The organism is Enterobacter cloacae complex sp. IR5441, assembly GCF_049238215.1.
GTDB lineage: Bacteria > Pseudomonadota > Gammaproteobacteria > Enterobacterales > Enterobacteriaceae > Enterobacter > Enterobacter hormaechei_C.
Map to the genome: position 1 here is coordinate 1 of NZ_JBMKIA010000012.1, position 115343 is coordinate 115343.

Annotated in this window: 104 protein-coding genes, 7 tRNA genes and 3 pseudogenes (1 of these 114 running past the window's edge); 69 read left to right on the forward strand and 45 right to left on the reverse strand. The window is 57.0% G+C overall.

What is annotated here, in order from left to right; all coding sequences use genetic code 11:
- A partial coding sequence (locus ACOTX5_RS14370; protein WP_223230349.1) for a hypothetical protein occupies positions 1-102 on the forward strand: 102 nt, incomplete at its 5' end.
- A 14-nt stretch (positions 103-116) separates the two neighbouring features.
- On the opposite strand, the pseudogene ACOTX5_RS14375 reads toward ACOTX5_RS14370, so the two are convergent.
- The 3 genes and pseudogenes from ACOTX5_RS14375 to nagE form a co-directional block, all read right to left on the reverse strand.
- Positions 117-680, reverse strand: a pseudogene (locus tag ACOTX5_RS14375) (ChiP family protein); the annotation flags it as partial.
- A gap of 446 nt (positions 681-1126) precedes the next feature.
- Positions 1127-2794, reverse strand: a complete 1668-nt coding sequence (gene glnS, locus ACOTX5_RS14380) for a glutamine--tRNA ligase (protein ID WP_045910643.1) — start codon at positions 2792-2794, stop codon at positions 1127-1129.
- Positions 2795-2964: 170 nt separating this feature from the next.
- Positions 2965-4914, reverse strand: coding sequence for a PTS N-acetyl glucosamine transporter subunit IIABC (gene nagE / locus ACOTX5_RS14385; RefSeq protein WP_126489765.1), 1950 nt, complete (start codon positions 4912-4914; stop codon positions 2965-2967).
- 325 nt (positions 4915-5239) lie between these two features.
- Here nagE and nagB point away from each other — a divergent pair, with 325 nt between their 5' ends.
- The 12 genes from nagB to ACOTX5_RS14445 all read left to right on the forward strand — a co-directional run bounded on the left by nagB (position 5240) and on the right by ACOTX5_RS14445 (position 12106).
- A complete protein-coding gene (nagB, locus tag ACOTX5_RS14390; RefSeq protein WP_003858663.1) occupies positions 5240-6040 on the forward strand; it encodes a glucosamine-6-phosphate deaminase in 801 nt (266 codons plus the stop codon).
- 56 nt (positions 6041-6096) lie between these two features.
- On the forward strand, positions 6097-7245 hold the full coding sequence (gene nagA, locus ACOTX5_RS14395) for an N-acetylglucosamine-6-phosphate deacetylase (protein WP_039271352.1): 1149 nt from the start codon (positions 6097-6099) through the stop codon (positions 7243-7245).
- Between the two features lie 8 nt (positions 7246-7253).
- Positions 7254-8474, forward strand: a complete 1221-nt coding sequence (gene nagC / locus ACOTX5_RS14400; RefSeq protein ID WP_017694286.1) for a DNA-binding transcriptional regulator NagC — start codon at positions 7254-7256, stop codon at positions 8472-8474.
- A gap of 45 nt (positions 8475-8519) precedes the next feature.
- Entirely contained in the window at positions 8520-9272 is a 753-nt protein-coding gene (nagD, locus tag ACOTX5_RS14405; RefSeq protein ID WP_003858667.1) for a ribonucleotide monophosphatase NagD, read from the forward strand.
- 250 nt (positions 9273-9522) lie between these two features.
- The gene (gene asnB / locus ACOTX5_RS14410; RefSeq protein ID WP_045910644.1) at positions 9523-11187 is read left to right on the forward strand and encodes an asparagine synthase B; all 1665 of its coding nucleotides are present in this window, start codon (positions 9523-9525) and stop codon (positions 11185-11187) included.
- Between the two features lie 225 nt (positions 11188-11412).
- Positions 11413-11489 (forward strand) — tRNA-Met (locus tag ACOTX5_RS14415).
- 8 nt (positions 11490-11497) lie between these two features.
- Positions 11498-11582, forward strand: a tRNA-Leu gene (locus ACOTX5_RS14420).
- A gap of 23 nt (positions 11583-11605) precedes the next feature.
- Positions 11606-11680 (forward strand) — tRNA-Gln (locus tag ACOTX5_RS14425).
- 32 nt (positions 11681-11712) lie between these two features.
- Positions 11713-11787 (forward strand) — tRNA-Gln (locus ACOTX5_RS14430).
- Positions 11788-11804: 17 nt separating this feature from the next.
- Positions 11805-11881: transfer RNA gene (locus tag ACOTX5_RS14435), tRNA-Met, on the forward strand.
- Positions 11882-11922: 41 nt separating this feature from the next.
- A tRNA-Gln gene (locus ACOTX5_RS14440) sits at positions 11923-11997 on the forward strand.
- A gap of 34 nt (positions 11998-12031) precedes the next feature.
- Positions 12032-12106, forward strand: a tRNA-Gln gene (locus ACOTX5_RS14445).
- A gap of 96 nt (positions 12107-12202) precedes the next feature.
- Here ACOTX5_RS14445 and ubiF read toward each other — a convergent pair.
- Positions 12203-13378 carry a 3-demethoxyubiquinol 3-hydroxylase gene (gene ubiF, locus ACOTX5_RS14450; protein ID WP_003858670.1) on the reverse strand — a complete coding sequence of 392 codons (1176 nt, stop codon included), beginning with the start codon at positions 13376-13378 and terminating at the stop codon, positions 12203-12205.
- A 135-nt stretch (positions 13379-13513) separates the two neighbouring features.
- Here ubiF and miaB point away from each other — a divergent pair, with 135 nt between their 5' ends.
- The 10 genes from miaB to rihA all read left to right on the forward strand — a co-directional run bounded on the left by miaB (position 13514) and on the right by rihA (position 23762).
- A complete protein-coding gene (gene miaB / locus ACOTX5_RS14455) occupies positions 13514-14938 on the forward strand; it encodes a tRNA (N6-isopentenyl adenosine(37)-C2)-methylthiotransferase MiaB (protein WP_045910645.1) in 1425 nt (474 codons plus the stop codon).
- A gap of 163 nt (positions 14939-15101) precedes the next feature.
- Positions 15102-16148 carry a PhoH family protein gene (locus ACOTX5_RS14460; protein WP_003858674.1) on the forward strand — a complete coding sequence of 349 codons (1047 nt, stop codon included), beginning with the start codon at positions 15102-15104 and terminating at the stop codon, positions 16146-16148.
- Positions 16145-16612 (forward strand): rRNA maturation RNase YbeY, encoded by a 468-nt coding sequence (ybeY, locus tag ACOTX5_RS14465; protein WP_003858677.1) that lies wholly within the window; start codon positions 16145-16147, stop codon positions 16610-16612. Before ACOTX5_RS14460 ends, ybeY begins: the two co-directional genes overlap by 4 nt.
- An 84-nt stretch (positions 16613-16696) precedes the next feature.
- Complete coding sequence (gene corC, locus ACOTX5_RS14470) at positions 16697-17575, forward strand: CNNM family magnesium/cobalt transport protein CorC (RefSeq protein ID WP_003858679.1); 879 nt, start codon at positions 16697-16699, stop codon at positions 17573-17575.
- A 5-nt stretch (positions 17576-17580) separates the two neighbouring features.
- Positions 17581-19119, forward strand: coding sequence for an apolipoprotein N-acyltransferase (lnt, locus tag ACOTX5_RS14475; protein WP_017382463.1), 1539 nt, complete (start codon positions 17581-17583; stop codon positions 19117-19119).
- 380 nt (positions 19120-19499) lie between these two features.
- Positions 19500-20405, forward strand: a complete 906-nt coding sequence (locus tag ACOTX5_RS14480; protein WP_003858681.1) for an amino acid ABC transporter substrate-binding protein — start codon at positions 19500-19502, stop codon at positions 20403-20405.
- Positions 20406-20560: 155 nt separating this feature from the next.
- On the forward strand, positions 20561-21301 hold the full coding sequence (gene gltJ / locus ACOTX5_RS14485) for a glutamate/aspartate ABC transporter permease GltJ (protein ID WP_015571133.1): 741 nt from the start codon (positions 20561-20563) through the stop codon (positions 21299-21301).
- The gene (gltK, locus tag ACOTX5_RS14490; RefSeq protein WP_003858686.1) at positions 21302-21976 is read left to right on the forward strand and encodes a glutamate/aspartate ABC transporter permease GltK; all 675 of its coding nucleotides are present in this window, start codon (positions 21302-21304) and stop codon (positions 21974-21976) included.
- Positions 21976-22701, forward strand: coding sequence for an amino acid ABC transporter ATP-binding protein (locus tag ACOTX5_RS14495; protein WP_045910646.1), 726 nt, complete (start codon positions 21976-21978; stop codon positions 22699-22701). The genes gltK and ACOTX5_RS14495 overlap by 1 nt, the downstream gene beginning before the upstream one ends.
- Positions 22702-22820: 119 nt before the next feature.
- Entirely contained in the window at positions 22821-23762 is a 942-nt protein-coding gene (gene rihA / locus ACOTX5_RS14500) for a pyrimidine-specific ribonucleoside hydrolase RihA (RefSeq protein ID WP_045910647.1), read from the forward strand.
- Positions 23763-23818: 56 nt separating this feature from the next.
- Here the strand turns inward: rihA and ACOTX5_RS14505 are convergent, their stop codons facing one another.
- On the reverse strand, positions 23819-24301 hold the full coding sequence (locus ACOTX5_RS14505) for a zinc ribbon-containing protein (protein ID WP_003858689.1): 483 nt from the start codon (positions 24299-24301) through the stop codon (positions 23819-23821).
- Positions 24302-24515: 214 nt separating this feature from the next.
- Between ACOTX5_RS14505 and leuS the strand changes: the two genes are divergently transcribed.
- From leuS to lipA, 14 genes are all read left to right on the forward strand, one after another.
- Positions 24516-27098, forward strand: coding sequence for a leucine--tRNA ligase (gene leuS, locus ACOTX5_RS14510; protein ID WP_023303296.1), 2583 nt, complete (start codon positions 24516-24518; stop codon positions 27096-27098).
- Positions 27099-27112: 14 nt separating this feature from the next.
- The gene (gene lptE, locus ACOTX5_RS14515; protein ID WP_045615085.1) at positions 27113-27682 is read left to right on the forward strand and encodes an LPS assembly lipoprotein LptE; all 570 of its coding nucleotides are present in this window, start codon (positions 27113-27115) and stop codon (positions 27680-27682) included.
- The gene (gene holA, locus ACOTX5_RS14520) at positions 27682-28713 is read left to right on the forward strand and encodes a DNA polymerase III subunit delta (protein ID WP_032671314.1); all 1032 of its coding nucleotides are present in this window, start codon (positions 27682-27684) and stop codon (positions 28711-28713) included. Before lptE ends, holA begins: the two co-directional genes overlap by 1 nt.
- Entirely contained in the window at positions 28706-29371 is a 666-nt protein-coding gene (nadD, locus tag ACOTX5_RS14525; RefSeq protein WP_045910648.1) for a nicotinate-nucleotide adenylyltransferase, read from the forward strand. The genes holA and nadD overlap by 8 nt, the downstream gene beginning before the upstream one ends.
- Positions 29372-29639: 268 nt before the next feature.
- A complete protein-coding gene (gene rsfS / locus ACOTX5_RS14530) occupies positions 29640-29957 on the forward strand; it encodes a ribosome silencing factor (RefSeq protein ID WP_003858696.1) in 318 nt (105 codons plus the stop codon).
- A gap of 3 nt (positions 29958-29960) precedes the next feature.
- Positions 29961-30428: a 23S rRNA (pseudouridine(1915)-N(3))-methyltransferase RlmH gene (gene rlmH, locus ACOTX5_RS14535; protein WP_003858701.1), complete on the forward strand. Its 468-nt coding sequence runs from the start codon at positions 29961-29963 to the stop codon at positions 30426-30428.
- Between the two features lie 28 nt (positions 30429-30456).
- Positions 30457-32358, forward strand: a complete 1902-nt coding sequence (gene mrdA, locus ACOTX5_RS14540; protein ID WP_015571138.1) for a peptidoglycan DD-transpeptidase MrdA — start codon at positions 30457-30459, stop codon at positions 32356-32358.
- Between the two features lie 2 nt (positions 32359-32360).
- Entirely contained in the window at positions 32361-33473 is a 1113-nt protein-coding gene (gene mrdB / locus ACOTX5_RS14545; RefSeq protein WP_015571139.1) for a peptidoglycan glycosyltransferase MrdB, read from the forward strand.
- Between the two features lie 16 nt (positions 33474-33489).
- Positions 33490-34596 (forward strand): endolytic peptidoglycan transglycosylase RlpA, encoded by a 1107-nt coding sequence (gene rlpA, locus ACOTX5_RS14550; protein ID WP_045910649.1) that lies wholly within the window; start codon positions 33490-33492, stop codon positions 34594-34596.
- Positions 34597-34735: 139 nt separating this feature from the next.
- Positions 34736-35947 (forward strand): D-alanyl-D-alanine carboxypeptidase DacA, encoded by a 1212-nt coding sequence (dacA, locus tag ACOTX5_RS14555; RefSeq protein WP_003858714.1) that lies wholly within the window; start codon positions 34736-34738, stop codon positions 35945-35947.
- Positions 35948-36054: 107 nt separating this feature from the next.
- Positions 36055-36318, forward strand: a complete 264-nt coding sequence (gene ybeD, locus ACOTX5_RS14560; protein ID WP_003858718.1) for a DUF493 family protein YbeD — start codon at positions 36055-36057, stop codon at positions 36316-36318.
- A 94-nt stretch (positions 36319-36412) separates the two neighbouring features.
- Complete coding sequence (lipB, locus tag ACOTX5_RS14565) at positions 36413-37054, forward strand: lipoyl(octanoyl) transferase LipB (protein WP_017382471.1); 642 nt, start codon at positions 36413-36415, stop codon at positions 37052-37054.
- Positions 37055-37345: 291 nt separating this feature from the next.
- Positions 37346-38299: a YbeF family transcriptional regulator gene (locus tag ACOTX5_RS14570; protein WP_032647690.1), complete on the forward strand. Its 954-nt coding sequence runs from the start codon at positions 37346-37348 to the stop codon at positions 38297-38299.
- A gap of 207 nt (positions 38300-38506) precedes the next feature.
- Positions 38507-39472, forward strand: a complete 966-nt coding sequence (gene lipA, locus ACOTX5_RS14575) for a lipoyl synthase (protein WP_006809637.1) — start codon at positions 38507-38509, stop codon at positions 39470-39472.
- Positions 39473-39551: 79 nt separating this feature from the next.
- On the opposite strand, the gene tatE is transcribed toward lipA, so the two are convergent.
- Together tatE and ACOTX5_RS14585 are read right to left on the reverse strand one after the other, a co-directional pair.
- Entirely contained in the window at positions 39552-39755 is a 204-nt protein-coding gene (tatE, locus tag ACOTX5_RS14580; RefSeq protein ID WP_003858723.1) for a twin-arginine translocase subunit TatE, read from the reverse strand.
- Positions 39756-39880: 125 nt separating this feature from the next.
- Positions 39881-40669, reverse strand: a complete 789-nt coding sequence (locus ACOTX5_RS14585) for a deaminated glutathione amidase (protein WP_045910650.1) — start codon at positions 40667-40669, stop codon at positions 39881-39883.
- Between the two features lie 67 nt (positions 40670-40736).
- On the opposite strand from ACOTX5_RS14585, the gene crcB reads away from it, so the two are divergent.
- Complete coding sequence (crcB, locus tag ACOTX5_RS14590) at positions 40737-41120, forward strand: fluoride efflux transporter CrcB (RefSeq protein WP_017382474.1); 384 nt, start codon at positions 40737-40739, stop codon at positions 41118-41120.
- Between the two features lie 219 nt (positions 41121-41339).
- Here the strand turns inward: crcB and cspE are convergent, their stop codons facing one another.
- The 7 genes from cspE to ACOTX5_RS14625 form a co-directional block, all read right to left on the reverse strand.
- Positions 41340-41549 carry a transcription antiterminator/RNA stability regulator CspE gene (gene cspE / locus ACOTX5_RS14595; RefSeq protein WP_002439184.1) on the reverse strand — a complete coding sequence of 70 codons (210 nt, stop codon included), beginning with the start codon at positions 41547-41549 and terminating at the stop codon, positions 41340-41342.
- Positions 41550-41739: 190 nt separating this feature from the next.
- Positions 41740-42315 carry a lipid IV(A) palmitoyltransferase PagP gene (gene pagP / locus ACOTX5_RS14600; RefSeq protein ID WP_032647688.1) on the reverse strand — a complete coding sequence of 192 codons (576 nt, stop codon included), beginning with the start codon at positions 42313-42315 and terminating at the stop codon, positions 41740-41742.
- Positions 42316-42476: 161 nt separating this feature from the next.
- The gene (locus tag ACOTX5_RS14605; RefSeq protein WP_045910651.1) at positions 42477-45593 is read right to left on the reverse strand and encodes an efflux RND transporter permease subunit; all 3117 of its coding nucleotides are present in this window, start codon (positions 45591-45593) and stop codon (positions 42477-42479) included.
- Entirely contained in the window at positions 45590-46789 is a 1200-nt protein-coding gene (locus ACOTX5_RS14610) for an efflux RND transporter periplasmic adaptor subunit (RefSeq protein ID WP_045910652.1), read from the reverse strand. Before ACOTX5_RS14610 ends, ACOTX5_RS14605 begins: the two co-directional genes overlap by 4 nt.
- Positions 46786-48042: a TolC family protein gene (locus tag ACOTX5_RS14615; RefSeq protein ID WP_023303289.1), complete on the reverse strand. Its 1257-nt coding sequence runs from the start codon at positions 48040-48042 to the stop codon at positions 46786-46788. Before ACOTX5_RS14615 ends, ACOTX5_RS14610 begins: the two co-directional genes overlap by 4 nt.
- An 11-nt stretch (positions 48043-48053) precedes the next feature.
- Positions 48054-48347, reverse strand: a complete 294-nt coding sequence (locus ACOTX5_RS14620; RefSeq protein WP_017694319.1) for a copper-binding protein — start codon at positions 48345-48347, stop codon at positions 48054-48056.
- 55 nt (positions 48348-48402) lie between these two features.
- Positions 48403-48804, reverse strand: a complete 402-nt coding sequence (locus ACOTX5_RS14625; RefSeq protein WP_032652952.1) for a hypothetical protein — start codon at positions 48802-48804, stop codon at positions 48403-48405.
- A 340-nt stretch (positions 48805-49144) separates the two neighbouring features.
- On the opposite strand from ACOTX5_RS14625, the gene dcuC reads away from it, so the two are divergent.
- The 7 genes from dcuC to ptsP all read left to right on the forward strand — a co-directional run bounded on the left by dcuC (position 49145) and on the right by ptsP (position 57846).
- Positions 49145-50512 (forward strand): anaerobic C4-dicarboxylate transporter DcuC, encoded by a 1368-nt coding sequence (gene dcuC / locus ACOTX5_RS14630; protein WP_017382481.1) that lies wholly within the window; start codon positions 49145-49147, stop codon positions 50510-50512.
- A 94-nt stretch (positions 50513-50606) separates the two neighbouring features.
- Complete coding sequence (gene rna, locus ACOTX5_RS14635) at positions 50607-51416, forward strand: ribonuclease I (RefSeq protein WP_045910653.1); 810 nt, start codon at positions 50607-50609, stop codon at positions 51414-51416.
- 173 nt (positions 51417-51589) lie between these two features.
- A complete protein-coding gene (locus tag ACOTX5_RS14640; protein WP_017382483.1) occupies positions 51590-51913 on the forward strand; it encodes a PTS fructose transporter subunit IIB in 324 nt (107 codons plus the stop codon).
- A gap of 27 nt (positions 51914-51940) precedes the next feature.
- Positions 51941-53191 (forward strand): PTS fructose transporter subunit IIC, encoded by a 1251-nt coding sequence (locus ACOTX5_RS14645; RefSeq protein ID WP_017382484.1) that lies wholly within the window; start codon positions 51941-51943, stop codon positions 53189-53191.
- An 11-nt stretch (positions 53192-53202) separates the two neighbouring features.
- Positions 53203-54315 carry an aminopeptidase gene (gene ypdF / locus ACOTX5_RS14650; protein WP_023303287.1) on the forward strand — a complete coding sequence of 371 codons (1113 nt, stop codon included), beginning with the start codon at positions 53203-53205 and terminating at the stop codon, positions 54313-54315.
- The gene (gene ypdE, locus ACOTX5_RS14655) at positions 54288-55328 is read left to right on the forward strand and encodes an aminopeptidase (protein ID WP_023303286.1); all 1041 of its coding nucleotides are present in this window, start codon (positions 54288-54290) and stop codon (positions 55326-55328) included. The genes ypdF and ypdE overlap by 28 nt, the downstream gene beginning before the upstream one ends.
- A 22-nt stretch (positions 55329-55350) precedes the next feature.
- Entirely contained in the window at positions 55351-57846 is a 2496-nt protein-coding gene (ptsP, locus tag ACOTX5_RS14660; RefSeq protein WP_045910654.1) for a phosphoenolpyruvate--protein phosphotransferase, read from the forward strand.
- A gap of 3 nt (positions 57847-57849) precedes the next feature.
- Here the strand turns inward: ptsP and ACOTX5_RS14665 are convergent, their stop codons facing one another.
- Positions 57850-58704 (reverse strand): helix-turn-helix domain-containing protein, encoded by an 855-nt coding sequence (locus tag ACOTX5_RS14665; RefSeq protein WP_032671319.1) that lies wholly within the window; start codon positions 58702-58704, stop codon positions 57850-57852.
- Between the two features lies 1 nt (position 58705).
- Positions 58706-59326, reverse strand: a complete 621-nt coding sequence (locus ACOTX5_RS14670; protein WP_003858756.1) for a flavin reductase family protein — start codon at positions 59324-59326, stop codon at positions 58706-58708.
- A gap of 262 nt (positions 59327-59588) precedes the next feature.
- Here ACOTX5_RS14670 and rnk point away from each other — a divergent pair, with 262 nt between their 5' ends.
- Positions 59589-59999: a nucleoside diphosphate kinase regulator gene (gene rnk / locus ACOTX5_RS14675; protein ID WP_006809650.1), complete on the forward strand. Its 411-nt coding sequence runs from the start codon at positions 59589-59591 to the stop codon at positions 59997-59999.
- Between the two features lie 137 nt (positions 60000-60136).
- Positions 60137-60226, forward strand: a complete 90-nt coding sequence (gene yldA / locus ACOTX5_RS14680; RefSeq protein ID WP_015571155.1) for a small membrane protein YldA — start codon at positions 60137-60139, stop codon at positions 60224-60226.
- 10 nt (positions 60227-60236) lie between these two features.
- On the opposite strand, the gene ACOTX5_RS14685 is transcribed toward yldA, so the two are convergent.
- Positions 60237-61475, reverse strand: coding sequence for a zinc-dependent alcohol dehydrogenase (locus ACOTX5_RS14685; protein ID WP_015571156.1), 1239 nt, complete (start codon positions 61473-61475; stop codon positions 60237-60239).
- A gap of 181 nt (positions 61476-61656) precedes the next feature.
- Between ACOTX5_RS14685 and uspG the strand changes: the two genes are divergently transcribed.
- Positions 61657-62085 carry a universal stress protein UspG gene (gene uspG / locus ACOTX5_RS14690; protein ID WP_006809652.1) on the forward strand — a complete coding sequence of 143 codons (429 nt, stop codon included), beginning with the start codon at positions 61657-61659 and terminating at the stop codon, positions 62083-62085.
- Between the two features lie 59 nt (positions 62086-62144).
- On the opposite strand, the gene ahpF is transcribed toward uspG, so the two are convergent.
- Entirely contained in the window at positions 62145-63710 is a 1566-nt protein-coding gene (gene ahpF / locus ACOTX5_RS14695) for an alkyl hydroperoxide reductase subunit F (protein WP_017382489.1), read from the reverse strand.
- A 188-nt stretch (positions 63711-63898) separates the two neighbouring features.
- Positions 63899-64462 (reverse strand): alkyl hydroperoxide reductase subunit C, encoded by a 564-nt coding sequence (ahpC, locus tag ACOTX5_RS14700; protein WP_014882974.1) that lies wholly within the window; start codon positions 64460-64462, stop codon positions 63899-63901.
- Positions 64463-65083: 621 nt separating this feature from the next.
- Between ahpC and citR the strand changes: the two genes are divergently transcribed.
- The 3 genes from citR (at position 65084) to ACOTX5_RS14715 (ending at position 67966) form a co-directional block, all read left to right on the forward strand.
- Positions 65084-66004, forward strand: coding sequence for a DNA-binding transcriptional repressor CitR (gene citR / locus ACOTX5_RS14705; protein WP_032671321.1), 921 nt, complete (start codon positions 65084-65086; stop codon positions 66002-66004).
- Between the two features lie 127 nt (positions 66005-66131).
- Positions 66132-67355: a phosphoadenosine phosphosulfate reductase gene (locus ACOTX5_RS14710; protein WP_032671322.1), complete on the forward strand. Its 1224-nt coding sequence runs from the start codon at positions 66132-66134 to the stop codon at positions 67353-67355.
- Complete coding sequence (locus tag ACOTX5_RS14715) at positions 67340-67966, forward strand: IbrB-like domain-containing protein (protein ID WP_032671323.1); 627 nt, start codon at positions 67340-67342, stop codon at positions 67964-67966. Before ACOTX5_RS14710 ends, ACOTX5_RS14715 begins: the two co-directional genes overlap by 16 nt.
- On the opposite strand, the gene ACOTX5_RS14720 is transcribed toward ACOTX5_RS14715, so the two are convergent.
- Positions 67967-69127: a pyridoxal phosphate-dependent aminotransferase gene (locus tag ACOTX5_RS14720; RefSeq protein WP_045910656.1), complete on the reverse strand. Its 1161-nt coding sequence runs from the start codon at positions 69125-69127 to the stop codon at positions 67967-67969. It lies immediately after the preceding gene.
- A 122-nt stretch (positions 69128-69249) separates the two neighbouring features.
- On the opposite strand from ACOTX5_RS14720, the gene ACOTX5_RS14725 reads away from it, so the two are divergent.
- From ACOTX5_RS14725 to ACOTX5_RS14735, 3 genes are read left to right on the forward strand one after another with little or no spacing between them, the layout of a single operon-like run.
- On the forward strand, positions 69250-69864 hold the full coding sequence (locus tag ACOTX5_RS14725; RefSeq protein ID WP_045910657.1) for a methylthioribulose 1-phosphate dehydratase: 615 nt from the start codon (positions 69250-69252) through the stop codon (positions 69862-69864).
- Positions 69861-70550 (forward strand): acireductone synthase, encoded by a 690-nt coding sequence (gene mtnC, locus ACOTX5_RS14730; protein WP_032647663.1) that lies wholly within the window; start codon positions 69861-69863, stop codon positions 70548-70550. The genes ACOTX5_RS14725 and mtnC overlap by 4 nt, the downstream gene beginning before the upstream one ends.
- Positions 70547-71089 carry a 1,2-dihydroxy-3-keto-5-methylthiopentene dioxygenase gene (locus ACOTX5_RS14735; protein WP_045340908.1) on the forward strand — a complete coding sequence of 181 codons (543 nt, stop codon included), beginning with the start codon at positions 70547-70549 and terminating at the stop codon, positions 71087-71089. Before mtnC ends, ACOTX5_RS14735 begins: the two co-directional genes overlap by 4 nt.
- 85 nt (positions 71090-71174) lie before the next feature.
- Here the strand turns inward: ACOTX5_RS14735 and ACOTX5_RS14740 are convergent, their stop codons facing one another.
- Positions 71175-71399: a helix-turn-helix transcriptional regulator gene (locus ACOTX5_RS14740; RefSeq protein ID WP_032652941.1), complete on the reverse strand. Its 225-nt coding sequence runs from the start codon at positions 71397-71399 to the stop codon at positions 71175-71177.
- A 106-nt stretch (positions 71400-71505) separates the two neighbouring features.
- Here ACOTX5_RS14740 and ACOTX5_RS14745 point away from each other — a divergent pair, with 106 nt between their 5' ends.
- Complete coding sequence (locus ACOTX5_RS14745) at positions 71506-71772, forward strand: helix-turn-helix domain-containing protein (protein WP_032652939.1); 267 nt, start codon at positions 71506-71508, stop codon at positions 71770-71772.
- A gap of 36 nt (positions 71773-71808) precedes the next feature.
- On the opposite strand, the gene mtnA is transcribed toward ACOTX5_RS14745, so the two are convergent.
- Entirely contained in the window at positions 71809-72837 is a 1029-nt protein-coding gene (gene mtnA / locus ACOTX5_RS14750; protein ID WP_045910658.1) for an S-methyl-5-thioribose-1-phosphate isomerase, read from the reverse strand.
- A gap of 102 nt (positions 72838-72939) precedes the next feature.
- Between mtnA and mtnK the strand changes: the two genes are divergently transcribed.
- On the forward strand, positions 72940-74139 hold the full coding sequence (gene mtnK / locus ACOTX5_RS14755) for an S-methyl-5-thioribose kinase (RefSeq protein ID WP_045910659.1): 1200 nt from the start codon (positions 72940-72942) through the stop codon (positions 74137-74139).
- 52 nt (positions 74140-74191) lie between these two features.
- Here the strand turns inward: mtnK and ACOTX5_RS14760 are convergent, their stop codons facing one another.
- The 4 genes from ACOTX5_RS14760 to ACOTX5_RS14775 form a co-directional block, all read right to left on the reverse strand.
- Complete coding sequence (locus tag ACOTX5_RS14760; protein ID WP_072210279.1) at positions 74192-75433, reverse strand: LVIVD repeat-containing protein; 1242 nt, start codon at positions 75431-75433, stop codon at positions 74192-74194.
- A gap of 92 nt (positions 75434-75525) precedes the next feature.
- Positions 75526-76590 (reverse strand): sugar ABC transporter substrate-binding protein, encoded by a 1065-nt coding sequence (locus ACOTX5_RS14765; protein ID WP_045910661.1) that lies wholly within the window; start codon positions 76588-76590, stop codon positions 75526-75528.
- Positions 76591-76609: 19 nt separating this feature from the next.
- A complete protein-coding gene (locus tag ACOTX5_RS14770) occupies positions 76610-77605 on the reverse strand; it encodes an ABC transporter permease (RefSeq protein ID WP_032103096.1) in 996 nt (331 codons plus the stop codon).
- A complete protein-coding gene (locus tag ACOTX5_RS14775; protein WP_045910662.1) occupies positions 77602-79104 on the reverse strand; it encodes a sugar ABC transporter ATP-binding protein in 1503 nt (500 codons plus the stop codon). The genes ACOTX5_RS14770 and ACOTX5_RS14775 overlap by 4 nt, the downstream gene beginning before the upstream one ends.
- Positions 79105-79263: 159 nt before the next feature.
- Here ACOTX5_RS14775 and ACOTX5_RS14780 point away from each other — a divergent pair, with 159 nt between their 5' ends.
- From ACOTX5_RS14780 to ACOTX5_RS14790, 3 genes are all read left to right on the forward strand, one after another.
- Positions 79264-80352 carry an oxidoreductase gene (locus ACOTX5_RS14780; protein ID WP_045910663.1) on the forward strand — a complete coding sequence of 363 codons (1089 nt, stop codon included), beginning with the start codon at positions 79264-79266 and terminating at the stop codon, positions 80350-80352.
- Between the two features lie 357 nt (positions 80353-80709).
- Positions 80710-81012 carry a type II toxin-antitoxin system RelE family toxin gene (locus ACOTX5_RS14785; RefSeq protein ID WP_045910664.1) on the forward strand — a complete coding sequence of 101 codons (303 nt, stop codon included), beginning with the start codon at positions 80710-80712 and terminating at the stop codon, positions 81010-81012.
- On the forward strand, positions 80987-81391 hold the full coding sequence (locus ACOTX5_RS14790) for a helix-turn-helix domain-containing protein (protein WP_032670385.1): 405 nt from the start codon (positions 80987-80989) through the stop codon (positions 81389-81391). Before ACOTX5_RS14785 ends, ACOTX5_RS14790 begins: the two co-directional genes overlap by 26 nt.
- On the opposite strand, the gene ACOTX5_RS14795 is transcribed toward ACOTX5_RS14790, so the two are convergent.
- From ACOTX5_RS14795 to entC, 7 genes and pseudogenes are all read right to left on the reverse strand, one after another.
- A complete protein-coding gene (locus ACOTX5_RS14795; protein ID WP_006809671.1) occupies positions 81388-81585 on the reverse strand; it encodes a YbdD/YjiX family protein in 198 nt (65 codons plus the stop codon). The genes ACOTX5_RS14790 and ACOTX5_RS14795 overlap by 4 nt on opposite strands.
- A gap of 60 nt (positions 81586-81645) precedes the next feature.
- Positions 81646-83751 carry a pyruvate/proton symporter CstA gene (cstA, locus tag ACOTX5_RS14800; RefSeq protein ID WP_015571172.1) on the reverse strand — a complete coding sequence of 702 codons (2106 nt, stop codon included), beginning with the start codon at positions 83749-83751 and terminating at the stop codon, positions 81646-81648.
- 149 nt (positions 83752-83900) lie between these two features.
- Complete coding sequence (gene entH, locus ACOTX5_RS14805; protein ID WP_015571173.1) at positions 83901-84314, reverse strand: proofreading thioesterase EntH; 414 nt, start codon at positions 84312-84314, stop codon at positions 83901-83903.
- A pseudogene (gene entA, locus ACOTX5_RS14810) lies at positions 84314-85065 on the reverse strand (2,3-dihydro-2,3-dihydroxybenzoate dehydrogenase EntA). The gene entH and the pseudogene entA overlap by 1 nt, the downstream one beginning before the upstream one ends.
- Positions 85065-85919: an isochorismatase gene (locus ACOTX5_RS14815; RefSeq protein ID WP_015571175.1), complete on the reverse strand. Its 855-nt coding sequence runs from the start codon at positions 85917-85919 to the stop codon at positions 85065-85067. The pseudogene entA and the gene ACOTX5_RS14815 overlap by 1 nt, the downstream one beginning before the upstream one ends.
- A gap of 10 nt (positions 85920-85929) precedes the next feature.
- The gene (gene entE, locus ACOTX5_RS14820; protein ID WP_045910667.1) at positions 85930-87540 is read right to left on the reverse strand and encodes a (2,3-dihydroxybenzoyl)adenylate synthase EntE; all 1611 of its coding nucleotides are present in this window, start codon (positions 87538-87540) and stop codon (positions 85930-85932) included.
- Between the two features lie 9 nt (positions 87541-87549).
- Entirely contained in the window at positions 87550-88725 is a 1176-nt protein-coding gene (gene entC, locus ACOTX5_RS14825; protein WP_039271372.1) for an isochorismate synthase EntC, read from the reverse strand.
- Between the two features lie 187 nt (positions 88726-88912).
- Between entC and fepB the strand changes: the two genes are divergently transcribed.
- On the forward strand, positions 88913-89872 hold the full coding sequence (fepB, locus tag ACOTX5_RS14830) for a Fe2+-enterobactin ABC transporter substrate-binding protein (protein ID WP_032103091.1): 960 nt from the start codon (positions 88913-88915) through the stop codon (positions 89870-89872).
- 77 nt (positions 89873-89949) lie between these two features.
- On the opposite strand, the gene entS is transcribed toward fepB, so the two are convergent.
- Positions 89950-91176 (reverse strand): enterobactin transporter EntS, encoded by a 1227-nt coding sequence (entS, locus tag ACOTX5_RS14835; RefSeq protein ID WP_017382514.1) that lies wholly within the window; start codon positions 91174-91176, stop codon positions 89950-89952.
- A gap of 109 nt (positions 91177-91285) precedes the next feature.
- Here entS and fepD point away from each other — a divergent pair, with 109 nt between their 5' ends.
- Genes fepD through fepC form a run of 3 tightly spaced genes read left to right on the forward strand, consistent with a single transcriptional unit; the run spans position 91286 to position 94070 of the window.
- Positions 91286-92290 (forward strand): Fe(3+)-siderophore ABC transporter permease, encoded by a 1005-nt coding sequence (gene fepD, locus ACOTX5_RS14840; protein ID WP_017382515.1) that lies wholly within the window; start codon positions 91286-91288, stop codon positions 92288-92290.
- Positions 92290-93279 (forward strand): iron-enterobactin ABC transporter permease, encoded by a 990-nt coding sequence (fepG, locus tag ACOTX5_RS14845; RefSeq protein ID WP_026094382.1) that lies wholly within the window; start codon positions 92290-92292, stop codon positions 93277-93279. The genes fepD and fepG overlap by 1 nt, the downstream gene beginning before the upstream one ends.
- Positions 93276-94070: an iron-enterobactin ABC transporter ATP-binding protein gene (fepC, locus tag ACOTX5_RS14850; RefSeq protein WP_032652926.1), complete on the forward strand. Its 795-nt coding sequence runs from the start codon at positions 93276-93278 to the stop codon at positions 94068-94070. Before fepG ends, fepC begins: the two co-directional genes overlap by 4 nt.
- Positions 94071-94152: 82 nt before the next feature.
- Here the strand turns inward: fepC and entF are convergent, their stop codons facing one another.
- Genes entF through fes form a run of 3 tightly spaced genes read right to left on the reverse strand, consistent with a single transcriptional unit; the run spans position 94153 to position 99429 of the window.
- Positions 94153-98010 (reverse strand): enterobactin non-ribosomal peptide synthetase EntF, encoded by a 3858-nt coding sequence (gene entF / locus ACOTX5_RS14855; RefSeq protein ID WP_063438919.1) that lies wholly within the window; start codon positions 98008-98010, stop codon positions 94153-94155.
- The gene (locus tag ACOTX5_RS14860) at positions 98007-98219 is read right to left on the reverse strand and encodes an MbtH family protein (RefSeq protein ID WP_015571182.1); all 213 of its coding nucleotides are present in this window, start codon (positions 98217-98219) and stop codon (positions 98007-98009) included. Before ACOTX5_RS14860 ends, entF begins: the two co-directional genes overlap by 4 nt.
- Before the next feature lie 10 nt (positions 98220-98229).
- Positions 98230-99429, reverse strand: a complete 1200-nt coding sequence (fes, locus tag ACOTX5_RS14865; RefSeq protein ID WP_063438918.1) for an enterochelin esterase — start codon at positions 99427-99429, stop codon at positions 98230-98232.
- Positions 99430-99575: 146 nt separating this feature from the next.
- On the opposite strand from fes, the gene ACOTX5_RS14870 reads away from it, so the two are divergent.
- Together ACOTX5_RS14870 and entD are read left to right on the forward strand one after the other, a co-directional pair.
- Positions 99576-101825 (forward strand): TonB-dependent siderophore receptor, encoded by a 2250-nt coding sequence (locus ACOTX5_RS14870; RefSeq protein WP_017382520.1) that lies wholly within the window; start codon positions 99576-99578, stop codon positions 101823-101825.
- An 82-nt stretch (positions 101826-101907) separates the two neighbouring features.
- A complete protein-coding gene (gene entD / locus ACOTX5_RS14875) occupies positions 101908-102597 on the forward strand; it encodes an enterobactin synthase subunit EntD (protein ID WP_039271382.1) in 690 nt (229 codons plus the stop codon).
- On the opposite strand, the gene ACOTX5_RS14880 is transcribed toward entD, so the two are convergent.
- The 7 genes and pseudogenes from ACOTX5_RS14880 to betT all read right to left on the reverse strand — a co-directional run bounded on the left by ACOTX5_RS14880 (position 102533) and on the right by betT (position 108984).
- Entirely contained in the window at positions 102533-103372 is an 840-nt protein-coding gene (locus ACOTX5_RS14880) for a metal ABC transporter permease (RefSeq protein WP_045910670.1), read from the reverse strand. The two genes, entD and ACOTX5_RS14880, sit on opposite strands and share 65 nt — an antisense overlap.
- Entirely contained in the window at positions 103366-104217 is an 852-nt protein-coding gene (gene sitC / locus ACOTX5_RS14885) for an iron/manganese ABC transporter permease subunit SitC (RefSeq protein ID WP_015571185.1), read from the reverse strand. Before sitC ends, ACOTX5_RS14880 begins: the two co-directional genes overlap by 7 nt.
- Positions 104214-105020, reverse strand: coding sequence for an iron/manganese ABC transporter ATP-binding protein SitB (sitB, locus tag ACOTX5_RS14890; RefSeq protein WP_017382524.1), 807 nt, complete (start codon positions 105018-105020; stop codon positions 104214-104216). Before sitB ends, sitC begins: the two co-directional genes overlap by 4 nt.
- A gap of 2 nt (positions 105021-105022) precedes the next feature.
- Positions 105023-105934, reverse strand: a complete 912-nt coding sequence (locus ACOTX5_RS14895; RefSeq protein WP_045910671.1) for a metal ABC transporter substrate-binding protein — start codon at positions 105932-105934, stop codon at positions 105023-105025.
- Between the two features lie 203 nt (positions 105935-106137).
- On the reverse strand, positions 106138-106422 hold the full coding sequence (gene nadS / locus ACOTX5_RS14900) for a NadS family protein (RefSeq protein ID WP_032670406.1): 285 nt from the start codon (positions 106420-106422) through the stop codon (positions 106138-106140).
- Between the two features lie 65 nt (positions 106423-106487).
- A pseudogene (locus ACOTX5_RS14905) lies at positions 106488-106811 on the reverse strand (type II toxin-antitoxin system RelE/ParE family toxin); the annotation flags it as partial.
- A 139-nt stretch (positions 106812-106950) separates the two neighbouring features.
- Positions 106951-108984, reverse strand: a complete 2034-nt coding sequence (gene betT, locus ACOTX5_RS14910; protein WP_045344553.1) for a choline BCCT transporter BetT — start codon at positions 108982-108984, stop codon at positions 106951-106953.
- Positions 108985-109112: 128 nt separating this feature from the next.
- Between betT and betI the strand changes: the two genes are divergently transcribed.
- Genes betI through betA form a run of 3 tightly spaced genes read left to right on the forward strand, consistent with a single transcriptional unit; the run spans position 109113 to position 112864 of the window.
- Positions 109113-109700: a transcriptional regulator BetI gene (betI, locus tag ACOTX5_RS14915; protein WP_017382531.1), complete on the forward strand. Its 588-nt coding sequence runs from the start codon at positions 109113-109115 to the stop codon at positions 109698-109700.
- Between the two features lie 13 nt (positions 109701-109713).
- Positions 109714-111186 carry a betaine-aldehyde dehydrogenase gene (gene betB / locus ACOTX5_RS14920; RefSeq protein ID WP_045910672.1) on the forward strand — a complete coding sequence of 491 codons (1473 nt, stop codon included), beginning with the start codon at positions 109714-109716 and terminating at the stop codon, positions 111184-111186.
- Positions 111187-111199: 13 nt separating this feature from the next.
- On the forward strand, positions 111200-112864 hold the full coding sequence (gene betA / locus ACOTX5_RS14925; protein ID WP_023296081.1) for a choline dehydrogenase: 1665 nt from the start codon (positions 111200-111202) through the stop codon (positions 112862-112864).
- A gap of 93 nt (positions 112865-112957) precedes the next feature.
- On the opposite strand, the gene ACOTX5_RS14930 is transcribed toward betA, so the two are convergent.
- The gene (locus ACOTX5_RS14930) at positions 112958-113656 is read right to left on the reverse strand and encodes a GNAT family N-acetyltransferase (RefSeq protein WP_032103078.1); all 699 of its coding nucleotides are present in this window, start codon (positions 113654-113656) and stop codon (positions 112958-112960) included.
- 199 nt (positions 113657-113855) lie between these two features.
- Between ACOTX5_RS14930 and ACOTX5_RS14935 the strand changes: the two genes are divergently transcribed.
- Positions 113856-115343, forward strand: partial view of an ABC transporter substrate-binding protein gene (locus ACOTX5_RS14935; protein ID WP_045910674.1) — the 5' portion only. 81 nt of this gene lie beyond the right edge of the window; the window shows 1488 of its 1569 coding nt (coding positions 1-1488); it begins with the start codon at positions 113856-113858; its stop codon lies off the right edge, out of view.

Sequence of the window (115343 nt, forward strand, 5' to 3'; positions counted from 1 at the left end):
CGGCATTCTGGCTACACAATAACAAGGGAAGACTTACTCGTGGCTGCAACCCTACTAGCTCAAAATTTATTCACACATGGTTACGCTTTGGGGAAATTATGAGGGGATCTCTCAGAGCTCAACGCCCCCGCATCGCCGTAGTCAAAATTAGCACCGGCTTCCGCACCCTGATAGGTACCTGGCATAAAGCTCCAGTGCGGTGCTAACAGCGTCTGACCGGTTGGCTGGATATAACCTCCACGCGCCCAGACCGGACCATATTTGAATTTTGCAGCCGCTTTATACAGGCTGATTCCGCTTTTATCGCCGGACCAGTCTTCGTCGTAGGCTTTATTGCTGGAGGAGAACGCAATTTCGTTCGGATGGCCGCTGTCGCCATTTTCGGCCATTTCAATTGCGGTGAACGCTGCAATATCGATCCCGAACATATCGGCGGCATATCCCGACTGGAAATCAAGGTTGGCGTTCCAGGTCGAGTGAGAAAGGTTGGTTTTGTATTTATCTTCAGTGACGTCTTTACGGTCACGCTCACGCTGCCAGTAATAAATACCGCCCGTGAGGGTGGAATCTTCGATGAAACCTGCTGCTTTTGCCTCTGGCGCAACCACCAGGCCCGACATTGCTGTCACACCGGCGATAGCCAGCGCCAGCGCACTACGTTTGCCACTGAACGTACGCATAGATTATTCCTCTTTGACGAATTAAAACGCCTTAAACGGCGAAAAACAGAAAAGACCAAGTGGTCAGGGGTAGTCAGAAATACCCTCGAATTAACTACCGTCTTTAGGTTATTTTTCGCGGCGCGAATTATCAATGCTTTTAATCAGGCAAAAGTCAGGATTATGACGAAGAGCACATATTTCGTAGTGCTTTGTAACATTTACCGGGAAGCAAGTACTGGCGGGGGAATACGCTAATTTTCAGTAAGTAACATTGATATTGTGAATATATTTTTCAGCGTTTCTGTTTTTGGAAAACAACAAACTTTTTTAAATAAAATAAGTAGCACCACATTGACCTGGAATGTTGGCTTTAATTCATCATCCCGATGCTTAACGACATGATCGTTAAATAAAAAAACGCCGCATTACGCGGCGTTTGTTTCTCATTGACCATGCCAGCGTTATTATTCGCCGATCTTAGTCCAGGTATCACGCAGACCGACGGTACGGTTAAATACCGGTTTTTCCGCCGTGCTGTAACGGCTGTCCAGGCAGAAGTAACCCTCACGTTCAAACTGGAACGCTTTACCGGCTTCAGCGGCTTTCAGAGACGGCTCGGCATACCCCTGCTTGATAATCAGCGACTCAGGGTTGATAACCGCCAGGAAGTCCTCCGCAGCGCCTGGGTTAGGTACGCTGAACAGACGATCGTAGAGACGGATCTCAACCGGCAGCGCATGCTGCGCACTCACCCAGTGGATTACACCTTTTACTTTACGGCCATCCGCCGGATCTTTACTCAGCGTCTCTGCGTCGTACGTACAGAAGATGGTCGTGATGTGACCTTCCGCATCTTTCTCTACGCGCTCGGCTTTGATCACATAGGCGTTACGCAGACGCACTTCTTTGCCCAGCACCAGACGCTTGTACTGCTTGTTCGCTTCTTCGCGGAAGTCGGCGCGATCGATCCAGATTTCACCGCTGAAAGGCACGTCGCGGGTGCCCATTTCCGGTTTGTTCGGATGGTTAGGCATCGAGACCAGTTCGCTTCCACCCTGCGGATAGTTTTCGATGACCAGTTTCACTGGATCGATCACTGCCATCGCGCGCGGCGCGTTTTCGTTCAGGTCTTCGCGAATGCAGGATTCCAGAGACGCCATTTCGATGGTGTTGTCCTGCTTGGTAACGCCAATACGTTTGCAGAACTCACGAATGGACGCCGAGGTATAGCCACGACGACGCAGGCCAGAGATGGTCGGCATACGCGGGTCGTCCCAGCCTTCAACGTGCTTGTCGGTGACCAGCAGGTTCAGCTTACGCTTGGACATCACGGTGTATTCCAGGTTCAGACGAGAGAACTCGTACTGACGCGGATGAACAGGAATGGTGATGTTATCCAGCACCCAATCGTACAGACGACGGTTGTCCTGGAATTCCAGCGTGCACAGAGAGTGCGTAATGCCTTCCAGCGCATCGCTGATGCAGTGGGTGAAGTCGTACATCGGGTAGATGCACCACTTGTTACCGGTCTGGTGGTGTTCAGCGAACTTAATGCGGTACAGCACCGGATCGCGCATCACGATGAACGGAGACGCCATATCGATTTTGGCACGCAGACACGCTTTACCTTCTTCGAAGCCACCGGCACGCATTTTTTCAAACAGCGCCAGGTTCTCTTCCACGCTACGATCGCGGAACGGGCTGTTTTTACCAGGCTGAGTCAGCGTACCGCGGTATTCACGGATTTCGTCAGCAGACAATTCGTCGACGTATGCCAGACCTTTGTTAATCAGTTCAACCGCATAGGCATACAGCTGATCAAAGTAGTCTGAGGAGTAGCAGATATCGCCAGACCAGTTGAAGCCCAGCCATTGCACGTCGTTTTTAATCGACTCAACGTATTCGATGTCTTCTTTTACTGGGTTGGTGTCATCGAAACGCAGGTTGCACTGCCCCTGGTAATCTTGCGCAATACCAAAGTTCAGGCAGATCGATTTGGCATGACCAATGTGCAGGTAGCCATTTGGCTCCGGCGGGAAACGCGTGTGGACTGTGGTGTGCTTACCACTGGCCAGATCTTCATCGATGATCTGACGAATAAAGTTACTCGGGCGGGCTTCTGCCTCACTCATCGTGGATTCCTCAAAGCGTAAACAACGTATAACGGCATATGATCTTATAAGCCGGACGTAGTGACAACCCTTAAAACGTCCCGGAAGAAAATAATGGGGGCAATTGCTGCAAAAAAAAAGCGGCGGAGGATATCCCCCGCCGCTAAAGGCATAACTCTACTCAGGAGCGATTACTTGCCTTTAATCTCATACAGTGGCGTCTGGCCTGCAACCACCTGCCCCTGCGCCTGGATCACCAGACCGCTGAAGTCGTCGATGTTGCTGCACACGACCGGGCTTATCATGGAGCGCGCGTTGGCATTCAGGAAGTCCAGATCCATTTCCAGAATCGGCTGGCCTGCCGCCACTTCTGCGCCCTCTTCCACCAGGCGAGTAAAGCCCTGACCGTTCAGCGCAACGGTATCGATACCCATATGGACTACGATCTCCGCGCCTTTTTCCGTTTCCAGGCAGAACGCGTGGTTGTTGTTGAAGATTTTCACGATAGTACCGGCTGCCGGAGAGACCACGGTTTTGTCCGTAGGTTTCACCGCCACGCCGTCACCGACCGCTTTGCTGGCGAACGCTTCGTCAGGCACCTGCTCAAGCGCAACAACGTCACCTGTCACCGGAGAAACCAGCGCAGCGATGGTCACCGCGTTTGGCACAGCCTGCGGTTTTGCAACCGGCGCGTCAGCCACTGGCGCGTTATCCGTTGAGGCGGCAGCAACCGGCCCACGGGCAACCACTTTTTTCATTTCATCGCCGATAGATTCGGCTTTCGCACCCACGATTACCTGGATGGTTTGTTTGTTCAGTTTAACCACACCAGACGCACCCAGGCGTTTGCACATTGCATCGCTCACGCGCGCGGAGTCACCTACGGTCAGACGCAGACGGGTAATACAGGCATCGATCGCTTTCAGGTTGTCGGTGCCACCCACAGCGGCAATGTAGTTGGTTGCCAGCTGGGTTAAACCCTCTTCGGTATTGCTGTTGGCTTCACTGGTCACAACATCATCTTTCGTATCTTCGCGGCCCGGCGTCTTCAGGTTAAACATACGAATAACCGCGCTGAACAGAACGAAGTAGATAACGAAGAAGATCAGGCCCATCACCATCAGGATCCAGACGTTGCTGCTTGCCGCCGGCAGGTTGTACATCAACACATAGTCGATGGCGCCTGCGGAGAAGGAGAAGCCAGCATGAATACCCAGAAGGGTGGCGACGAACAGGCTGATACCGGTCAGGATCGCGTGCATCAGATACAGCAGCGGAGCCAGGAACATGAACAGGAATTCCAGTGGCTCGGTCACGCCGGTCAGGAAGGCGGTGATCGCAACGGACAGCAGCATCCCGCCAACCATTGGGCGACGCGCTTTCGGCGCAGCCAGGTACATTGCCAGCGCCGCGCCAGGCAGACCAAACATCATGATTGGGAAGAAGCCAGACATGAACATGCCCGCAGTGCCGTCGCCTGCGTAGAAGCGGTTGATATCACCGTGGAATACCGCGCCGGCCGCGTTGGTGAACTCACCAATCTGGAACCAGGCGATGGTGTTCAGTACCTGATGCAGACCGGTTGGGATCAGCAGACGGTTAATGAAACCGAAGATGCCCGCGCCCATTGCGCCCGCAGACACGATCCACTCGCCACCCGCATGGATAGCATGCTGCACCGGTGGCCAAACGTAGCCAAAGATGGCGGCGAGGATCAGACAGAAAAAGCCCGTCGCAATCGGCACAAAACGTTTACCGCCGAAGAAGCTCAGGAAGTCAGGAAGTTTGATACCTGCCCAACGGTTGTACACGGCGCCACCCACCAGGCCGGTAATGATACCTGCCAGCACACCCATATTGATTTCAGGGTTGATGGTTACCATCGCTTTCGTGAGGATGAAGTAACCGACAGCCCCTGCCAGTGCCGCGGCACCAGCGCTGTCTTTTGACCAGCTTGACGCCACACCGATGGCGAAAATCAGCGCCAGGTTGTCAAAAATTGCACCGCCTGCCTGGGCAATAAACGGCACGTTAAGAAGATCGGGTTGCCCGAATCGCAGCAGCAACGCTGCAACCGGTAGCACGGCGATAGGGAGCTGCAAAGCCCTACCGAGGCGCTGGAAAAAACCTAAAATATTCATCCTATTCCCCCTACGAGACCATTTGTTAAGACTCGCGCATAAACTATGTTTTTATTGTGTCACGAACGATAGATACAGTTGATGATTCACTGGCAGTGTGAGTGTGTGAAAAATTAATTCGTATCGCAAATTAAACACCTATTTTTTGTGATTATTGTCACCAAATATCGTATTAAACCCTCCCTTTCACTGGCTAACGACGAAAACTTATTTTATCATTCAAAAAATCAAGACGGATTGATCCGGCCTGAAAGGTTCCAGGTTACGCTTAGTTCAGGTTGCACTAATCATCCGCCCACTTTTACTTAAACTTTAGAGGTGAATAATGAGACTGATTCCCCTGGCAACAGCTGAACAAGTCGGAAAATGGGCTGCTCGTCATATCGTTAACCGCATCAACGCGTTCAAACCAACAGCCGATCGTCCTTTCGTTCTCGGTCTTCCAACCGGTGGCACGCCCCTGACCGCGTATAAAGCTCTGGTTGAAATGCACAAAGCGGGCCAGGTTAGCTTTAAACACGTTGTGACCTTCAACATGGACGAATATGTCGGCCTGCCGAAGGAACATCCGGAAAGTTACCACAGCTTTATGCACCGTAATTTCTTCGATCACGTTGATATTCCGGCTGAAAACATTAACCTGCTGAATGGAAACGCGCCTGATATTGACGCAGAATGCCGTCAGTATGAAGAAAAAATCCGTTCCTACGGTAAAATCCACCTGTTTATGGGCGGCGTAGGCAACGATGGTCATATCGCGTTCAACGAACCGGCATCTTCACTGGCTTCCCGTACCCGTATTAAAACGCTGACCCATGATACGCGCGTGGCTAACTCCCGCTTCTTTGACGGCGACGTCAATCAGGTGCCTAAATACGCGCTGACCGTGGGCGTGGGCACGCTGCTGGATGCCGAAGAAGTGATGATTCTGGTGCTGGGCGCGGTGAAAGCGCAAGCGCTTCAGGCTGCCGTTGAAGGCAACGTGAACCATATGTGGACGATCAGCTGCTTACAGCTGCATCCAAAAGCGGTTGTCGTGTGTGACGAACCGTCCACCATGGAGCTGAAAGTGAAAACGCTGAAATACTTCAACGAGCTGGAAGCTGAGAACATCAAAGGTCTGTAATTGAATAACCGCCTCTTTATATCCGGGGCGGTCGCTTTTTTTAACCGGGGGTCGATATGTACGCTTTAACCCACGGTCGGATTTATACCGGCCATGAAATTCTGGATGACCATGCGATTGTAATCGCCAATGGCCTGATTGAACGTGTTTGCCCGCTGGCGGAACTGCCGCCGGAGATCGAACAGCGTTCCCTCAATGGAGCAGTAATCTCCCCCGGTTTCATCGACGTACAGCTCAACGGCTGCGGCGGTGTCCAGTTTAACGATACCGCAGAGGCGGTATCGGTTGAAACGCTGGAAATCATGCAAAAAGCCAACGAGAAATCGGGCTGCACCAGCTATCTGCCAACGCTGATCACCAGCAGCGATGACCTGATGAAACAGGGTATCCGCGTCATGCGCGAATACCTGGCAAAACATCCGAATCAGGCGCTGGGCCTGCACCTGGAAGGACCATGGCTGAATATGGTCAAGAAAGGCACCCATAACCCAAACTACGTGCGCAAACCGGATGCCGAGCTGGTGGATTACATGTGCGCCAATGCCGATGTGATCACCAAAGTAACGCTGGCCCCGGAAATGACCGGCACGGACGTTATCAGCAAACTGGCCGCCGCCGGGATTGTGGTGTCTGCGGGCCATTCGAACGCGACGCTGAAAGAGGCGAAGGCCGGTTTCCGCGCAGGCATTACGTTTGCCACACACCTTTATAACGCGATGCCCTATATTACTGGCCGCGAACCGGGACTGGTTGGCGCCATTCTGGATGAACCAGACGTCTTCTGCGGCATTATCGCCGACGGCTTGCATGTCGATTACACCAACATCCGCAACGCCAAGCGTCTGAAAGGCGACAAGCTCTGCCTGGTAACGGATGCTACCGCTCCGGCAGGAGCGAATATTGAGCAGTTCATTTTTGCTGGTAAAACAATATACTACCGGAATGGACTGTGTGTGGATGAGAACGGCACGCTGAGCGGTTCTTCTCTGACGATGATCGAAGGGGTACGTAACCTCGTTGAACATTGCGGCATCGCGCTTGAGGAAGTGCTGCGCATGGCCACGCTTTATCCGGCGCGCGCCATTGGCGTCGATAAACAGCTCGGCGGTATTGCGCCAGGTATGGTTGCAAACCTGACGGCGTTCACACACGATTATAAAATTATTAAGACCATCGTTAATGGTAACGAGGTCGTCACTGAGTAAGTAAAAGTATGACACCAGGCGGACAAGCTCAAATCGGTAATGTCGATCTCGTTAAACAACTTAACAGCGCGGCAGTTTATCGCCTGATTGACCAGCACGGGCCAATCTCACGCATTCAGATAGCCGAACAAAGCCAGCTTGCTCCCGCCAGCGTGACAAAAATTACACGTCAGCTTATTGAGCGCGGCCTGATCAAAGAAGTCGATCAGCAGGCCTCCACCGGGGGCCGCCGCGCGATTTCCATCGTCACGGAAACCCGCAATTTTCAGGCCATTGGCGTTCGCTTAGGACGTCATGACACCACGCTTACGCTCTACGATCTGAGCAGCAAGGCCATTGCCGAAGAACACTACCCCCTTCCTGAGCGCACGCAGGAGACGCTTGAACACGCGTTGCTGAATACCATTGCGCAGTTTATCGAAAGCTGTCAGCGCAAGATCCGTGAACTCATCGCCATCTCGGTGATTTTGCCCGGCCTGGTTGACCCGGAAAGCGGCGTTATTCGCTACATGCCGCATATTAAGGTAGAGAACTGGGGGCTGGTTGAGGCGCTGGAAAAGCGCTTCAAGCTGACCTGCTTTGTTGGTCACGATATTCGCTCGCTGGCGCTGGCGGAGCACTACTTTGGTGCGAGCCAGGACTGCGAAGACTCTATTCTGGTGCGCGTTCACCGTGGTACAGGTGCGGGCATCATCTCGAATGGCCGCATTTTTATTGGCCGTAACGGTAACGTAGGCGAGATTGGTCATATCCAGGTGGAACCGCTTGGCGAGCGCTGCCACTGCGGTAACTTTGGCTGTCTTGAAACCGTTGCCGCCAATGCCGCCATTGAACATCGCGTTCGCCATCTGCTGGAGCAGGGTTACCAGAGCCGCGTCACGCTGGACGATTGTAAGATCGGCGCCATCTGCAAAGCGGCAAACAAAGGCGATGCGCTGGCCTGCGAAGTGATCGAACAGGTAGGACGCCACCTGGGTAAGACCATCGCCATTGCCATCAACCTGTTTAATCCGCAGAAAGTGGTGATTGCCGGCGAGATCGTTGAAGCCGAAAAAGTGTTACTGCCCGCCATTGAAGGCTGCATCAATACCCAGGCGCTGAAGGCATTTCGCCAGAATTTGCCGGTGGTGCGATCTACGCTCGATCACCGCTCGGCAATTGGCGCATTCGCCCTGGTAAAACGTGCCATGCTCAACGGGATCCTGCTGCAACATTTGCTGGAATCCTGATCGGACCTTATAGTAACGCCTTCTTTTTTTGATGTCGGATTGTCCATGACCATTAAGAATGTAATTTGTGATATCGACGGCGTGCTGATGCACGACAACGTTGCCGTGCCGGGTGCTGCGGAGTTTCTTCACCGCATCATCGACAAAGGAATGCCACTGGTTCTTCTCACGAACTACCCTTCACAGACTGGTCAGGATCTGGCAAACCGCTTTGCTACCGCAGGCGTCAACGTCCCGGACAGCGTGTTCTATACCTCTGCGATGGCGACCGCGGATTTCCTGAAGCGTCAGGAAGGCAAAAAAGCCTATGTCGTTGGTGAAGGTGCGCTGATCCACGAGCTGTATAAAGCGGGCTTCACCATCACCGACGTGAACCCGGACTTTGTCATCGTGGGCGAAACGCGCTCCTTTAACTGGGAGATGATGCATAAGGCAGCCTACTTTGTCGCCAACGGTGCGCGTTTTATCGCCACCAACCCGGACACGCACGGTCGTGGTTTTTATCCCGCCTGCGGTGCGCTGTGCGCCGGTATCGAAAAAATCTCGGGTCGTAAGCCGTTTGTTGTCGGTAAACCGAGCCCGTGGATCATCCGCGCCGCACTGAATACGATGCAGGCACACTCAGAAGAAACCGTCATCGTGGGCGACAACCTGCGTACCGATATTCTGGCTGGCTTCCAGGCGGGGCTTGAAACCATCCTGGTGCTTTCTGGCGTTTCACAGCTTGATGACATTGATACGATGCCGTTCCGGCCAAGCTGGATTTACCCCTCTGTCGACGAAATCGACGTTATTTGATTCAGAACCACGCCTCAGGGCGTGGTTTTTCATTTCTGCTGTCTGAAAACATCACTTCATCTAACGAAATCAGCCATTCATTGAGAAATCATCAATAGAATTGCTTAAGACATACTCTTTTTTTAAGATTCGGCAATCGCCATTGCACTTTTTACGTTTTCATCGGTAAAACGCTTGCGCCCCCTCCCCCTTTTGCGGCATTTTCATAAGCAAGCAACATCACAACGCAACAGGGTTAACGGAGAAGGTTATGTGTTCTATTTTTGGCGTACTGGATATTAAAACTGACGCGGGCGAACTGCGTAAAAAAGCACTCGAATTGTCCCGCCTGATGCGCCATCGCGGTCCGGACTGGTCAGGCGTATACGCCAGCGATAAAGCGATTCTGGCTCATGAACGTCTCTCCATTGTTGATGTCAACGCTGGCGCACAGCCGCTGTATAACGAGAAAAAAACGCACGCGCTGGCTGTTAACGGTGAAATTTACAACCATCAGGCGCTGCGCGCCGAGTACGGCGATCGCTACGCGTTTCAGACCGGCTCAGACTGCGAAGTGATCCTGGCGCTGTATCAGGAGAAAGGCCCGGAGTTCCTCGACGATCTGCAAGGTATGTTCGCCTTCGCGCTGTACGACAGCGAAAAAGACGCTTACCTGATTGGCCGCGACCATATCGGTATTATCCCGCTGTACATGGGACACGATGAGCACGGCAACTTCTACGTTGCCTCAGAGATGAAAGCCCTGGTACCGGTGTGCCGCACCATCAAAGAGTTCCCGGCAGGTAGCTACCTGTGGAGTAAAGACGGCGAGATCCGCCCGTACTACCAGCGCGACTGGTTTGATTATGAGGCGGTGAAAGACAACGTGACGGACAAAGCCGAACTGCGTCAGGCCCTGGAAGAGTCAGTGAAAAGCCACCTGATGTCAGACGTACCTTACGGCGTACTGCTCTCCGGCGGTCTGGACTCCTCCGTGATCTCCGCGATCACCAAGAAATTCGCCGCACGTCGCGTGGAAGATCAGGAGCGCTCTGAAGCCTGGTGGCCGCAGCTGCACTCCTTTGCCGTGGGTCTGGAAGGGGCACCTGACCTGAAAGCCGCCCAGGAAGTGGCAAATCATCTCGGCACGGTGCACCATGAAATTCACTTCACCGTACAGGAAGGTCTGGATGCGATCCGCGATGTGATCTATCACATTGAAACCTATGATGTGACCACCATTCGCGCCTCCACACCGATGTATTTGATGTCGCGGAAGATCAAAGCGATGGGCATCAAGATGGTGCTCTCCGGCGAGGGTTCTGACGAAGTGTTTGGCGGTTACCTCTATTTCCACAAAGCGCCAAACGCCAAAGAGCTGCATGAAGAAACGGTGCGTAAGCTACAGGCGCTGCACATGTTTGACTGCGCGCGCGCCAACAAAGCGATGTCCGCCTGGGGTGTGGAAGCCCGCGTGCCGTTCCTCGATAAGAAATTCCTTGATGTGGCGATGCGCATCAACCCGCAGGACAAAATGTGCGGCAACGGCAAAATGGAGAAACATATCCTGCGTGAATGTTTTGAATCCTGCCTGCCGGCGAGCGTGGCGTGGCGTCAGAAAGAGCAGTTCTCGGATGGCGTGGGTTACAGCTGGATCGACACCCTGAAAGAGGTGGCGGCGAAACAGGTTTCTGATCAACAACTGGAAACTGCGAGCTTCCGTTTCCCGTACAACACGCCAGCCTCGAAAGAAGCGTATTTGTACCGTGAGATCTTTGAGGAGCTGTTCCCGGTTCCAAGCGCAGCAGAGTGCGTACCGGGTGGCCCATCGGTCGCCTGCTCTTCTGCTAAAGCCATTGAATGGGATGAATCATTCAAAGCGATGAACGATCCGTCAGGACGCGCGGTGGGCGTTCACCAGTCTGCCTATAAATAATGTTCAGAGTATCATCAGGCCCTCCGGGGCCTGATTTTTTTGCCTCTCTTTTCTCCGCATAAAATCGATTAATAACCAATAATTGTCGAATATTCGGCCTCGCTGTTCGCAACCTAACCAAACAGTCACATTCCGGCTATTTTCATTGAAAAAGGTGTTGACGCTGCAAGGGTCTATACGCATAATGCGCCCCGCAACGCCGATAAGGTAACGCGAAAAAAAGATGGCTACGTAGCTCAGTTGGTTAGAGCACATCACTCATAATGATGGGGTCACAGGTTCGAATCCCGTCGTAGCCACCATCTTTTTTGCGGGAGTGGCGAAATTGGTAGACGCACCAGATTTAGGTTCTGGCGCCGCAAGGTGTGCGAGTTCAAGTCTCGCCTCCCGCACCATTCCCAGGTAAGCGTTGCACGGATGGGGTATCGCCAAGCGGTAAGGCACCGGTTTTTGATACCGGCATTCCCTGGTTCGAATCCAGGTACCCCAGCCATATTTCTTCGATTATGCGGTTCTCCGCGGTATTGGGGTATCGCCAAGCGGTAAGGCACCGGTTTTTGATACCGGCATTCCCTGGTTCGAATCCAGGTACCCCAGCCATCGAAGATTGCAGTACTGGCTACGTAGCTCAGTTGGTTAGAGCACATCACTCATAATGATGGGGTCACAGGTTCGAATCCCGTCGTAGCCACCATATTTATGTTATCGAATACGATTCGGTAAACTGAACATTGTTGGGGTATCGCCAAGCGGTAAGGCACCGGATTCTGATTCCGGCATTCCGAGGTTCGAATCCTCGTACCCCAGCCACTTTAAAGTCGTTAAGCAGTTTGTTTAACGCAATTGGGGTGTCGCCAAGCGGTAAGGCTCTGGTTTCTGATACCAGCATTCCGGGGTTCGAATCCCTGCACCCCAGCCACTTAAAACAAACAAGCCCGCTCTGCGGGCTTTTTTGTTTTTGTTGCTCAGAATAGTGCGGCCTGATGCCCTCTCCCACGGGGAGAGGGAATAAAGATCAGAGTCCGAGGGCATATTTCAGGGCCTGACGCTTCAGACCACCGGCGCGTTCCGCTGCCATCAATCCAATATTGCGCACTATACGCACCGGACCAACATCGTTGCTGAACCCGGCATAGAACAGATCCATCCCCGACTGCATAATGAAGTTATCCGCCATACGGCGCGTCTGGTAGCGCTTCAGTACCTGATGGCTGGCCCAGGCTTCCGCGTGGGCGCGAGCGTTACCCAGCACATCCAGTAACGCATCGACGTCACGGTATCCCAGATTCACCCCCTGCCCCGCCAGCGGATGAATGGTGTGCGCCGCGTCCCCCACCAGCACCAGTCCTTCACGGGCATACTGCAACGCATGGCGTCGCATCAGCGGGAATGCGCCGGCGGCAACCGGGGTCACGTTGCCCAGACGGCTCGGGAAGTGCTGGCGGATTTCGCGCTGCAACTGATCCATGGACAGCCCCTGCAACTGTCGAATGCGCGCCGGTTTGTCGTACCACACCAGCGAAGCCCAGTTATCAAACAGCGGTAAGAATGCATGCGGGCCGTTCGGCGTAAAATGCTGCCAGGTGCTTTCGCCCGGCGCGTTTTCTGACTGCACGGTGATCAGCATGCAGGACTGCTGGTACTGCCAGGCATGGATCCCAATGCCTGCCATCTGCCTGACCTGCGAGTTCGCGCCATCCGCCCCCACCACCAGCTTCACGGCCAGCTCATCGTCGTTGTCCAGCGTCAGGAGATACCCGCCCTCATGACGATGCAGGCCTTTCAGCGAGTCCGGAACGCGCAGCGTCACCTTCGGGTGCGCCTCCAGCGCCTGCCAGAGTGCCTGCTGGAGCACGTTGTTTTCCACCATATAGCCCAGGCGCGGCAGTTTCAGCTCGGCGGCATCAAACGACACGTGAGCATTTTCCCACTCCCAGGTTTCAAGACGGCTGTATGGGTGCGCGCGCATCGCCAGCACCGCCTCCCAGACGCCCAGCCCGCGAAGCAGATCAACAGAGGCCGCGCTGATGGCGGAAATACGCACGTCCGGTTGGCTGGCAGGATCGAATGCCGGCGGAGCCGCCTGTTCAATAACGGTTACGTCAAATCCCTGCTGCGCCAGCCCCAGCGCCAGTGCGCCGCCGACCATACCGCCGCCAACAACGGCAACTTCGGTGTTCAGGAGTGTCATGGTCACTATTCCTTATTGGAGAATACCTTAAGTTTACCGGATTTTTGCGGCCCTGAGGTTGACAACCTTCATACTGGTCACAACCGCACCAAAGCATTACAATACGCGGCTTGCAATCCTGAGCTGAGCAAGTCGATGACTAAAAAACTCCATATAAAAACCTGGGGCTGTCAGATGAACGAATACGATTCATCGAAGATGGCCGATCTGCTGGATACCACCCACGGATACCAGCTGACTGAAAATGCGAAAGAAGCCGATGTGCTGCTGCTGAACACCTGTTCAATTCGTGAAAAAGCACAGGAAAAAGTCTTTCATGTGTTAGGCCGCTGGAAGCTTCTCAAACGGAAAAATCCGGACCTGATTATTGGCGTGGGTGGCTGCGTCGCATCGCAGGAAGGTAAGCTGATCCGCCAGAGAGCCCCCTATGTGGATATCGTTTTTGGCCCTCAGACCCTGCACCGCCTGCCAGAGATGATTAATCAGGTTCGCGGCAGCCGTAGCCCGGTGGTTGACGTGAGCTTCCCGGAGATCGAGAAATTTGACCGTCTGCCTGAGCCGCGCGCTGATGGCCCGACCGCCTTCGTCTCCATCATGGAAGGCTGCAACAAATACTGTACTTACTGCGTGGTGCCTTACACCCGCGGTGAAGAAGTGAGCCGCCCGGCAGACGATATCCTGTTTGAAATCGCGCAGCTTGCCGTGCAGGGCGTTCGTGAAGTGAACCTGCTGGGTCAGAACGTAAACGCCTGGCGCGGGGAAAACTACGACGGCACCACCGGCAGCTTTGCTGAACTGCTGCGTCTGGTGGCGGCGATTGACGGCATCGACCGCATTCGCTTTACCACCAGCCATCCGATGGAATTTACCGACGACATTATTGACGTCTATCGCGATACGCCAGAGCTGGTGAGCTTCCTGCACCTGCCGATCCAGTGCGGTTCTGATCGCGTGCTGAACCTGATGGGTCGTCCACATACGGTGCTCGAGTATAAGTCCACCATCCGCAAGCTGCGTGAAGCGCGCCCGGATATCCAAATTAGCTCCGACTTTATCGTCGGCTTCCCTGGCGAAACCGCTGATGACTTTGAGCGCACCATGAAGCTCATCGGCGAGGTGAATTTCGACGTCAGCTACAGCTTTATCTTCTCTGCGCGCCCGGGCACCCCTGCGGCCGATATGGTTGACGATGTGCCGGAAGAAGAGAAAAAGCAGCGTCTGTATATTCTACAGGAGCGTATCAACCAGCAGGCCAACGCCTGGAGTCGTCGTATGCTCGGCACTGTCCAGCGTATTCTGGTGGAAGGCACCTCCCGTAAGAGCGTCATGGAACTGTCTGGTCGAACCGAAAATAACCGCGTGGTGAATTTTGAAGGCACCCCGGACATGATCGGTAAGTTTGTGGACGTCGAGATTGTCGAAGTACTCACGAACTCGCTGCGCGGGAAGGTGGTACGCACTGAGGACGAAATGGGTCTGCGTATTGCCGAGACGCCGGAATCTGTTATCTCTCGCACCCGCAAAGTCAACGATTCTGGCGTAGGTATTTACCAGCCGTGATCCTCCTGGCCTGCCTGTCCGGCAGGCCTTGTATTTCCTCTCATCACCCCCAATATCTACCGCAACGCTTGCGCCTTTATTCTGTGGCGTGAATAATTTCGGTAATGACCGTTTTATTACGCCGTGTGGCGGCGAGTCAGTTAACTACTCAAAGAGGAACAGTTTGAACATAGATACGCGTGAAATTAGCCTTGAGCCAGCAGACAACGCTCGCCTGCTGAGCCTGTGCGGGCCGTTTGATGACAACATCAAACAACTTGAGCGACGTCTGGGTATCGAAATCAATCGTCGCGATAACCATTTCAAACTCACCGGACGCCCAATCTGCGTCAACGCCGCGGCGGATATTCTCCGCAGCCTGTATGTTGATACCGCCCCGATGCGCGGTGAGATCCAGGATATTGAACCTGAACAGATCCACCTGGCCATTAAAGAGGCGCGCGTGCTTGAGCAGAGCGCGGAGAGCGTGCCGGACTATGGCAAAGCCATCAACATCAAAACTAAACGCGGCGTGATTAAGCCTCGTACCCCGAACCAGGCGCAGTACATCGCCAACATTCTCGACCACGACATCACCTTCGGTGTAGGCCCGGCGGGTACGGGTAAAACCTATCTGGCGGTTGCCGCTGCGGTTGATGCGCTCGAGCGTCAGGAGATCCGCCGTATCCTGCTGACCCGCCCTGCTGTTGAAGCCGGTGAAAAACTGGGCTTCTTGCCGGGTGATTTGAGTCAGAAAGTAGATCCCTACCTGCGTCCGCTGTATGACGCGCTGTTCGAAATGCTCGGCTTCGAGAAAGTTGAAAAGCTCATCGAGCGTAACGTGATTGAAGTTGCTCCGCTGGCCTACATGCGTGGCCGTACGCTTAACGACGCGTTCATCATTCTGGATGAGAGCCAGAACACCACCATCGAACAGATGAAGATGTTCCTGACGCGTATTGGCTTTAACTCGAAAGCGGTTATCACCGGTGACGTCACCCAGATTGACCTGCCGCGTAACACCAAATCGGGTCTGCGTCACGCCATCGAAGTCCTGGCCGAGGTAGAGGAAATCAGCTTTAACTTCTTCCACAGTGAAGACGTGGTACGCCATCCGGTCGTCGCGCGTATCGTTAACGCTTATGAGGCCTGGGAAGAGGCAGATCAGAAGCGCAGGGCCGAACTGGCCGCAGAACGTAAGCGCGAAGCGCAGGAGCATGAACAGAAATGAGTCAGGTGATCCTCGATTTACAGCTGGCCTGTGAAGATAATTCCGGCATGCCGGAAGAGGCACAGTTTCAGAAATGGCTGGATGCCGTTATCCCCCAGTTTCAGGAAGAATCAGAGGTCACGATTCGCCTGGTGGATGAAGCAGAAAGCCATGAGCTCAACCTGACCTACCGCGGGAAAGATAAGCCGACCAACGTGCTCTCTTTCCCGTTCGAAGCCCCTCCGGGCATTGAGATGCCGCTGCTGGGCGATCTGATCATCTGCCGTCAGGTGGTTGAGCAGGAAGCCAAAGAGCAGCAAAAGCCGCTGGAAGCGCACTGGGCACACATGGTGGTGCACGGTAGCCTGCATCTTCTGGGTTACGACCATATTGAAGATGACGAAGCGGAAGAGATGGAATCCCTCGAGACAGAGATAATGCTTGCTCTGGGCTATGAGGATCCGTACATTGCCGAGAAAGAATAGTCAGTCACTGACTACCATGCCGCCGCGCAGGGACATAGCGCGGCGGTTAACATTGAACTAACAAGAGAACCCTTAACAAACGCCATGAGCGACGACAATTCACACAGTAGCGACACGACAACCACTAAAAAGGGATTTTTCTCCCTCATTCTGAACCAGCTTTTCCACGGCGAACCGAAAAACCGTGATGAACTGCTGGAGCTGATTCGTGATTCCGGGCAGAACGACCTTATCGACGAAGATACGCGCGAAATGCTCGAAGGGGTGATGGACATCGCCGACCAGCGCGTCCGCGACATCATGATCCCCCGCTCGCAGATGATTACCCTGAAACGCAACCAGACGCTGGACGAGTGCCTCGATGTGATTATCGAATCGGCTCACTCACGTTTCCCGGTCATCAGCGAAGACAAAGATCACATTGAAGGGATTTTGATGGCGAAAGATCTGCTGCCGTTTATGCGCAGCGATGCCGAAGCCTTCAGTATGGAAAAGGTGTTACGCCCGGCCGTGGTTGTGCCGGAAAGTAAACGTGTGGATCGGATGCTGAAGGAGTTTCGCTCCCAGCGCTATCACATGGCGATTGTTATTGATGAATTTGGTGGCGTTTCCGGTCTGGTCACAATCGAAGACATCCTTGAGCTGATCGTGGGCGAAATCGAAGATGAGTATGACGAAGAAGAGGATATCGACTTCCGTCAGCTGAGCCGCCACACCTGGACCGTGCGCGCGCTGGCCTCCATTGAAGACTTCAACGATACCTTTGGCACCAGCTTCAGCGATGAAGAAGTGGACACCATTGGTGGTCTGGTGATGCAGGCCTTCGGCCATCTTCCGGCCCGCGGTGAAACCGTTGACATCGATGGTTACCAGTTCAAGGTCGCAATGGCTGACAGCCGACGTATTATTCAGGTTCACGTCAGAATGCCGGACGACTCACCGGTGCCAAAACTGGAAGATTAATGTAAATGGCATTTGCCCCACTCTTTGAACGCCAGCGCGTCCGTTTGCTGCTGGCGCTGTTACTCGGAGCCAGCGGTACGCTGGCTTTTTCTCCTTACGATATCTGGCCGGCCGCTATTCTCTCCCTGATGGGGCTACAGGGTCTTACCCTGAACCGTCGTCCGGTACAGGCCGCGGCCATTGGCTACTTCTGGGGGCTGGGGCTGTTCGGCTCTGGTATCAACTGGGTCTACGTCAGTATCGCGCAATTTGGCGGAATGCCGGGGCCGGTTAACGTCTTCCTGGTTGTGCTGCTCGCCGCCTATCTCTCACTCTACACCGGCCTGTTCGCGGGCATCCTGTCTCGCCTGTGGCCAAAAACGACCTGGCTGCGCGTGGCGATAGCGGCACCCGTTGTCTGGCAAATCACCGAATTTCTGCGCGGCTGGGTACTGACCGGCTTCCCGTGGTTGCAGTTCGGCTATAGCCAGGTAGACGGCCCGCTGAAAGGCCTGGCCCCGGTCATGGGCGTGGAGGCGATCAACTTCCTGCTCATGGCGGTCAGCGGCCTTCTGGTGCTGGCTCTGGTGACACGTAACTGGAAGCCGCTGGTTGCCGCGTTGATCCTGTTTGCCCTGCCCTTCCCGCTGCGTTATATCCAGTGGTTTACGCTGGAGCCCGCGCGCGCCACGCAGGTTTCTCTGGTACAGGGCGATATCCCGCAGTCCCTGAAATGGGATGAGAATCAGCTGCTGAACACGCTGAAAATCTACGCCAACGCCACTGAAAAGGTGATGGGCAAATCGCAGCTCATCATCTGGCCTGAGTCTGCGATCCCGGACCTGGAGATCAATCAGCAGCCCTTCCTGAAGATGATGGACGATCTGCTGCGCGCGCGCGGCAGTACGCTGATCACCGGAATTGTGGATGCGCGTCTCAATCAGCAGAACCGCTATGACACGTACAACACGATCATTACGCTCGGTAAGGACAGCGAATACAGCTATACCTCCACCAATCGCTACAACAAAAACCACCTTGTACCGTTTGGCGAATTTGTTCCGCTGGAGTCTATTCTGCGCCCACTGGCACCGTTCTTTGATTTGCCGATGTCCTCATTCAGCCGGGGCCCTTACGTTCAGCCGCAGCTGCATGCGCACGGTTTTGCCCTGACGGCCGCCATTTGCTACGAGATTATCCTCGGCGAGCAGGTGCGCGATAATTTCCGCCCGGACACCGACTATCTGCTGACCATCTCAAACGATGCGTGGTTCGGTAAATCGATTGGCCCGTGGCAGCACTTCCAGATGGCGCGAATGCGTTCTCTGGAGCTGGCGCGTCCGTTGCTGCGCAGCACCAATAACGGCATTACCGCCGTGATTGGTCCGCAGGGTGAAATCCAGGCCATGATCCCGCAATTTACCCGTGAGGTGCTGACTACTAACGTCACGCCAACTACCGGGCTTACGCCTTACGCGCGCACCGGGAACTGGCCGCTGTGGATTTTGACCTTGCTCTTCGGCTTTGGCGCAGTACTGATGAGCCTGCGTCAGCGTCGTAAATAACCTTACCTTCTGTTGCCGGGTGGCGGCTACGCCTTACCCGGCCTACTCTCCGCCGCCCCCACCCGACAATTTCCTCCCAAACTTCAATTCTGGCACGCCTGTTGCTTTGTTTATTCACATCAACGCTGTCTGGCTTAACGTGCAACTTTGTCGCACCAGCGTAGATCATCGGTAGCACCGAAACGGTGCAATGAGGGATTATTGCCTCTGAATGGTGCGGCGCGCTTCGCAAAAATAAACAATAACGCAGCAAAATCTTTACATTAAGCCAGACTAAATGTTAACAAGCTTGCATAACACTGCACTCGCATTGCGCGAGATATAACAACATCACAATGGGTATCTATGCGTCACTGGCGCTGATAAGAAAGGAGTTGGGTATGCAATTACGTAAACTGGCCACAGCAATGCTGGTTATGGGAATGTCTGCGGGGGTTGTCCACGCTGAAGACGCTCCGGCAGCAGGAAGCACTCTCGACAAGATTGCCAAAAACGGCGTGATCGTGGTCGGCCACCGTGAATCTTCTGTCCCGTTCTCTTACTACGACAACACGCAAAAAGTCGTGGGCTATTCACAGGATTACTCCAACGCCATCGTTGAAGCCGTGAAGAAAAAGCTGAACAAACCTGACCTGCAAGTGAAGCTGATCCCCATCACTTCACAGAACCGTATTCCTCTGCTGCAAAACGGCACATTTGATTTTGAATGTGGCTCAACCACCAACAACCTTGAACGTCAGAAACAGGCCGCTTTCTCGGACACCATCTTCGTTGTGGGCACCCGCCTGCTGACGAAGAAAGGCGGCGACATCAAAGATTTTGCTGACCTGAAAGGCAAAGCGGTTGTCGTGACCTCCGGTACCACGTCCGAAGTGCTGCTGCACAAGCTGAACGACGAGAAGAAAATGGACATGCGCATCATCAGCGCGAAAGACCATGGCGACTCCTTCCGTACCCTGGAAAGCGGCCGTGCTGTCGCGTTTATGATGGATGACGCCCTGCTGGCGGGCGAACGCGCGAAAGCGAAGAAACCAGACAACTGGGAAATCGTCGGTACCGCCCAGTCGAAAGAAGCCTACGGCTGTATGCTGCGTAAAGGTGACGAGGACTTCAAGAAACTGATCGATGACACCATCGCTCAGGCGCAAACCTCCGGCGAAGCGGCAAAATGGTTCGACAAATGGTTCAAGAACCCAATTCCACCAAAAAACCTGAACATGAACTTTGAACTGTCTGACGACATGAAAGCGCTGTTCAAATCACCAAACGACAAAGCTCTTAACTAATTAGAACGACAGGGGCGGGATCTCCTGCCCTCTCGATTGTCGGGAAGCATGGACAGACTATACGTTGAGTGGTCGTTCCCCACTCAGCGCAAAAATTGAGCTTCTCACCAATCTTCGAGGGTAGCGCTGCTACCCTTTTTTTTCTGGAGTTTACTATGTCAATTGACTGGAACTGGGGCATCTTTCTGCAACAAGCCCCGTTCGGCAACACCACCTATCTCGGCTGGCTGTGGAGCGGCTTTCAGGTTACCGTTGCGTTATCGATAACGGCGTGGATTATCGCGTTTCTTGTCGGTTCGCTGTTCGGTATTCTGCGTACCGTCCCTAACCGTTTTCTCTCTTCGATTGGCACGCTCTATGTGGAACTGTTCCGTAACGTTCCGCTGATCGTGCAGTTCTTTACCTGGTATCTGGTGATCCCGGAACTGCTGCCGGAAGATCTCGGCATGTGGTTTAAGGCCGAGCTGGATCCTAACGTACAATTTTTTGTCTCCTCTATGCTGTGTCTGGGGCTGTTCACCGCTGCGCGCGTCTGCGAGCAGGTACGTGCCGCCATACAGTCACTGCCGCGCGGGCAAAAGAATGCGGCACTGGCAATGGGCCTGACTCTGCCCCAGGCCTACCGTTACGTACTGCTGCCTAACGCTTACCGCGTCATCGTTCCGCCGATGACGTCCGAGATGATGAACCTGGTAAAAAACTCGGCTATCGCCTCAACCATCGGTCTGGTGGATATGGCGGCACAGGCGGGCAAACTGCTGGATTACTCCGCTCACGCCTGGGAATCCTTCACGGCGATCACGCTCGCCTATGTTCTGATTAACGCTTTCATCATGCTGGTGATGAACCTGGTTGAACGCAAAGTACGCCTGCCGGGCAATCTGGGGGGCAAATAAATGTACGATTTTGACTGGAGTTCCATTGTTCCCTCCATGCCCTATCTGCTGGATGGACTGGCAATCACCTTAAAGATCACCGTTATCGCCATTATCGTCGGTATTGTCTGGGGCACCCTGCTGGCAGTGATGCGCCTGTCGAGCTTTAAGCCGCTCGCCTGGTTTGCCACGGCTTACGTTAACGTATTCCGCTCCATTCCACTGGTCATGGTGCTGCTGTGGTTTTATCTGATTGTTCCCGGCTTTTTACAGAACGTACTGGGACTGTCGCCAAAGACCGATATCCGCCTGATCTCTGCCATGGTGGCGTTTTCCATGTTTGAAGCCGCCTACTACTCAGAGATCATCCGCGCAGGTATTCAGAGTATCTCTCGCGGGCAGTCCAGCGCTGCGCTGGCGCTCGGTATGACGCACTGGCAGTCCATGAAGCTCATTATTTTGCCGCAGGCGTTTCGCGCCATGGTTCCGCTGCTGCTGACGCAGGGCATCGTCCTGTTCCAGGATACCTCCCTGGTCTACGTGCTGAGTCTGGCAGACTTCTTCCGTACCGCCTCCACCATTGGCGAACGTGACGGAACGCAGGTTGAGATGATCCTCTTCGCGGGCGGGGTCTATTTTGTGATTAGTTTAAGCGCATCGCTGTTGGTCAGCTGGCTGAAGAAAAGGACGGTATAATGATTTCCCTGAAAAATGTTTCTAAATGGTATGGGCACTTTCAGGTGCTGACCGACTGCTCAACAGAAGTAAAAAAAGGCGATGTGGTAGTGGTATGCGGCCCGTCCGGTTCCGGTAAGTCCACGCTTATCAAAACCGTTAATGGGCTGGAACCTGTCCAGCAGGGCGAGATTGTCGTTAACGGCACCAAAGTAAATGACAGTAAAACCAACCTTGCCCAGCTTCGCTCCCACGTAGGGATGGTGTTCCAGCATTTTGAGCTGTTCCCTCACCTGTCCATCATTGAGAACCTGACGCTGGCGCAGGTCAAAGTGCTGAAGCGCGACAAAAAAGCGGCGCGCGAAAAGGGGCTGAAGCTGCTGGAACGCGTCGGGCTGTCTGCGCATGCGAATAAGTTCCCGGCCCAGCTTTCGGGCGGCCAACAGCAGCGTGTGGCAATCGCGCGTGCGCTGTGCATGGATCCGGTGGCAATGCTGTTTGATGAGCCGACGTCCGCGCTCGACCCTGAGATGATCAACGAAGTGCTGGACGTCATGGTGGAGCTGGCGCACGAAGGGATGACCATGATGGTGGTGACGCACGAAATGGGCTTCGCCCGTAAAGTGGCCAACCGCGTGATCTTCATGGATGAAGGGAAAATTGTTGAAGACTCACCAAAAGAAGAGTTCTTCGCAAATCCTAAATCTGAACGTGCAAAAGACTTCCTCGCCAAAATCCTGCATTAATCTTTTTAGTGCGCAATCTGCGGATTGCGCACTGCTTCACGCTTTAGATCTCTTTTTCTATTCGGCGTCACATCGCAGCGTTAACCTTGTCACAAATAATGCTGAGAATGGAGAACGCTATGGCACAGCCAATTATTCTCGACTGCGATCCGGGTCATGATGACGCGATCGCACTCGTCCTTGCTCTTGCCTCCCCTGAACTGGACGTAAAAGCTGTCACCTCCTCCGCCGGAAACCAGACGCCGGATAAAACCTTGCGAAACGTGTTGCGCATGTTGACGCTGCTGAAACGCACCGATATTCCGGTCGCAGGTGGCGCCGTTAAGCCGCTGATGCGCGAGCTGATCATTGCGGATAACGTTCACGGTGAAAGTGGGCTGGATGGTCCGGCGCTGCCGGAGCCGGATTTCGCACCGCAAAACTGCACTGCCGTCGAGCTCATGGCGAAGGTGCTGCGTGAGAGCGCCGAGCCCGTGACGCTGGTGGCGACCGGCCCGCAGACCAACGTTGCGCTGCTGCTGAACAGCCATCCTGAACTGCACAGCAACATCGCCCGTATCGTCATCATGGGCGGGGCAATGGGGCTGGGAAACTGGACGCCAGCCGCGGAATTCAACATCTTCGTTGACCCGGAAGCCGCGGAAATCGTCTTCCAGTCTGGCCTGCCGATTGTGATGGCGGGGCTGGACGTTACCCACCGCGCACAAATTATGGCGCAGGACATCGAACGATTCCGTTCTGTGGGCAACCCGGTTGCAACGACCGTGGCAGAGCTGCTCGACTTCTTTATGGAGTATCACAAAGCCGAGAAGTGGGGCTTCCACGGCGCGCCGCTGCATGACCCATGCACCATCGCCTGGCTGCTGAAGCCGGAAATGTTTACCATGGTCGAGCGTTGGGTTGGTGTGGAAACGCAGGGGAAATATACCCAGGGGATGACGGTGGTGGACTATTACTCATTGACGGGAAACAAGCCGAATACCACGGTAATGGTGGATATCGATCGGGAAGCGTTTGTGGATTTGCTGGCGGAGCGGCTGGCTTATTATTCTGCGGCCTGATGCCCTCACCCCGGCCCTCTCCCACAGGGAGAGGGTGCAAACAGTTTTGCTTTTACCTACGGCTCAAATGGCCGACGCTGGAACTGGTCGTGCCCGCACTTCGGACACAGCGACAACACCTCCGGCGTATAAACGGCGATATGATGGTGGCACTTCTCACACACCAGGTTCCCCAACCCCACTACTTCGCCGCTGTGATAGACACCGTGGTGGTTTAAATCCTGAAACACCTCACGCCATTCCAGCTGAGTTTTATCGGTAATATCCGCCAGCTCCTGCCACAGGCTCTCTTTGATGACCCGCATAAAAACGCTGTCGGCGATCTCGTCCTGGCTCTCTTCATAGCTTCGCGCGAACTCCTCCAGGTCACGGCGCACGGCGCGCGTCACCTCTTCCACTTCGGTTCGCGTTAACTCACCCGTTTGCGTCACGCGTGCGCGTGCCTGTTCGACCAGCGCGTCGATATCACGCTCGCCGTTACGCAGCCGTTCCGTCAGAGTCGCTACCAGTTCACGGTAAAATTGAGCAACCTTGTTCATCATTTTGCCTCCCGGGTAAGTAACTGTCTCTAATAATAGACCTTATTTCGCCGCCGCTTTGTCAGGTGAAGCACAGACCCGGTAAATTCCTGCAAAGTGCATTTGCGTGAAAGGCTGTTTTGACGCGGGCGTTTGGGCTATGCTATGCGGATCTGAATTACCACATCCATTGGCTACATTTGTAGCTGTATTGAACACAGGACCACTGGCTGCCATGCAAGAGCAATACCGCCCGGAAGAGATAGAATCAAAAGTCCAGCAACACTGGGACGAGAAGCGCACCTTTGAAGTAACCGAAGACGAGAGCAAAGAGAAGTATTACTGCCTGTCGATGCTTCCCTATCCTTCTGGTCGACTACACATGGGCCACGTGCGTAACTACACCATCGGTGACGTGATTGCGCGCTACCAGCGTATGCTGGGCAAAAACGTTCTTCAGCCAATCGGCTGGGATGCGTTCGGCCTGCCTGCTGAAGGCGCGGCGGTGAAAAACAACACGGCACCGGCTCCGTGGACGTACGACAACATTGCGTACATGAAAAACCAGCTGAAAATGCTGGGCTTTGGCTATGACTGGAGCCGCGAGCTGGCAACCTGTACCCCGGAATACTACCGCTGGGAGCAGAAATTCTTCACCGAGCTGTATAAAAAAGGCCTGGTGTACAAGAAGACCTCTGCCGTTAACTGGTGTCCGAATGACCAGACCGTTCTCGCGAACGAGCAGGTTATCGACGGCTGCTGCTGGCGCTGCGACACCAAAGTAGAGCGTAAAGAGATCCCGCAGTGGTTTATCAAAATCACCGCCTACGCTGACGAACTGCTGAACGATCTGGATAATCTGGACCACTGGCCAGATACCGTTAAGACCATGCAGCGCAACTGGATCGGCCGTTCCGAAGGTGTGGAAATTACCTTCAACGTTGAGAACTACGACCAGACCCTGACCGTCTATACCACCCGTCCGGACACCTTCATGGGCGCGACCTACCTGGCCGTGGCCGCAGGTCACCCGCTGGCGCAGAAAGCGGCAGAAAACAATCCGGAACTGGCGACCTTCATCGACGAATGCCGCAATACTAAAGTGGCCGAAGCCGACATGGCGACGATGGAGAAAAAAGGCGTTGATACCGGCTTTAAAGCCATTCACCCGCTGACGGGCGAAGCGATCCCTGTCTGGGCAGCCAACTTCGTACTGATGGAATACGGCACAGGCGCAGTGATGGCCGTGCCGGGTCACGACCAGCGCGACTACGAATTTGCCACCAAATACGGCCTGACCATCAAGCCTGTTATTCTTGCTGCTGACGGCTCTGAGCCCGATCTCTCTGAGCAAGCGCTGACTGAAAAAGGCACCCTGTTTAACTCCGGTGAGTTCAGCGGCCTGAGCTTCGAAGAAGGCTTCAACGCCATCGCCGACAAGCTGGCCTCCCTGGGCGTGGGCGAGCGTAAAGTGAACTACCGTCTGCGCGACTGGGGCGTTTCCCGTCAGCGTTACTGGGGTGCGCCAATCCCAATGGTGACTCTGGAAGATGGCACCGTGATGCCAACGCCGGAAGATCAGCTGCCGGTGATCCTGCCGGAAGACGTGGTCATGGACGGCATCACCAGCCCGATCAAAGCCGATCCTGAGTGGGCGAAAACCACCGTCAACGGTCAGCCAGCGCTGCGTGAAACCGACACCTTCGACACCTTTATGGAATCTTCCTGGTACTATGCGCGCTACACCTGCCCGCAGTACAAAGAAGGCATGCTGGATTCCGATGCAGCAAACTACTGGCTGCCGGTAGACATCTACATCGGTGGCATTGAACACGCCATTATGCACCTGCTCTACTTCCGCTTCTTCCACAAACTGATGCGTGACGCAGGCCTCGTCAACTCCGACGAGCCGGCAAAACAGCTGCTGTGTCAGGGTATGGTGCTGGCAGATGCGTTCTACTACGTTGGCGCGAACGGCGAGCGTAACTGGGTTTCTCCGGTTGATGCGATTGTCGAGCGCGACGAGAAAGGCCGTATCGTGAAGGCGAAAGACGCCGAAGGTCATGAACTGGTGTATACCGGCATGAGCAAGATGTCCAAGTCGAAAAATAACGGTATCGACCCGCAGGTAATGGTTGAGCGTTACGGCGCTGACACCGTGCGTCTGTTCATGATGTTCGCCTCCCCGGCAGATATGACGCTGGAATGGCAGGAATCCGGCGTTGAAGGGGCAAACCGCTTCCTGAAACGCGTCTGGAAACTGGTGTACGAGCACACCTCTCAGGGTGATGCGCCAGCGCTGAACGTGGCTGCACTGAGCGAAGATCAGCAGGCGCTGCGTCGTGATGTTCATAAAACCATTGCGAAAGTCACCGATGATATTGGTCGTCGTCAGACCTTCAATACCGCAATTGCGGCTATTATGGAACTGATGAACAAGCTGGCGAAAGCCCCGCAGGACGGCGAGCAGGATCGCGCCTTAATGCGTGAAGCGCTGCTGGCGGTCGTTCGCATGCTTAACCCGTTCACGCCGCACGTTAGCTTCACCCTGTGGCAGGAGCTGAAAGGCGAAGGCGATATCGACAACGCGCCGTGGCCAGTGGCGGATGAATCCGCTATGGTGGAAAACACCACGCTGGTGGTGGTGCAGGTTAACGGTAAAGTGCGCGGTAAAATTACCGTCGCGGTCGACGCAACCGAAGAACAGGTTCGCGAGCGCGCAAGCCAGGAGCATCTGGTCGCGAAATACCTTGAGGGCGTTACCGTACGTAAAGTGATCTACGTACCTGGTAAACTGCTGAATCTGGTCGTTGGCTAAGCGCGGGAGGAAACGTGCGACAACTGGCAACAATACTCTTATCTCTGGCGGTGCTGGTCACCGCTGGCTGCGGCTGGCACCTGCGCAACACCACGGCAGTGCCTGCTCAGATGAAAACAATGATCTTCGACTCATCCGATCCGAACGGACCGCTGAGCCGGGCCATTCGTAACCAGCTGCGTTTGAACGATGTTGAGCTGATCGAGAAGGGAACCCTGCGTCAGGATGTTCCTTCGCTTCGCGTCCTGAAATCAACGCTGGCAAAAGACACTGCGTCAATTTTCCAGGATGGGCGGACGGCGGAATATCAGATGGTGCTGACCGTTAGCGCGGCTGTTCTGATACCGGGTAAAGATATTTACCCTATCAGTACCAAAGTCTACCGTTCGTTCTTCGATAACCCGCAGACGGCGCTGGCGAAAGACGCCGAAGAGCAGATTATCATCAAAGAGATGTACGATAAGGCTGCGGAGCAGCTGATCCGTAAGCTGCCTACCATTGCCGCGTCGACGAAAAAAGGCGCTGACGTCATCGAAACACCGGATGCCCGCACGCCGGATATGCCAACGTCTCTGGGTAACTGATGATCAGGTTGTATCCTGAACAACTCCGCGCGCAGCTCAACGAAGGGCTGCGCGCGGCCTATCTGCTACTCGGCAATGACCCCCTGTTACTTCAGGAAAGCCTTGATGCGGTTCGCCATGCGGCAGCCGCACAGGGTTTCGATGAGCATCATACGTTCCAGATCGATAACAGTACCGACTGGAACGCTATCTTCTCGCTTTGTCAGGCCATGAGCCTGTTTGCCTCTCGTCAGACAATCCAGATCCTGCTGCCGGAGAATGGTCCTAACGCTGCCATCAATGAACAGCTGGCTATGCTGGTGAGTTTGTTACACGGCGATCTTCTGCTTATCGTACGCGGCAACAAACTCACAAAAGCGCAGGAAAACGCGGCCTGGTTTACCCGGCTAGCCCCCAGTGCGGTGCTGGTTACCTGCCAGACGCCAGAGCAGGCGCATCTGCCAAAATGGGTTGCCGCGCGAGCAAAGCAGCACAATTTGCAGCTGGATGAGGCCGCCAGTCAGCTCCTGTGCTACTGCTACGAAGGCAACCTTCTGGCACTGGCGCAGGCGCTGGACAGGCTCGCCCTGCTGTGGCCCGATGGTAAGCTGACGCTGCCGCGCGTGGAACAGGCGGTGAATGATGCCGCGCACTTTACCCCCTTCCACTGGGTTGATGCGCTGCTGTCGGCGAAAAGTAAGCGTGCTCTGCACATCCTGCAACAGCTGCGCCTGGAAGGGAGTGAGCCGGTCATTCTGCTCCGTACGCTCCAGCGCGAATTACTGCTGCTGAACAACCTTAAACGCCAGTCGGCACATACGCCCCTGCGCGCCTTATTCGACAAACATCGCGTCTGGCAAAACCGTCGGGCGATGACCACGGAGGCGATAAACCGCCTGAGCCAGGAGCAGTTGCGTCAGGCAGTGCAACTTCTGATGCGCGCCGAACTGACGTTAAAACAGGATTACGGTCAGTCTGTCTGGGCGGAGCTGGAGAGCCTCTCTTTGCTGCTCTGCCATAAGGCGCTGGCAGACGTATTTATCGATGGGTGATATGCATTCTTTACAGGCCATGTATGGCGGGACCTTCGACCCGGTACACTATGGGCATCTTAAGCCGGTAGAAATCCTCGCGAATTTGATTGGGTTGCAGCGGGTAATCATCATGCCCAACAATGTTCCGCCGCACCGTCCTCAGCCAGAAGCAACCAGCGAGCAGCGTAAAGCGATGCTCGCGCTGGCTATCGCCGATAAGCCTCTCTTCACGCTGGATGAGCGTGAATTGCGCAGGGATACCCCTTCCTGGACATCGCAAACGCTGCGGGAGTGGCGCGCTGAGCAAGGGCCCATGAAACCGCTGGCGTTTATCATCGGCCAGGATTCCTTGCTCAACTTTCCCAGCTGGTATCAGTACGAAACCATTCTGGAAAACAGTCATCTGCTGGTCTGCCGCCGTCCGGGCTACCCGCTGACCATGCGCGACGCACAGCATCAGCAATGGCTTGACGCACATCTGACGGACAATATAGAAGACCTGCACAGTCTCCCCGCCGGGAAAATTTACCTCGCTGAAACGCCTTGGTTTGATATTTCCGCGACCCTCATCCGCGAGCGTCTCCAGCAGGGTTTAGACTGTGACGATCTCCTCCCCTCGCCCGTGCTGGCCTATATCCATGCGCACGGTCTGTATCAGAAAAGTACAGATGCCTGAGCATCGCCGACGAAATTGTCCGTTAATGATTATCCTGCCTTGACAGGCTAAGCCATACTGATATCCTCCGCTGCCAGACTTTCCCGCCGATCGTTGCTTTACAGAAATTGTTTTACAAAAATGGCGATGCAATCTCAGGCGGAGGGTGGGATGATACCCGCCTTCAAAAGCCGGGCGGTGACATTTGTCCCGCGACTGGCGTCAGTTCAGGTATACTGACTGGCCACGAATTCATAGTTGTACAATCTCATTCACCCAGGGGGAAAACTTGCAGGGTAAAGCACTCCAGGATTTTGTTATCGACAAAATTGATGACCTGAAAGGTCAGGACATCATCGCTATCGACGTTAAGGGTAAATCCAGCATCACCGACTGCATGATCATCTGCACCGGGACCTCAACTCGTCACGTTGTTTCGATTGCTGACCATGTTGTTCAGGAATCGCGCGCGGCAGGGCTGCTTCCGCTGGGCGTTGAAGGTGAAGCGACCGCTGACTGGGTGGTTGTCGATCTCGGCGATGTGATTGTCCACGTCATGCAGGAAGAGAGCCGTCGCCTGTATGAGCTGGAAAAACTCTGGGGTTAATGCGTGAAGTTGCAACTGGTCGCCGTCGGCACCAAAATGCCGGACTGGGTACAAACCGGTTTTACTGAGTATCTGCGTCGTTTCCCAAAAGATATGCCGTTCGAACTGGTGGAGATCCCAGCAGGAAAGCGCGGCAAGAACGCAGATATCAAACGTATTCTCGATAAAGAGGGAGAGCTGATGCTGGCTGCCGCAGGCAAAAACCGCATCGTGACCCTCGATATCCCGGGCAAACCCTGGGATACGCCGCAGCTGGCGCACGAACTGGAGCGCTGGAAGCAGGATGGTCGGGACGTCAGTCTGTTGATTGGCGGACCAGAGGGGTTATCTCCCGCCTGCAAAGCGGCAGCAGAACAAAGTTGGTCACTCTCGGCGCTGACGCTGCCCCACCCGCTTGTACGGGTTCTCGTGGCAGAAAGCTTGTATCGCGCATGGAGCATCACTACCAACCACCCTTATCACCGCGAGTAATGACTGACCAGGGTAATTTAAGCAGCGGATGAAACTACAGAATTCTTTTCGCGACTATACGGCTGAGTCCGCGCTGTTTGTGCGCCGGGCGCTGGTCGCCTTTACGGGGATTTTGCTGCTTACCGGCGTGCTGATCGCCAACCTCTATAATCTGCAAATTGTCCGCTATACCGATTACCAGACCCGCTCAAACGAAAACCGTATCAAGCTGGTGCCCATCGCGCCCAGCCGCGGCATTATCTACGATCGTAACGGCACGCCGCTGGCGCTTAATCGCACCATCTACCAGATAGAGATGATGCCCGAGAAAGTGGATAACGTGCAGGATACCCTGAACGCGCTGAGAAGCGTTGTCGACCTGACTGATGACGACATCGCTGCGTTCAAAAAAGAGCGCGCACGTTCTCACCGCTTCACCTCCATTCCTGTAAAAACCAACCTGACGGAAGTGCAGGTCGCCCGTTTTGCCGTTAACCAGTACCGTTTCCCCGGTGTGGAAGTGAAAGGCTATAAACGCCGCTACTATCCTTACGGCTCCGCGCTGACGCACGTCATTGGTTACGTCTCCAAAATCAACGATAAAGACGTCGAACGCCTTGATAAAGACGGCAAGCTGGCTAACTACGCCGCAACCCATGATATTGGTAAGCTGGGGATCGAACGTTATTACGAAGACGTGCTGCACGGTCAGACCGGTTATGAAGAGGTTGAAGTTAACAACCGTGGCCGCGTGATCCGTCAGCTGAAAGAGGTTCCCCCGCAGGCGGGGCATGACGTCTATCTGACGCTCGACCTGAAGCTACAGCAGTATATCGAGACGCTGCTGGCGGGTAGCCGTGCTGCGGTTATCGTGACGGACCCGCGTACCGGCGGCATTCTGGCGATGGTTTCCATGCCAAGCTACGATCCGAACCTGTTCGTGGATGGTATCTCCAGCAAGGATTACTCCGGCCTGCTCAACGATCCAAACACGCCGCTGGTAAACCGCGCAACGCAGGGGGTTTATCCTCCCGCTTCAACGGTTAAACCGTACGTCGCCGTGTCTGCGCTGAGCGCGGGCGTCATCACCCGTAATACCAGTCTGTTTGACCCCGGCTGGTGGCAGTTGCCTGGCTCTGAGAAACGCTACCGCGACTGGAAAAAATGGGGCCACGGCCATCTGAACGTGACCAAATCACTGGAGGAGTCGGCGGATACCTTCTTCTATCAGGTCGCCTACGACATGGGTATTGACCGTCTGTCTGAATGGATGAGCAAATTCGGCTACGGGCATTACACCGGCATAGATTTGGCGGAAGAACGTTCCGGCAACATGCCAACCCGCGAATGGAAGCTGAAGCGCTTTAAAAAACCCTGGTATCAGGGTGACACCATTCCGGTGGGGATCGGCCAGGGCTACTGGACGGCAACCCCGCTGCAAATGAACAAGGCGATGATGATCCTCATCAACGATGGCGTCGTGAAAGTGCCGCACCTGCTGCAAAGCACCGTTGAAGACGGCAAAAAAGTGCCGTGGATACAGCCGCACGAGCCGCCGGTGGGTGACATTCATTCCGGGTACTGGGAAATCGCGAAAGACGGCATGTACGGTGTAGCCAACCGCCCTAACGGGACGGCGCACAAATATTTCGCTGGCGCACCGTATAAGGTAGCCGCGAAATCAGGTACGGCTCAGGTCTTCGGTCTGAAAGCGAATGAAACCTATAACGCACATAAAATTGCCGAACGTCTGCGTGACCACAAGCTCATGACGGCGTTTGCCCCTTATGATAACCCGCAGGTTGCGGTGGCGATGATTCTGGAGAACGGCGGCGCAGGCCCGGCGGTGGGTACCATCATGCGTCAAATCCTCGACCACATCATGCTGGGTGACAACAACACCGAACTGCCAGCTGAAAACCCGGCAGCCGCTGCGGCGGAGGACCAATAATCATGACGGATAATCCGAATAAAAAATCGCTGTGGGACAAGATCCACATCGACCCTGCCATGCTGCTGATCCTGCTGGCTCTGCTGGTCTATAGCGCCCTCGTTATCTGGAGCGCCAGCGGCCAGGATATCGGCATGATGGAGCGTAAAATCGGCCAGATCGCCATGGGTCTGGTCATTATGGTGGTGATGGCGCAAATACCGCCGCGCGTGTACGAGGGCTGGGCACCCTATCTCTATATTTTCTGTATCATTTTGTTGGTGGCAGTAGATGCTTTCGGCGCCATCTCGAAAGGGGCGCAACGCTGGCTGGATCTGGGGATTGTCCGCTTCCAGCCGTCGGAAATCGCCAAAATCGCCGTCCCGCTGATGGTGGCGCGCTTTATTAACCGCGACGTCTGCCCGCCGTCGTTGAAAAATACCGCCATTGCGCTGGTGCTGATTTTCCTGCCGACGCTGCTCGTGGCCGCACAGCCGGACCTCGGTACTTCAATTCTTATCGCCCTCTCCGGCCTGTTCGTCCTGTTCCTGTCCGGCCTGAGCTGGCGTCTGATTGGTATCGCCGTGGTGCTGGTTGCCGCGTTTATCCCCATCCTCTGGTTCTTCCTGATGCATGATTACCAGCGTCAGCGCGTTATGATGCTGCTCGATCCCGAGACCGATCCGCTGGGCGCAGGCTATCATATTATTCAGTCGAAGATTGCGATTGGCTCCGGAGGCCTGCGTGGTAAAGGCTGGCTGCACGGTACGCAGTCGCAGCTCGAATTTTTACCGGAACGCCACACCGACTTTATCTTTGCCGTTCTGGCTGAGGAGTTAGGTCTGGTTGGCATCCTGGTGCTGCTTGCACTCTACGTGCTGCTGATCATGCGAGGTTTGTGGATTGCCGCGCGCGCGCAAACCACCTTTGGTCGCGTGATGGCAGGCGGATTAATGTTGATTTTGTTCGTTTATGTCTTCGTAAATATTGGTATGGTGAGTGGTATTCTGCCGGTTGTTGGCGTACCGCTGCCGCTGGTGAGTTACGGGGGCTCGGCACTGATCGTGTTGATGGCCGGGTTTGGTATCGTCATGTCGATCCATACCCACAGGAAAATGTTGTCCAAAAGCGTATAAAAATAAGGGGATCGCAATGCGTAAGCAGTGGCTGGGGATCTGCATCGCAGCAAGTTTACTTGCCGCCTGTACAAGTGATGATGGTCAGCAACAGGCAACCGTCGCGCCGCCGCAGCCTGCGGTCTGTAATGGCCCGATTGTTGAGATTAGCGGTGCCGATCCCGTTTATGAACCGCTGAACGCCAGCGTGAATCAGGATTATCAGCGCGACGGTAAAAGCTATAAAATCGTTCAGGATCCTTCCCGTTTCAGCCAGGCTGGCTTTGCTGCCATCTATGACGCTGAGCCCGGCAGCAACCTGACCGCGTCGGGTGAAACCTTCGATCCGATGCAGATCACGGCGGCACACCCGACGTTGCCTGTCCCGAGCTATGCACGCATCACTAACCTGGCGAATGGCCGAATGATCGTGGTGCGTATCAACGATCGCGGTCCTTACGGCAGCGATCGCGTGATCTCCCTGTCCCGCGCGGCGGCCGACCGTCTGAACACCTCAAACAATACTAAAGTGCGTATCGACCCGATTATCGTGGCGCAGGATGGTTCACTGTCCGGCCCGGGCACGGCCTGTACCACGGTCGCGAAACAGACCTATGCCCTGCCCGCTCGCCCGGATCTGAGCGGTGGTATGGGGGGCGCTTCAACGCCGGCAGAGCCCGCACAGCCGCAGGGTGAAGTGCGCGCTATCAGCAACGATACGCTGCAAAGTGAAGACGCGACAGGCGCCCCGGTGAAAAGCAGTGGTTTCCTTGGCGCACCCACCACGTTAGCGCCGGGCGTGATTGAATCAAATGAACCTGCCCCAGCGCCTGCGCCCGTCGCTGCTGCACCCGCTACACAACCCGCCCCGGTGACCGCGCTTGCTGCTACGCAGACGGCGGCGCCTGCGACGGCGAGCGGCAGCTACGTGGTTCAGGTTGGCGCCGTCAGCGATCGGACCCGTGCAGAGCAATATCAGCAGCGTTTAAGCAAGCAGTTTGGCGTGCCAGGCCGCGTTGAGCAAAACGGTGCGGTATGGCGTATCCAGATGGGTCCGTTTGCCAGCAAATCGCAGGCAGCGTCCCTGCAACAGCGTTTGCAGAGCGAGGCGCAGCTCCAGTCGTTTATCGCTGTTGCAAAATAATTATTCGGTGGTATCCGAAATGTCAGTTTGTGTAAAGCACGTTAACACTCTCATGATGAAAGTCGGATGCCTGCCCGTATAGCATTTGCTATAGTAAGGCACTTTTTTTAATTCCATCACGGATGTCGTAGTTCTGACCATGAAGACCACTTTTTCTGCTCGTTTTGTGCAGCGCATGGCGCTGACCACGGCCCTTTGCGCTGCTGCGTTCTCCGCAGCTCACGCGGACGACCTGAACATCAAGACCATGATCCCTGGCGTTCCGCAGATCGACGCGGAATCCTACATCCTGATTGATTACAACTCCGGCAAAGTTCTGGCAGAACAGAACGCCGATGCCCGCCGCGATCCGGCCAGCCTGACCAAAATGATGACCAGCTATGTAATCGGTCAGGCCATGAAAGCAGGCAAATTCAAAGAAACCGACCTGGTGACTATCGGTAACGATGCGTGGGCAACCGGCAACCCGGTGTTCAAAGGTTCATCGCTGATGTTCCTGAAGCCTGGCATGCAGGTTCCGGTCTCTCAGCTTATCCGTGGCATCAACTTGCAGTCCGGTAACGACGCCTGCGTGGCCATGGCCGATTTTGCCGCAGGCAGCCAGGACGCGTTTGTGGGCCTGATGAACAGCTACGTCTCCGCGCTGGGTCTGAAAAACAGCCACTTCCAGACCGTTCACGGCCTGGACGCCGAGGGTCAGTACAGCTCCGCGCGTGATATGGCGCTGATCGGCCAGGCGCTGATCCGCGACGTGCCAAACGAGTACTCTATCTACAAAGAGAAAGAGTTCACCTTCAACGGCATTCGTCAGACCAACCGTAACGGCCTGCTGTGGGACAACAGCCTGAACGTCGACGGCATCAAAACTGGCCACACCGATAAAGCCGGCTATAACCTGGTGGCCTCCGCCACTGAAGGCCAGATGCGTCTGATCTCTGCCGTGATGGGGGGGCGTACGTTTAAAGGCCGCGAAACGGAAAGCAAAAAGCTGCTGACCTGGGGCTTCCGCTTCTTCGAAACCGTGAACCCGCTGAAAGCCGGTAAAGAATTTGCCTCTGAACCTGTCTGGTTTGGCGATAACGACCGCGCTTCCCTGGGCGTGGACAAAGATCTCTATCTGACGATCCCACGCGGTCGTATGAAAGATCTGAAAGCCAGCTACGTGCTGAATACCACCGAGCTGCACGCCCCGCTGCAAAAGAATCAGGTCGTGGGTACTATCAACTTCCAGCTGGATGGCAAAACCATCGATCAGCGCCCGCTGGTGGTGCTGGAGGAAATTCCTGAAGGCAATTTCTTCGGCAAAATCATTGATTACATTAAGCTGATGTTCCATCACTGGTTTGGTTAAAAATTGAACACTTGAAAGTGTGATTTTGATCCCCATATACTACGTATCAGTAAAACTCCCGCCCCGTGGCGGGAGTTATTATTTTTTATACACACGCCGGAGCTGACATGAAAACCAAACTTAACGAACTGCTTGAATTCCCTACCCCTTTTACTTACAAAGTAATGGGTCTGGCGAAACCTGAGCTGGTTGATCAGGTGGTTGAAGTGGTACAGCGCCATGCGCCGGGTGACTACTCTCCATCAGTCAAACCGAGCAGCAAAGGTAACTACCACTCGGTCTCAATCACCATCACTGCGACACACATTGAGCAGGTTGAGACGCTGTACGAAGAGCTCGGCAATATCGAAATTGTTCGTATGGTGCTGTAGTCCCTCAGCGGTTACCCGGTTTGCCGGGTAACCCACTTCCCCGCTGTGATATACTCCCCGTTACCTATTCTCCCTTGTCTTCGGAGACGTCCTTTTGTACCAGGATAAAATTCTTGTCCGCCATCTTGGGCTACAGCCTTACGAGCCAGTCTCTCAGGCTATGCATGACTTTACCGATATGCGCGATGACACTACCCCTGATGAAATCTGGCTGGTTGAACACCTGCCGGTGTTTACTCAAGGCCAGGCAGGAAAAGCCGAACATTTATTGATGACGGGTGATATCCCGGTGATCCAGAGCGATCGCGGTGGACAGGTGACCTACCACGGCCCGGGCCAGCAGGTCATGTATGTCCTGCTTAACCTGAAACGCAGAAAGCTGGGCGTGCGTGAGCTCGTGACCTTACTGGAACAAACCGTGGTGAACACGCTCGCTGAGTACGGTATCGATGCTCACCCTCGCGCCGATGCCCCGGGCGTCTATGTTGGAGAGATGAAGATCTGTTCGCTGGGGCTGCGTATCCGTAAAGGCTGCTCGTTCCACGGGCTGGCGCTGAATATCAATATGGATCTGACCCCTTTCCAGCGCATCAACCCATGCGGGTATGCCGGTATGGAAATGACGCAAATGCGCCAGTGGGTCGATACCGCCACCCCTGAGAATATCCGCCCCGTGCTTCTGAAGAAGTTTTTAGCGCTGCTTAACAATCCTGACTACGAATATATTGCTGCTTAACACACTTCCGGCAGTGGTTCGGTTATTTGACCAGCCACTGCTTAATTGCCGTATTTACGCTTTACAATAAACCGCATATTCTATATTTTCGAGTCGCCCATATATTAGCGTCCCATATTAATTAGAACCTTAATAGTACCATCACCGGGTATCGTGTAACGTGCGTGATAATCACCCAACTGCTTGTTTTCGATAAACAAGGGAAACTTACGAAACACTTTACGAATCTCTGCAAGCATAATAAATAAATTCAACTATCATTCATATTGTGAATGGATACGGAGTAAGAGCGTGGAGCCTACTAATTTACCAGCCAAACGCCTGAATGAAACCAGCGGCGAAGATAAGCCGCAAATTTTCCGGACTTTACGTAATATTGATCTCAATTTATTGACTATTTTTGAGGCGGTATATGTCCACAAAGGTATCGTTAATGCTGCGAAAATTCTTAATCTCACGCCCTCTGCTATTAGCCAGTCAATTCAAAAATTGCGCGCGATATTTCCCGATCCCTTATTTATTCGTAAAGGCCAGGGCGTAACCCCCACCGCGTACGCCACCCATCTGCATGAGTACATCAGCCAGGGTCTGGAATCGATTCTGGGCGCGCTGGATCTCACCGGCAGTTACGATAAGCAACGAACCATCACCATAGGCACCTCTCCCTCTGTGGGCGTTCTGGTCATGCCCGCTATTTACCAGGCTGTTAAACAGCATGCGCCACAGCTGCTGATCCGCAACGTGCCCGTTAACGATCCGGAAACTCAGCTGGCACAATTCCAGACGGACCTTATCATCGACAGCAACAGCTTCGCGGCCAGGGCATTAGGGCATAACGTTCTCTATACCGACTCTCTGGCGCTCGTATGTCGTCAGAGTCATCCTGCTTTGGGCGCAGCTTTGACGCCTGAAAATTTGCGTCATTACGAACATGCAACCTTTATGTCCGAGGGGCAGGGTCCGGATCCGCTGCGCCAGCGTATTGACGAACTGTTCCCGGACCGTCTGATCAGCTTCAGCAGTTACAATATGTTTACCCTCGCGGCCCTTATTGGCAGCAGCGATTTGCTCTGTATTATGCCTGTGCGTCTCTTCACTCTGCTTCAAAAGTGCTGGCCGCTGGAGAGCATTCCATTGAGTCAACTTACGACGGAATCTGTTGAAATCTCACTGCATTATAACAAGCTAAGCCTGCGCGATCCGGTGCTGGAAAACGTCATTAACGTGATCCGCCAGGCGTTCTGATCCCGCCTTTCAGCACAAGCCCCTGCCGCAAGCGGGGCAAAAGGCACAAAACAACAACTATTTTACAAATTGACGACCTGGCAGGCTGCTTTATCGCCCCTTTAAATGATATACTGCCTGTCGTTCGTTCAAAAATAGTTGATAATTACAACATTCCCTTGAATTGAAACGCTTTCCTTCGATATTCGCAACTGGAACACGCACGCTATGAGTAAACCCATTGTGATGGAACGCGGTGTTAAATACCGCGATGCCGATAAAATGGCCCTTATCCCGGTTAAAAACGTGGCTACAGAGCGCGAGGCGCTGTTAAGAAAACCGGAATGGATGAAAATCAAACTTCCGGCCGACTCTTCGCGTATCCAGGGGATCAAAGCGGCGATGCGCAAAAATGGCCTTCACTCCGTCTGTGAAGAGGCCTCCTGCCCTAACCTTGCTGAATGTTTCAATCACGGTACCGCGACATTTATGATTCTGGGTGCCATCTGCACCCGCCGCTGTCCGTTCTGTGACGTTGCCCATGGCCGTCCTGTTGCGCCTGACGCAAACGAACCGCAAAAACTGGCGCAGACGATTGCCGATATGGCGCTGCGTTATGTTGTTATCACCTCCGTTGACCGTGACGATCTGCGCGATGGCGGTGCTCAGCATTTTGCTGACTGTATTACCGCCATCCGCGAAAAAAGCCCGAACATTAAGATTGAGACGCTGGTGCCGGACTTCCGTGGCCGTATGGATCGCGCGCTTGATATCCTGACCGCGACGCCACCAGACGTGTTCAACCACAACCTGGAGAACGTACCGCGCATCTACCGTCAGGTACGTCCCGGTGCAGACTACAACTGGTCGCTGAAGCTGCTGGAGCGCTTTAAAGAAGCCCATCCGCATATTCCAACCAAGTCTGGCCTGATGGTCGGCCTGGGTGAAACCAACGCTGAGATCATTGAAGTGATGCGCGATCTGCGCCGCCACGGCGTCACCATGCTGACGCTGGGCCAGTACCTCCAGCCAAGCCGTCACCACCTGCCTGTACAGCGTTACGTGAGCCCGGATGAGTTCGATGAAATGAAAGCCGAAGCGATGGCGATGGGCTTTACCCATGCCGCATGCGGCCCGTTTGTTCGCTCCTCTTATCACGCCGATATGCAGGCGAAGGGCGAAGAAGTGAAATAAAGCTGTAAAATCTATTTACAGTAAAACAAAAAACCGGCCTCGTGAGCCGGTTTTTTATGCAAGCCTTGCAGCATTGCCATTACTCTTTGTGTGAAAGCTTCTGTGCAGTGATGTCATCTTCGGCACTTTTCTTCGCTGCCGCGTCGTCATCGTTCATTGCTTTCTTAAAGCCCTTAATGGCAGCACCCAGGTCTCCACCCAGCGTGCGTAACTTCTTGGTACCGAACAGCAGGACGACCAGTGCGGCAACCACCAGCAGTTTGGTAATACTAATCTCACCCATAAATACCTTCTTTACATGAAACAGGCTGCATTCCGCCAAAAAACCTGAACGTATTAACGGTCATTTGGCGCGTGCACACAATAGCAATCTGTAACAAGGTGAATCAAGCATTGTTGAAAAAAACATCACATTAATTGCGGTGGCGCAAACCTGCGGTTGCGCAGAACAGGTAATTGCTGACGCGCAAGCGCTATTCGGGCGGAAATTATCTCCGTCAGCAATAACGCAGGCGTCTCCGCTGCTGCCGCAACCGTCACCCCCAGCGGATCGACAACCCTGCTCTGCCCGATATTTTTGTTACCACATTCACCCGCGGCTACCACGTAACAGGTGGTATCCAGCGCACGTGCTGCCAGCAGCGTCGCCCAGTGATGCTCCTTAAGCGGTCCTTTGACCCACGCGGCAGGCAGAACCAGCACCTCGGCCCCCTGCAATGCCAGGTTCAGCGCCAGCTCGGGAAAACGGATATCGTAGCAGGTCATCAGGCCAATCTTAACACCCTCGACCTCAATCAGCGGCGGAATTACACTCCCCGGATCGACCAGGCGCGACTCCTGAACGCTGAACGCATCATACAGATGAAGTTTGGCGTAGCTCGCGACGATGGCACCCTCACGTATCGCCACCAGCGTGTTTACCGCGCGCCCCGGCGAGGACGGAATATGGACCGTCAAGATGGTGGTGAGCGTGTTGCCAACGCTTTCGGCCAGCAGTCGTTTCAGAAACGCCCCTTCCAGCGTTTGCGCAGACTTTACCGACAGGTCTGGATCGCCATCATCACGGGCCAGTAACGCCTCGGGAAGTACCAGCAACGACGCACCCTTTTGCTTCGCCTGAACCATCAGGGAGACGCATTTTTCCGCGTTTTCATTCCAGTCCGGCGTCACCGCGAACTGCCCTACTGCAACATACATAATTGTCTCCCGGTTAAAAACAGCGTTACACTCGACGCACTTACACAGCAAATAGCAGGTATTGACAGTGTTACAACTACTTATAGCCGTTTTTATTGGTGGAGGCACGGGTAGCGTTGCGCGGTGGCTCTTAAGCATGCGGTTTAACCCCCTGCATCAGGCCATTCCGATGGGGACACTGGCGGCAAATCTGATCGGGGCGTTTATTATTGGGATGGGGCTGGCCTGGTTTAATCGCATGACCAACATCGACCCTATGTGGAAGGTTCTGATTACAACTGGTTTCTGCGGCGGCTTAACAACGTTTTCTACCTTCTCTGCGGAGGTGGTCTTTCTGTTTCAGGAAGGCCGGATGGGCTGGGCGCTGACCAACATTGCCGTTAACATGCTTGGCTCGTTTGCGATGACTGCGATCGCATTCTGGTTATTTTCCTCCGCCAGCGGACATTAAGCACGGCAACCTTAATGTTGGCTTAATTTTTCTCTGTCACTCTTGGCTCAATATTGAACGAGGGTGATAGCATGAAAGAAACTCTGTCAGGCGTGGTTATGGTATTGCTAAGCGTCGCGATTGTCGCCAGCTTCCTGAAGATCTATCTTATTGGTTGATTCAGAACGAAAAAAACCCGCTCATTGAGCGGGTTTTGAAATTCTTGCTGACGCGTCTGAATTACAGAGCGATTACGTTAGCAGCAGAAGGGCCTTTGGCACCGTTAGTGATTTCGAACTCTACGCGCTGACCTTCAGCCAGAGTTTTGAAACCATTAGACTGGATTGCAGAGAAGTGTACGAACACGTCTTTGCTGCCATCTTCAGGAGTAATGAAACCGAATCCTTTGGACTCATTAAACCACTTAACGTTACCTTTAATCTTAGACATCAAAATTACCTTTACATTAAAAAACGACACAAATGCTGTGTCGGGTATCAGTACAACAATTGTGAGGCGTTTTGTCCAGCGGATCTTTGATAAAAAGTGACAAAAGTCGCGTTAATTTTCGCTGTTCGATTTTTATCCTTTACATTTCAATGTCTGTGCGTTTTTTGGCCGATTTAGCAGAAAAATTCAGTTAAAACTGAAACCGCATCCAGGCAAAGTAAACGTTACCGTTGTTATAGGTACCCGGTATGTAGGTCATCTGAAACGTTGCCGGACCATAGCCGATGGAGGCAAGCGGCAGCAGTACCGGAACAGGAATGTATTTCCAGTTATCACGCGCCGTGAACCCTGCCGTATAGCCCAGCCCCAGACGGAAGTTGTCGTCTGATAACGGACGCCAGGTTTTTTCCCAGCCGTAGCCACCAATAGGCTCCCATTTATTGTAGGAGTCCTTAAACGCCATCAGGTACAGGCCATGCCAGTTACCTTTTTCATCCCAGCGAGACTGACCGAAGCCGGCCCCCCACGGACGCTCGTTATAACGGTCAGTTTTTTCTTTATCGTAGGCAAAACGTGCATGCCACGTAATGGCCGGAATGTAGAGATCGTAGTGCTCAGGTTCATTCCATGTTTGCGCGACGTTATCCGTGAAGGTGGTGAACCAGCCTTTATCCGCTGTATTGCTCTCTGCATTAACAGCAGACGCAAATGATAACTGCCCAATAATAAACAATAAAATCAGGGGAAATTTAATTCGTACAATCACAGTGCCATTACCATATTTAGTATTCGGTGCAGACTTTAACACAGAATACTTGAATGAACGCTTAACAGCATCGGTGTTATTCCTAATTACCCTCCCGTTTCTGGGAATAATCTGAGGAAACATAAACTGCATGCCTGAATAAGCACATGCAGTTGACATATTTAACGTTGGTGTAACAACTTGTAGAGTGCGGGAATAACTAACATCGACAATAACGGTGCCGTTACCATGCCACCAATCATCGGCGCGGCAATACGTTGCATCACCTCTGAACCACTCCCACTGCCCCACATGATGGGCAGCAGTCCCGCCATAATAGTGGCGACCGTCATCACCTTCGGACGCACACGCAGCACGGCTCCTTCGTGGATTGCCCGCATCAGCACCGTATTTCCCCCTTCTGGCTCCAGCCTGTGATATTTATCAAGCGCATGATTCAAATAAAGAACCATAATTACGCCGAATTCTGCCGCCACTCCGGAAAGGGCGATAAAGCCAACGGCCCCCGCCACTGACAAATTATATTCAAGCAGCCACAGTAACCACACGCCCCCAATAAGCGCGAAAGGCAATGTCCCCATTATTATCAGGACATTTGATATCCGCCTGAAGGTTAACCATAAAAGGACGAATATAATCATCAGCGTGACAGGTAAGACTATTTTGAGCGTCGCGGTCGCCCGTTCCAGATATTCAAACTGCCCGGACCAGGAGAGAGACACGCCCTGCGGCAATACCACCTTCTCCTCCACCCGTTTTTGCATTTCATCCACGGCGGACTTCAGATCGCGCCCGCGCAAGTCCACGTAGATCCAGCTGGAAAGGCGCGCGTTTTCACTTTTTAGCATCGGTGGGCCTTCCGTCACGACGATATCGGCCAATTCCCCCAGTGCCACCTGGCTACCGCTGGCGGTCATTACCGGCAACACCCGCAACGTGTCGACGTTATCACGCAAATCGCGGGGATAACGCAGGTTGATGGGATACCGCTCGCGTCCCTGGATCACCTCACCAATGTTATCACCCCCGACCAGCGTGGAGACCAGACTTTGCAGTTCATCGACGGAAACGCCGTAGCGCGCGGCTTTTTGCCGGTCGATACGTATATCCACGTAGCGCCCGCCTTCCAGACGCTCCGCCAGCGCAGAGGAGACGCCAGGAACGTCCTTCACCACCTGCTCAATCTGCCGGGCCACGCGCTCAATGTCGGCAATATTATTGCCGTTCACCTTAATGCCGACCGGGCTTTTGATCCCGGTTGCTAGCATGTCCAGGCGGTTACGGACAGGCGGCACCCACACATTGGCAATACCCGGCAGCGACACGGTTTTATCAAGCTCCTCCACCAGCTTTTGCGGCGTCATTCCTGGCCGCCACTGCTCGCGGGGCTTAAAGTGAATGGTTGTTTCCAGCATGGTTAATGGCGCGGGATCGGTTGCCGACTCCGCCCGACCGGCTTTGCCAAACACGCTCGCGACCTCCGGTACGCTTTTGATCAAGCGGTCCGTCTGCTGAAGCAGCCGCGATGCCTCGCGAGCAGAGATCCCCGGCAGCGTGGAGGGCATATAGAGTAAATCCCCTTCATCCAGCGGCGGCATAAATTCGCTTCCCAGGCGGCTCAGCGGCCAGAGCGTGGCGATCAGCAGCAGACATGCCAGTGCCAGCGTCATTTTCGGGAAGGTCAGTACCTTGTCCAGCAGCGGCTCATACAGGCGGATCAGGAGGCGGTTGATCGGGTTTGCCTTCTCATCCGGGATTTTCCCGCGAATGAAAAAGCCCATTAGCACCGGCACCAGGGTGATCCCAAGCCCGGCGGCCACGGCCATCGACCAGGTTTTGGTGAACGCCAGCGGCGAGAACATTCGCCCCTCCTGCGCTTCCAGCGAAAAAACCGGTATAAATGACAGCGTGATGATTAACAGGCTGCAAAACAGCGCCGGTCCCACTTCGACCGCCGCCTTTTCCGCCAGACGCCAGTATTCCCCCGGCGCGGGCTCCTTGCCCGGATTATCATGCCGCCACTGCTCCAGCACCTTGTGCATATTTTCAATCATCACAATTGCCGCATCCACCATCGCCCCGATGGCAATGGCGATCCCGCCGAGCGACATCATATTCGCGTTAATGCCCTGATAGTGCATCACCACAAATGCCCCGAGGATCCCCAGCGGCAGCGAGACCATCGCCACCAGCGCGGAGCGCAGGTGGAACAGGAACAGCGCGCACACCAGTACCACCACGGCAAACTCTTCGAGCAGCTTGTGCGTCAGCGTTTTGACCGATTCCTCAATCAGCGTGGAACGATCGTAGACCGGAACAATCTCGACGCCCTGCGGCAGCGTTTTTTGCAGCTCGCTCAGTTTCGCTTTTACCGCACGAAGCGTTTCCAGCGCATTCTGCCCGTAGCGCATCACGATCACGCCGCCAGCGACCTCCCCTTCACCGTTAAGCTCCGCCACGCCCCGGCGGATCTCCGGGCCAATGCCAATGGTGGCGACATCTTTCAGCAGGACAGGTACGCCATCGCGGGTGGCGATCACCACATTGCGAAAATCCTCCAGCGAGCGCAAATAGCCCGTTGTCCGCACCATATACTCCGCTTCGCCCATCTCCAGCAGGGCGCCGCCGCTCTCTTTATTGGCGGCCTGCACCGCGCCGGATAGCTGGCTGTGGGTAATATTTAGCGCGCGCATCTTCGCCGGGTCCGCCACGATCTGATACTGACGCACCATTCCGCCAATGCTTGCCACTTCAGATACATTCGGTACCGTCTTAAGCTCGAACTTAAGCGTCCAGTCCTGAAGGGCCCGCAGATCTGCCAGGCTGTGTTTTCCACTACGGTCGATCAGCGCATATTCGTAGATCCAGCCCACGCCCGTCGCATCTGGCCCCAGCGACACCTTCACGCCTGGCGGAAACTGCGCCTGTACCTGGCTTAAATATTCCAGCACCCGGGATCGCGCCCAGTAGAGATCGGTGCCATCCTCAAACAGCACGTACACATAAGCGTCACCAAACATTGAAAAACCACGCACGGTTTTAGCTCCCGGCACAGACAACATGGAGGTTGTCAGGGGCCAGGTCACCTGATCTTCAATCACCTGCGGCGCTTTTCCGGGGTAACTCGCTTTGATAATGACCTGCACATCAGACAGATCGGGCAACGCGTCCAGCGGCGCGCGCTGCACCGCCCACCAGCCCCAGCCGGCCATCATCAGCGCGGCCAGGATCACCAGCAGGCGGTTACGCAACGAGGCGCGAATCACAGCGGCAATCATGGCGTCACCTCCGGCATCACGCTACGCAGGCTGGCTTCGGAATCAATGAGGAATTGCCCGGACGTCACCACCTTATCGCCCTCTTTGACCCCGGACAGGATCGCCGTCCAGCCCTGCGCCGTCAGGCCGGTTGTCACCGTCACAGGCTGGAAATAACCGTCCCCGGTGGCCAGCAGCAGACGCGCAGACTCTCCGATGTTAATCACCGCCTCTTCCGGCACCGCCAGCACCGGCGGGCCTTTCATCTCTTCCGCACGCCTGACGGAGAGGTACATGCCTGGCTTAAGCTTATGTGCGGTATTTTCCAGCACGATACGGGCTTTCAGGGTTCGCGTGGTCGTCTCCATCTGCGGCAGCAATTCGCTGACCGTGCCGTGGAATTGCTCCCCCGGCCAGCTTTCTGACGTTGCTACCACGTTGCTGCCCACTGCCAGAGACTGCGCCTGCGTTTGCGGGTAGTCGACCACCAGCCAGACAGGATCGAGGCTGGCGATCTCAAACAGCGGCGCCGTTGCGGTGATTTGCGCCCCTTCCCGCACGTCCAGCTTCACCACATAGCCCGCCCGGTCAGCGCGCAGGGTGAGCGTGGTCTGCGGCTTACCGCTACGCTCCAGCAAACGAATGACCTCTTCCGGCATAAACTGCAACGCCAGCCGCTCGCGTGCGGCGCGGGTCAATGCGGCATCGCCAAGCTGACGAACCGCGAGGTACTCCTGCTGGGCGGTGGTCCATTGCGGGATCCACAGTTGCGCCAGCGCCTCTCCGGCTTTCACCTGCTGCTGCGGCGCATTAACAAACAATTTTGACACCACGCCATTGGCCGGGGCTGACACCACCGAGACGTTACGTTCATCCGTTGCAACCGTGGCAAAGGCCGAGAACGGCGAAACCAGCTGGCGCATCTCAACGTTGGCGGTTTTCATCCCCAGGTTTTGCTGCTGTTGAGTGCTGATGGCCACGCCCGACGCCGCCTGTGCTTCATCGGCGTAGCGCGGGACCAGATCCATATCCATAAAGGGGGATTTACCCGGCTTATCGAAGCGCTGACCGGGCACCATAGGGTCGTACCAGTAAAGCACCTTACGTTCAGAGGGTTGTGCAGCCGCAGCCGGCTGATGCGTCTGCTTCTTTCCGACAAAATAGCCGCCAGCGGCAGCTATCGCGATGGCAATCGCCATTAACGTTGTTTTTTTCATTGCGCCAGCTCCTGCGGGATCAGCCAGTTCACGGCAGCCCAGGTTCGCGCCATTTCGCGCTCCGCCTGGTTCACCGCCAGTTCCGTATCCAGTACGCCACGACGCGCCTCCAGCAGGGCCGGAAGCGCCGACTGTCCAGAGCGATATTGCGCCGTCAGTACCGCCAGCCGTTGACGCTGCAACGGTAGTACCTCGTCCCGCTGTCGCTGCCACACCGTTTGCGCAGCCTGATACTGCGCCACCAGCGTTTGCACCTGGGCAATGTGTTCGCGTTTGAGCAGCGTCAGTTGATCCACCGCCTGCATTGAGCGGGAAACATCGGCGGCGTAATCCTTGTCCTGACGTTTTGACTGGAACAAAGGCAGATCCACGCTGAACATCACGCCAGCCATATCGTCATAGCCTTCGGCGCGGTGGGCGTAATAGACCTCCACATCCACATCGGGTATCGCCGCCACGGCAGATTGCGCTGAACGCGCTTTCGCGGTCTCGGCTTCACGTCGTGCGGCCTCCACTTCCGGGTGCCTGACGATCCCCTCCTGCAACGTTTTTTCATCGGCAGGAAGACGCTGATAGCGCGGCAGCGGACCGCGAACCGCCGTAATCGCGTGCCCCGTAAGCTCCAGCAGACGGCTTTGCGCCAGCTGCACATCCCGCTGCGCCAGCGTCTCTTTGTCGCGCATGGCGCTGAGGATCATTTGCAGGGCCAGTACGCTGTCCGGCGTGGCGCTTCCCGCCCCGACGCTCGCCTTCTGCACGCCCCGCTGGCGTTCGGTTTCACGGACCAGCGTTCTGGCCGTGTTCAGCGCCTGCTGGGCCAGCGCCAGATCCAGCCAGGCCTGGGCGGTATCACGCTGAAGCGCGGCGCGGACGGCTTCGGATTTTGCCAGCACGCTTCGCGCCTGCGCCTGAAAGGTCTGCGCTTTACGTTCCCGCTTCTCTGAGCTGACGTAGCTTTGCATGATGCCAACCTTCTGCATGGTCATCCCTTCACGCGTCAGCCGCCGATCGTTGCTGCCCTGTACCGGCACGTTTTCGATGCCGAATTTCAGTTTCGGGTCAGGTAATTGCGTGGCGGAATCCGCCATCGCATCCAGCGCCTGCGCTTCGTTACGGCTGGCAGAGAGTTCTGCCGAGTAGCGCTGGGCTTCGGTCAGGGTGTGTTCGAGCGTCCACGGCTCCGCCTGCGCGGCGGAGGTTAACAGGCCGAACAACACCCCACCGAGCCACAGGCTCAGTGTGTGTTGTTTCATGGTGACCTCGCTTAGCGTGCTGGCGTCAGCGAGATAATCTGGAAACCGTCACCCGCACGCTCAAGCGTGAAGGTCACTTCATCCCCTGGTTTGGCGTCATTCAGCGTGGCGCCGGCAGATAAAGTAAACGGCATGGTCATTGCTGGCCATTTTAGTTCCGGTATGGCCTCGTGCCGGAGCATGACGGCGCTGTCAGAGATCGACTGAACCACGCCGTGGCCCTGCCAGGTCTGGTTTGCCTGAACGGTATAAGAAGCGAAAGAGACGGACGCGCCAACCAGCGCGGAAAGGAATATAGTACGCATGAAAAAAACTCCTGTTAAACGTTAAGTAAATGAAAATCAACGAATTAACAGGTTTTTACTCCCGAAACCGGCAATAGCGGATCGTTGCCGGCGGCCCCACAGCAGGAGGGGTAACGGACCACGCAGAATGGCTTGCAGACGAGCACTCTGGGGTCGTTAAGGTCAGGGTCATGGCGGCAGGCAGCGCCACCAGATGCGGCTGGGCAGGATCTTTTTGTACCTGATCCGGCACACAATGCTTTTCACACAGCGGTGAAGCACCGGCAGCATAATGCGGCCCCGGTTGCGCCATCATGTCCATATGCTGGATAGTGGCCACCTCACCGCGCAAATCCATTGAACATTGATGGGAGGCGACGGCCACCTGACTCTGGATCAACAGCCAGCCAAACGCCAGCAAAAACATCAGCAGATGTTTTTTGATAAAGCGCAGGCGATATGTCCAGCTGGCGTGCATATTCAGATCGTCGGATAGGGTAAAAGTGAACCGAGTATAAGCAGGCAAAAGAATGAAAGAGAAGTGGTTTTAAAGAGATTTACGTTTTAAATCGATTGTCGGCAAGTAATACTCAAAACCTTAACACTTCACCATCATTTTAATGACATATAATATCTATTCATCAGGTCAATAACGTCTTAATATAAATGACGCAGGGTTAGCAAAAATATCGTCATCAGTGCCTTTAGTAGTCTCTTTCTTGATTTTAATCAGCAAGGACTGGACATTTATTCGGCACATTTCAGCTTCTTTTTTATTGATTATTTGTCTCTCGGGCAGCAAGGATACAGGGGAAATCATGCTTACTTTTCTCGAACTCCTCATTGGAGTCGTGGTCATTGTCGGTGTAGCACGCTACATCATTAAAGGTTACTCAGCCACCGGCGTGCTATTTGTCGGCGGCCTGACGCTGCTGATCATTAGCGCGCTAATGGGTCATCAGGTTTTACCCGCCAGCGAAGCCAGTACCGGATATACCGCTACCGATATTGTGGAATATATAAAAATTCTGCTGATGAGCCGCGGCGGCGATCTGGGCATGATGATCATGATGCTCTGCGGATTTGCTGCCTATATGACCCATATCGGCGCGAATGATATGGTGGTAAAGCTGGCTTCTAAGCCGCTGCAATATATTAATTCCCCCTATCTGCTGATGGTCGCGGCCTATTTCCTGGCCTGTCTGATGTCATTAGCCGTTTCCTCAGCAACGGGCCTTGGCGTGCTGTTAATGGCAACGTTGTTCCCGGTAATGGTTAACGTCGGGATCAGCCGTGGCGCAGCGGCGGCTATTTGCGCCTCTCCGGCGGCGATTATTCTCTCCCCTACTTCCGGTGACGTAGTGCTGGCCGCAAAAGCCGCGGAAATGTCGTTGATTGACTTCGCCTTCAAAACCACACTGCCGATCTCCATCACCGCTATTCTCGGCATGGGCGTGGCGCATTTCTTCTGGCAGCGCTATCTCGATAAGAAAGAGAACGTCAGCCATGAAATGATGGACGTCAGCGAAATCACCACTACCGCCCCGGCGTTTTATTCCATCCTGCCCTTCACGCCGATTATTGGCGTGCTTATTTTCGACGGCAAATGGGGCCCGCAGCTGCACATCATCACTATCCTGGTGATCTGTATGCTGCTGGCGGCCATCCTGGAATTCGTTCGGGGTTTTAACACCCAGAAAGTGTTCACGGGTCTGGAAGTTGCCTTCCGCGGTATGGCGGATGCCTTCGCGGGCGTGGTGATGCTGCTGGTTGCCGCGGGGGTGTTTGCCCAGGGGCTGAGCACCATCGGCTTTATTCAGAGCCTGATCTCTATCGCCACCTCGTTCGGCTCGGCTAGCATTATCCTGATGCTGGTGCTGGTGGTGCTGACCATGCTGGCGGCGATGACCACCGGCTCCGGTAACGCGCCGTTCTACGCCTTTGTTGAGATGATCCCTAAGCTGGCGCACTCCTCCGGCATCAACCCGGCTTACCTGTCCATTCCGATGCTTCAGGCCTCCAACCTGGGTCGTACCATTTCTCCGGTATCGGGCGTGGTGGTTGCGGTTGCGGGGATGGCGAAAATCTCTCCGTTTGAAGTGGTAAAACGCACGTCAGTGCCGGTGCTGGTTGGCCTGATTATCGTTATTATCGCCACCGAAGTGCTGGTTCCCGGCGCTGCCTAAGCGAAATTCCTGATTTCCAAAAAGCGCCTGCGGGCGCTTTTTGTGCTTTAATAACCCCCAGAAATTAATCGCGCCCAACCAATCAGGAAAGCAAATGTTCAGGAAGGATATCGTTATCCCGTCTGGCGCAGTAGCGCTTGCACTCTGTGTCTTCTCAATTCAGGCAGATCCGCTTAAGCCAACCCAGTACGGCGATTTCGATCGCTACGTTCTGGCCCTTTCCTGGCAAACCGGATTTTGCCAGAGCATGGTCGAACGTAACCGTGACGAACCGGAAGAGTGTCGCCTGCAAAAAGAGAGCAGCAACAAAACCGATTTTCTGACCGTCCACGGCTTATGGCCCTCGCTGCCGAAATCTATTGCCGCTCGCGGAGTGGATGAACGCCGCTGGATGCGCTTCGGCTGTGCCACTCGTCCGGTTCCAAATATGCCGGAAGCAAAAGCCAGCCGCAAATGTGACGCCGCAGAGACCGGACTATCGCTAACCGGCGCGGCGAAGCTGAACAGCGTGATGCCCGGCGCGGGCGGCAACTCCTGCCTTGAACGTTATGAATACGCGAAACACGGCGTCTGCTTTGGTTTTGATCCCGACGCTTACTTCGGCACCATGGTGCGCATGAACCAGGAAGTGAAGCACAGCGCGGCAGGAAAACTTCTGGCGGAAAATTATGGCAAAACCGTCCGCCGCAGCGACTTCGATGAAGCCGTGGCCAAAAGCTGGGGGAAACAGAGCGTAAAAGCGTTCAAGCTTACCTGCCACGGCAATCCGGCTTATCTGACCGAGATGCAGATCTCGCTGAACGCCAGCACCATCAACAACCCGCTCTCTGCCGGCTCCTTTGCGCCACAGCCGCATCCGGGCAACTGCGGCAAACAGTTTGTCATTGATAAAGCCGGTTACTGATGCTGCGCCGGGCACCTTTTTGCCCGGTTTTTCATTGATTTCCGTGATATGACGATTAACCTCACACTTCCGCTCACACGCATCATTTTTCCAGCTAAAGCATTATTAATCCGGTAAACATCACTGAAACCTCCCCGCCATAATCATGGCGTTATCTACAGGAGGAATTTCACATGGCTAAAAAACTGATTGCACTGTGCGCCTGCCCGATGGGCCTGGCACATACCTTCATGGCAGCCCAGGCGCTGGAAGACGCAGCGACGGAAGCCGGTTATGAGGTAAAAATTGAAACCCAGGGCGCGGACGGGATCCAGAATCGCCTGACCCCACAGGATATTGCCGACGCTGACATTATTATCCACGCCATCGCGATCACCCCGGAAGACAATGAGCGCTTCGAAACGCGCGACGTGTATGAGATTACGCTTCAGGACGCCATTAAAAACGCGGCAGGCACCCTGAAAGAGATCGAAGAGATGATTGCAGCAGAACAATAATAATCCTCACACCCAGGGGTTTTCGTCATGGCTATTAAAAAACGCAGCGCGGTTCGCCCGGACAGTCACGAGGGTGACACACTTGCCATCAAATCCGCACCGGTTGCCGCCGGTGCGTCTTTCTGGAAAGAGCTTCCACAGCACATTATGTCGGGGATATCCCGCATGGTGCCAACGCTTATCATGGGCGGGGTTATCCTCGCCATTTCACAGCTCATCGCCTACGTCTGGCTGGAGATCCCGCCTGACACCGGTATTCTCGACGCGCTTAACTCTGGCAAATTCACCGGTTTCAATCTCTCGGTATTGAAATTTGGCTATCTGACCGAATCGTTCGGCGGGCTGCTGTTCAGCTTCGCCATCCCGATGTTTGCCGCCTTTGTCGCCAACTCTATCGGCGGAAAGCTGGCCTTCCCGGCCGGGTTTATCGGTGGCCTTGTCGCCACGCAGCCGACGCTGGTGCTGAACTTTGATGCGGAAAAACTGACCTGGCTTGCCACCAAACCCGTGCCCTCCACGTTTATTGGCGCGCTGATTATCGCCATAGCCGCAGGCTATCTGGTCAAATGGCTGAATAGCCGTATTAACGTACCGCAGTATCTGCTGGCCTTTAAAAGCACCTTTCTGATCCCAATCCTCTCGGCGCTGTTTGTGATGCTGGCGATGTATTACATCATCACGCCGATTGGCGGCTGGCTGAATGCAGGTATGCGGACCGTACTGCTGGCGGCGGGTCAGGCGGGCTCAATGATGTACGCCATCGGGATGGCGGCAGCCACGGCGATTGATCTTGGCGGCCCCATTAACAAAGCGGCGGGATTTGTTGGCCTGGGGCTGACAACCGATCATGTCCTGCCCATCACCTCCCGCGCCGTGGCGATTGTTATTCCGCCCATTGGTCTGGGGCTGGCCACGCTGATTGACCATCGTCTGACCGGCAAACGCCTGTTTAGTCCGCAGCTTTATCCGCAAGGCAAAACGGCCATGTTCCTCGCCTTTATGGGCATCAGTGAAGGGGCCATCCCGTTCCTGCTGGAAAATCCGCTTGCGACGCTGCCGGCGTATATGGCGGGTGCGATCGCGGGTGCGATGACCGCCACCGCGCTCGGTGCCGTGCAGTGGTTCCCTGAATCGGCGATCTGGGCGTGGCCGCTGGTCACCAATCTGGGGGCGTACATGCTCAGTATTGTGGTCGGGGCGGCGATCACCGCGCTGTTGGTCGTGATTATTCGTAACAGTCTGCACAAGCGCGGAAAACTCGCTATCGACACGCTGTAACGGGGTGAACCATGGAATTACTGAGAAGGCTTCATGCCTGGCTGGCTGCGGAAAAACTGGACGGCGTGCTCATCTCTTCGCGCCAGAATAAACAGCCGCATCTGGGCATTTCAACCGGTTCGGGATATGTGCTGGTGACACAAACCGCGGCACATATCCTGGTGGATTTCCGTTACTACAGCGATATCGCTTCACGAGCGGCGGGCTATGAGATGCACCTGCTTAACACGGAGAACCCGTTTGCGCAGGCGGTGAATCAGATTATTGCGAAGGAAGATCTCACCCGTCTTGGCTTTGAGGGTGAATACGTGAGCTGGCAAACAGGCGTGCTGTGGCACGATACGCTAAATACCAACCTTTGCAGCACCTCGCTAGACGCGCTGCGGCAGATAAAAACCGCTGACGAAATCGACCGTATCCGTGCAGCGTGCGGCATTGCCGACCGCGCCGCACAGCACATCCGGCGTTTCATTCAGCCCGGTATGCGCGAGCGTGAAGTCGCTGCCGAGCTGGAGTGGTTTATGAAGCAGGAGGGTGCGGACAAGCCCTCTTTCGACACCATTGTCGCCAGCGGGCCGCGCGGTGCGCTGCCCCACGGCAAAGCCTCTGACAAAGTGATTATGCCTGGCGAGATGATCACCCTTGATTTCGGCGCCCAACACCAGGGGTATTGCTCGGATATGACAAGGACCTTTCTTGTCGCCGGGCAAAACACGCCGCCGGAGGAGCACCCTCTCTATGCGGTGTACCAGATCGTTCTGGCGGCACAACAGGCGGCCATTGATGCCATCCGCCCCGGCGTTTCCTGTCATCAGATCGATAGCGCCGCACGTTCCGTGATTGAACGTGCAGGTTACGGTCCGCAGTTCGGGCATAACACCGGTCATGCCATTGGTATTGATGTCCATGAAAATCCACGTTTTTCCCCTACCGACCGCACCCCGTTGCAGCCCGGCATGGTGCTGACCGTTGAGCCGGGGATCTACCTTGAACACCAGGGCGGGGTACGAATTGAAGATGTGGTGCTGGTGACGGAAACGGGCGCCGAGGTGCTTTATACCCTCGACAAACGGCTATTGCTGACGGGAGAACAAGAGTGGACAGAGATTTACTGCACGCCCTGAGCGAAGCAGACGCCATTGCGGCCTCAGAGCAAGAGGTGCGCGACATCCTGCTCAGTGAGGCGCAAAAATACCATAAAGAGGTTCAGTTTGATGGGCTGGGTTCCGTGCTTATCCGCGTCAACCAGAGCCGGGGCCCGAAGGTGATGGTCTGCGCCCATATGGATGAAGTCGGTTTTATGGTGCGTAGCGTCTCGCGCGAAGGGGCCATTGATGTCCTGCCCATCGGCAACGTGCGCATGATGGCCCGTACCCTTCAGCCGGTGCGCATCACCACGCGTAACGGGGAAAAAATACCGGGCCTGCTGGATGGAGATCTGAAAGGAGAAAACGTTGACAATTTGCGTGTCGACATTGGCGCGACGTCGGCGGAGGAGGTGTTCGCCGCCGGTATCGACGCAGGCGACCGCGTGACGTTCGATACACCCTTTCAGACCCTTCCCCACAATCGGGTGATGGGTAAAGCCTTCGACGATCGTCTCGGCTGTTACCTGCTGATTGCGCTGCTGCACGAGCTGCACCAGACGCCGCTCGACTGCGAGCTTTGGCTGGTGGCCAGCTCAAGTGAAGAGGTCGGCCTGCGCGGCGGCCAGACCGCCACGCGCGCCATTCATCCTGATATCGCGCTGGTGCTGGATACCGCCTGCTGGTCAAAAAATTTCGATTATGGCAGCGCCAACCATCGCCAGATCGGTGCGGGCCCGATGCTGGTGCTGTACGACAAAACGCTCATCGCCCCAGCCAAACTGATTGCGCTGGCTGAGACGATCGCGCGCTCGCAAGGGATCCCGCTGCAAAAAGACATGTTCAGCAACGGCGGAACGGACGGCGGGGCGATCCATCTCTCCGGCACTGGCGTGCCGACTCTTGTGCTTGGTCCCCCGACCCGACACGGGCACTGCGCGGCATCCATTGCCGACGAAAAAGACATTCATCACACCCAACAACTGCTTGTCGCGCTTGTGGCATGCATGAACCGTGAGACCGTGGATCATCTGACGGACTTCAGATGCTGATCTCACGCGGCCAGGAGGAAGTATGCTTTCAATTGAATTTTTCTGCCCACTGCCCAACGGCCTGCATGCGCGTCCGGCCTGGGCGTTAAAAGAGCAGTGCAGCGCATGGCGCAGCGACATCCGTTTTATCAACAGACGGCTTAACACTCACGCGGATGCCAAAAGCTCGCTGGCGCTGATCAGTACCGGTACGCTGTTTAATGACAGCTGCGTGCTGGAAATTAACGGCAGCGACGAGGAGCAGGCCCGACGCGTGCTGGAGGCGTATCTCACCGGCGCGTTTATCGACAGCGACAGTATTCCCTCCGGCGACGCGCCGCACGTTGCGCATCCCCTGCCCCGTTCGCTTGTAAGGCTTGCTCCCCACCTTCAGCACGGCATTACGCTCGCCAGTGGCATCGGGGCTGGCACTCTGCGAGGCTGGCAGAGCGATAACCTCAAACGTTATTGTCAGATCCCCGCCTCGCCGGAAGATATTACCCGCCTGGAACACAGCCTGGCGACGCTGGCTGAACAGCTCAACCACCGCCTGCGCGGGCTGGACGGCGAGAGTAAAACCATTCTCAGCGCGCATCTTTCGCTGATCCAGGATGAGGAGTTTGGCGGCACCATACGCCGACTGATCGCCGAGGAGCGGCTAAGCCTTGCGGAGGCGATCATTCGTAATATGGAGCTGATCTGCGACAAGCTGTCGCTCTCCGCCAGCGACTACCTGCGTGAACGCGTCAGCGATATTCGAGACATCAGCGAGCAGCTTCTTAACATTACCTGGCCGGAGTTGCAGCAAACCTCCGCATTCACCCTCAGCGCTCCCACTATTCTGGTGGCGGAAGATCTGACGCCCAGCCAGTTTCTCAGCCTCGACACGCAGTATCTGAAAGGCATGGTGCTTGAAAAAACAGGCCGGACGTCGCATACGCTGATACTGGCACGCGCGGCCTCCGTGCCTGTGCTGAGTGGTTTAACGGTCGCCTCGCTGGCGCCGTTGATGGGAAAAGAGGTCATTCTGGACGGCATCTGTAGCGTGCTGGTCGTTGAACCCAACGACGCGGTGAATGATTACTATAGCGTGGCGCAGCGCCTTGCCGACCGACGCCACCAGCAGCAGATCAAAGATGCGGGTCTTCCAGCACTCACCCGCGACAACGTACCGGTAGAGATTGCCGCCAACATCGGCAGCGCGCTGGAAGCGCCCGGGGCGTTTACCTGCGGCGCGCAGGGTATCGGGCTGTTTCGCACTGAAATGCTGTATATGGACAGAGACTCCGCGCCGGACGAGCAGGAGCAATTCGAAGCCTATCAGCAGGTGCTGCTCTCCGCGCAGGGCAAGCCGGTCATCTTTCGCACAATGGACATCGGCGGCGATAAGCAGCTCTCTTACCTGAACATTCCCCAGGAAGAAAACCCCTTCCTCGGCTATCGTGCCGTTCGTATTTATCCCGAATTTGCCGATCTCTTCCGCACCCAACTGCGCGCGATCTTACGCGCAGGCGCCAGCGGCAATGCGCTGTTGATGATCCCGATGGTGCACAGCCTCGATCAGATTTTATGGATCAAACAGGAACTGCAAAACGTTCGTGACGCCCTGGCCTCACAGGGGTTACGTCACACCGCGCACCTGCCGCTGGGGATCATGGTTGAAGTGCCTTCAGTCTGCTTTATCATCGATCACTTCTGCGAAGAGGTGGATTTCTTCAGTATCGGCTCGAACGATATGACTCAGTATCTCTACGCTGTCGATCGCAACAACCCGCGAGTTTCGGGGCTGTATAACCCCATCACACCGTCTTTTTTACGCATGGTTCGCCAGATTGTCGCCGCAGCGCATCGTCACGGGAAATGGGTCGGCATTTGCGGGGAACTTGGCGGAGAGCAGCGCTACCTCCCTCTTCTGCTTGGTCTGGGCTTAGATGAGTTCAGCATGAGCGGGCCGCGCATCCCTGCGGTAAAAACCCAGCTGCGTCAGCTGGACATGGCAACCTGCCGGGCGCTGGCGGAAAAGGCCTGCGACAGCCGCAGCGCAGAGGAAATTGAAGCCCTGCTGGCGGATTTCACACCGGAAGCGCCGCCGCGTCCCTTGCTGGCCCTGGAGACTATCGTGGTCAATGAGCCGCTGACCTCAAAAGAGCAGGTGCTTCAGTTCTTATGCGGAAATCTTGCGATTCATGGCAGGACCGAAAACCCGCTCGAACTTGAAGAAGATCTCTGGCAGCGCGAAGAGATTGTCACCACCGCCGTCGGGTTTGGCGTGGCGATCCCTCACACCAAATCGCAATGGATACGCCACTCCAGCATCAGCATTGCACGCCTGGACAAGGCGATTGACTGGGAGTCGGATTTGGGCGACGTCGAGCTGGTGATCATGCTGACGCTCGGCGCTCAGGAAGGGATTAATCACGTGAAGGTCTTTTCCCAGCTGGCGCGGAAGCTGGTCAATAAAACGTTTCGCGAGTCGCTGTTTGCAGCAACGACGCCGCAAAGTATCCTGGATCTGTTGAACGCTGAAATCACGTTCTGACTGTCACTGAAAGCGTGCGCGATACTCCCCCGGCGTCAGGCCAAACTGGCGCCGGAACAGACGGCTAAAATAGTCGCTATCGGCATAGCCGCAGCGCTTCGCCACTTCCCCCACCGGCAGGTGGTATTTTTGCAGGATGGTTCTCGCCTTCGCCATACGCACCCAACGAACGTAATCCACAAAACTCATCGTCCCCTGTTGGGAGAACAGGCGTGACAGATGGTTAGCCGAAATATTAAAAAGCGCGGCGACGCTGTCCCGCGACAGGGATTCAGCATAGTTTTCCTGCACCCAGTTACAAATGCTCTGATAGAGGAAATCCCCGCGCGACAGTCCCGGTTCAGGCAGCGACGACACCACTTTCCGGCACCAGTGCAGCAGGCTCAGCACCAGCGGTTGAATAATGGCCTGATCCTGCGGGGAAGCGCTCAGGTGCGTCAGGGCCATCAGCATCGCAGCACATTCGCCTCGTTCAGGGTGAGGAAGCTCAACGTGTCGCTGCGCAGGCACGGAGCGCCCGTGACGGGTATCATGAAACACCAGCCCCAGCCACGACGGCGCAAAAAGAATGCTCAGCAGCATGACCGGTCGTTCAAACACCGGGACGCTGGCGGCCTGGGCGGGAAGAAACAGCATTTCCCCCTGGCAGAGGGTCTGCTGCCCGGTAACCAGTCTGTTGCCATATTCCCCGCGAAGAACGACATCAAGCCGTGGCCAGTCGCGGCTCACGCTTCCCACAGCGTCAGACGCGCCACGTTGAGCAAACCAGACTCGCCCCAGTTGCTGTGGGTTGAGCACCAGGCCGCTCAACAGATCGGCAAAAAACTGCTGATCGGCGGGCAACAGGGTTGCGTGCATATCACCCCCTGCGCGCATCCGGGCGTACCAGATCGAAGCGATGGCTGTCACTGATGGCGTAGTAGGCCGTCGGTCCACCCGCACGCAGAATGGGCTGCGCTTTCGCGGTCTGGTAAATCCCCTCTTCCAGCAAACTCTCGGCGATATGGACGCCCACGACTTCGCCGAGCACCAGCCAGGTATCAATCGGTGTCCCATCCGCGCCGGTAAGCTGAATGCACTGTGACAATCGACACTCGAAATTCACCGGGCTTTCCGCCACGCGCGGCGAGCTCACAAGCTGGCTGGCAACGGGCGTCAGGCCGGCAAAGGTAAATTCATCCTCGCCATGAGGGAGCGTGGCGGAGGTTTCATTCATCGCCTCGGCGAGATCGCGCGTTGCGAGGTTCCAGACAAACTCCCCCGTTTCGGTAATATTCCGCACGCTATCCTTCCAGCCGTTGCTGGAAAAACCAATGATCGGTGGGCGATAGTTAAAGCAGTTAAAGAAGCTGTACGGGGCAAGGTTCAGTTGACCGGCCTTATCACAGGATGAGATCCAGCCAATCGGACGTGGACCGATAATGGCGTTCAGCGGGTCGTGCGGCAGGCCGTGCCCCTGAGACGGTTGGTAAAAGTACATATCGCTCTCTCTACGCTGGGGCTGCAACGCGCATTGCCCGGGTTCAGTCTTTCCAGCGTAACGAAATTTCCGTTCAGCGTGAATCGGGACGCCGGGTTTATTGCCAAAAATTCATATGGCGCATGATTGTGACCTTCATCACTTCAAACTTACGGTTTCAGACAGTATCATCAGATAAGTTAAACCCTCGCTGCCAGACGGCGAGGGTTTTCTTTTGGATTGGTTTCTGCGTTACACGCAGCATTAACGACATGGAGTAAAAATGTCCAGACCTACGATTATCATCAATGAACTCGACGCAGAACGTATTGACCGACTGTTGGAGAAACCAGAATTCGCCTCGCTGCCGGTAGCCGATGCGCTGAACGAAGAGCTCGACCGGGCGCAGATGTGTACGCCTGAGACCATGCCGCATGATGTGGTCACCATGAACAGCCAGGTGAAGTTCCGCAACCTGACCACCGGAGAGGAGCTCACCCGTACGCTGGTCTATCCGGCGCAGATGACCGACAGCAGCACGCAACTGTCGGTGCTGGCACCCGTGGGCGCGGCGCTGCTTGGACTGCGCACGGGCGATACCATCCACTGGGAACTCCCGGGCGGCGCCTCAGCTCACCTGGAAGTGCTTGAGCTGCTCTACCAGCCCGAAGCCGCTGGCGATTACCTGCGTTAATCCCTTCTGAACAAGCGACCCCGCTTTGCACAGAGGATGCACCCGCATCCTCTTTCCGCAAATTCACCCTATTGTGCTATACCGGACAAAAACCGCTTAATCCACGCTTAGTCTGTTGTAGTGCCGTGGGGACGGTCATGGGTGAGATACTTGTTATCACACTGGTTTTTCTCATCATCCTGGCGATCCTCGTCGTGGCGGTGCTGTATCTTGAGCGCCACTGGTGAGTGAGGAACCTCACACAACGCCGCCGGGGAAGGCATTCACCAGTCCCTTCACTTTCTGCTGCGCTGCCTCCGGGGTGTCTGCGCCAGGCACCAGGATCACCTTGCGGCACTCCTCCTCCCGTTTTTCGAAGATCTTATAGGCGCGTTCCGCATCAGCCAGCGGAAGATAGTGGGTCACAATATCTTCCGGGGTAAGCAGCCCTTTTTCGATGAGCGGCAGCAGCTCTCCCAGCCAGGCATGGACGTGGGTCTGCCCCATCTTAAAGCTCAGCCCTTTATCGAAGGCATCGCCAAACAGGAAGCCGTGAATAAAACCGGCGTACACGCCCGGCACGCTGACCACGCCGCCGCGTCGCACCGCAGCAATGCACTGGCGCAGGGCTTTGCCGCTGCTGCCTTCAATTTTCAGGTTACTGAGGATCGTTTCCGTGGTGCTGCCTTTGGCCTCAAACCCGACGGCATCAATCACCGCATCCACTCCGCGCTGTCCGGCCGTTTGCTCAATGATTTTCTCCGCCGCGTCGTTATCGTCATCAAAGTTAATCGGGATCGCGCCGTAGCGCTCCTGGGCAAACCGCAGTCGATAGGGATGATGGTCAACCACGAAAATCTGCTCTGCGCCGAGAAGCCGCGCGCAGGCAATGGTCAGTAACCCCACCGGCCCGGCCCCGAATACGGCGACGCTGGAGCCTTTCTGGATCTGCGCATTTTTTGCCGCCTGCCAGGCGGTAGGCAGAATATCTGACAGGAAAAGCGCTTTGTCGTCAGACAGCAGCTGGGGCACTTTAAACGGCCCCACGTTGCCTTTCGGGACGCGCACATACTCCGCCTGTCCGCCCGGCACGCCGCCGTAAAGATGGCTGTAGCCAAACAGCGCGGCAGGGGCGGGAATTTGCTTTTTGTTCAGCGCCGCGCCCTGCCCGCGGTTCGTGTTTTCGCAGGCCGCGTACTGTTGCATCTGGCAAAAGAAGCAGTCACCGCAGGCAATCACAAACGGGATCACCACCCGGTCACCTTTCTGCACGTTTTTCACTTCGCTCCCGCACTCCACCACCTCGCCCATAAATTCATGACCAAAGATATCGCCGTGCTGGACCTTGGGAATTTTTCCGCGATAAAGATGCAAATCAGAACCACAGATCGCCGTGGCCGTTACGCGCAGGATGATATCGTCAGGCTGTTCGATGCCCGGATCGGGGACATTATCGACCCGAACATGATGTGGACCGTGATAGGTGAGAGCTTTCATGCAACCTCCGAAAGGGTGTGGGTAAGCTTATAAAAGGGTAGCTACCTCTCGGGATCTGCCCCGGAATCCGGCTGTTTTGAGATTTATCCTGGCGAGATAAAAAAGTGCTGTCGGGATTACAGAAACCTTTTATATTTTGTGGTTGAATGATTTCAGCGTTTATAAACAAGGAGAAACGGTTATGTATCAAACAATCATTATGCCGGTTGATGTTTTCGAAATGGAACTGAGTGATAAGGCTGTACGTCACGCGGAATTTCTCGCGCAGCAGGACGGAGTTATTCATCTTCTGCATGTTTTACCGGGCTCTGCCAGCCTGAGCCTGCATCGTTTCGCTGCTGATGTGCGTCGTTTTGAAGAGCATTTACAGCATGAAGCCGAGACACGCCTGCAAACCATGGTCGGGCACTTCAGCATCGATCCTTCCCGCATCAAAACCCACGTCCGGTTCGGTAGCGTGCGCGACGCCGTTAATGAGCTGGCGGGGGAATTAAATGCCGACGTGGTAGTGATTGGTTCACGTAACCCTTCCATCACCACTCACCTGCTGGGGTCGAACGCCTCCAGCGTGATCCGCCACACCCACATTCCGGTGATGGTCGTGAGATAAAAAAAGAGGCCACCTTTTGGTGGCCTCTGGCATTGCAGGTGTCGTCTTGCTTTCTTTTATTATGCGGTTTTGGTGCGGATCAGATAATCAAACGAGCTCAGCGACGCTTTCGCACCTTCGCCAGTGGCGATGATGATCTGTTTGTACGGCACGGTGGTGCAGTCGCCCGCCGCAAATACGCCCTTCACGCTGGTTTCGCATTTCGCATCAATGATGATCTCGCCCATGCGGTTGCGCTCAATCGCGCCTTCCAGCCAGGTGGTGTTTGGCAGCAGGCCAATCTGAACAAAGATCCCTGCCAGCGCCACGCTGTGGATATCGCCACTCACGCGGTCACGGTATTCCAGACCGGTCACTTTGCTGCCGTCGCCTTTCACTTCTGTCGTCTGGGCATTGAGCACAATATCGACGTTATTCAGGCTACGCACCTTATCCTGCAACACCTGGTCCGCTTTCATCTCCGGGGCGAACTCCAGCAGGGTAACGTGTTCAACAATTCCCGCCAGATCGATAGCCGCTTCCACGCCGGAGTTACCGCCGCCGATCACCGCTACGCGTTTACCTTTGAATAGCGGGCCGTCACAGTGCGGGCAATAGGTCACGCCTTTGGTGCGATACTGATCTTCGCCCGGGACGTTCATGTTGCGCCATTTCGCGCCGGTGGCAATGATCACGCTGCGCGCCTTCAGCACCGCGCCGGACGCCGTTTCAATCTGGTGCAAACCACCCTCGACCGCGGCCGGAACCAGTTTGCTGGCGCTCTGGCTGTCAATGACATCCACGTCGTAGTCGCTGACGTGCGCTTTCAACGCCCCGGCCAGCTTCTGGCCTTCGGTTTTCGGCACGGAAATGTAGTTTTCAATGTCAACGGTATCCAGAACCTGACCACCGAAACGCTCCCCCATCAGACCGGTACGGATCCCTTTACGTGCGGAGTAGACCGCTGCCGCCGCGCCCGCCGGGCCGGAGCCAACAATCAGTACGTCGTACGCATCGCGTTGGTTCAACTCTTCCGCCGCACGTTTTTCTGCGCCGGTATCCACTTTGGCGACGATTTCGGTCAAGGTCATACGCCCCTGGCCGAACTCCTGACCATTCAGGTAAACCGCCGGAACGCCCATCACGTTGCGCTCGGTGATTTCGTTCTGGAACGTACCGCCGTCAATCGCCGTGTGCTTAATGCGTGGGTTGAGGACTGACATCAGGTTCAGCGCCTGCACCACGTCCGGACAGTTATGGCAGGAGAGTGAGTAATAGGTTTCAAACTCAAAATCACCATCGATATCGCGGATCTGCTCCAGCAGCGCCTGCGCTTCTTTTGACGGATGACCACCGGTCCACAGCAGCGCCAGCACCAGGGACGTAAATTCGTGCCCCAGCGGAGAGCCCGCGAAACGCGGCCCCTGGTCAGACCCTGGGTTGGCGATCAGGAAAGAAGGCTTACGGACTGCCAGCGTGTTGTCTTCTTTGAAGGTCACCTTCGGCGACAGCTCAGCAATCTCTGTCAGCAGCGCTTTGATTTCTGCCGATTTCGCGCTGTCGTCCAGCGTGGCAATCAGCTCAACAGGTTTGGTCAGTTTCTCAAGGTAGGCCTTGAGCTGGGTTTTCATGTTAGCGTCGAGCATTATTCTTCCCTCTCTTAAAACGTCATCATGCAAGCCGCCTTATACGGGCTGCCTGAATGCAACTTGCATCATGGTGCTGGAATGAAATGGGCGCGGGGAGCGCCCATTGATTGCCGGGTGGCACTTCGTTTACCCGGCCTACGATACTGTAGGCCTGTGCAAGCGTAGCGCCGCCAGGCTTTACAGACTTAGATCTTGCCAACCAGGTCCAGAGATGGCGCCAGCGTCGCTTCGCCTTCTTTCCATTTCGCCGGGCACACTTCGCCTGGGTGAGAAGCAACGTACTGAGCCGCTTTCACTTTGCGCAGCAGGTCAGATGCATCACGGCCGATACCTTCAGCGGTAACTTCGATAGCCTGGATAATGCCCTGCGGGTCAACAACGAAGGTCGCACGGTCAGCCAGGCCTTCATCTTCACGCATGTTGTCGAAGTTACGGGTCAGGGCGCCAGTCGGGTCGCCGATCATCGCGTATTTGATTTTCGCGATAGTTTCAGAACTGCTGTGCCACGCTTTATGGGTAAAGTGGGTATCGGTAGAAACAGAGTAAACGTCTACGCCCAGCTTTTGCAGTTCTTCGTAGTGGTCTGCCACGTCACCCAGTTCGGTCGGGCAAACGAAGGTGAAGTCAGCCGGATAGAAGAAGAACACGCTCCAGCGGCCTTCGGTATCTTTCTCGGTCACTTCGATGAACTCACCGTTTTTGAACGCCTGGTTTTTGAAAGGTTTAATTTTGGTGTTAATCAAGGACATCTGTACTTCCTCCGTGTTTTCGTTGAGATGTAAGGTAACCAACTTTGTTCATCGGGGCTAATGCGTATGCTTTATCAAATCAATCAGCCAAACCTTACAACAGCAACAAGACAGCAAGGTGAACCTTTTACAGGAAAGCCTGAAAGTAAAAAGGCCGCCTCAACGGGCGGCCCTGATACCTGAATTCCCCGCAGGTACATTCAGTGCCAGCCGAAGCTGGCGTTGCGTTGCGCTCTACATACCTTGTATCAAGGCCGTAACAGCGCTTTGATTACAGCATCCGTGCGCGCATTGAGCAATGCATAAGAGGGATAGTCCTGCCTATGGTTGTGATAGGCAGAATCGAACAGATCTCAGAAACGTTATAAATTTAATTTCATTATAAATTTCGCGCTATATATAAATGCCAGTTGTCATTCAAATAATTCAATCACACTTTAAAGATAAAATTATCTTAATAAACCTTGAAGTTGTGTTTCAATAATCCAAAGCCATGATATATTAAGATCACTTAAATTTTGAATTAAGCAAGTTACCCACACGGATTGAAAAAGGTAACTTTCCTCTGTCGTACTCCATGATGTGATAACGACAGCAAACACAGCACACTCAGGACGAAACATGGCCAACCTCTACGACCTAAAAAAATTCGATCTCAATCTGTTAGTCATCTTCGAATGCATTTACCAACATCTCAGTATCAGTAAGGCTGCCGAGACACTTTATATCACGCCATCCGCCGTGAGCCAGTCGCTGCAACGCCTGCGTGGCCAGCTCAATGACCCCCTGTTCATCCGCTCAGGTAAGGGAATTACGCCGACCACGGTGGGCACCAACCTCCATCATCATCTTGAACAGAATCTCAACCAAATTGAACAGACGATCAACATGATGCATCACTCGGACATCAAGAAAAAGTTCGTTATCTATTGCTCCCAAATGGTGTCGCCTGGCTATATGCTCGAACCGATGAAACTATTAATATCCGAGGAAAATTACGAGATAGAACAACGAGATATGCTTATCTCTCCGGAATCCGCAGAGGACCTGCTCGCCTACCGTAAAGCCGACCTGATTTTCACAATTGCCCCGGTAAAAAATCGCTCTGTGGTTTGTGTTCACTTTACCACAGTGCCAATAACGTTAATCTGCCGGGAAAACCATCCAAGACTCACCGATACGGTCAGTCTCGAGGCGTTATACCGGGAGAAATTCACCTTTTACCAGAGCGCTCACCCGGGCGTTAAAGAGTTCCAGAATCGCGCCAATGACGTTTTCCCGGAAAGAAATATTGCTTTTCGCACGGACTCCATCAGCTCGCTTATCTCCATGGTCAGTTCATCTGATCTGTTAGGCTTTATACCCATATCAATCTATGAGGCCTATAAAGAGACGTTAAAATTAAAACGAATCGCCGCCCCTTTTGAATTGCCCGAAATACATGTCTATATGCTTTACAGCCGTTCTTCTCTGAACAGCAGCGTTTTTTCAACGTTTATTGAGAAAATGCATAAACTCTGTCTTTCCGCTCCGTCTGCGTAAAATCATTTACATGGTGAATATAAAAGCCGCAAACTAAAAAAAATGATTCCGTGAAAATAATGAAAAATGATTTCATAATATCGTCTTAATTTCTTCCAGACATTTAACACGCAGGATGCGATTAACTATGTCGATCTATAAAATCCCTTTACAGGAAAATGTTTCAGACGCTTCAGCGGAACGCATAGACTGGACGCTAAACAATTTCTCCAGGGTATGCGTTTCCTTTTCCGGTGGAAAAGATTCTACCGTGATGCTGCATCTCGTTGCCCAGCAAGCACGGCAATTAAAGCGAAAAATAGATGTCATCTTTCTGGACTGGGAAGCGCAATTCTCCTCAACCATTCAGCATGTTGACACGATGAGAACGCTGTATCGTGATGTTATCCATCAGTTCTGGTGGGTAGCGCTTCCGCTCACGACCCAGAACGCACTGTCACAGTTTCAACCTGAATGGCAGTGCTGGGAACCCGGGACAAACTGGGTTCGCCAGCCACCGGAAGATGCCATTACCGATTATCACTATTTCGATTTTTATCAGCAGGGAATGACGTTTGAAGTCTTCGTGCGAGAGTTTGCCGAATGGTATGCGCAAAAACGTCCTGCCGCCGTCATAGTGGGGATCCGCGCCGATGAATCCTACAACCGTTTTCTGGCGATCGCGTCGGCACGTAAGCAGCGCTTTTCTGACGATAAACCCTGGACGACCGTCGCACCGGGTGGTCACTCCTGGTATATCTACCCTCTGTACGACTGGAAAACCGCCGACATCTGGACGTGGTTCGCGAAATCAAAATGTTGCTATAACCCCTTATACGACCTGATGTACAAGGCGGGGGTGCCGCCACGTTATATGCGCATCTGCGAACCGTTTGGCCCGGAACAGCGTCAGGGCTTGTGGCTCTATCATGTCATTGAACCCGAACGCTGGGCGGCGATGTGTGAGCGTGCCTGCGGGGTGCGCAGCGGCGGTATTTATGCCGGGCACGATAACCATTTTTATGGCCACCGGAAGATTCTGAAACCAGACCATCTTGGCTGGCGCGAATACGCCATGCTGCTACTCGACAGCATGCCGCAAAATACGGCGGAACATTACCGCAATAAAATCGCGGTTTATCTCCACTGGTATCAAAAGCGAGGCATGAACGATATTCCCGATACGCAGGAGGGCGACATTGGCGCCAAGGACATCCCCTCCTGGCGACGTATCTGTAAGGTTTTACTTAATAACGATTACTGGTGCAGGGCCCTGTCATTTAGCCCAAATAAACCAAAACACTATCAGCGCTACAGCGACAGAGTGAAGGCAAAACGCAAGGAGTGGGGCATTTTATGCGACAGCGAATAATCACCGAAATTGACATCTACCTTCAATCACTTACCGAAGAGGATCGAATCAATGCCATTAACGCCTTCCGTCAGGCAATACATAAAAACAGCCCTTTTCGTGAGCAACCTATAGACTGTGTGCTCTGGGTTAAGCAGGACGCGATTACCGCCAACGATTACAACCCCAATAACGTTGCCCCACCGGAAAAACGATTACTCAGCAAGTCACTGGAACTTGATGGATTCACCCAGCCTATCGTTGTGACCGAAAGCGAACAGCAGCAGTATGAAATCGTGGACGGTTTTCACCGCCATGAAATTGGCACAACCCGGGCGGTTTTGAAGCGCCAGCTCAAAGGGTACTTACCCGTCACTTGCCTGCGCCAGGAGCGACAGGACAAACATAACCGAATGGCGGCCACCATTCGCCACAATCGGGCTCGTGGGCGGCATCAAATCAACGCCATGTCAGAGATTGTTCGTGAACTGGTTCAGCTCGGCTGGGACGACGAGAAGATAGGCAAGGAGCTTGGGATGGATAGCGACGAAGTGCTGCGCCTCAAACAAATCAACGGTCTGCTCGAACTCTTCGCAGACCGTCGTTTTTCTGAAGCCTGGACGGTGAAATAGTCAGAGCGCGTTTAACCGCGCTGCCGCTGCCAGCAGCGTCGATTCCTGCTTCGCAAAGCAAAGTCGGATCAGCTTATGCGGGAAGGGATCGCCGCAGAACACCGACAGCGGAATGGCCGCCACGCCCACCTCTTTCGTCAGCCACTGGCAGAAACTCACGTCGTCCAGATCGGAAATCGCGCTGTAGTCGGCCAGCAGGAAATAGGTCCCTTCACAGGGTAAAATCTCCAGACGGCTTTTGCTCAACGCAGCCACAAACCGATCCCGACGCGCACGGTAGAAATCCGGTAGCTCACGGTAGTGTCCGGGTTCGCTGCGCAGCATATCCGCCAGCGCCAGCTGAGCGGGTGTGTTCACCGCAAACGTCAGATACTGATGCACTTTACGCAGCTCAGCGCTGATGGCGGCGGGCGCCACGCAGTACCCGACCTTCCAGCCGGTCATATGGTAGGTTTTGCCAAATGACGATACCGCGATTGCACGCTCACGAAGCTGCGGATGCGCCAGCACGCTGGCATGCCCCTCTTCGGCGAAGCAGATATGCTCATACACCTCGTCGCTCAGAACATAGATTTCACGTTCGGCGATGGCCTGCCACAGGGCGGCAAAATCGCTCTTCTGCCACACCGTCGCCGATGGGTTGTGCGGCGTATTCAGGATCACCAGCCGGGTTTTATCGCTCAGCAGCGCGGCAAACGCCTGCCAGTCCGGACGAAAATGCGGCGGCTGGAGCGCCACGCGTTTCACTACGCCGCCAGCCAGTTCAATCGCCGGGGCGTAGCTATCGTAGCTCGGGTCAAAACAAATCACCTCATCGCCCGTACGCACCAGGGCGGTTATCGCCGCATACAGCGCTTCGGTCGCCCCTGCGGTTACCGTGATATCGCTGTTCGCATCAGGTTTATAGCCATACAGCTCAGCCGTTTTATCCGCAATGGCTTCACGCAACGCCTGCACGCCGGTCATCGGCGCGTACTGGTTGGCTCCCTGCGCCACGTGGTACGCCAGACGCTCCTGCAAATATTTCGGCCCGTCAAAATCCGGGAAACCTTGTGAGAGGTTAATGGCGTTGTGCTGCTGCGCCAGGGCGCTCATCTGGGTAAAAATCGTCGTGCCGAGATTTGGAAGTTTACTCTGTGGGATCAACGGGTTATTGCTCATTGTAGTGTGCCTGCCTGTAATACTTATGTTGCTGACACTATAACACGATGTTAGTCTTTGGCAATCAAGACGCTTAGACGTCTAAACGATATAAATATTCCTGACCGAGAGGGTAAAAGGAAATGACAGACAACCTGCAACTCACACACCTGGTCGAGGCCTGCCGCTGGATTGGCGCTAAAGGCTGGGCGCCCGCTACCGGCGGCAATATGTCCGTGCGTCAGGATGAACACCTGTGCTGGCTGAGCGAATCCGGAAAAGATAAAGGCAGCCTGACCACCGCCGATTTTCTACAGGTTGAAATCGCCACCAACCGTGCGCCGTCTGGCCGTAAACCGTCGGCAGAGACCGGGCTGCATACCCTCATCTATCACCTGTTTCCCGAGGCTAACGCCGTCCTGCACGTTCACACCGTCAATGCCACGGTGCTGTCGCGTCTGGTCAACGAGGCCGAGCTGAAGATCACCGGTTTCGAGATGCAAAAATCCCTTACCGGGCAGACCACGCACCAGGATACGGTGGCCATCCCGGTGTTTGATAACGACCAGGACATCGACGCCCTCGCCTCGCGCATCGCCCATTACGCGCAGGAACGCCCGCTTAATTATGGTTTTCTTCTGCGCGGTCATGGCTTAACCTGCTGGGGACGCGACGTGGCCGAAGCCCGCCGTCATCTGGAAGGGTTAGAATTCTTATTTGAATGCGAAATGCGTTTACGACAATGGGAGAGAGTATGATTCGCGCGATTGTGACGGATATTGAAGGGACCACCAGCGATATCCGTTTTGTCCATGATGTTTTGTTCCCCTACGCGCGTGAGCGGCTGGCGGCCTTTGTGACCGCGCAGCAGTACGCCGAGCCGGTCAAATCTATTCTGGACAACCTGCGCGATGAAATCAGCGCTCCGCATGCCAGCGTCAGCGATCTCATCAACGTACTGTTTACCTTTATGGATGAAGACCGCAAATCGACGGCGCTCAAAGCCCTGCAAGGCATCATCTGGCAGGACGGTTACGTCAACGGTGACTTTACCGGACACCTCTATCCTGACGTACTGCCCGCGCTGGAAAAATGGAAGGCGCAAGGGATTGATCTCTATGTTTATTCCTCTGGCTCCGTCACCGCGCAGAAACTGTTATTTGGCTACAGCGACGAAGGTGATATTACTCATCTGTTCAGCGGCTATTTTGATACCCACATTGGCGCCAAGCGCGAGGTGCAGTCTTATCAAAATATTGCGGCGCAAACGGGCATTGCCCCGTCGCAGATCCTGTTTCTGTCGGATATTCATCAGGAGCTGGACGCGGCTGAACAGGCAGGTTTTCGTACCCTGCAACTGATTCGCGGTGAAGATGACGGCGCAAGCCATCATCATCAGATCCACCAGTTTGACGAGATTAATCCGGAGCAGATCCCTTCATGAGCGCATTGACCATTTATTCCGATAAAGACGCCAGTCAGCACCAGTGGCACAGCACCGACGCCGCCGAGATTGCCCAACAGCTGAACGCCAAAGGCGTGCGGTTTGAACGCTGGGCGGCGGATCGCGATTTAGGGCACGATCCCGCGCCTGAAGCCGTGATCGCGGCCTATCAGCATGCCATCGACAAGCTGGTTGCAGAGAAAGGCTACCAGAGCTGGGACGTGATCAGCCTGCGCGCCGACAATCCGCAGAAAGAGGCGCTGCGCGCGAAGTTTCTGAACGAACACACTCACGGTGAAGACGAAGTGCGCTTTTTCGTGGAAGGGGCGGGATTGTTCTGCCTGCACATCGGCGATGTGGTGTATCAGGTGCTGTGCGAGAAAAACGACCTGATTTCCGTTCCCGCGGGCACGCCGCACTGGTTTGATATGGGCTCAGAGCCGAACTTTACGGCGATTCGTATTTTCGATAACCCGGAGGGTTGGGTCGCACAGTTTACCGGGGATGCGATTGCGGATGCGTATCCACGCCTGGCATGATCTTTTCTCCCTCTCCCTTGTGGGAGAGGGCTGGGGTGAGGGGGAACATACGGCTCTGGTGGTCAGTTCCATATTCAGACATTAATCAAATACTGGCGATAATCCTCTGCACATCAGCGCCAACCAGCCTCGCCAGATGCACAAACTCCACTACGTCTAACCTGCGTTCACCACTTTCCACTTTAGCGATAAACGATTGGGGTTTCCCCAAAGCCTCCGCAAGCTGGGCCTGAGTAATCCCCTTCTCTTTACGAGCTTTCTTCAACGCATTGATAACAAGCTGGTATTCTTCTGAATAAACTGAGGCCATTGTTCCGATTCCATACAAATATCCTGAAATCGAATATCCACCTATTGCCTTTTTATCCCAAAACAGGTTAATTGAGTGCGTAACGCAAACCTGTAAGGAGTAAAGAATGCAACGTCAAAACTGGCATCCTGCCGATATTGTTGCGGCATTAAAGAAACAAGGAACAAGCCTGGCAGCGTTGTCACGCAAGGCCGGCCTTTCTTCATCCACATTAGCAAACACACTCTCGCGCCCGTGGCCAAAGGGCGAATTGATTATCGCTCAGGCGTTGAACATTCCACCGGATGTGATATGGCCGGAAAGATATTTTGGTAAAAATGGTGAACGCATATTCCGTCAGATGAGAGCGACCAGGAAAAAAACGTGTCTTTGACATGAACAGCGTTTTCCCCCCCTTCGGGGAAGCCCATCAGTTCATGCTGCTCACGAATTTCCCTTTCGCTACCTCGTCCGGCGTGACCACGCCTGTATCCAGCACCCAGCCGCTAATCAGCGAGGCGGGGGTGACGTCAAACGCCGGGTTGTAGACTTGCGCGTTTTCCGGCGCCCACTGCACCACGCCAAAGCTCCCCGCCACGCCCGTCACTTCACTGGCCGCGCGCTGCTCAATCGGGATTGCGTCACCGTTCGGGCAGTCCGGGTCGAGGGTCGTTTGCGGGGCAGCGACGTAGAACGGAATGCCGTGAAACTTCGCCAGCACCGCCAGGGAATAGGTGCCGATTTTGTTCGCCACGTCGCCGTTGGCGGCAATGCGGTCTGCACCCACCCACACGGCGTCCACCTGCCCTTTTGCCATCAGGCTGGCGGCCATGGAGTCGGTAATCAGCTGATACGGTACGCCCAGCTCGCCGAGTTCCCACGCGGTCAGCCTGCCGCCCTGCAATAGCGGACGGGTTTCATCCACCCAGACGTTGCTTACCTTGCCTTCCTGATGCGCGCGAGCAATCACCCCCAGCGCGGTACCGACGCCCGCCGTCGCCAGCCCGCCGGTGTTGCAGTGGGTCAGCAGACGGCTGCCGCGCTTCACCAGCGCGCTGCCCGCACTGGCAATAGCGTCACAGAGCCGTTTGTCTTCGTCAATCAGCCGCAGCGCTTCAGCCACCAGCGCCGGAATATAATCTTCCTGCCACAGCGCAATCTTCATGCGATCGAGGTTATTCATCAGGTTCACCGCCGTCGGGCGGGAGGCGCGCAGGGTTTCCAGCGCCACCGCCAGCTCGTCGCGGCTTTTGCCGCTTTCCGCTAACAGCGCCAGCAACAGGCTTGCAGAGAGACCAATCAGCGGCGCGCCGCGCACCCGCAGGGCGTGGATGTGCCCGACCAGCGCCTCGACCGTCGAGGCATCCAGCCAGCGTTTCTCCTGTGGAAGCGCCTGCTGGTCGAGAATAAAGAGCTGATTATCCGCCACCCGCAGGCTGGTCGTCTGTAATGTCTGCATGTCGTTAATTCCCTGTTGCGTTGTTGTAGCACATTGTGTCAGGATGAAATCCAGATGTATAGACGTCTACATGTCTTAATTAGCAAAACTGAGGAGCAGGCCATGTCGCAATACCGTACCTTTACCGCTCAGGACGCCGTGGAGTATGCCAGGCAGTTTGGCGGACTTGACGATCCTTCATCGCTGGTAGAGGCGCAGGAAATCGGCGACGGCAACCTCAACCTGGTCTTTAAAATTTTCGACCGCGCGGGCGTGAGCCGCATCGTCGTTAAGCAGGCGCTGCCCTATGTACGCTGCGTCGGCGAATCCTGGCCGCTGACGCTGGATCGTGCCCGTCTTGAAGCGCAAACCCTGGTCGAGCATTACCAGCACAGCCCGCAGCACACGGTAAAAATCCACCACTTTGACCCGGAACTGGCGGTGATGGTGATGGAAGATCTCTCCAGCCATCGCATCTGGCGCGGCGAGCTGATTAACAACATTTACTACCCCCAGGCGGCGCGTCAGCTGGGGGAATATCTGGCTCACACCCTGTTCCACACCAGCGATTTTTATCTGCATCCGCACGATAAAAAAGCGCAGGTAGCGAAATTCATCAACCCGGAGATGTGCGAGATCACCGAAGATCTGTTCTTTAACGATCCGTACCAGATCCACGCGCGCAACAGCTACCCGGCCGATCTGGAAAACGATGTTGCCGCCCTGCGCGACGACGCCCAGCTTAAAATCGCCGTGGCCTCCCTCAAGCACCGCTTTTTCTCGCACGCCGAAGCCCTGCTGCACGGAGACAGTCACAGCGGTTCGATTTTTGTGGCCGACGGCAGCCTGAAGGCCATCGACGCTGAGTTCGGCTATTTTGGGCCGATTGGCTTTGACGTTGGCACCGCCATCGGCAACCTGCTGCTGAACTTCTGCGGCCTGCCTGGGCACCTCGGCATTCGCGATGCCGCCGCCGCGCGCGAGCAGCGCCTGACCGATATTCAGGAACTGTGGAACACCTTCGCGGAGCGCTTCCAGGCGCTGGCAAACGAGAAAGCCCGCGACGCCGCACTCAGCGCGCCGGGCTATGCCTCCGCGTTCCTGAAAAAGGTCTGGCATGACGCCATCGGATTCTGCGGCACCGAGCTGATTCGCCGCAGCGTCGGGCTTTCACACGTGGCGGATATCGACACCATCCAGGATGAAGCCATGCGCCACGAATGCCTCCGCCATGCAATATCCCTCGGTAAAGCGCTGATTGTCATTGCCGACCGCATCGACAGCGCGGAAGAGCTGGTGGCACGGGTGCGGCAGTACAGCTGATTTTCTCCCTCTCCCTGTGGGAGAGGGCCGGGGTGAGGGCATCAAACCGCACTCACCCCAGATACTCAATCACCGACATCCCGCCGTTATAGTCCGTGCTGTAAATAATCCCCTGCGCATCCACAAACACGTCGCACGACTGGATCACCTGCGGGCGGTTGGGCCGCGTATCCATCATCCTCTCCGGCGCCGCGGGCACCAGCGCTCCCTTTTCTACCGGGCGATACGGATTGGAAATGTCATACGCGCGCACGCCCGCGTTCTGCCAGGTCGCAAAAATCAGCGTTGAGCTGACAAAGCTTCCCGGCCGGTTCTCGTGCAGGTTGTGCGGGCCGAAATGCGCCCCTTTCGCCACGTAGTCAGTTTCATCCGGCTGCGGGAAGGTGGCAATACTTACCGGATTCGACGGCTCGCGGATATCAAACAGCCAGATCAGCTTTTCGCCGTCCTGCTGGTTATCCAGCACCGCCTCGTCCAGTACCACCAGCAGGTCGCGATCCGGCAGCGGCAGCGCGGTGTGCGTTCCACCGCCAAACGGCGGGCTCCAGTTACGGTGGCTAATGAGCTTAGGCCGGGTGCGGTCCTTCACGTCCAGCAGCGTCAGGCCGCCGTCACGCCAGCTGCCATACGCGGTATCGCCGGCAATAATCGCATGGTGCAGCGCGTAGCGTTTGCCTTCCGGCCAGCCCGGCTTCTCACCTTCGGCCTGGTTCATCCCGGGCAGCCACCAGCGCCCCGCGACTTCAGGCTTACGCGGGTCCGCAAGATCGATGGTCAGAAAGATGTAATCGGTAAAGCCGTCGATCAGCGCTGAAACGTAGGCCCAGCGGCCGCCGACGTACCAGATGCGGTGAATGCCGATGCCACTCAGCGACAGAAAGCCGATTTCGCGTGGCCTGTCCGGCGTGGAGATATCAAAGACGCGAAGCCCGGCGCTCCAGCCTTTATCCTGCACGTCGCTGACGGTCTCCCCCACCTGGCGGGTGTAGTAGACCTTCTCATCGGCAAAACGCGCATCGGCAAACAGATCCCGGGCGTTAATCACCAGCAGCAAATCGTCGTGCGCCTGGAGGTGTACGTTCCAGGTACCCGGCGGCGCGGGCACGTAACCTGCGGCTTTTGGTTTTTTCGGATCGCGCACGTCGACAATGGAAAAGCCCTGCGACACCATATGACCGATATAGGCGAAACCACGGTGCACCATCAGCTGTACACCGTCCGGACGACCGCCCTGGTCGCTATGGCCAATCAGCCGCATATTGCGGCTGTATTCGGGAGGGGGTAATTGAGACACCTTATGCTCCTTACGCCCGGTGGCGCTACGCTTACCGGGCCTACGGGTGAGAAATGTAGGCCGGGTAAGGCGCAGCCGCCACCCGGCTTGGTTTACTTGTTTTTAGCGGCAAGCGTCGCAAACCACGGCGCGATAAAATCTTCCGTCTGGCCCCAGCCTGGAATGATTTTCCCCAGAGACGCCACGTTCACCGCGCCCGGCTGGGCGGTCAGCAGCGCCTGCGGAATAGCCGCCGCCTTGAAATCGTAGGTGGCAGGCGTCGCTTCTCCGGCAATCTTATTGGCGATCAGACGTACGTTGGTCGCGCCAATCAGCTTCGGATCTACCGCCACGCTCACCTTCCACGGGCTACCCGGCTCGCGCATCAGCTGGAGATCCTGGTTGGAGATGTCGATGCTGTAGAGCTTGATCTCGGTGCGGCCGTTCTCTTTCAGCGCCTTATACGCGCCCTGACTGAAGGCATCCCAGGTCCCCCAGATGGCGTCGATTTTACCTTTCGGGTATTTCGCGAGGATCGCCCCCACCTTGTTGGCGGTGTCGCCCTGCACGTCAGAGGAGACCGCGCCGATGGACTCCAGCTCTGTAATCTCCGGATACTGCTTTTGCAGTTCTTTATACGCCGCCTGACGGCGCTCCATCGGCGGGAAGCCCGCGACCCACAGCTTGACGATATTGGCCTTGCCGTTGAAATCTTTCGCCAGTTGACCAAAAGAGAGGTTGGTCAGGGAGGCATCGTCCTGCTGGGTAACGGTTACGCCCGGGATCTCGCCGTTCACGGCGGTATCAAACACCGAAACTTTAATCCCGGCATCCACCGCCTTCTTTACCAGCGCGGTGGAGTACGGATCGCGCCCCTGAGAGAGAATAATCCCGTCGTATTTCTGGCTGATGGCCTGGTTCACGAAATCCTGGAATCTGGCGTCGTCCCCGTTACTTAAAAACGTGCTGACCTTAAAGCCGAGCTTTTTCCCTTCCTGAATCGCCCCGGCAACAAACTGCGTGGTGTTGTCGTCCGAGCCCAGGTTGCGGATCACCGCAATGCGAATGGGGCCGTCATGGCTGGCAATGGCGGCCGGAACCGGCGCGGGGGTAGCCGCCAGGCCCGGCAAAGAAGTGAGTAATCCAAGAGCCACCAAAGAGAGCGCAATCTTTTTCATTTATTATCCCGTTGTGTTGTCAGCGTTTTTGTATGTAAGTAATCGCCAGTGCCATCGCGAGCACCAGCCCTTTTATAATGTCCATGGCGTAATACGGCACGGAGAGCATCACCAGCCCGTTCGACAGCACGCCGAGGATCACCGCCCCCACCAGCGTGCCCAGCGCGTTCGGCTTGCCGGACCCGGCCAGCGAGAACCCGATCCACGCCGCCGCCACCGCATCCATCAGGTAGCCGCCACCCGCATTCACCTGCGATGAACCGATACGCGAAGCCAGCAAAATTCCGCCCAGTCCCGCCAGCAGCGAGGCGATCACGTAGGCCGCCACCTTGTAGCGCGTGGTGCGAATACCGGAGAGACGCGCGGCTTCCGGGTTGCCGCCAATGGCGTACATCCGGCGTCCGTGGGTGGTCAGCGACAGGCCAAGCTGCGCCAGAATCGTCACCACCAGCATGACGATCACAATGGTCGGCACCTGCCCCAGCAGGCTGAACGCCGCCGGAATGGTCCCTTCCGCCATGTCGCCGCTCGGCAGCACCATGTTCTCGGTAATCGACCCGCCGTAGCTGTAGGTCATCGCCACGCCCTGGATGACAAACAGGCTGGCAAGGGTCGCGAGCATGTCCGGAATGCGCAGGATGACGATCAGAAAGGCGTTAAACAGGCCGACCAGCGTGCAGAGCGCAAGGGTAAGCAGAATCGACTCGGTGGTGCCGAAGCCGTGCCAGACGAAAAGCGAAATCACCAGCGCGTTCGCCAGCGACGCGGTTGACCCCACCGAGAGATCGAACCCGCCGACGGTCAGCGAAATCGAGACGCCGATGGCAATCACCGTCACGATGGCAATCGAGCGCAGAATGTTGATGATGTTGTTCGGATCGAGGAAGCTGTCCGACGCCAGGCCAAACACCGCCACCAGCGCGACGACGGTCAACAGCATGCCCCACCTGTAGAGAAAATCGAAAATCTGCTGACGGCCAGACGCCGCCGCGTTCACTGAAAGGGCCTTGCTCACGACGCCGTTCCTCCGGTTGAATAATAAAGTAGTGTCTCTTCCCGGGCCTCGGCTCCGGCGATTTCCGCCACGATGCGTCCGTCCCACAGCACGCAGATGCGGTCGCACAGCCCGACCAGCTCGGCGAACTCGCCCGAGGCGTAAATCACCCCTTTGCCCTCGCGCGCCAGGCCGTCGATCAGCTGAAACAGATCGGTTTTGGCCTTCACGTCCACGCCTTTGGTCGGCTCGTCGAATATCAGCACGCTGGCGTCATTGCGCAGCCATTTGCCGATGGCGACCTTCTGCTGGTTACCGCCGGAAAGCCGACGCAGCACCTGCCCCGGCCCGCGCGTGCGCACGCCGACGCGGCCAATCACCTCTTCTGCCCAGCGCCACGCCTGACGATGACCAAACAGGCTCCAGCGCGAGAAGCTGTTATCGGCGCACACGGCAAGGTTCATGCTCACCGGCTCGTCGATAAAAATGCCCTCTTTGCGTCGCTCCTCCGGCACCAGCGCCAGACCGCGCAGTACCGAGTCTGCCGGATCGCGCGGTTTCCAGGCCTGATGGTTCAGCTCGCCGCGCGCGACGCGGCTTTTGCTGGCGCCAAACAGCGCCTTGCAGAGTTCCGTTTTCCCCGCCCCCGCCAGCCCGGCAATGCCGAGGATTTCACCTTTGCGCAGGTGCAGGGAGATATCTTTCAGCAGCGCATCGTCGTGCAGCCCTTCCACCCGCAGCAGCGTCTCCTCACCGTGCGGCGGGCGCGGGGGCGGATAGATATCGCTCAGCTCGTGGCCGAGCATCTTCTCAACAATCGCTTCGCCGCTCAGATCCGCCATCGGGCCGGACTCAATCAGCCTGCCGTCGCGCAGCACCGTCAGGGTGTCGCAGATGGCCTTCAGCTCGTGAATGCGGTGAGAGATAAACACCACGCCGATACCCTGCTGTTGCAGACGTCTTACTACCGCAAACAGACGCTCACTCTCGTGCGCGTCCAGCGGCGCGGTGGGCTCATCAAGGATGAGAAAACGGCAGTGGTGCGAGAGCGCCCGCGCCAGCAAAATCTGCTGTTTTTCAGCCAGCGTGCAACTGTCGATGGAGCGGCGTACGTCGAGCGAAACATCCAGCTGCGCCAGCGCCTGCCGCGCCTGCTGACGAACCGCGCGCCAGCTGTAGCGGTGCCCCGGATGCGCCAACTGGTCGAGCATGATGTTTTCGGCAATGCTTAACCCGGGGATGAGCGCCACATCCACCTCCTGCTGCACAAGATGGATACCCAGCCGTTTGGCGTCCAGCGGCTCGCGGATACTTACCGGCTGGTTGTTAATGCAGATTTCGCCTTCATAACGATCGTGCGTCCCGCACAGCACCGCCATCAGCGTCGATTTCCCCGCGCCGTTGGCGCCGGTCAGCGCATGCACCGACCCGCCGTTCAGGGTGAAATCCACGCGCGACAGGGCCTGAAAGCCGGAAAAGGCCAGGCTGATACCGCGCATCTCAAGGCGACTGGAAACCATCCGCGTAAATCCTTCATTACTCTTCTGATTTAGCGAATTTTTCACAGCTCTTGTTGACTGACAACGACGTAAAAGGCATAAGTTAAAGCAAAATATTATTAGCCATCCGGATGTCCAGACATAACATCGGGTTAGCGCTTGCTAAAAAAGGACAACTTCATGAGCAACACCGATATCCGCGTCGTGCCCGGCCCGGCGAACTACTTCTCTCATCCGGGAAGCCTTGCCCACCTGGATGATTTCTTTACTCCGGAACAGCTTTCCCGCGCGGTGTGGATCTACGGCGAGCGGGCAATCGAGGGCGCACGCCCTTATCTGCCGCAGAGTTTTAACGCGACGGGGGCAAAACATCTGCTGTTTAAGGGCCATTGCAGCGAGCGTGACGTCACCCATCTGGTGAACGAGTCGGGTAGTGAAACCAGCGTGGTGATTGGCGTGGGCGGCGGTGCGGTAATGGATACCGTCAAGGCCGTGGCGCGTCGTCTGGGCGTGCCGTTCGTAGGCATTCCCACTATCGCCGCCACCTGCGCGGCGTGGACCCCGCTCTCCGTCTGGTACAACGATGCCGGTCAGGCGCTACAGTTTGAGATTTTTGACGACGCCAACTTTCTGGTGCTGGTGGAGCCGCAGATCATCCTTAACGCCCCGGCGGAATACCTGCTGGCGGGCATCGGCGATACGCTGGCGAAGTGGTACGAAGCGGCGGTGCTCGCCCCTCAACCTGAGAGTCTGCCGCTGACCGTGCGTCTTGGCCTGAACGGTGCGCTGGCGATCCGTGACGTGCTGCTGGAACGCAGCGAAGAAGCGCTTGCGGATCAGCAGCGCGGCGAACAGACGCAGGCGTTCCGGGACGTGGTGGATGCGATTATTGCCGGAGGCGGAATGGTCGGCGGTCTGGGTGAGCGCTATACCCGCGTGGCGGCGGCGCACGCGGTGCACAACGGCTTAACCGTGCTGCCGCAGACGGAAAAATACCTGCACGGCACCAAGGTGGCCTACGGCATTCTGGTGCAGAGCGCCCTGCTCGGTCAGGACGACGTGCTGGCGCAGCTGGTGGCGGCGTACCAGCGCTTCAATCTGCCGACCACGCTTCGCGAGCTGGACGTCGATATTCACAACCGCGACGAGCTGGATAAGGTCATTGCCCACACCCTGCGCCCGGTGGAGTCGATTCACTATCTGCCGGTGACGTTAACGCCTGAGGTGCTGCGCGCCGCGTTTGAGAAGGTGGAATCCTTCAGCCGTTAATCGCGCCGACGGGCTATACCTAATGATGATTCTCTCCACTCTTGCAACGAGGTCATCATGCAGATCGATTTAACAGGTAAAAAGGCGCTGGTTACTGGCGCCAGTCGTGGGCTGGGGCTGCGGGGCAAATTTCCGGCACCGGTCTGGACGTGGACGGCGGTTTGAACGCCTGATCGCATCTTTTTCTGCAAGCCTCTGTCGCCCGGCAGAGGCCTGTTCGAGGCGCCTCGACGATTCGCGTTTTGCCGCTTTCACCCGTTTTTTCTCCGCTCTACAGTACCCCATTAGAAATTCGGAATTTATCTAATAGTCTTATTATTTCCTTATATTTTGTGTGGGCGTACAGTGGAGGTACGGATGAAGATTGTCTGGTCCAATGGTGCAAAAAAGGCATTTTCCAGAATTGACGAGCGGTATCAGCGTCGCATTGAGGTAAAGCTTACTGAGCTGGATGACCGCTCGGCTCCCCGGCCAGATATCAAAAAAATATCGGCGACCGAAGATCATTTCCGGCTTCGCGTAGGCGATTACCGCATCGTCTATACGCTTCGGGACAATCCTGATAACCATTGTTATGTTTTGGCCGTCAAGCGCAGAACTTCAACGACTTACCTGCATGAGGAGAGTGCCACCTATGGCTGTTCAGCTAATCAAGGATGATAACGGGAAAACGCAGTACGCCGTTATTCCCTATCACGAATATTTTCGTATGCTCTTACAGATGTCAGAAATTGACGACGAAACCGACGACGATCTGGAGGATATTGAAGTCGAACACGATAGTCTGGATGACGTGGAATTGCCCGGAGAAGTATGCAGCATCATGACCTGGCAAAACGTCAGCCTACAGGCCGCCTGGCGCATTTTACGCGGCATGTCCCAGCAGGAGGTGGCGGAGAAGCTTGGCATCAGCCAGTCCGCCGTGTCACAGCTGGAAGCGCTGGACTCCCGACCGCAAAAGCGCACCCGCGAAAAGCTGGCGGCAATTTACGGCTGTAAACAGGAGCAGATCAGCCTCTATTTACCAAAAGAGGGTTAACAGCACTTCGCCCCGCCCTTGCCGCCGTAGCGGGCGTCCTGACGGTCGCGGAAAAATTCTTCGTAGGTCATGGGCGTCTGGTCCGGGTGGTTGACGCGCATATGCTCGACGTAGTTGTCGTAATCCGGCACGCCAATCATCATTTTAGCGGCCTGGCCCAGGTATTTACCTGCTTTGGAAAGGGTGTCGAACATAGTTCTGATCTCACAGGAAATGTAGGCCGGGTAAGGCGAAGCCGCCACCCGGCACACGGGTTAATGCGCCCCTTTCGCCTGGGTGACAATCTCGTCCAGGTTCTCAGGCATTGGCTCATACGGCGTCTCTTTCGCCGTCGGTTTGTCGACTTTCAAAGCCGCCAGCGCGGTTTTCAGAGAATACAACGCCAGCACCACAACCACCACCATAAAGAAGATGGTCAGCCCGGCGTCCAGACGGTTGTTAAACACCAGCTGCGACAGTTGAGATTCGGTGTACTGTGCCGGGATCTTACCGCTGTCGATCATCGCCTGGAACTTGTTGGCGATCGCCAGGAAGCCCACCTTATTGTCCGGGCTGAAGGCTTTCTGCCAGCCCGCGGTCAGGGTACAGATCAGCAGCCACGCCGTTGGCACCAGCGCCACCCATGCGTAACGCTGGCGCTTCATCTTGAACAGGACTACGGCACAGAGCATCAGGGCCATGCCCGCCAGCATCTGGTTGGCGATCCCGAACAGCGGCCACAGGGTGTTAATCCCGCCGAGCGGATCGACCACGCCCTGATGCAGGAAGTAGCCCCACGCCAGCACGCACAGCGCCGTCGCCAGCAGGTTAGCCGGGAGTGAATCGGTACGCTTCAGGTTCGGGGAGATCACCCCCAGCAGATCCTGCAACATAAAGCGCGCCGCACGCGTACCGGCATCCACCGCCGTCAGAATAAACAGCGCCTCGAACAGAATGGCGAAGTGATACCAGAACGAGACATCCATCAGCCCGCCCAGCGCGCCGTGCAGAATGTAGGCCATGCCCACCGCCAGCGTTGGCGCCCCGCCTGCGCGGGAGATAATTGACTGCTCGCCGACCTCATTAGCGATATGCGTCAACGTTTCAGGGGTAATCGCAAAGCCCCAGCCGCTGACCACCTGCGCGGCAGAGGCAACCACGTCAACGGTGCCGGCCGGGGCCAGTACCGCCATTGGGCTGTTCATCGCAAAGTAAACGCCCGGGTCAATAATACAGGCCGAAACCAGCGCCATAATCGCCACGAAGGATTCCATCAGCATGCCGCCGTAGCCAATCAGGCAGGCCTGATTTTCATTCGCCAGCATCTTCGGCGTGGTTCCGGAGGCGATCAGCGCGTGGAAGCCCGACACCGCGCCGCAGGCGATGGTGATAAACAGGAACGGGAACAGGTTGCCGGTCCAGACCGGGCCGGTGCCGTCAATAAATTTGGTCAGCGCAGGCATGGTCAGGGTCGGGCGCATAATCAGAATGCCGATCGCCAGCCCGACGATGGTGCCGATTTTCAGGAAGGTGGAGAGGTAGTCACGCGGGGCCAGCAGCAGCCACACCGGCAGCACCGCCGCCACAAAGCCGTAGCCCACCAGCATCCAGGTCAGTTGCACGCCGGTGAAGTCGAAGAACGGCGCCCAGGTCGGGCTTTCCGCTACCCAGCCGCCGGAGATAATGGCAAACACCAGGAACACCAGGCCAATAACTGAAACTTCACCAATGCGCCCCGGACGCAGATAGCGGATATAGATCCCCATAAACAGCGCCAGCGGAATGGTGAAGGCGACGGTATAGGTTCCCCACGGGCTGTGGGTCAAGGCTTTCACCACGATCATCGCCAGCACCGCGAGGATGATCACCATGATCATAAAGGTCGCCACCAGCGCAATCACCCCGGCGGTTGCGCCCATCTCCTCTTTCACCAGCTCACCCAGCGAACGACCGTCGCGGCGGGTGGAGACGAACAGCACCATGAAGTCCTGCACCGCGCCCGCCAGCACCACCCCCGCGAGGATCCAGATCATCCCTGGCAGGTAGCCCATCTGCGCGGCCAGTACCGGCCCCACCAGCGGGCCTGCCCCGGCAATCGCCGCGAAATGGTGACCGAACAGCACTTTTTTATCGGTCGGCACGTAGTCCAGCCCGTCGTTATGACGCACGGCCGGCGTCATGCGCGTGCCGTCTACGCCCAGTACCGTCTTCGCGATATAGCGGCCATAAAAACGGTATGCGATCAGATAAATGCAGACGGAGGCGACGACGATCCACAGCGCGTTGATCTGCTCCCCCCGGTTGAGGGCGATATAGCCCAGGGCAAAGGCTCCCACCACGGAGAGCACCGCCCACGTAAGGTATTTCCCTGAGTTGTTCATAGTTGTTGTCCGTTGTTGTGAAACAGTGATATGTTACATTTTGTTTCTAGAACAACGGATAAAATTTAACAACTTTGAAACGCAATAATGCGTGGTCAAACCAGAGATTTACACCACAGTGTTAAGCCGATCACTTTCAGCTGAATGACTTACCCCAACACCATCGTACTCAACCGACAGGTACAGCACCGCCGCCCCTGCTCGTCGAACACCACGATCTCCCAGCTCTGGCTGGAACGGCCCAGATGCAGCGGCTGACACACGCCGCGTACCTTACCGTGAGAGACCGCGCGGTGGTGCGTGGCATTCAGTTCCGTGCCCACCACGTTCTGCCCGTCACGGGTCATCAGAAAACCGGCCATTGAGCCCAGCGTTTCCGCCAGCGCCGCCGAGGCGCCGCCATGCAGCAGGCCAAACGGCTGGTGGGTGCGGGCATCCACCGGCATCTCCGCTTCCAGCGTATCGTCCCCGAGGCGGGTATAGACGATGCCAAGGTGCCCCACCATCGTATTCAGGCTGGTGGCGTTCAGCTCCTCGAGCGTTAAATGACGTTTCCAGATCATTACGCCCCCAGCGTGGAGCCGCCGTCCACCACGATATCCTGCAAGGTGATATGGCTGGCGGCATCGGATGCCAGGAACAGCACGGTCGCAGCAATCTCATGTGGACGGGCAATTTTACCGAGCGGAATGCCGAGCTTGAACTGCTCGCCAAAGCCGCGAATGCGCCGCTGTTCCGCATCATCGCTGGTCCACAGGGTGCGCTGCATGTCGGTATCCGTTGAACCCGGCGACACCAGGTTACAGCGTACGCCGCTGCCCGCCAGCTCCAGCCCGACGGTCAGCGCCAGGCTTTTCAGCGCCGCTTTCGACGCGCCGTAGGCGCTCATGCCGATGCGCGGCGTGTGCGCCGCGTCAGAGGCCACCGTCACAATCGCCCCCCCTGCTGATGACGGAACTGGCCCATCGTCTGCTGGAACAGGTTGAACGCGCCGCCGACGTTGACCGCAAAGGTCTGCTGCCAGTCCTCCTGCGAGAGCTGATCCGTCGCGCCCATACGCAGAATGCCCGCCGCGTTAACCAGCACATCGAGCCGCTCAAGGCTGCTGAGCAAACGCCCGCAGACGTCACTCGCCTGCGCCGCATCCGCCACGTCCAGCGTTTCGGTGGCAAACGGATATTCGCCGTGAGGGAAAGCCAGATCGAACCCGGTCACCTGCGCCCCGGCCTCCACAAATGCCAGCGCGGTCGCATAACCAATGCCCTTGCCCGCGCCCGTCACCCAGACCGTTTTACCGGTGAAATCAAAAGCCATCACTTCACCTCGCGGGAGAGCAGCGCCCACCAGGCATCGAGGGTCGGATTTTTTGCCAGCATCACGAAATCAATGTCGCCGTGCACTTTGCGCCAGCGGGCGGCCAGCGCCATCATCCTCACTGAATCCAGACCGTAGTCGATCAGGTTTTCGTCATCCATCGGCTCGTCGGACTCGTCCAGCAGCGGCAGGATCAGCTCACGCAGCGCGGCTTTCGTTGTCGGAACGGACGGCAGCAGCTCGTCGGTCATCACCACGCGGCCCGAACGTCCTGCCACGTATTTCAGCGACATCAGGTGCTCGTCGCGGGTGAAATCCGCCAGCGCGTCGGCGATAAAGAACGGTTTGATGTCGCGCATAAAGGCGTCGGTGGCGGTGGTCATGCAGCCGATGTGGGCGTACACGCCGGTGATCAAAAGCTGGTTGCGCCCGGTCTCTTTAAGCATCTGCTCCAGCGGCGAGCGGTGAAACGCGCTGTAGCGCCACTTCACCAGCACGGTGTCCGCTTCGTCCGGGGTCAGCTCAGCGACGATGCGCTGCTGCTCCGGTGAGCGAGTCAGGCCCGGCCCCCACATATCGTTCAGCAGGGCGCGGTCTTCGTCGCTCTGATCTTTCGGCTGCGCGGTGTAGTACACCGGAATATTGTGCTCTTTGCAGTACGCGCGCAGTTTAGCGATGTTCGCCACTACCTGCTGCATCATGTCGCTATTTTCGCCCCAGAAGTTCAGGAAGTACTCCTGCATATCGTGGATCAGCAGCGCGGCGCGCTCCGGTTCAAACGCCCAGTTCACTTTACTGGTCGGCAGTTCGGCGGCGGTTGGCAGCGCGTATGCGGTTAATTTTGGAATGGCCATTCTCTGTTCCTCAGCCCCGGGCGCGTTCAGCAAGCCACAGGCGCAACTGTTTCTTATCAACTTTGCCGACCGGCGTGAGCGGAAGCGCATCCACGCTCTCCACGCGGTCCGGCAGCTTAAATTCGGCGACGCCCTGCTCGCGCAGGAAGCGGCGCACCTCCACCGCGCGCAGGGGCTGTTTCACCACCAGGTACGCGCAGCTTTTTTCGCCCAGCAGGCTGTCCTCCATGCTCACCAGCGCGGCGTGGATCACCGCGTCGTGGCGCAGCAGCAGGTTTTCGATCTCTTCGGCGGCGATCTTCTCGCCACCGCGGTTGATCTGATCTTTCTCGCGCCCCTGCACGGTGATGTAACCCTGCTCATCGATGGCGATCAGATCGCCCGAGCAGTAGAAACCGTTGGCATCAAAGGCGCTGGCGTTGTGTTCCGGGCTATTGAAATAGCCGCGGAAGGTGTAAGGGCCGCGCGTCATCAGACGCCCGACTTCCCCGCGCGGCAGCGGGTTGCCGTCCTCGTCCGCCACCCACACTTCATCGTCCGGGCACATCGGGCGGCCCTGGGTATTGATGATGCGCTCCGGCGCATCGTCGAGGGCGGTGTAGTTCACCAGCCCTTCCGCCATGCCAAACACCTGCTGAAGCTGGCAGCCAATTTCCGCCGGAATACGTGCCGCAAGCGTGGCGGAGAGACGTGCGCCGCCTACCTGGAGCAGTTCGAGGGATTTCAGCTGGGCGTTCCCCGCGCCGTCGGCAATCGCCTGCAACCACAGGCTGACCGCGGGCGGCACCAGTGAGGTGACGTTTATCTGATGCTGCTCAATCAGCGGGAAGCAGAGCGTGGCGCTCGGATCGTTAGCCAGCACCACGCAGCCGCCCGCCGTGAAAACGCCTAACGATCCCGGCGAGCTCATGGCGTAGTTATGCGCCGCAGGAAGCGCGTTCAGATAGCGGGTGTGCGCAGTGATACCGCAGATTTCGTTGCTGCGACGGATGCTGTAGTCGTAGTCGTTGTGCGTACGCGGGATCAGCTTCGGCGTGCCGGTGCTGCCGCCGGAGAGCTGGAAGAACGCCACTTCGTCGGCGGGCGTCGGGTTCGGGATGAAATTGTCCGCCGGGCGTGCAATCGCCGCCTCCAGCGCGTGTTCGCCCTTATCGCCGCGTAGCAGCACAACGCGTACCGAGCGATGCGCATCCACAAAGGTATTGAGAAAATCATCACCCGCGAACAGCGTGTGGTCGCGGTCGGCAATCAGCACGGCGGGTTTGATCTGCTCCGCGTAGGCGTTGAGTTCGCTGCGCTGATGGCTAAAGAGCGCGTTGACCGGTGCGACGCCGATTTGCAGCAGCGCGAAGAAGGTGATGTAGAACTCGGCCACGTTGCCGAGCTGCACCAGCGCTGTCTCGCCGCGATGCAGCCCCTGCGCCTGAAGGACAGACGCCAGATTCGTCACCGCCTGATTAAACGCGCGGTAGGTGATGCGGCGATCGCCGTCAATTATCGCGACCGCATCGTTGTCCGCATGGTCCGTCAGGATGTGGGTCAGCGGCCGATCCTGCCAGTAGCCTTTTTCACGGTAGCGGCGGGCAAACTCCTCAGGCCAGCGGGTAAAAGGGATGGTCATGAGTATTCCTTAGTGCAAACCAAACACGTTGAGCATGGTGGAGAGCTTCACGCCCGTCTCGCGCCACTCGCCTACCGGAGAGGAAGCAGGCACAATGCCCGCGCCGGCAAACAGGCGAACGGTATTTTGATGCAGTCGCGCGCAGCGGATAGTTACCACCCACTCGCCGTTCCCTTCGCTGTCGCACCAGCCGACGATGCCGCCGAACAGCTCACGATCGAACGGCTCCAGCTCGGCAATCAGCTCTTTTGCCGCCTGATGCGGGAAGCCGCTCAGCGCTGGCGTCGGGTGCAGCAGGCAGGCCAGCGTCAGGGCGTTCTCGTTTTCACGCGCGTCACCTTCTACCGGCGTCGCCAGATGCCACAGCGTCGGCGTGGTGATCAGCTGCGGGGAAGCCGGCATGGTCAGATGATGGCTGCGCGGTTCCAGAATGGTTTTCATCGCCTGCGTTACCAGGTCGTGCTCGTGACGGTCTTTTTCGGAGGCCAGCAACTTAGTGCCCGCTTCGCGATCCAGCACATCGTCCGGCTGACGGCGCGCAGAGCCCGCCAGCGGCAGCGAGCTAAAGTGCGCGCCCTCTTTACGCAGCAGCAGTTCCGGGCTGGCGCCCAGCAGCACGCCGCCGTCTTCCAGCGGTACGTGGAAGTTAAAGCTCGCCGGGTTCTGGGCGATAAGACGCTCCATCAGCGCGCTGCTATCAATCTGTTTGTCGGTGGCGATATCAATCAGGCGCGACAGTACCACCTTATTCACCTGCGGCGTGGCGGTGAGCGACGCGGCGCGAGCGACCATCTCCTCGAAAACCGGCTGCGGCGGGATCTCGGTGCGTTGTTGCACGTTCAGCGTCTGCGCGCCGGAGGCGTAGCGTGCGGACTGCTGACGCGCCGGGCGGGAGAAGGTTTGCCAGCGTTGCGGAATAAACAGCGATGACGGTTTGCGGGTATCGAAGGGGATCGCCCCTACCATCACCGGATGGGCAATGCCGCTGTTTTTCGCATTCTGGAAAGCCTGAGCTAATTTCTGCTGAAAGGGGCCCGCCGGATCGTCACCGCCGACGGCGGGTTCAGAAAAACGGGCAAAACAGCCTGACGTGGTAAAACTGCGATAGGGCGACATATAGAAAAAGCTGTCTGATTGCAGCGTGGTCGCGGTGTGCTGAAGGTCCTCAGCCAATGACGTATCCATATCATCCTCCTAAAATGATAAAAGCAGTAATAATGATTATCATTTATATTTTCGTCTGCTAACCTAATCCCACATCGCCCTGGTGTCAACCGCAGAGCAAACAACTTGTGCGACTAACGCTTGCATCCCTTCCCCGCAATCATGAAAATGAGAAGCATTAACTTCAACAAAAACAGGATGCCGCTCTGTGAAACTCCCTGCCGTTTGCCGTAATGCCTTTCTTTTAACAGGACTTTTTGTTTTAGGACTAACCTCAGCGACGGCCGCCGACTGGCCGCGTCAGGTTACAGACAGCCGCGGCGTTCATACGCTTGAGAGCAAACCGACGCGCATTGTTTCCACCAGCGTGACCCTAACCGGCTCCCTGCTGGCCATTGACGCCCCGGTTATTGCCAGCGGAGCCACCACGCCAAACAACCGCGTGGCGGATGCACAGGGCTTTTTACGTCAGTGGGGCGATATCGCGAAACAGCGTAAGGTTGCCCGGCTGTACATCGGCGAGCCGAGCGCCGAAGCCGTCGCGGCCCAGATGCCGGACCTGATTTTGATCAGCGCCACCGGCGGGGATTCCGCGCTGGCACTCTACGATCAGCTTTCCGCCATCGCCCCGACGCTTATCATTAACTACGACGACAAAAGCTGGCAGGAACTGCTGACCCAGCTGGGGACGATCACCGGGCAGGAAACACAGGCCGCAGAGCGCATCGCTGCCTTCGATAAACAGCTCGCCCAGGTGAAGCAGCAGATGAAGCTGCCGCCGCAGCCGGTGAACGCCATCGTCTACACCGCCGCGGCGCACACGGCGAACCTGTGGACGACAGACTCGGCTCAGGGCAAGCTGCTGCACCAGCTGGGCTTCACGCTGGCAGCGTTACCTGATGGATTGCACACCTCGCAAAGCCAGGGCAAGCGTCACGACATTATTCAGCTGGGCGGGGAAAACCTGGCGACGGGGCTGAACGGCGAAGGGCTGTTCGTGTTTGCCGGCGACCAGAAAGACGTGGACGCGATTTACGCCAATCCGCTGCTGGCGCATCTGCCGTCGGTCAAGAACAAGCGCGTCTGGGCGCTGGGAACGGAGACGTTCCGCCTGGATTATTACAGCGCGTTGTTGGTGTTGCAGCGTTTGAATTCAATTTTTAAATAAGTGGCACGTTTCCCGTAGGCCCGGTAAGCGCAGCGCCACCGGGCGTTTTGTCGGGTGGCGGCTACGCCTTACCCGACCTACAGGTTCTGCCTGAACCGACGCAACTCCACCAAAACCGCCAATAAAATTACGCCAACCACGGCTAACACAAACCCGCTGCTGCTCGCCGACGCCACCGGGGTCATTATCGCTCCCAGCCCGCCGAGGATCGCTGCGCCAATCGCATCGCCCGTGACGTTCTGCGCCGTCCACAGGCCGTTAATGCGCCCGAGCATCCCTTCCGGCGTCTGGGTCTGGATCAGGGTGTACTGTAAAAGAGAGCTGACCGCGCTCAGCCAGCCAAAAATCACCAGACACATCACCCCCAGCGCCCACACCGGCATCAGGCTGAAGAAACCAATCGCGATAAACGAGGCCAGCGTCGCCACCAGCATGATTAACCCCGGTCTCGCGCTCTGCGCCAGGTTTCCGCTGGTCAGCGCCCCGCACGCGGCGCCGAGCGGAATGGCGGCGTACAGCACCCCAATCTCTGAGGCGCTCATCTGCCACTCGCCCGCCAGCGCCGGGTACAACACGCGCACGGCGCTCGCCATCGTCAGCAGGCCGCCGAGCAGCGCAATGCCGCCAATCAGCGGGTTGCTGAACAGAAAACGAATCGCGGCCATCAGGGACTTCAGCGGATGCTCGCGCGGCTGCGGCGGCGGTGGCAGGAGCGGCAGACGCAGCAGCGTCAGGGTGGTGATAAAGGTTCCCGCCGCGGCAAGGCCGTAGTTCCACGCCACGTTGCCGGTCGCCAGCAGCAGGCCGCCGACCATCGGCGAAATCACCGATCCCAGACGCACGGTGAGCATGGTGATCGCCCCCGCCTGCATCAGGTTCTCGCGCCCGACCAGCGCGGGCGTGGCCGCCAGCAGCGCCGTCACGCCTAACGAGGCAAAAAAGCCGTCCCACAGGCCCAGGGCATAAATCGCCATCAGCGACGGCTCCGGCAGCATTGCGTTCAGACACAGCCCGACAAAGCCCACCCCGCAGGTGCCGCGCGCCAGCAGGATCAGTTTTTTACGCTCGTAGCGGTCCGCCAGTACGCCGCCCACCATCAGGCCGATAAACATCGCCCCGCCGGTTAAGGTGACGGATAACCCCACCAGCCAGCTGGAGTGGGTCATGGTCTGGATCTGTACCGGCACGGCGACCCCGAGCAGGCCGAGGGATAAAATGGAGATAAAGCGGGCGATAAAAACCGCTCGAAACGCCGGGTGCGTTTTCAGCAGGCTGAGGTTGAGCAGCCAGGATTTTTGATTCATGACAAGGCCTTGAGGTATCGGTCTACCATTTCCATGGGCGCACATGCTAACATAGCCAAATAAGATAGATAACGATAATTACTATCATTATCACATCATGGACGTTGCTATGTCGTTTTCCTCTTCCGCGGTGCGCGCCGTAGCCGTGCCCGTTTTATTGCTGCTGTTGATCCTTGCGATTGCACTCAGTTTGCTGGTTGGCGCGAAGCCGCTGCCCGCGTCCGTTATTGTCGATGCACTCTCCGGTACCTGCCAGAGCGCCGACTGCATTATCGTGCTCGACGCCCGGCTGCCCCGCACCCTTGCCGGCCTGCTGGCCGGTGGCGCACTCGGGCTTGCCGGTGCCCTGATGCAAACCCTCACCCGCAACCCGCTGGCGGACCCTGGCATTCTCGGCGTGAACTCTGGTGCCAGTTTCGCCATTGTGCTCGGCGCGGCGCTGTTTGGTTTCACCTCTCCGTCTGAACAGCTGGTGATGGCCTTCTGCGGCGCGCTGGCCGCCTCGCTGGTGGTGGCCTTTACCGGCAGCCAGGGCGGCGGACAGCTCAGCCCGGTACGTCTGACACTGGCGGGCGTGGCGCTCGCGGCGGTGCTGGAAGGCTTATCGAACGGCATCGCCCTGCTCAACCCGGACGTGTATGACCAGCTGCGCTTCTGGCAGGCCGGTTCGCTGGATATCCGTACCCTTGATACCCTGAAAGTGGTGGCATTCCCGGTGTTTATCTCTGCCGCCGTAGCGCTGTGTTTAAGCCGGGCGCTCAACAGCCTGAGCCTCGGCAGCGACACCGCGACCGCCCTCGGCAACCGCGTGGCGCGCACGCAGCTGACGGGCCTGCTTGTCATCACCGTGCTGTGCGGCAGCGCGACCGCCGTCGTCGGGCCGATTGCCTTTATCGGCCTGATGATGCCGCACATGGCGCGCTGGCTGGTGGGGGCGGATCACCGCTGGTCACTGCCGGTCACGCTGCTGGCGACCCCTGCCCTGCTGCTGTTTGCCGACGTACTGGGCCGCCTGCTGGTGCCGGGTGAATTGCGCGTCTCGGTGGTCAGCGCCTTTATCGGCGCGCCGGTGCTGATCTTCCTGGTACGACGCAGACGCGGGGGTGGCGCATGATGGCCCCGTCCCGTCGATTACTCACCAGCGTCGCCCTGCTGGTCGTCGCCAGTCTGCTGCTGGCGGTCTGGAGCCTGCAAAGCGGTGCCGTAACGCTTGATTTCGCGCAGGTCTTTCACGCTCTCACCGGCAGCGCGCCACGTAACATCACCATGGTGGTCACCGAATGGCGACTGCCGCGTGTGGCGATGGCGATCCTGGTTGGCGCAGCGCTTGGCGTCAGCGGCGCAATATTCCAGTCGCTGATGCGTAACCCCCTCGGCAGCCCGGACGTGATGGGCCTGAATACCGGCGCGTGGAGCGGCGTGCTGGTGGCGATGGTGCTGTTCGGGCAGCATCTCATGGCCATTACCTTTACGGCGATGGCGGGCGGCATTCTCACCTCCCTGCTTATCTGGGCCCTGGCCTGGCGCAACGGCATCGACACCTTCCGCCTGATCATCATCGGGATCGGCATCCGCGCGATGCTGATGGCGTTTAACACCTGGCTTCTGCTACAGGCGTCGCTGGAAACCGCACTCTCCGCCGGGCTGTGGTACGCCGGTTCCCTCAACGGTCTGACGTGGGGAAAAACCTGGCCCGCCGCGCCGCTGATTATCCTGATGTTTATTGGCGCGCTGCTGCTGGTCAGGCGCATGCGGCTGCTGGAGATGGGCGACGACAGCGCCTGCGCGCTGGGCGTGAGCGTAGAGCGCTCGCGCCTGATGCTGATGCTGGTGGCGGTCTTGCTGACCGCAGCGTCTACCGCCATCGCCGGGCCGATCTCGTTTATTGCCCTTGTCGCGCCGCATATCGCGCGGCGACTTAGCGGCACCGCGCGCTGGGGATTAACCCAGGCAGCGCTGTGCGGCGCAGTATTACTGCTGGCCGCCGATCTCTGCGCTCAGCGGCTGTTTACGCCTTATCAACTGCCGGTGGGCGTGGTGACCGTCAGCCTCGGCGGGATTTACCTCATCGTCTTGCTCGTTCAGGAGTCACGCAAGAAATGACAGATTCAACACCCCGCTTGCGCGGCGAAAACTTGACCCTCGGCTACGGTAAAAAAATCATTGCCCGGGACTTATCCGTTGCCATTCCGGACGGCCACTTCACCGCCATTATCGGGCCAAACGGCTGCGGCAAATCGACATTGCTGCGCACGCTGAGCCGCCTGATGTCGCCGGTTGAGGGCAGCGTGTTCCTCGACGGGGAGCAGATCCAGCGCTTCGCCAGCAAAGAGGTGGCGCGCCGAATTGGGCTGCTGGCGCAAAACGCCACCACGCCGGGGGATATTACCGTGCAGGAGCTGGTCTCCCGCGGGCGCTACCCGCACCAGCCGCTGTTTACCCGCTGGCGCAAGGAGGACGACGAGGCCGTGAAGCGCGCGATGCAGGCGACGGGCATCACCGATCTGGCCCAGCAAAGCGTCGATACCCTCTCCGGCGGACAGCGCCAGCGCGCGTGGATCGCGATGGTGCTGGCGCAGGAGACCTCCATCATGCTGCTGGACGAGCCGACGACCTGGCTGGATATCAGCCATCAGATTGACCTGCTGGAACTGCTGAGCGAACTGAACCGTACGCAGGGGTACACCCTGGCGGCAGTGCTGCACGACTTAAACCAGGCGTGCCGCTACGCGACGCATCTGATTGCGTTGCGCGACGGCGAGATTGTGGCGCAGGGCGCGCCGAAAGAGATTGTGACGCCGGATCTGATCGCGCGGATCTACGGCATGCGCTGCATGATTATTGAGGATCCGGTGGCGGGTACGCCGTTGGTGGTGCCGTTGGGTCGGCGGTAATTGCCGGGTGGCGGCTACGCCTTACCCGGCCTACATTTCGCTCCCGTAGGCCCGGTAAGCGCAGCGCCACCGGGCATTTGCACTATCCAAAAATTTCCTTCAGTACCGGCCCAATCTTTTCAAACGCCTGCGGTGAAATGATATCCACGTGGGCGCAGTCCTGGCTGTACACCTCCAGCTCATCCACCCACGGCGCCCACGCGGCCTGCGGATCCAGGGTTCGCGTTCGCTCGGCGACAAACAGCGTCGCTTTACCGTCAAACCGCGCGCTGTGCGCCGTGGTGAGCAGCCGCACCGCGTCCGCATAGTTGCCTTCAATGGCGTTAAACAACTCGCTGGAGCCCTGCCCCTGCTGGGCAGCGATAAACGCCTGGCGTTCGCGCTCAATTTCCGCCAGCACCTCCGGATCGAGGCCGTTGGCCTCTTTCTCCGCCCAGTTCTGGGTTTCCGGCGGCCAGGTATCCAGCAGGCCGAGGAACGCTACGTCTTCACCCTGCTCGCGCAGACGCGCCGCAATGCCCTGCGCCAGCGTGCCGCCGAGGGAATAGCCGAACAGATAATACGGCCCCTGTGGCTGTTGCTTACGCAACGTGTTCAGATGATGTTCGATCACCGCATCGAGATCCGCACACTGCTGCATCGGCCCCTCAGGCCGGGGAGACTGAATGCCGACGATTGACCAGCGCGGGCTGAGGTAGCGCGCCAGGACGCTAAACTGCCAGGCAAAGCCGGACGCCGGATGGAAGCAAAACAGCGTGGGGCCGTTGCTTTCACGCAGCGGGAGAACGGTTTCATACCCCAGACGCTGCGCCTGCTCGTCGCTCATCTGCGAGTCCAGCAGGGCGCTAAGCTTGCTCACCGTCGAGGCGACCATAATCTGCCCCGGCGTGACCTTGCGGCTGAACGCACGGCTGAGCTGAGCCGCGAGGCGCATCGCCAGCAGCGAGTGGCCGCCGAGGGCAAAGAAATCGGCTTCGATATCGTTCACCGCGCAGCCCAGCAGGGCAGAAAACGCCTGCGCCACGGCGACTTCGGTTTGCGTCTCGGGCGCGCGACCGGAAGTTTTGCTGGTCAGCTCCGGCAGCGGCAGCGCCTTGCGATCCAGCTTGCCGTTGGCGCTTAACGGCAGCGCGCTGATTTGCAGCAGCACCACCGGCACCATATGCGGTGGCAGCTGGGCTTTAAGTGATGCAAGCAGCGCGTCGCGATCCAGCGGTAAGCCGGATTCAGAGACAACGTATCCCACCAGCTGGCGGGCATCGCCGCCCGTGGCAGCCGCCTGGTTGAACACGCAGGCGTGCGCCACCGCCTGGGCCACATCCGGCAACGCGAGCATCGCCCGGTCGATTTCGCCCAGCTCGATGCGCTGGCCGCGGATTTTCAGCTGATCGTCGCTGCGGCCCAGATATTCCACCGCGCCGTTGTCCAGCCAGCGGGCAACGTCCCCGGTGCGGTACATTCGCTCGCCGGGGGCAAAAGGATCGGCGATAAAGCGGCTGGCGGTAAGGTCGGGGCGTCCCAGGTACCCCTGCGCCAGCTGAATGCCGGTGAGATACAGATCCCCCGCCACGCCGAACGGCACCGGGCGCATCATCGCGTCCAGAATGCGCAGCCCCGTATTCCACACCGGGAAGCCGATCGGCACGCTGTTGCCTTCCACCGCCGCCAGCTCGGGGCCGTACGCCGGATACCAGCTGACATCCACCGCCGCTTCGGTCGGGCCATAGAGGTTGTGCAGCGGCGCATGGGTGAGCTGTTCCCACTCGCGACACAGCGCAGTCGGCAACGCCTCGCCGCTACAGAACACCTGCTTCAGCGTCCTGCAACAGTCGACGTTTTCCGGCGTCAGCGAGGCGACGAACGCCGCCAGCATCGACGGCACGAAGTGGGTGGTGGTCACGCCGTACTGCGCAAAGAAACTCTGCATTGCCTGCGGATCGCGGTGCGCGTCCGGCTCGGCCATCACCAGCTTCGCCCCGGCGATAAACGGCCACCAGAACTCCCACACCGATACGTCAAAGCTGCACGGCGTTTTCTGCGCCACCACGTCATGCGCCGCCAGTGGATAATGATCCTGCATCCACTTCAGGCGGTTAACGATGGCGGTATGGCCGACCATCACCCCTTTTGGACGCCCCGTCGAACCGGAGGTAAAGATGATGTACGCGGTCTGCTCCGGCTTCGCCAGGCGCAGAGGTTCAGCATCGGTGGCCGGTAATAGTGTGTTGTAACTAAAGGTGGCGATCGGCAGATTGTTAAAGCGCGGAAGCTGCTCGTCGGTGGTAATGAGCAGCGACGGCTTCGCGTCCTCCAGCATCATCCGCAGACGGTCATCCGGGTAACCGGTATCCAGCGGCAGCCAGGCGGCGCCAGCTTCAACAATCCCGTGCAGCGCCAGGGTCAGGAACACCGAGCGCGGAAGCGCCACCGCCACGCTGTCGCCCGGCTTCACGCCGCGCGCGCGCAGCAGGTTTGCCAGCGCGACCACCTGCTCGCGCATCTGGCGGTAGTTCAGTTCAGTATGGGCATCCGCCAGCGCGGGGGCGTCCGGCGTTTTGCTCGCCTGCTCCGCCACAAGATCCGCCAGCGTGGTGGACGGCAGCGCCAGCCCGGTATCGTTGATGCGCGCCAGCCGGGCGTATTCCTGCTCTGATACGGTTTCCACGTCGCCACAGCGCAGGTCCGGATTGGCGGCAAACTGCGTCAGCATTGCGTTCAGGCGCGCCGCGTGTCCCTTCAGCGTCGCCTCGTCGTAACGCTGCCTGTTGGCGAGGATCTCAATACTCAGTCCGCCCTGCTCGTCCGGGAACAGCGCCAGCTCCAGATCGTTCACCGGACCGGTCGCCAGCGTGTGGGTAATGGCCTCCACGGCGTCGATATCCAGCTGATAATCGAACACCTTGACGTTCAGCACCGGACCAAACAGGGCTTCATCGCCTGCGGCACGCCCGCTGTCGCGCACGATCTGCTCGGCGTCGTAACGCTGATGGCGGCGCATCTTTTTCAGCTGGTTCGCCAGGCGCAGCGCCAGCGTCGGCAGGCTCTCCTGTGGGTTAATATTCACCGCCAGCGGCAGGACATTGAGCACAGGCCCGGTCGCGGTCAGCGCGGCGGAGCCCATGCGGCGCATAAAGATAAACCCGGCAGCGTAGTCCAGCCGTCCGGTCAGGTGGCCCAGCCACAGCGCCACCAGCGCAAGCGCCAGATCGGTACGCTGCGCCTGGCCTGCCATCTGTGCAAGCTGACTGAACGCATGGCTGTCCATCGCAATTTTCAGGCGCAGGATATCGGTAGTGGCGGCGCGTCCCGGCAGCGGCGCGGAAGAGAGCGAGACCGGAGAAGGAAGCTGTTTGCGTTGTTCGGCCCAGAAAGCACCGTCGCGCTGATACGCCTCGCTGTCGCGATAGCGCTGATACTCCTCCACCACCTCGGCGAACGGGGTAAACGGCGAGGCCGGCGTGGATTCACCTTTCTGCCACGCAGCGTAAATGGCGGTGATCTGACGGGTAATAGCAGGGAAGCTGAAGCCATCTACCACCAGATGATGATACCGCTGATACCAGTACCAGTGGCTTTCTCCCACCTGGATCAGCTGGTGAAACGCCAGCGGCTGACCGCTGTCGACGCGCAGGTTCTGGTTGAGATCGGCCTCCATCAGCGCCACGGCGGCGTCGTGGGAGTCAACGCGCACGATGGACGGCTCCGGCAGGAGCATGGCCTCATCGATCCACTGCCACACCTCACCGTTATCTTCGGCAAAACGCATCCGCAGGGTGTCGGCCTGCATCATGCCTTCAGCGATGGCTTTTGCCAGCAATGGCGCATCGATAGCGCCTTTCAGCTCGGTGTAGTGCGCGACGCTCCAGGCGTTTGGCAGGGAGGAAAGCTGCTCTGCCATCCAGATCCCCGGCTGGGCGGCGACAAGAGGGAGACGGTTCATGCGCGCTCCCCCGCAAAACATGACGGCTCAAGCGTCTGCCACTGTTCCGCCAGCCACTGCTGGCACGCCTCCTGAGATTGCGGTTCGCAGACCACGCGCCAGCCCGCGGGCAACTCGCACTGCTGCGGCCACAGGCTGTACTGCCCCTGGTCATTTTGCAAAATGGCGAACTGTCCCTGCGGATTATCGAAAGGATTGCTGAATTCCATACAGACTCCGTTATTGAATAAGCGGCTGCCAGAGGGTCATCAGCCCCTGCGTCAGCCCACCGCGCCAGCAAAGCGCATCGTGTCCGCCGTCAACCTGACGCCAGAAAACCGGTTGCTGAGTGTGTAGTTCGGCGAGGATCGCCTGGTTTGCGCGCAAAATAAGCGACTCGTTGCGCCCGGCCTCAAGGACGATGCGCAGCCCGCGAGCGGTTTTGTCACCCGCTTTGAGTTGTTCGATGAGCAGCCCGTCCTGCTGCGCGCCGCGGTGCGGCCACCAGTAGGATCCGGACTGGCTGAGGATGCAGCCAAAACGCTGCGGCCAGTTGAGGCCCGCATAGAGGGAAGAGAGCCCGCCGAAGCTCTGACCCGCCACCATGGTATGGTCGGCGCGGTCGCTGAACGGGGCCATGCTTTTCACCTGCGGGAGAAGTTCGTCCTGCACCGCCAGCCAGAAATCAGGGTTACACGGCAGCTCGCGGCTGCGGTGTGCGGTGTCAATCACGTCGATTAAGACATAGACCGCAGGCGGCAGTTTGCCTTCATGGGTGAGCGACGCCAGCGCAGGCCAGACGGGCATGCTTTCGGCCCAGAACTGCCCGTCGAGCAGCACCGCCAGCGGGCGCTCGGGGCTTTCATCCCCGGTGGTAAAAACCCACACGCGGCGACGGTTCTTCAGACGCGCGCTGTGCCACTCAATGCAGACAGGCTTTTTGTAAGGGGTATCGGGATGGTTCCAGCCGGGCTGTACGGGCGCCTCCGGCATCTCCAGCGCCGAGACGGCGTGCCCGCGCCCGCCGCGCCAGCTCTGGGCATTCAGCGGGTCGGACACCGCGTGCGGCAATAGTTTGCGCCAGCCTTCGCGCAGCGCCATGCGGTCCGGCTGATCGCCTTCAAACACTGCGCTGGCAAAATCGTTTTCATTGTCGGAGGGGATAAAACAGTAGCTGCCGCGCCATTCCGGGCTGAACTCGCCCTGCCACTGCCAGACGTCGGTATCCGGGATACGTTCAAGGGACTGCGGACGGGCATTTTGATGGTGATCGGTCACACCGGTGACGTAGAGCCAGACGCGTTTAACCGTCGACGTTTTCTGCGTTCCCGCCGGGTCCCGCCACCAGAATGTCACGCGATAGTTTTCCTGATGACGTTCCCGTTCCGGCCCGTCTTTCGCCTGCCACCACGCTTCACTTCCGGTTGTTAACGCCGTCACCCTTATAACCCCATGTTTAACAGTCTTTTTTGTTTCAGAGCAAATTTTATTGATAATATTATTGATAACTATTTGCATTTGCAATAGCGTAATGCCCGCGCTGTGGGAAGCGCGCTCATTAAATAACCATAAAAGCGGGACGTACAATGAATAAGAAGATTCACTCTCTGGCCTTGCTGGTCAATTTAGGGATTTATGGTGTCGCGCTGCCCGTCATGGCAGACGACAACACCGCCTCCGCGCAGCATGAAGACACCATGGTGATCACCGCCGCCGAGCAGAATTTGCAGGCGCCGGGCGTGTCGACCATCACCGCCGACGAGATCCGCAAAAACCCGCCCGCGCGCGACGTGGCGGAAATCATCCGCACCATGCCGGGCGTTAACCTGACCGGCAACTCCACCAGCGGCCAGCGCGGGAATAACCGTCAGATTGACATTCGCGGCATGGGCCCGGAAAACACCTTGATCCTGATCGACGGCAAGCCGGTCACCAGCCGCAACTCCATCCGTCTGGGCTGGCGCGGCGAGCGTGATACCCGCGGCGATACCGGCTGGGTCCCGCCGGAGATGATCGAGCGCATCGAAGTGATCCGTGGCCCGGCTGCTGCCCGCTACGGTAACGGTGCGGCGGGCGGCGTGGTGAACATCATCACCAAAAAATTTGACGACCAGTGGCACGGCTCCTGGAACACCTACCTGAATGCGCCAGAGCATAAAGACGAAGGTTCCACCAAACGCACTAACTTCAGCCTGAGCGGCCCGCTGGGCGGGGATTTCAGCTTCCGCATGTACGGTAACCTGGATAAAACCCAGGCCGACGCCTGGGACATTAACCAGGGCCATCAGTCTGACCGTACCGGCGCATATGCCGACACGCTGCCGGCAGGCCGTGAAGGGGTCGAGAATAAAGACATCAACGGCGTGGTGCGCTGGGACTTTGCGCCTATGCAGTCCCTGGAGTTTGAGGCGGGATACAGCCGCCAGAACAACCTTTACGCGGGCGATACCCAGAATACCAACAACGACAACAGCTCAAGCGGGCTGGTGAAGAAGAACTACGGTAAAGAGACTAACCGTATCTATCGTCAGAACTTCGCGGTGACCTGGAACGGCGGCTGGGATAACGGCATTACCACCAGCAACTGGGCGCAGTACGAGCACACCCGCAACTCGCGTCTGGGCGAAGGGCTAGCGGGCGGTCTGGAAGGCCTGTTCAACAGCAATAAATTCACCGATACCGACCTGGCCGACGTGATGCTGCACAGCGAAATCAACCTGCCGATTGATTTCATTGTGAACCAGAACCTGACGCTCGGCACCGAGTGGAACCAGCAGCGCATGAAGGACTCGACCTCCTTCACGCAAACCCAGCAGGGCGGCACCATTCCGGGCATGAGCGAAGACCGTAGCCCGTACACTTCAGCGGAGATCTTCTCCCTGTTTGCCGAAAACAACATGGAGCTGACCGACAGCACCATGCTGACCCCTGCCCTGCGCTTCGACCACCACACCATTGTGGGTAATAACTGGAGCCCGTCCCTGAACCTGTCGCAGGGTCTGGGGGATGACTTCACCCTGAAGATGGGCATCGCGCGCGCCTATAAAGCGCCAAGCCTGTACCAGACCAACCCGAACTATCTGCTGTACAGTAAAGGCCAGGGCTGCTACGCAAGTTCCGACGGCGTGGGCTGCTACATGATGGGTAACGACGATCTGAAAGCGGAAACCAGCATCAACAAAGAGATTGGCCTGGAGTGGAAACGCGACGGCTGGCTGGCGGGCGTGACCTGGTTCCGCAACGACTACCGCAACAAGATTGAAGCGGGCTATGCGCCGATTGGCCAGACGTCCACCGGCAAAGTCACCACCGATATCTACCAGTGGGAAAACGTGCCGAAGGCGGTAGTAGAAGGTCTGGAAGGCTCCCTGAACGTACCGGTCAGCGATACCATCAACTGGACCAATAACATCACCTACATGCTGCAAAGCAAGAACAAGGAGACCGGCGATCGTCTGTCGATCATTCCTGAGTACACGCTGAACTCAACCCTGAGCTGGCAGGTGCATCAGGACGTATCGCTCCAGTCGACCTTCACCTGGTACGGCAAGCAGCAGCCGAAGAAGTACAACTACAAAGGTCAGCCGGTGACCGGGTCTGAAAAAGACGAAGTCAGCCCGTACAGCATCGTTGGCCTGAGCGCGACCTGGGACGTGACCAAAAACGTCAGCCTGACCGGCGGCGTGGACAACGTCTTCGACAAGCGCCAGTGGCGCGCCGGTAACGCCCAGACCACGGGTAATACCACGACGGGTGCGTATATGTACGGTGCGGGCGCGTATACGTATAATGAACCGGGCCGTACCTGGTATATGAGCGTGAATACGAGGTTCTGATAAAGGCAGTGACTTCCCCCTCTCCCCATGGGAGAGGGCCGGGGTGAGGGCATCAGGCCGCACAATACTGAAGGGAAAAACCATGCACACCACCCACAGCACATTTTCTCTCGCCGGCCACACCCTCCACCGCATCACTTTCGACCCCGCCACCTTTACCGACGCCGATCTCCTCTGGCTCCCCCATCACGCGCAGCTTGCTGACGCCGGACGCAAACGCAAGGCCGACCACCTGGCAGGCCGCATCGCCGCCGCGCACGCCTTACCTGACCACACCATGCCCGCCATTGGCCCCAGCGGGGAACCGCTCTGGCCGCAAGGTATTTCCGGCAGCATCACCCACAGCGGCACGCAGGCGATAGCCGTCGTCACGCAATACCCGGCGCTTATCGGCATCGATTGTGAAACGATCCTCTTCGAAAACGAAGCCAGGGAAATCAAAGACGGCATTATTGATACGCAGGAAGAACCTGTGCTTTCCCGCCAGGGATACCCGTTCGCCCTCGCCCTGACGCTGGTCTTCAGCGCCAAAGAGAGCCTGTTTAAGGCCCTCTTTCCGCAGGTACAGGCCTGGATGGGTTTTGACTGCGCCCGCGTTACTAAGCTCGACGACAAGACGCTCACGCTGGCGTTGACCCGTCAACTGGCAGGCTTTGAAGAAGGCACCGCCTTCCGCCTGCACTGGCAGCAGCACGGCGAACAGGTCATCACCCTGCTGTCACACGCTCCTGGCGACGAGCCTTCACGCTGGTCACCACAAACGTCACGATAAACACCATCGCGAACAGGACCACAATGGTCGGCGCAGGCGCGCTGTCGAGATAAAACGAGGCATAAACGCCGCTTACCGACACCAGCGCTGAAACGGCGACCGCCACCAGCAGCGCCATGTGAAAGCGTCGGGTAATCAGCACCGCCACGGCGCCGGGCGCAATTAGCAGGGAAATCGACAGAATGATCCCCACCGCTTTCAGCGTCGCGACGATGGTCAGCGAAACCATGCACAGTAAGCCGTAGTGCAGCCAGCGGGTGCGCAGGCCACTCGCCTGCGCCTGCTGATAGTCAAAGCAAAACAGCAGAAAATCGCGCCACTTCAGGCCAATCACCAGCGCAATCAGCCCCGCGACGAGACCGCTTTGCAGAATGTCCATCACGTTAATACCCAGCATATCGCCGAACAGAATGTGGTCGAGATGCACCTCGGGTTTGACGGCGATATAGAGGATCAGCCCGGCGCCGAACATGCCGGAAAAGACGATCCCCATGACCGTATCCTGTTTGATGCGACTGTTATCCTTCAGATATCCGGTGGCGACCGCGCAGAAAAGACCGGCCACGAACGCGCCCAGCGCCAGCGGCAGGCCCATCATCCAGGCCAGCACGACGCCGGGAAACACCGCGTGGCTCATGGCGTCGCCCATCAGCGCCCAGCCTTTCAGCACCAGAAAAACCGACAGCAGCGCGCAGGGCACGGCCACCATGAGTGAAATCAGCAGCGCGTTGATCATAAACGCAAACTGGAACGGTTCGAGAAGCAGCGTCAACATGGGTGTGCCTCCCGCGCCCGACGTCGGCTGGCAAGCAGTCCGTGCTTCGGCGCAAAGACGAACGCCAGCAGGAACAGCAGTGTCTGGGCCACGACGATAATGCCGCCGGTGGCGCCGTCCAGGTAATAGCTGGCCCACGCGCCGAGGAAGCTGGTGATGCTGCCAATGGCGACGGCAATCATCAGCAGGCGCGGGAAGCGGTCGGTCAGCAGCCACGCGGTCGCGCCGGGCGTGACCACCAGACAGATCACCAGAAATGCGCCGACGGTTTGCAGCGCCGCCACGGTAGAGACCGCCAGCAGCGTGAAGAAGAGAATTTTCAGGCGTTCAGGACGCAGGCCGATGGCGCGGGCGTGGTTCTCATCAAAAAAGGTCACCATCAGATCTTTCCATTTGAACAGCAGGATAACTATCGACACCACGCCGATAATCGCCAGCTGGACGATATCTTCCGGGGCGATAGCCAGAATATTGCCGAGGACGATGGTCTGAATGTTCACCGAGGTCGGGTTGAGCGAGACCATAAACAGCCCCAGCCCGAAAAACGAGGAGAAGATCAGCCCGATAATGGCGTCCTCCTTCAGGCGGCTGCGCTGGTTGAGAAACAGCATGCTGCCCGCCGCCAGCCCGCCCGATAAAAACGCCCCCAGCGAGAACGGCAGCCCGAGCATGTAGGCCCCCGCTACGCCCGGCACGATGGAGTGCGACAGCGCATCGCCGATCAGCGACCAGCCTTTGAGCATCAGATAGCAGGAGAGAAACGCGCACAGCCCGCCCACCATCGCCGAGACCCACATCGCGTTGAGCATGTACTCGTAGCCGAAGGGTTCGAGAAGCACGTTCATTTGGCCTCCTGACGGTGCGTGACGAAGGGGCGTTCGTCGTCGGTAATAATGCGATCTTCCGAGCCGCTGAGCACCACGTGGCGCAGCACTCCGCTAAAGGCGCGCTCGAGATTCTCGGCGGTAAAGGTGGTTTCCGTCGGGCCGCTCGCCAGCACGGTGCCTTTGACCATCACCGTGTAATCGCAGAATTCCGTGACCGAGCCCAGGTTATGGGTCGAGACCAGCATCGTTTTACCCTCGTCGCGCAGCTCCCGCAGCAGGCTGATGATCCTGGCTTCGGTTTTGACGTCCACGCCGGTAAACGGCTCGTCGAGCAGGATCACCTCGCCCTGCTGGGCAATCGCCCGCGCCAGAAACACGCGCTTCTTCTGCCCGCCGGACAGCTCGCCAATCTGCCGATGGCGCAGCTCGAGCATATCTACACGCTTCAGGGCGTCGGTGACGATCTGCTTATCGCATTCTTTGGGACGACGCAGAAACCCCATATGCCCGTAGCGGCCCATCATCACCACGTCCTCGACGAGCACCGGAAACGACCAGTCGACCTCTTCCGACTGCGGCACGTAGGCGACCAGGTTCTGACGCAGAGCCCGGTGAGGCGGCAGCCCCAGAATGGAGATAGTGCCGCTCGCCGCCCGCACAAACCCCATCACCGCCTTAAACAGCGTGGACTTGCCGGAACCGTTCACCCCCACCAGGGCGGCAATCGATCCGCCCGGCACGCTGAACGATGCGTCGCGCAGCGCCGTGTGGCCGTTGCGGTAGGTCACGGTCACGTCGGTTACAACAATCCCCTCGTGCATGGTTACTCCTTCATGCCGTCACGGATGCCCTGCACCAGCGTGCGGGTGGTGACGTTCAGCAGATCGATATAGGTCGGCACCGGGCCGTTTTCCGCGCTCAGAGAGTCGACGTACAGCACGCCGCCGTAGTGGGTGTCGGTTTCCCGCGCCACCTGACGGGCGGGCTTATCCGAGACCGTGCTTTCGCTGAACACCGCCGGAATGTGATGTTTTTTCACCAGATCGATAACCTTGCGCACCTGCTGGGGCGTGCCCTGCTGGTCGGCGTTGATCGGCCACAGGTAAAGCTCTTTCATCCCCAGATCCCGCGCCAGATAGGAGAAGGCACCTTCGCTGGTTACCATCCAGCGTTTGTCTTCAGGTATCTCCGCGACCTGCTTGCGCAGTGGTTCGAGAGTGGCGGTGATCGTCTGCTTGTAGGCTTCCGCATTGCGCTGGTAGGTCTGTGCGTTGGCCGGATCGTACTTCACCAGCGCGTCGCGGATGTTATCGACGTAAATCAGGGCGTTGTCCGGCGACATCCACGCGTGCGGATTGGGCTTGCCGTTATAGGGCCCTTCGCTGATGCCCATCGGGGTGATGCCTTTGGTGACAATCACCTCCGGCACGCCGTTCAGATGCTGATAAAAGCGCTGGAACCACAGCTCCAGATTCATGCCGTTCGCCAGGATCAGCTGTGCCTTCTGCGCGCGTTTGATATCGCCCGGGGTGGGCTGGTATTCGTGAATTTCCGCGCCCGGTTTGGTGATGGAGGTGACCTCAGCGGCATCCCCCGCCACGTTTTTCGCCATATCAGCGATAACGGTAAAAGTGGTGATGACCTGGAACTTTTCAGCCGCCAGCGCGCCGGTCGTGGTCGCAGTCATGAGCAGCGCGCCGAGCAACAGACGCTTCAATCCTTGCCGTGGATGCATCGCAGAAGTCTCCTGAGGTGATTAAATTCAAAGCAAAATTAGCCTGTGCTATAAGGTATAGCACAGGCTATGTTTAAATGAAAATAATTATCATTAAAGTTGTGTCAATGAAGGGCGTGCCTGATGACGCTTCGCTTATCAGGCCTACGGTAAAGCAGATTTGTAGGCCGGGTAAGCGCAGCGCCACCCGGCAAGAGGGCTGCCTACTGCCCGGCAAGGGCCTTATAAAATGCAGGATTCTCCCGAATCACGTTAAGTACCTTCGCCGCCAGCCCGGTTGGGTTGCGACGTTTGGACTCCCAGCTTTTTATCGTGTCAACGCTCGTGCCAAGCGCCTTCGCCATTTCGCATTGGGTAATATTGAGCTGTTCTCTGATTGCGCGAACATCTGCAACTTCATAGCGGGTTACTCTGGAAGCTGTTTTCTTTCCGCTGTGGATCTCAACGGCTTCTTCAAGCGAAGATTTTAATTCATCAAATATACTCATTGTCTGCCTCCTCCTGCCTGAATAGGGTACATAGTACACCTACCATTTACGGCACAGGAAGCACTATTTTTCAGAACAGAAGTTAGTTTTTTAAGTTCAGCTTTCTCTGTCTCAGTCAGGCTGTCCCTGGTGCTTTTTAGATAGGCCATGATGAAATAGATCACCTCCTCCGTGGCCAAAAAGTAAATCACTCTGGCACCGCCTCTCTTTCCCTTTGAACCTGCCGCCATCCTTATTTTACGTAACCCACCCGTCTGTTGTATCAGGTCGCCTTTATCAGGCCAGGCAATGAGTTCCTTTTGCAGATCCTTTAATTCATCATCCGTAGCAATGCTTTTAATCTGCCGGGTAAAGAGTGATGTTTCGATAAACTCTATCGCGTGACTCATCCATAATTCCTTCCCTAATCGCAGCAAAAAGCCTGAATACATCAGGATCAGGCTCTTGCTACATTGTTACTCTTCCTTGAGTAATATTGCGCCAAAATACTGTATTTATATACAGGTCGGCAAAATTTTAAGAATCCATTTATACATCCGGAAACATCACGCTATTCCCCGGCGCTTCCCTGTGCAGATGGATAAAGTTCAGGTGCCGTTCATACTGGTCCAGAATGTCCGTGATCACCTGCTCCTTGCTGTAATCCATCAAATCATTCCCCTGGCTGCCTTCCAGCAGGAAGGTCTCCAGCCGGTAGTAGGTCGACTTCCCGCTGCGCGCCCGGTAGGTGAACCCGGGCACCGAATACTGCTGCGGCCAGATCTGATAGACAAAGTTCTGCTCGTCGCCCATGTGCACCAGCAGATCCAGGTGCCCCAGGGTTTCGCCCTCCTCCGGCGGCAGGTTTTTCAGCTCCACGTAGGCGCCACGCAGCTTCAGCTCCTGGGCCACCTCTTCCATGGCCGGGAAGCAGACCGTCTCCATCATCTGTTTGGTGTAGCGCGTGCCGGGGTAGTTCATCAGGCGCGAGAGACGTTTTTTCCAGCTCAGCCTGTCCTGCGCGCCCAGCGGACGCGGGGCGGTGTCGCGGCTGGCGCTGACGCGGCGGTAGTCTTCCACCTTAAGCGATTTATACAGCCCGGCCATCACGAAGAAGATCACGAAGCTGAACGGCAGGCCCATGATCACCGTGGTGTTCTGCAACGCCGAAATGCCGTTGGTCATCAGCATGCCGAGCGTCAGCAGGCCGATGGCGACGGACCAGAAGATGCGCAGCCAGTTCGGCGCGTCGCTGTTAATGTCCTTGAGCTTCGAGGTGAAGTTCCCCAGCACCAGCGCGCCGGAGTCCGCCGAGGTGACGTAGAACAGCAGGCCGGTAATGGTCGCTACGGACGCGCTAAAGGTAAACGCCGGATACTGCGCCAGCAGGCTGTAGAAGCCGCGCTCCGGGTGCGCCATCGCTTCCTGGGCAAAAGTCGCATTGCCGTGGATGATCTCGTGCAGCGCGCTGTTGCCGAAAATCGACAGCCACAGCAGGGTAAAGGTGAACGGGATGATCAGCGTGCCCATCACGAACTGACGGATGGTGCGCCCACGCGAAATACGCGCCAGGAACAGGCCGACAAACGGCGACCACGCCACCCACCACGCCCAGAAGAAGAGCGTCCAGTTGTTCATCCACTCTGTCGGACGGTCAAAGGCGAAGCTGTTCAGCGTCATGCCCATAAAGCGGTTCACGTAATCACCCACGTTCAGCACTAAGGCATTGAGCAAGAACGAGGTGTCGCCCATAAACAGCACGAACAGGATCAGCCCCAGCGCCAGCGCGACGTTCAGCTCGGAGAGCACGCGAATCCCTTTATCCACGCCGGAGGTCACCGAGATGGTGGCGATAATCACCGACAGCGCAATCAGCGCCGCCTTCGCCGCCATCGAATCCGGGATGTCAAACAGCACGCTCAGCCCGTAGTTAAGCTGCACTACGCCAATTCCGAGCGTTGTCGCGATACCAAAGATGGTGCCGATCACCGCCGCGATGTCTACCGTGTGCCCAATAGGGCCGTTGATCTTTTTGCCGAAAATCGGGTACAGCGCGGAGCGGATGGTAAGAGGCAAATTATAACGATAGCTAAAGTATCCAAGCGCCATGCCCATCAGAGCGTACATCGACCAGCCCGTCAGGCCGTAGTGGAACAGCGTCCAGACCATCGCCTGGCGCGCGGCCTCCATCGTCTGCCCTGCCCCTTCCGGCGGCTGCATATACTGCGTGACCGGTTCCGCCACGGAGAAAAACATCAGGTCGATGCCGATGCCCGCGGCAAACAGCATCGCGGCCCAGCTCAGCAGGCTGAATTCGGGCTTGGACTGCTCAGGCCCGAGCTTCACCGAACCGAAGCGCGAGCAGGCAATGCAGACCACGAAGACAATATAGAGCGTCGCCGCCAGCAGATAGTACCAGCCGAAGGTCTTCGACACCCAGTTCAGGGTGCGCCCAATCCACTCGGCAGAAAAATCACGAAAGAAAATGGTCGTCAGGGAAAACAACAAAATCAGCCCGGCGGACGTATAAAAAACGACCGGGTTGATTTTGTCTTTTTCTCTGTCCTGTGAAAGGTCTGTCATCCAGTATCCCCACTGTTTTTGTAACTATTGAAATCCAAATCCGCAACAATTAAGACACATTTTATATTGAACGTCCAATCAAAAACCGCTTTAATAGTTAACCAACGCTGATGAATGGAGTGGCAAAAATGCCCAAAGTGGGGATGCAGCCGATCCGGCGCAGGCAGCTAATCGATGCCACGCTGGAAGCAATTAATGAAGTGGGAATGCATGACGCAACCATCGCGCAAATCGCCCGTCGGGCGGGCGTATCCACGGGGATCATCAGCCACTATTTCAAAGATAAAAACGGTCTGCTGGAAGCGACCATGCGTGACATCACCGGTCAGCTGCGCGACGCGGTATTAAGCCGTTTACGCGCCCTGCCGGACGGCAGCGCAGAGCAGCGATTGCAGGCGATTGTCGGCGGCAATTTTGATGAAACCCAGATCAGCGGCGCGGCGATGAAGGCCTGGCTGGCCTTCTGGGCCAGCAGCATGCATCAGCCGATGCTCTACCGTTTGCAGCAGGTCAGCAGCCGCCGATTGCTCTCAAACCTGGTGTACGAGTTCCGCCGCGAGCTGCCGCGTGAACAGGCTGAAGAGGCGGGCTACGGGCTTGCCGCACTGATTGACGGGCTATGGCTGCGCGCTGCGCTCAGCGGCAAACCGCTGGATAAAACCCTGGCCCAGTCGCTCACCAGCCACTTTATCAGCCAGCATTTACCGACCGATTAACCGAGGAGAATTTATGTCCCGAATGGCAGAACAGCAGCTTTATATCAATGGTGGTTATACATCCGCCACCAGCGGTCGCACCTTCGAGACCATCAACCCGGCGAACGGTGAAGTTCTGGCAACCGTGCAGGCCGCCGGGCACGAAGACGTGGACCGCGCCGTGGAAAGCGCACAGCGCGGGCAGAAGATCTGGGCGGCGATGACCGCCATGGAGCGCTCGCGCATCCTGCGTCGCGCCGTCGATATCCTGCGCGAGCGCAACGACGAGCTGGCAACGCTGGAAACCCTCGACACCGGTAAAGCGTATTCCGAAACCTCGACCGTCGACATCGTTACCGGCGCGGACGTGCTGGAGTACTACGCGGGGCTGATCCCGGCGCTGGAAGGCAGCCAGATCCCGCTGCGCGACACCTCGTTCGTCTACACCCGCCGCGAGCCGCTGGGCGTGGTGGCGGGCATCGGCGCGTGGAACTACCCGATCCAGATCGCCCTGTGGAAATCGGCCCCGGCGCTGGCGGCGGGCAACGCGATGATCTTCAAGCCGAGCGAAGTGACTCCGCTTACCGCCCTGAAACTGGCGGAGATCTACACCGAAGCAGGCGTGCCGGACGGCGTGTTTAACGTCCTGCCGGGCGTGGGCGCAGAGACCGGCCAGTTCCTGACCGAGCATCCGGGCATCGCCAAAGTCTCCTTCACCGGTGGCGTGGCCAGCGGCAAAAAGGTGATGGCGAACTCGGCGGCCTCGTCCCTGAAAGAGGTGACGATGGAGCTGGGCGGTAAATCTCCGCTGATAGTGTTTGACGACGCGGATCTGGATCTCGCGGCAGATATCGCCATGATGGCGAACTTCTTCAGCTCCGGTCAGGTGTGCACCAACGGCACCCGCGTGTTCGTGCCCGCGAAGGTCAAAGCCGCGTTTGAGCAAAAAATCGTTGAGCGCGTGGGCCGCATCCGCGCGGGCGACCTGTTCGATGAAAACACCAACTTTGGCCCGATGGTCAGCTTCCCGCACCGCGAGAGCGTGCTGCGCTACATCGCCAGAGGCAAAGAGGAAGGCGCGCGCGTGCTGTGCGGCGGCGACGTGCTGAAGGGCGACGGCTTTGATAACGGCGCGTGGGTGGCCCCGACCGTGTTCACCGACTGCACCGACGAAATGACCATCGTGCGCGAAGAGATCTTCGGCCCGGTGATGTCCATTCTTACCTATGACACTGACGAAGAAGCCATTCGCCGCGCCAATGATACCGACTACGGTCTGGCGGCGGGCATCGTCACTGCCGATCTGAACCGCGCCCACGGCGCCATTCATCAGCTCGAAGCGGGCATCTGCTGGATCAACACCTGGGGCGAATCCGCCGCAGAGATGCCGGTCGGTGGCTACAAACACTCCGGCATTGGCCGTGAGAACGGCGTCATGACGCTTCAGAGTTACACCCAGGTGAAGTCCATCCAGGTTGAGATGGGTAAATTCCAGTCCATATTTTAACCGGGAGGTTTATTTGCAATTTGACTACATCATTATCGGGGCCGGCTCTGCCGGCAACGTACTGGCAACACGACTGACTGAAGATCCGAACACCACCGTCCTGCTGCTTGAGGCGGGCGGGCCGGACTACCGCTTTGACTTCCGCACCCAGATGCCTGCCGCGCTGGCCTTCCCGTTGCAGGGCAAGCGCTACAACTGGGCGTATGAAACCGAGCCTGAGCCTTTCATGAACAATCGCCGCATGGAGTGCGGACGGGGCAAAGGGCTGGGCGGCTCGTCGCTGATCAACGGCATGTGCTACGTGCGCGGTAACGCGATGGATCTGGACAACTGGGCGAAACAATCGGGTCTGGAGCACTGGAGCTACCTCAACTGCCTGCCCTACTACCGCAAGGCAGAGACCCGCGACGTGGGGCCGAACGACTACCACGGCGGCGACGGTCCGGTGAGCGTCACCACCTCTAAACCGGGCGTGAACCCGCTGTTTGAAGCGATGGTAGAGGCGGGCGTGCAGGCGGGCTACCCGCGCACCGACGATCTCAACGGCTATCAGCAGGAAGGCTTCGGCCCGATGGACCGCACGGTCACACCGCAGGGCCGACGCGCCAGCACCGCGCGCGGCTATCTGGACCAGGCCAAACCGCGCCCGAATCTGACCATCCGTACCCACGCCATGACCGATCACATTATCTTTGACGGCAAGCGCGCGGTGGGCGTCGAGTGGCTGGAAGGCGAAAGCACCATTCCGTCAAAAGCGACGGCGAAGAAAGAGGTGCTGCTGTGCGCGGGCGCCATCGCGTCTCCGCAGATCCTCCAGCGCTCCGGCGTGGGCAACGCTGAACTGCTGAAGCAGTTTGATATCCCGCTGGTACATGATTTACCCGGGGTGGGTGAAAACTTGCAGGATCACCTGGAGATGTACCTTCAGTATGAATGTAAGGAGCCGGTCTCCCTCTACCCTGCCCTGCAATGGTGGAACCAGCCGAAGATTGGCGCGGAGTGGCTGTTTGGCGGCACAGGCGTGGGCGCTAGCAACCACTTCGAAGCGGGCGGGTTTATCCGCAGCCGCGAGGAGTTCGAGTGGCCAAACATTCAGTATCACTTCCTGCCGGTGGCGATTAACTACAACGGCTCGAACGCGGTGAAAGAACATGGCTTCCAGTGCCACGTTGGTTCCATGCGCTCGCCGAGCCGCGGCCACGTGCGCATCAAGTCGCGCGATCCGCACCAGCATCCGGCGATCCTGTTCAACTACATGTCCCACGAGCAGGACTGGCAGGAGTTCCGCGACGCGATCCGCATCACCCGCGAGATCATGCACCAGCCTGCGCTGGACAAGTATCGCGGTCGTGAAATCAGCCCGGGCGTCGAATGCCAGACCGACGAACAGCTGGACGAGTTCGTGCGCAACCACGCCGAAACCGCCTTCCACCCGTGCGGTACCTGCAAGATGGGCTACGACGAAATGGCGGTGGTTGACGGCGAAGGCCGGGTTCACGGGCTGGAAGGGTTACGCGTAGTGGATGCGTCGATTATGCCGCAGATTATCACCGGCAACCTGAACGCCACCACCATCATGATTGGCGAAAAGATTGCCGACGCCATTCGCGGGCGCGAACCGCTGGCGAAGAGCACGGCGGCGTATTATGTGGCGGATGGGGCGCCGGTTCGCCGCTGAGTGCGAACTTCTCCCCTCACCCCGGCCCTCTCCCAGAGGGAGAGGGTGTCATCGTCCCCTCTCCCTCTGGGAGAGGGTTAGGGTGAGGGGAAATTATTGCCGAAATGCTTCAAGCCGCTTAACCTGCCGTCCTTCCCCGTCAAAATTCTCCGCCGCCAGCCAGGCGCGCAGCTCTGCATCGCGCTGCGGCCATTCGCCGTCAATAATCGAGAGCATATCGCTGTCGCGGTTGCGGCCTTTGCGCACCAGCTTCTGGCGCAGGCGCCCTTCCCAGACAAACCCCAGCCGCTCCGCCGCGTTGCGTGAGGCGATGTTCATCGAATCGCACTTCCACTCCAGCCGGCGATATTGATGCTCAAAGGCATTTTTCAGCAGCAGCCACACCGCTTCGGTACCCACGCGGGTGCCCTTCATTCTGCGCGACCAGGTGACGTGGCCGATCTCAACCGAGCCCTGAAAGCGTTCTATCGCCATATAGCTGACCAGCCCTACCGCCTTTTCGGTGCGCAGATCGATGACGGCAAAGGGCACCAGGTCGTCATCCAGCACCTTTCCCAGCACCCAGTGCGCAGTGGCCTCAACGCTCACAGGCTGGGTGCTGGCAAGCCACGTCCAGTCGCTGTCGTCACCCAGCGCATAGGCTTCAAACAAATCAGCCGAATGGCGGTCGGCATCCAGCGGCTCCAGGCGGCAATACTGTCCGGTGAGCAGGGTACGGGTTAACGCGCGGGCGCATTTCCAGTCCGGGACAATATCGTTAACGGTTTGACCATGTTGATTGATTTCGGGCACGGCGGTGACTCCCTGAAAGGTAAGGAGTTTGTTATAGCAGGTTAAAAAGCGAACGCAAAGAGAGGTGACTCATAACCAGACCGAATGCATTATTCCCTGATGGCATAAGCAAAGCAGAATTTCGACTTTGAGGAAATCCTCAGCCAGCCTACCGTAACGGTGCAAAAACAATCACAATATATTTTCTTCAGGGATCGCTATGACTAAAAAACTGCTGCCGTTACTGGTGCTGGCTGCGCTCTCAAGCGCTGCTCACGCCGCTACCCCACCCAACACGCTGGTTGTCGCCCAGGGTCTGGATGATATCGTGAGCCTTGACCCGGCCGAAGCCAACGAACTTTCCAGCATCCAGACCGTACCGAGTTTGTATCAGCGTCTGGTACAGCCGGACCGCGATAACCCGGAAAAAATCACCCCGGTTCTGGCCGAAAGCTGGGAAGCGGACGCGGCAGCAAAAACCCTGACCATCAAACTTAAGCCCGATGCGAAATTCGCCTCCGGCAACCCGCTGCGCCCGGAAGATGTGATCTTCTCATATACCCGCGCCGTGACGCTGAACAAATCCCCGGCGTTTATCCTCAACGTACTGGGCTGGGACGCCAGCAACATCGCCAGCCAGCTGAAGAAAGTGGACGACCATACCCTCACGCTTCGCTGGACGGCGGACGTCAGCCCGTCGGTAGCGCTGAATATACTCTCCACGCCGATTGCCTCCATCGTCGATGAAAAGCAGGTTGCGGCGAACGTGAAGGATAATGACTTCGGCAACGCGTGGTTAAAAATGCACTCTGCGGGCAGCGGCGCGTTCAAAATGCGCGTTTACCAGCCGCATCAGGCCATCGTGCTGGAAGCCAACGAATCCGCGCCCGGCGGCGCGCCGAAGCTTAAAAGCATCATCATTAAAAACGTCCCCGATCCCGCTTCCCGCCGCCTGCTGATCCAGCAGGGTGATGCGGACGTGGCGCGCGATCTGGGTGCAGACCAGATAATCGCCCTCAGCGGCAAGCCGGGCGTGAAGGTGCTTAGCATCCCTTCTGCCGAGCAAAACTATCTGGTGTTTAACACCGGCAACAGCGCTAACCCGCTGCTGAATAATCCAGCGTTCTGGGAAGCCTCGCGCTGGCTGGTGGATTATGAAGGCATCACCAAGGACCTGCTGAAAGGCCAGTATTTTGTTCATCAGAGCTTCCTGCCGGTCGGCCTGCCGGGCGCGCTGGAGGACAATCCGTTCACGTTTGACCCGGCAAAAGCAAAAGCGATCCTCGCCAGGGCGGGCATCAAAGACGCGCATTTCACGCTGGACGTAGAGAATAAACCGCCGTTCATCACCATCGCGCAATCCATGCAGGCGAGCTTCGCTCAGGGCGGCGTGAAGGTGGATCTGCTGCCCGCGGCGGGTAGCCAGGTGTACGCCCGCGTGCGTGCGAAACAGCATCAGGCGGCCATACGTCTGTGGATCCCGGACTACTTCGATGCACACTCCAACGCCAGCGCCTTCGCATGGAATGACGGGAAATCCAGCACCGTGGCCGGGCTTAACGGCTGGAAAATTCCGGAGCTGAACAACGCTACGCTGGCGGCGGTTGCCGAGCCGGATCCGGCAAAACGTCTGGATCTGTATAAGAAGATGCAGGAACAGTTACAGCATAACTCGCCGTATGTGTTCGTTGACCAGGGCAAAACCCAG

Coding starts and splice junctions, on each gene's coding strand:
- glnS (WP_045910643.1), bottom strand. CDS start 2,794: ATGAGTGAGGCAGAAGCCCGCCCGAGTAACTTTATTCGTCAGATCATC.
- nagE (WP_126489765.1), bottom strand. CDS start 4,914: ATGAATATTTTAGGTTTTTTCCAGCGCCTCGGTAGGGCTTTGCAGCTC.
- nagB (WP_003858663.1), top strand. CDS start 5,240: ATGAGACTGATTCCCCTGGCAACAGCTGAACAAGTCGGAAAATGGGCT.
- nagA (WP_039271352.1), top strand. CDS start 6,097: ATGTACGCTTTAACCCACGGTCGGATTTATACCGGCCATGAAATTCTG.
- nagC (WP_017694286.1), top strand. CDS start 7,254: ATGACACCAGGCGGACAAGCTCAAATCGGTAATGTCGATCTCGTTAAA.
- nagD (WP_003858667.1), top strand. CDS start 8,520: ATGACCATTAAGAATGTAATTTGTGATATCGACGGCGTGCTGATGCAC.
- asnB (WP_045910644.1), top strand. CDS start 9,523: ATGTGTTCTATTTTTGGCGTACTGGATATTAAAACTGACGCGGGCGAA.
- ubiF (WP_003858670.1), bottom strand. CDS start 13,378: ATGACACTCCTGAACACCGAAGTTGCCGTTGTTGGCGGCGGTATGGTC.
- miaB (WP_045910645.1), top strand. CDS start 13,514: ATGACTAAAAAACTCCATATAAAAACCTGGGGCTGTCAGATGAACGAA.
- ybeY (WP_003858677.1), top strand. CDS start 16,145: ATGAGTCAGGTGATCCTCGATTTACAGCTGGCCTGTGAAGATAATTCC.
- corC (WP_003858679.1), top strand. CDS start 16,697: ATGAGCGACGACAATTCACACAGTAGCGACACGACAACCACTAAAAAG.
- lnt (WP_017382463.1), top strand. CDS start 17,581: ATGGCATTTGCCCCACTCTTTGAACGCCAGCGCGTCCGTTTGCTGCTG.
- ACOTX5_RS14480 (WP_003858681.1), top strand. CDS start 19,500: ATGCAATTACGTAAACTGGCCACAGCAATGCTGGTTATGGGAATGTCT.
- gltJ (WP_015571133.1), top strand. CDS start 20,561: ATGTCAATTGACTGGAACTGGGGCATCTTTCTGCAACAAGCCCCGTTC.
- gltK (WP_003858686.1), top strand. CDS start 21,302: ATGTACGATTTTGACTGGAGTTCCATTGTTCCCTCCATGCCCTATCTG.
- ACOTX5_RS14495 (WP_045910646.1), top strand. CDS start 21,976: ATGATTTCCCTGAAAAATGTTTCTAAATGGTATGGGCACTTTCAGGTG.
- rihA (WP_045910647.1), top strand. CDS start 22,821: ATGGCACAGCCAATTATTCTCGACTGCGATCCGGGTCATGATGACGCG.
- ACOTX5_RS14505 (WP_003858689.1), bottom strand. CDS start 24,301: ATGAACAAGGTTGCTCAATTTTACCGTGAACTGGTAGCGACTCTGACG.
- leuS (WP_023303296.1), top strand. CDS start 24,516: ATGCAAGAGCAATACCGCCCGGAAGAGATAGAATCAAAAGTCCAGCAA.
- holA (WP_032671314.1), top strand. CDS start 27,682: ATGATCAGGTTGTATCCTGAACAACTCCGCGCGCAGCTCAACGAAGGG.
- nadD (WP_045910648.1), top strand. CDS start 28,706: ATGGGTGATATGCATTCTTTACAGGCCATGTATGGCGGGACCTTCGAC.
- mrdA (WP_015571138.1), top strand. CDS start 30,457: ATGAAACTACAGAATTCTTTTCGCGACTATACGGCTGAGTCCGCGCTG.
- mrdB (WP_015571139.1), top strand. CDS start 32,361: ATGACGGATAATCCGAATAAAAAATCGCTGTGGGACAAGATCCACATC.
- rlpA (WP_045910649.1), top strand. CDS start 33,490: ATGCGTAAGCAGTGGCTGGGGATCTGCATCGCAGCAAGTTTACTTGCC.
- dacA (WP_003858714.1), top strand. CDS start 34,736: ATGAAGACCACTTTTTCTGCTCGTTTTGTGCAGCGCATGGCGCTGACC.
- ybeD (WP_003858718.1), top strand. CDS start 36,055: ATGAAAACCAAACTTAACGAACTGCTTGAATTCCCTACCCCTTTTACT.
- lipA (WP_006809637.1), top strand. CDS start 38,507: ATGAGTAAACCCATTGTGATGGAACGCGGTGTTAAATACCGCGATGCC.
- tatE (WP_003858723.1), bottom strand. CDS start 39,755: ATGGGTGAGATTAGTATTACCAAACTGCTGGTGGTTGCCGCACTGGTC.
- ACOTX5_RS14585 (WP_045910650.1), bottom strand. CDS start 40,669: ATGTATGTTGCAGTAGGGCAGTTCGCGGTGACGCCGGACTGGAATGAA.
- cspE (WP_002439184.1), bottom strand. CDS start 41,549: ATGTCTAAGATTAAAGGTAACGTTAAGTGGTTTAATGAGTCCAAAGGA.
- ACOTX5_RS14605 (WP_045910651.1), bottom strand. CDS start 45,593: ATGATTGCCGCTGTGATTCGCGCCTCGTTGCGTAACCGCCTGCTGGTG.
- ACOTX5_RS14610 (WP_045910652.1), bottom strand. CDS start 46,789: ATGAAAAAAACAACGTTAATGGCGATTGCCATCGCGATAGCTGCCGCT.
- ACOTX5_RS14615 (WP_023303289.1), bottom strand. CDS start 48,042: ATGAAACAACACACACTGAGCCTGTGGCTCGGTGGGGTGTTGTTCGGC.
- ACOTX5_RS14620 (WP_017694319.1), bottom strand. CDS start 48,347: ATGCGTACTATATTCCTTTCCGCGCTGGTTGGCGCGTCCGTCTCTTTC.
- ACOTX5_RS14625 (WP_032652952.1), bottom strand. CDS start 48,804: ATGCACGCCAGCTGGACATATCGCCTGCGCTTTATCAAAAAACATCTG.
- dcuC (WP_017382481.1), top strand. CDS start 49,145: ATGCTTACTTTTCTCGAACTCCTCATTGGAGTCGTGGTCATTGTCGGT.
- rna (WP_045910653.1), top strand. CDS start 50,607: ATGTTCAGGAAGGATATCGTTATCCCGTCTGGCGCAGTAGCGCTTGCA.
- ACOTX5_RS14640 (WP_017382483.1), top strand. CDS start 51,590: ATGGCTAAAAAACTGATTGCACTGTGCGCCTGCCCGATGGGCCTGGCA.
- ACOTX5_RS14645 (WP_017382484.1), top strand. CDS start 51,941: ATGGCTATTAAAAAACGCAGCGCGGTTCGCCCGGACAGTCACGAGGGT.
- ypdF (WP_023303287.1), top strand. CDS start 53,203: ATGGAATTACTGAGAAGGCTTCATGCCTGGCTGGCTGCGGAAAAACTG.
- ptsP (WP_045910654.1), top strand. CDS start 55,351: ATGCTTTCAATTGAATTTTTCTGCCCACTGCCCAACGGCCTGCATGCG.
- ACOTX5_RS14665 (WP_032671319.1), bottom strand. CDS start 58,704: ATGCACGCAACCCTGTTGCCCGCCGATCAGCAGTTTTTTGCCGATCTG.
- ACOTX5_RS14670 (WP_003858756.1), bottom strand. CDS start 59,326: ATGTACTTTTACCAACCGTCTCAGGGGCACGGCCTGCCGCACGACCCG.
- rnk (WP_006809650.1), top strand. CDS start 59,589: ATGTCCAGACCTACGATTATCATCAATGAACTCGACGCAGAACGTATT.
- yldA (WP_015571155.1), top strand. CDS start 60,137: ATGGGTGAGATACTTGTTATCACACTGGTTTTTCTCATCATCCTGGCG.
- ACOTX5_RS14685 (WP_015571156.1), bottom strand. CDS start 61,475: ATGAAAGCTCTCACCTATCACGGTCCACATCATGTTCGGGTCGATAAT.
- uspG (WP_006809652.1), top strand. CDS start 61,657: ATGTATCAAACAATCATTATGCCGGTTGATGTTTTCGAAATGGAACTG.
- ahpF (WP_017382489.1), bottom strand. CDS start 63,710: ATGCTCGACGCTAACATGAAAACCCAGCTCAAGGCCTACCTTGAGAAA.
- ahpC (WP_014882974.1), bottom strand. CDS start 64,462: ATGTCCTTGATTAACACCAAAATTAAACCTTTCAAAAACCAGGCGTTC.
- citR (WP_032671321.1), top strand. CDS start 65,084: ATGGCCAACCTCTACGACCTAAAAAAATTCGATCTCAATCTGTTAGTC.
- ACOTX5_RS14710 (WP_032671322.1), top strand. CDS start 66,132: ATGTCGATCTATAAAATCCCTTTACAGGAAAATGTTTCAGACGCTTCA.
- ACOTX5_RS14715 (WP_032671323.1), top strand. CDS start 67,340: ATGCGACAGCGAATAATCACCGAAATTGACATCTACCTTCAATCACTT.
- ACOTX5_RS14720 (WP_045910656.1), bottom strand. CDS start 69,127: ATGAGCAATAACCCGTTGATCCCACAGAGTAAACTTCCAAATCTCGGC.
- ACOTX5_RS14725 (WP_045910657.1), top strand. CDS start 69,250: ATGACAGACAACCTGCAACTCACACACCTGGTCGAGGCCTGCCGCTGG.
- mtnC (WP_032647663.1), top strand. CDS start 69,861: ATGATTCGCGCGATTGTGACGGATATTGAAGGGACCACCAGCGATATC.
- ACOTX5_RS14735 (WP_045340908.1), top strand. CDS start 70,547: ATGAGCGCATTGACCATTTATTCCGATAAAGACGCCAGTCAGCACCAG.
- ACOTX5_RS14740 (WP_032652941.1), bottom strand. CDS start 71,399: ATGGCCTCAGTTTATTCAGAAGAATACCAGCTTGTTATCAATGCGTTG.
- ACOTX5_RS14745 (WP_032652939.1), top strand. CDS start 71,506: ATGCAACGTCAAAACTGGCATCCTGCCGATATTGTTGCGGCATTAAAG.
- mtnA (WP_045910658.1), bottom strand. CDS start 72,837: ATGCAGACATTACAGACGACCAGCCTGCGGGTGGCGGATAATCAGCTC.
- mtnK (WP_045910659.1), top strand. CDS start 72,940: ATGTCGCAATACCGTACCTTTACCGCTCAGGACGCCGTGGAGTATGCC.
- ACOTX5_RS14765 (WP_045910661.1), bottom strand. CDS start 76,590: ATGAAAAAGATTGCGCTCTCTTTGGTGGCTCTTGGATTACTCACTTCT.
- ACOTX5_RS14775 (WP_045910662.1), bottom strand. CDS start 79,104: ATGGTTTCCAGTCGCCTTGAGATGCGCGGTATCAGCCTGGCCTTTTCC.
- ACOTX5_RS14780 (WP_045910663.1), top strand. CDS start 79,264: ATGAGCAACACCGATATCCGCGTCGTGCCCGGCCCGGCGAACTACTTC.
- ACOTX5_RS14785 (WP_045910664.1), top strand. CDS start 80,710: ATGAAGATTGTCTGGTCCAATGGTGCAAAAAAGGCATTTTCCAGAATT.
- ACOTX5_RS14790 (WP_032670385.1), top strand. CDS start 80,987: ATGGCTGTTCAGCTAATCAAGGATGATAACGGGAAAACGCAGTACGCC.
- ACOTX5_RS14795 (WP_006809671.1), bottom strand. CDS start 81,585: ATGTTCGACACCCTTTCCAAAGCAGGTAAATACCTGGGCCAGGCCGCT.
- cstA (WP_015571172.1), bottom strand. CDS start 83,751: ATGAACAACTCAGGGAAATACCTTACGTGGGCGGTGCTCTCCGTGGTG.
- entH (WP_015571173.1), bottom strand. CDS start 84,314: ATGATCTGGAAACGTCATTTAACGCTCGAGGAGCTGAACGCCACCAGC.
- ACOTX5_RS14815 (WP_015571175.1), bottom strand. CDS start 85,919: ATGGCCATTCCAAAATTAACCGCATACGCGCTGCCAACCGCCGCCGAA.
- entE (WP_045910667.1), bottom strand. CDS start 87,540: ATGACCATCCCTTTTACCCGCTGGCCTGAGGAGTTTGCCCGCCGCTAC.
- entC (WP_039271372.1), bottom strand. CDS start 88,725: ATGGATACGTCATTGGCTGAGGACCTTCAGCACACCGCGACCACGCTG.
- entS (WP_017382514.1), bottom strand. CDS start 91,176: ATGAATCAAAAATCCTGGCTGCTCAACCTCAGCCTGCTGAAAACGCAC.
- fepD (WP_017382515.1), top strand. CDS start 91,286: ATGTCGTTTTCCTCTTCCGCGGTGCGCGCCGTAGCCGTGCCCGTTTTA.
- fepG (WP_026094382.1), top strand. CDS start 92,290: ATGGCCCCGTCCCGTCGATTACTCACCAGCGTCGCCCTGCTGGTCGTC.
- fepC (WP_032652926.1), top strand. CDS start 93,276: ATGACAGATTCAACACCCCGCTTGCGCGGCGAAAACTTGACCCTCGGC.
- entF (WP_063438919.1), bottom strand. CDS start 98,010: ATGAACCGTCTCCCTCTTGTCGCCGCCCAGCCGGGGATCTGGATGGCA.
- ACOTX5_RS14860 (WP_015571182.1), bottom strand. CDS start 98,219: ATGGAATTCAGCAATCCTTTCGATAATCCGCAGGGACAGTTCGCCATT.
- ACOTX5_RS14870 (WP_017382520.1), top strand. CDS start 99,576: ATGAATAAGAAGATTCACTCTCTGGCCTTGCTGGTCAATTTAGGGATT.
- entD (WP_039271382.1), top strand. CDS start 101,908: ATGCACACCACCCACAGCACATTTTCTCTCGCCGGCCACACCCTCCAC.
- ACOTX5_RS14880 (WP_045910670.1), bottom strand. CDS start 103,372: ATGTTGACGCTGCTTCTCGAACCGTTCCAGTTTGCGTTTATGATCAAC.
- sitC (WP_015571185.1), bottom strand. CDS start 104,217: ATGAACGTGCTTCTCGAACCCTTCGGCTACGAGTACATGCTCAACGCG.
- sitB (WP_017382524.1), bottom strand. CDS start 105,020: ATGCACGAGGGGATTGTTGTAACCGACGTGACCGTGACCTACCGCAAC.
- ACOTX5_RS14895 (WP_045910671.1), bottom strand. CDS start 105,934: ATGCATCCACGGCAAGGATTGAAGCGTCTGTTGCTCGGCGCGCTGCTC.
- nadS (WP_032670406.1), bottom strand. CDS start 106,422: ATGAGTATATTTGATGAATTAAAATCTTCGCTTGAAGAAGCCGTTGAG.
- betT (WP_045344553.1), bottom strand. CDS start 108,984: ATGACAGACCTTTCACAGGACAGAGAAAAAGACAAAATCAACCCGGTC.
- betI (WP_017382531.1), top strand. CDS start 109,113: ATGCCCAAAGTGGGGATGCAGCCGATCCGGCGCAGGCAGCTAATCGAT.
- betB (WP_045910672.1), top strand. CDS start 109,714: ATGTCCCGAATGGCAGAACAGCAGCTTTATATCAATGGTGGTTATACA.